At 36.3% G+C, this 115,343-nt stretch carries 102 protein-coding genes, 1 tRNA gene and 1 pseudogene (1 of these 104 running past the window's edge); 78 read left to right on the top strand and 26 right to left on the bottom strand.

The window, feature by feature from the left end:
- The 14 genes from U8521_RS05620 to rlmD (U8521_RS05555) all read left to right on the top strand — a co-directional run.
- Positions 1-196, top strand: partial view of a cold-shock protein gene (locus U8521_RS05620; RefSeq protein WP_057812991.1) — the 3' portion only. It extends 5 nt beyond the left edge of the window; only the last 196 of its 201 coding nucleotides appear in the window; the start codon falls outside the window, past its left edge; the stop codon is at positions 194-196.
- Positions 197-351: 155 nt separating this feature from the next.
- Positions 352-1,539 carry an MFS transporter gene (locus U8521_RS05615; protein ID WP_334352120.1) on the top strand — a complete coding sequence of 396 codons (1,188 nt, stop codon included), beginning with the start codon at positions 352-354 and terminating at the stop codon, positions 1,537-1,539.
- Positions 1,540-1,616: 77 nt separating this feature from the next.
- Positions 1,617-2,252, top strand: a complete 636-nt coding sequence (locus tag U8521_RS05610) for a glycoside hydrolase family 73 protein (protein WP_334332184.1) — start codon at positions 1,617-1,619, stop codon at positions 2,250-2,252.
- Between the two features lie 52 nt (positions 2,253-2,304).
- Positions 2,305-2,886, top strand: coding sequence for a xanthine phosphoribosyltransferase (locus tag U8521_RS05605; protein ID WP_135371458.1), 582 nt, complete (start codon positions 2,305-2,307; stop codon positions 2,884-2,886).
- 19 nt (positions 2,887-2,905) lie between these two features.
- Positions 2,906-4,036 (top strand): ATP-grasp domain-containing protein, encoded by a 1,131-nt coding sequence (locus U8521_RS05600; RefSeq protein WP_334332185.1) that lies wholly within the window; start codon positions 2,906-2,908, stop codon positions 4,034-4,036.
- A gap of 3 nt (positions 4,037-4,039) precedes the next feature.
- On the top strand, positions 4,040-5,335 hold the full coding sequence (gene purB / locus U8521_RS05595; protein WP_334332186.1) for an adenylosuccinate lyase: 1,296 nt from the start codon (positions 4,040-4,042) through the stop codon (positions 5,333-5,335).
- A gap of 411 nt (positions 5,336-5,746) precedes the next feature.
- Entirely contained in the window at positions 5,747-7,981 is a 2,235-nt protein-coding gene (pcrA, locus tag U8521_RS05590) for a DNA helicase PcrA (RefSeq protein WP_442886127.1), read from the top strand.
- 15 nt (positions 7,982-7,996) lie between these two features.
- The gene (gene ligA / locus U8521_RS05585; RefSeq protein ID WP_334352118.1) at positions 7,997-10,012 is read left to right on the top strand and encodes an NAD-dependent DNA ligase LigA; all 2,016 of its coding nucleotides are present in this window, start codon (positions 7,997-7,999) and stop codon (positions 10,010-10,012) included.
- A gap of 10 nt (positions 10,013-10,022) precedes the next feature.
- The gene (locus U8521_RS05580) at positions 10,023-11,156 is read left to right on the top strand and encodes a CamS family sex pheromone protein (RefSeq protein WP_334332189.1); all 1,134 of its coding nucleotides are present in this window, start codon (positions 10,023-10,025) and stop codon (positions 11,154-11,156) included.
- Between the two features lie 14 nt (positions 11,157-11,170).
- A complete protein-coding gene (gene gatC, locus U8521_RS05575; protein WP_334332190.1) occupies positions 11,171-11,470 on the top strand; it encodes an Asp-tRNA(Asn)/Glu-tRNA(Gln) amidotransferase subunit GatC in 300 nt (99 codons plus the stop codon).
- Complete coding sequence (gatA, locus tag U8521_RS05570; RefSeq protein WP_334352117.1) at positions 11,470-12,927, top strand: Asp-tRNA(Asn)/Glu-tRNA(Gln) amidotransferase subunit GatA; 1,458 nt, start codon at positions 11,470-11,472, stop codon at positions 12,925-12,927. The genes gatC and gatA overlap by 1 nt, the downstream gene beginning before the upstream one ends.
- Positions 12,927-14,357, top strand: coding sequence for an Asp-tRNA(Asn)/Glu-tRNA(Gln) amidotransferase subunit GatB (gene gatB / locus U8521_RS05565; protein ID WP_334332192.1), 1,431 nt, complete (start codon positions 12,927-12,929; stop codon positions 14,355-14,357). Before gatA ends, gatB begins: the two co-directional genes overlap by 1 nt.
- Positions 14,358-14,369: 12 nt before the next feature.
- Positions 14,370-15,377 carry a diacylglycerol kinase gene (locus U8521_RS05560; protein WP_334332193.1) on the top strand — a complete coding sequence of 336 codons (1,008 nt, stop codon included), beginning with the start codon at positions 14,370-14,372 and terminating at the stop codon, positions 15,375-15,377.
- 60 nt (positions 15,378-15,437) lie between these two features.
- On the top strand, positions 15,438-16,796 hold the full coding sequence (rlmD, locus tag U8521_RS05555) for a 23S rRNA (uracil(1939)-C(5))-methyltransferase RlmD (protein ID WP_334352116.1): 1,359 nt from the start codon (positions 15,438-15,440) through the stop codon (positions 16,794-16,796).
- A gap of 41 nt (positions 16,797-16,837) precedes the next feature.
- Here the strand turns inward: rlmD (U8521_RS05555) and U8521_RS05550 are convergent, their stop codons facing one another.
- The 3 genes from U8521_RS05550 to U8521_RS05540 form a co-directional block, all read right to left on the bottom strand.
- Positions 16,838-19,114, bottom strand: a complete 2,277-nt coding sequence (locus U8521_RS05550; RefSeq protein WP_334352115.1) for an alginate lyase family protein — start codon at positions 19,112-19,114, stop codon at positions 16,838-16,840.
- A gap of 110 nt (positions 19,115-19,224) precedes the next feature.
- Positions 19,225-20,439 carry a glycosyl hydrolase family 28 protein gene (locus U8521_RS05545; protein WP_334352114.1) on the bottom strand — a complete coding sequence of 405 codons (1,215 nt, stop codon included), beginning with the start codon at positions 20,437-20,439 and terminating at the stop codon, positions 19,225-19,227.
- A 66-nt stretch (positions 20,440-20,505) separates the two neighbouring features.
- Positions 20,506-21,501: an AraC family transcriptional regulator gene (locus U8521_RS05540; protein WP_334352113.1), complete on the bottom strand. Its 996-nt coding sequence runs from the start codon at positions 21,499-21,501 to the stop codon at positions 20,506-20,508.
- 270 nt (positions 21,502-21,771) lie between these two features.
- Here U8521_RS05540 and U8521_RS05535 point away from each other — a divergent pair, with 270 nt between their 5' ends.
- The 16 genes from U8521_RS05535 to U8521_RS05460 all read left to right on the top strand — a co-directional run bounded on the left by U8521_RS05535 (position 21,772) and on the right by U8521_RS05460 (position 36,552).
- Positions 21,772-22,263 carry a PTS sugar transporter subunit IIB gene (locus tag U8521_RS05535; protein ID WP_334332198.1) on the top strand — a complete coding sequence of 164 codons (492 nt, stop codon included), beginning with the start codon at positions 21,772-21,774 and terminating at the stop codon, positions 22,261-22,263.
- A gap of 12 nt (positions 22,264-22,275) precedes the next feature.
- A complete protein-coding gene (locus U8521_RS05530; protein ID WP_334332199.1) occupies positions 22,276-23,064 on the top strand; it encodes a PTS mannose/fructose/sorbose/N-acetylgalactosamine transporter subunit IIC in 789 nt (262 codons plus the stop codon).
- On the top strand, positions 23,057-23,914 hold the full coding sequence (locus U8521_RS05525; RefSeq protein WP_334332200.1) for a PTS system mannose/fructose/sorbose family transporter subunit IID: 858 nt from the start codon (positions 23,057-23,059) through the stop codon (positions 23,912-23,914). Before U8521_RS05530 ends, U8521_RS05525 begins: the two co-directional genes overlap by 8 nt.
- Positions 23,915-23,981: 67 nt before the next feature.
- The gene (locus U8521_RS05520; protein WP_334332201.1) at positions 23,982-24,722 is read left to right on the top strand and encodes an HAD family hydrolase; all 741 of its coding nucleotides are present in this window, start codon (positions 23,982-23,984) and stop codon (positions 24,720-24,722) included.
- A 12-nt stretch (positions 24,723-24,734) separates the two neighbouring features.
- Positions 24,735-25,529, top strand: coding sequence for a hypothetical protein (locus tag U8521_RS05515; RefSeq protein ID WP_334352112.1), 795 nt, complete (start codon positions 24,735-24,737; stop codon positions 25,527-25,529).
- The gene (locus tag U8521_RS05510; protein WP_334352111.1) at positions 25,526-27,598 is read left to right on the top strand and encodes a glycoside hydrolase family 36 protein; all 2,073 of its coding nucleotides are present in this window, start codon (positions 25,526-25,528) and stop codon (positions 27,596-27,598) included. The genes U8521_RS05515 and U8521_RS05510 overlap by 4 nt, the downstream gene beginning before the upstream one ends.
- Before the next feature lie 27 nt (positions 27,599-27,625).
- Complete coding sequence (locus U8521_RS05505) at positions 27,626-28,039, top strand: PTS sugar transporter subunit IIA (protein WP_334352110.1); 414 nt, start codon at positions 27,626-27,628, stop codon at positions 28,037-28,039.
- A gap of 14 nt (positions 28,040-28,053) precedes the next feature.
- The gene (locus U8521_RS05500) at positions 28,054-29,616 is read left to right on the top strand and encodes a glycoside hydrolase family 43 protein (RefSeq protein ID WP_334332205.1); all 1,563 of its coding nucleotides are present in this window, start codon (positions 28,054-28,056) and stop codon (positions 29,614-29,616) included.
- Entirely contained in the window at positions 29,594-30,715 is a 1,122-nt protein-coding gene (locus U8521_RS05495) for a D-glucuronyl C5-epimerase family protein (RefSeq protein ID WP_334332206.1), read from the top strand. Before U8521_RS05500 ends, U8521_RS05495 begins: the two co-directional genes overlap by 23 nt.
- A 5-nt stretch (positions 30,716-30,720) precedes the next feature.
- Positions 30,721-32,490 (top strand): DUF2264 domain-containing protein, encoded by a 1,770-nt coding sequence (locus U8521_RS05490; protein WP_334352109.1) that lies wholly within the window; start codon positions 30,721-30,723, stop codon positions 32,488-32,490.
- A 3-nt stretch (positions 32,491-32,493) separates the two neighbouring features.
- Positions 32,494-33,342, top strand: coding sequence for a nucleoside hydrolase (locus U8521_RS05485; RefSeq protein WP_334352108.1), 849 nt, complete (start codon positions 32,494-32,496; stop codon positions 33,340-33,342).
- Between the two features lie 33 nt (positions 33,343-33,375).
- Complete coding sequence (locus U8521_RS05480; RefSeq protein WP_334352107.1) at positions 33,376-34,131, top strand: IclR family transcriptional regulator; 756 nt, start codon at positions 33,376-33,378, stop codon at positions 34,129-34,131.
- 64 nt (positions 34,132-34,195) lie between these two features.
- The gene (gene kduI / locus U8521_RS05475) at positions 34,196-35,041 is read left to right on the top strand and encodes a 5-dehydro-4-deoxy-D-glucuronate isomerase (protein ID WP_334352106.1); all 846 of its coding nucleotides are present in this window, start codon (positions 34,196-34,198) and stop codon (positions 35,039-35,041) included.
- A gap of 24 nt (positions 35,042-35,065) precedes the next feature.
- On the top strand, positions 35,066-35,881 hold the full coding sequence (gene kduD, locus U8521_RS05470) for a 2-dehydro-3-deoxy-D-gluconate 5-dehydrogenase KduD (protein WP_334332211.1): 816 nt from the start codon (positions 35,066-35,068) through the stop codon (positions 35,879-35,881).
- 165 nt (positions 35,882-36,046) lie between these two features.
- Positions 36,047-36,232, top strand: a complete 186-nt coding sequence (locus tag U8521_RS05465) for a hypothetical protein (protein ID WP_334332212.1) — start codon at positions 36,047-36,049, stop codon at positions 36,230-36,232.
- A gap of 95 nt (positions 36,233-36,327) precedes the next feature.
- On the top strand, positions 36,328-36,552 hold the full coding sequence (locus U8521_RS05460; RefSeq protein ID WP_334332213.1) for a helix-turn-helix domain-containing protein: 225 nt from the start codon (positions 36,328-36,330) through the stop codon (positions 36,550-36,552).
- 87 nt (positions 36,553-36,639) lie between these two features.
- On the opposite strand, the gene U8521_RS05455 is transcribed toward U8521_RS05460, so the two are convergent.
- The 5 genes from U8521_RS05455 to U8521_RS05435 all read right to left on the bottom strand — a co-directional run bounded on the left by U8521_RS05455 (position 36,640) and on the right by U8521_RS05435 (position 42,403).
- Complete coding sequence (locus U8521_RS05455) at positions 36,640-37,386, bottom strand: response regulator transcription factor (protein ID WP_334352105.1); 747 nt, start codon at positions 37,384-37,386, stop codon at positions 36,640-36,642.
- A complete protein-coding gene (locus tag U8521_RS05450; protein ID WP_334352104.1) occupies positions 37,387-38,655 on the bottom strand; it encodes a sensor histidine kinase in 1,269 nt (422 codons plus the stop codon).
- Between the two features lie 134 nt (positions 38,656-38,789).
- On the bottom strand, positions 38,790-39,677 hold the full coding sequence (locus U8521_RS05445; protein WP_334332216.1) for an alpha/beta hydrolase: 888 nt from the start codon (positions 39,675-39,677) through the stop codon (positions 38,790-38,792).
- Positions 39,677-40,996: a PTS transporter subunit EIIC gene (locus U8521_RS05440; RefSeq protein WP_334352103.1), complete on the bottom strand. Its 1,320-nt coding sequence runs from the start codon at positions 40,994-40,996 to the stop codon at positions 39,677-39,679. The genes U8521_RS05445 and U8521_RS05440 overlap by 1 nt, the downstream gene beginning before the upstream one ends.
- Positions 40,997-41,062: 66 nt before the next feature.
- Entirely contained in the window at positions 41,063-42,403 is a 1,341-nt protein-coding gene (locus U8521_RS05435; protein ID WP_334352102.1) for an APC family permease, read from the bottom strand.
- Positions 42,404-43,133: 730 nt separating this feature from the next.
- Here U8521_RS05435 and U8521_RS05430 point away from each other — a divergent pair.
- The 6 genes from U8521_RS05430 (at position 43,134) to U8521_RS05405 (ending at position 48,584) form a co-directional block, all read left to right on the top strand.
- Complete coding sequence (locus U8521_RS05430) at positions 43,134-44,132, top strand: Gfo/Idh/MocA family protein (RefSeq protein ID WP_334352101.1); 999 nt, start codon at positions 43,134-43,136, stop codon at positions 44,130-44,132.
- A gap of 1 nt (position 44,133) precedes the next feature.
- Complete coding sequence (locus tag U8521_RS05425; RefSeq protein ID WP_334352100.1) at positions 44,134-45,336, top strand: DEAD/DEAH box helicase; 1,203 nt, start codon at positions 44,134-44,136, stop codon at positions 45,334-45,336.
- A 107-nt stretch (positions 45,337-45,443) separates the two neighbouring features.
- Positions 45,444-45,517: transfer RNA gene (locus tag U8521_RS05420), tRNA-Arg, on the top strand.
- A 70-nt stretch (positions 45,518-45,587) separates the two neighbouring features.
- Positions 45,588-46,091, top strand: a complete 504-nt coding sequence (locus tag U8521_RS05415) for an acyl-CoA thioesterase (protein ID WP_334352099.1) — start codon at positions 45,588-45,590, stop codon at positions 46,089-46,091.
- Between the two features lie 76 nt (positions 46,092-46,167).
- The gene (locus U8521_RS05410; RefSeq protein ID WP_334332222.1) at positions 46,168-47,445 is read left to right on the top strand and encodes a PTS sugar transporter subunit IIC; all 1,278 of its coding nucleotides are present in this window, start codon (positions 46,168-46,170) and stop codon (positions 47,443-47,445) included.
- Between the two features lie 356 nt (positions 47,446-47,801).
- Positions 47,802-48,584, top strand: coding sequence for a MurR/RpiR family transcriptional regulator (locus tag U8521_RS05405; protein WP_334332223.1), 783 nt, complete (start codon positions 47,802-47,804; stop codon positions 48,582-48,584).
- A 51-nt stretch (positions 48,585-48,635) separates the two neighbouring features.
- Here the strand turns inward: U8521_RS05405 and U8521_RS05400 are convergent, their stop codons facing one another.
- Positions 48,636-50,153: an SLAP domain-containing protein gene (locus tag U8521_RS05400; RefSeq protein WP_334352098.1), complete on the bottom strand. Its 1,518-nt coding sequence runs from the start codon at positions 50,151-50,153 to the stop codon at positions 48,636-48,638.
- Positions 50,154-50,236: 83 nt separating this feature from the next.
- Here U8521_RS05400 and U8521_RS05395 point away from each other — a divergent pair, with 83 nt between their 5' ends.
- Positions 50,237-50,455, top strand: a complete 219-nt coding sequence (locus U8521_RS05395; protein ID WP_334332225.1) for a hypothetical protein — start codon at positions 50,237-50,239, stop codon at positions 50,453-50,455.
- A gap of 103 nt (positions 50,456-50,558) precedes the next feature.
- Here U8521_RS05395 and U8521_RS05390 read toward each other — a convergent pair whose 3' ends face one another.
- The gene (locus U8521_RS05390) at positions 50,559-50,975 is read right to left on the bottom strand and encodes a hypothetical protein (protein WP_334352097.1); all 417 of its coding nucleotides are present in this window, start codon (positions 50,973-50,975) and stop codon (positions 50,559-50,561) included.
- 153 nt (positions 50,976-51,128) lie between these two features.
- Here U8521_RS05390 and U8521_RS05385 point away from each other — a divergent pair, with 153 nt between their 5' ends.
- From U8521_RS05385 to U8521_RS05365, 5 genes are all read left to right on the top strand, one after another.
- Positions 51,129-51,578 (top strand): DUF3290 domain-containing protein, encoded by a 450-nt coding sequence (locus U8521_RS05385; protein WP_334332227.1) that lies wholly within the window; start codon positions 51,129-51,131, stop codon positions 51,576-51,578.
- An 8-nt stretch (positions 51,579-51,586) separates the two neighbouring features.
- Positions 51,587-52,216: a DUF421 domain-containing protein gene (locus tag U8521_RS05380; RefSeq protein WP_334332228.1), complete on the top strand. Its 630-nt coding sequence runs from the start codon at positions 51,587-51,589 to the stop codon at positions 52,214-52,216.
- 124 nt (positions 52,217-52,340) lie between these two features.
- Positions 52,341-52,511: a hypothetical protein gene (locus tag U8521_RS05375; protein ID WP_334332229.1), complete on the top strand. Its 171-nt coding sequence runs from the start codon at positions 52,341-52,343 to the stop codon at positions 52,509-52,511.
- Between the two features lie 14 nt (positions 52,512-52,525).
- A complete protein-coding gene (locus tag U8521_RS05370; protein ID WP_334352096.1) occupies positions 52,526-53,986 on the top strand; it encodes a multicopper oxidase family protein in 1,461 nt (486 codons plus the stop codon).
- A 104-nt stretch (positions 53,987-54,090) separates the two neighbouring features.
- Positions 54,091-54,741, top strand: coding sequence for a DUF6198 family protein (locus U8521_RS05365; protein ID WP_334352095.1), 651 nt, complete (start codon positions 54,091-54,093; stop codon positions 54,739-54,741).
- A 208-nt stretch (positions 54,742-54,949) separates the two neighbouring features.
- On the opposite strand, the gene U8521_RS05360 is transcribed toward U8521_RS05365, so the two are convergent.
- Complete coding sequence (locus tag U8521_RS05360) at positions 54,950-56,149, bottom strand: GGDEF domain-containing protein (protein WP_334332232.1); 1,200 nt, start codon at positions 56,147-56,149, stop codon at positions 54,950-54,952.
- 442 nt (positions 56,150-56,591) lie between these two features.
- Between U8521_RS05360 and U8521_RS05355 the strand changes: the two are divergent.
- Positions 56,592-57,951, top strand: a pseudogene (locus U8521_RS05355) (FAD-dependent oxidoreductase).
- 132 nt (positions 57,952-58,083) lie between these two features.
- Here the strand turns inward: U8521_RS05355 and U8521_RS05350 are convergent.
- Complete coding sequence (locus tag U8521_RS05350) at positions 58,084-58,767, bottom strand: EAL domain-containing protein (protein WP_334332234.1); 684 nt, start codon at positions 58,765-58,767, stop codon at positions 58,084-58,086.
- A gap of 62 nt (positions 58,768-58,829) precedes the next feature.
- The gene (locus U8521_RS05345) at positions 58,830-59,264 is read right to left on the bottom strand and encodes a GNAT family N-acetyltransferase (RefSeq protein WP_334332235.1); all 435 of its coding nucleotides are present in this window, start codon (positions 59,262-59,264) and stop codon (positions 58,830-58,832) included.
- Positions 59,265-59,462: 198 nt separating this feature from the next.
- On the opposite strand from U8521_RS05345, the gene U8521_RS05340 reads away from it, so the two are divergent.
- Together U8521_RS05340 and U8521_RS05335 are read left to right on the top strand one after the other, a co-directional pair.
- Positions 59,463-60,809: an FAD-dependent oxidoreductase gene (locus U8521_RS05340; protein WP_334332236.1), complete on the top strand. Its 1,347-nt coding sequence runs from the start codon at positions 59,463-59,465 to the stop codon at positions 60,807-60,809.
- Positions 60,810-61,613: 804 nt separating this feature from the next.
- Entirely contained in the window at positions 61,614-62,717 is a 1,104-nt protein-coding gene (locus U8521_RS05335) for a GGDEF domain-containing protein (protein WP_334352094.1), read from the top strand.
- 549 nt (positions 62,718-63,266) lie between these two features.
- Here the strand turns inward: U8521_RS05335 and fba are convergent.
- Positions 63,267-64,139, bottom strand: a complete 873-nt coding sequence (fba, locus tag U8521_RS05330; protein WP_334332238.1) for a class II fructose-1,6-bisphosphate aldolase — start codon at positions 64,137-64,139, stop codon at positions 63,267-63,269.
- 403 nt (positions 64,140-64,542) lie between these two features.
- Between fba and wecB the strand changes: the two genes are divergently transcribed.
- From wecB to galU, 12 genes are all read left to right on the top strand, one after another.
- Positions 64,543-65,685 carry a non-hydrolyzing UDP-N-acetylglucosamine 2-epimerase gene (wecB, locus tag U8521_RS05325; protein ID WP_334352093.1) on the top strand — a complete coding sequence of 381 codons (1,143 nt, stop codon included), beginning with the start codon at positions 64,543-64,545 and terminating at the stop codon, positions 65,683-65,685.
- Positions 65,686-65,796: 111 nt separating this feature from the next.
- Positions 65,797-67,842 (top strand): beta-galactosidase, encoded by a 2,046-nt coding sequence (locus U8521_RS05320; RefSeq protein ID WP_334352092.1) that lies wholly within the window; start codon positions 65,797-65,799, stop codon positions 67,840-67,842.
- Between the two features lie 360 nt (positions 67,843-68,202).
- Positions 68,203-69,663: a Na+/H+ antiporter NhaC family protein gene (locus tag U8521_RS05315; RefSeq protein WP_334352165.1), complete on the top strand. Its 1,461-nt coding sequence runs from the start codon at positions 68,203-68,205 to the stop codon at positions 69,661-69,663.
- Positions 69,660-70,853 (top strand): NAD(P)/FAD-dependent oxidoreductase, encoded by a 1,194-nt coding sequence (locus U8521_RS05310; RefSeq protein ID WP_334352091.1) that lies wholly within the window; start codon positions 69,660-69,662, stop codon positions 70,851-70,853. The genes U8521_RS05315 and U8521_RS05310 overlap by 4 nt, the downstream gene beginning before the upstream one ends.
- 11 nt (positions 70,854-70,864) lie before the next feature.
- Positions 70,865-72,673, top strand: coding sequence for a DUF6568 family protein (locus U8521_RS05305; RefSeq protein WP_334332242.1), 1,809 nt, complete (start codon positions 70,865-70,867; stop codon positions 72,671-72,673).
- Between the two features lie 36 nt (positions 72,674-72,709).
- On the top strand, positions 72,710-73,363 hold the full coding sequence (locus U8521_RS05300; protein WP_334332243.1) for a Crp/Fnr family transcriptional regulator: 654 nt from the start codon (positions 72,710-72,712) through the stop codon (positions 73,361-73,363).
- Between the two features lie 586 nt (positions 73,364-73,949).
- Positions 73,950-74,111: a helix-turn-helix transcriptional regulator gene (locus U8521_RS05295; RefSeq protein ID WP_334332244.1), complete on the top strand. Its 162-nt coding sequence runs from the start codon at positions 73,950-73,952 to the stop codon at positions 74,109-74,111.
- 346 nt (positions 74,112-74,457) lie between these two features.
- Complete coding sequence (locus U8521_RS05290; protein ID WP_135371498.1) at positions 74,458-74,913, top strand: flavodoxin; 456 nt, start codon at positions 74,458-74,460, stop codon at positions 74,911-74,913.
- 2 nt (positions 74,914-74,915) lie between these two features.
- The gene (locus U8521_RS05285; RefSeq protein ID WP_334332245.1) at positions 74,916-75,377 is read left to right on the top strand and encodes a GtrA family protein; all 462 of its coding nucleotides are present in this window, start codon (positions 74,916-74,918) and stop codon (positions 75,375-75,377) included.
- 476 nt (positions 75,378-75,853) lie between these two features.
- A complete protein-coding gene (map, locus tag U8521_RS05280; protein ID WP_334332246.1) occupies positions 75,854-76,648 on the top strand; it encodes a type I methionyl aminopeptidase in 795 nt (264 codons plus the stop codon).
- 18 nt (positions 76,649-76,666) lie between these two features.
- Entirely contained in the window at positions 76,667-77,623 is a 957-nt protein-coding gene (locus U8521_RS05275; protein WP_334332247.1) for a YihY/virulence factor BrkB family protein, read from the top strand.
- Positions 77,624-77,626: 3 nt separating this feature from the next.
- Positions 77,627-78,538: a UTP--glucose-1-phosphate uridylyltransferase GalU gene (gene galU / locus U8521_RS05270; RefSeq protein ID WP_334332248.1), complete on the top strand. Its 912-nt coding sequence runs from the start codon at positions 77,627-77,629 to the stop codon at positions 78,536-78,538.
- Here galU and U8521_RS05265 read toward each other — a convergent pair whose 3' ends face one another.
- The gene (locus U8521_RS05265) at positions 78,539-78,823 is read right to left on the bottom strand and encodes a hypothetical protein (RefSeq protein WP_334332249.1); all 285 of its coding nucleotides are present in this window, start codon (positions 78,821-78,823) and stop codon (positions 78,539-78,541) included.
- A 91-nt stretch (positions 78,824-78,914) separates the two neighbouring features.
- Here U8521_RS05265 and U8521_RS05260 point away from each other — a divergent pair, with 91 nt between their 5' ends.
- The 3 genes from U8521_RS05260 to U8521_RS05250 are packed head-to-tail and all read left to right on the top strand — an operon-like array spanning position 78,915 to position 82,461.
- Positions 78,915-80,069, top strand: a complete 1,155-nt coding sequence (locus U8521_RS05260) for a thiolase family protein (protein ID WP_334352090.1) — start codon at positions 78,915-78,917, stop codon at positions 80,067-80,069.
- Complete coding sequence (locus U8521_RS05255) at positions 80,069-81,310, top strand: hydroxymethylglutaryl-CoA reductase, degradative (RefSeq protein WP_334352089.1); 1,242 nt, start codon at positions 80,069-80,071, stop codon at positions 81,308-81,310. The genes U8521_RS05260 and U8521_RS05255 overlap by 1 nt, the downstream gene beginning before the upstream one ends.
- A complete protein-coding gene (locus U8521_RS05250; protein ID WP_334332252.1) occupies positions 81,310-82,461 on the top strand; it encodes a hydroxymethylglutaryl-CoA synthase in 1,152 nt (383 codons plus the stop codon). The genes U8521_RS05255 and U8521_RS05250 overlap by 1 nt, the downstream gene beginning before the upstream one ends.
- Positions 82,462-84,372: 1,911 nt before the next feature.
- Here U8521_RS05250 and U8521_RS05245 read toward each other — a convergent pair.
- The 3 genes from U8521_RS05245 to U8521_RS05235 all read right to left on the bottom strand — a co-directional run bounded on the left by U8521_RS05245 (position 84,373) and on the right by U8521_RS05235 (position 87,512).
- Complete coding sequence (locus U8521_RS05245) at positions 84,373-85,170, bottom strand: hypothetical protein (protein WP_334332253.1); 798 nt, start codon at positions 85,168-85,170, stop codon at positions 84,373-84,375.
- 184 nt (positions 85,171-85,354) lie between these two features.
- Positions 85,355-85,828 carry a nucleoside 2-deoxyribosyltransferase gene (locus U8521_RS05240; RefSeq protein ID WP_334332254.1) on the bottom strand — a complete coding sequence of 158 codons (474 nt, stop codon included), beginning with the start codon at positions 85,826-85,828 and terminating at the stop codon, positions 85,355-85,357.
- Positions 85,829-86,480: 652 nt separating this feature from the next.
- Positions 86,481-87,512 (bottom strand): branched-chain amino acid aminotransferase, encoded by a 1,032-nt coding sequence (locus U8521_RS05235; RefSeq protein ID WP_334352088.1) that lies wholly within the window; start codon positions 87,510-87,512, stop codon positions 86,481-86,483.
- A 145-nt stretch (positions 87,513-87,657) separates the two neighbouring features.
- Between U8521_RS05235 and U8521_RS05230 the strand changes: the two genes are divergently transcribed.
- Positions 87,658-88,506, top strand: coding sequence for an alpha/beta hydrolase (locus tag U8521_RS05230; RefSeq protein WP_334332256.1), 849 nt, complete (start codon positions 87,658-87,660; stop codon positions 88,504-88,506).
- Positions 88,507-88,697: 191 nt separating this feature from the next.
- Here U8521_RS05230 and U8521_RS05225 read toward each other — a convergent pair whose 3' ends face one another.
- The 4 genes from U8521_RS05225 to U8521_RS05210 form a co-directional block, all read right to left on the bottom strand.
- Positions 88,698-88,925 (bottom strand): SHOCT domain-containing protein, encoded by a 228-nt coding sequence (locus U8521_RS05225; RefSeq protein ID WP_334352087.1) that lies wholly within the window; start codon positions 88,923-88,925, stop codon positions 88,698-88,700.
- A gap of 68 nt (positions 88,926-88,993) precedes the next feature.
- Positions 88,994-89,989, bottom strand: a complete 996-nt coding sequence (locus U8521_RS05220; protein WP_334352086.1) for a LacI family DNA-binding transcriptional regulator — start codon at positions 89,987-89,989, stop codon at positions 88,994-88,996.
- Positions 89,989-91,434: a UDP-glucose--hexose-1-phosphate uridylyltransferase gene (locus U8521_RS05215; RefSeq protein ID WP_334352085.1), complete on the bottom strand. Its 1,446-nt coding sequence runs from the start codon at positions 91,432-91,434 to the stop codon at positions 89,989-89,991. Before U8521_RS05215 ends, U8521_RS05220 begins: the two co-directional genes overlap by 1 nt.
- Positions 91,434-92,618, bottom strand: a complete 1,185-nt coding sequence (locus U8521_RS05210) for a galactokinase (protein ID WP_334352084.1) — start codon at positions 92,616-92,618, stop codon at positions 91,434-91,436. The genes U8521_RS05215 and U8521_RS05210 overlap by 1 nt, the downstream gene beginning before the upstream one ends.
- A gap of 144 nt (positions 92,619-92,762) precedes the next feature.
- Here U8521_RS05210 and U8521_RS05205 point away from each other — a divergent pair, with 144 nt between their 5' ends.
- Together U8521_RS05205 and U8521_RS05200 are read left to right on the top strand one after the other, a co-directional pair.
- Positions 92,763-93,629, top strand: coding sequence for a DegV family protein (locus U8521_RS05205; protein ID WP_334352083.1), 867 nt, complete (start codon positions 92,763-92,765; stop codon positions 93,627-93,629).
- A complete protein-coding gene (locus tag U8521_RS05200) occupies positions 93,619-93,969 on the top strand; it encodes a VOC family protein (protein WP_334332262.1) in 351 nt (116 codons plus the stop codon). Before U8521_RS05205 ends, U8521_RS05200 begins: the two co-directional genes overlap by 11 nt.
- 131 nt (positions 93,970-94,100) lie before the next feature.
- Here the strand turns inward: U8521_RS05200 and U8521_RS05195 are convergent, their stop codons facing one another.
- Entirely contained in the window at positions 94,101-96,248 is a 2,148-nt protein-coding gene (locus U8521_RS05195) for an alpha-galactosidase (protein WP_334352082.1), read from the bottom strand.
- Positions 96,249-96,262: 14 nt separating this feature from the next.
- Positions 96,263-98,224 carry a sucrose-specific PTS transporter subunit IIBC gene (locus U8521_RS05190; protein ID WP_334352081.1) on the bottom strand — a complete coding sequence of 654 codons (1,962 nt, stop codon included), beginning with the start codon at positions 98,222-98,224 and terminating at the stop codon, positions 96,263-96,265.
- Between the two features lie 222 nt (positions 98,225-98,446).
- Here U8521_RS05190 and U8521_RS05185 point away from each other — a divergent pair, with 222 nt between their 5' ends.
- From U8521_RS05185 to U8521_RS05175, 3 genes are all read left to right on the top strand, one after another.
- Positions 98,447-99,883 (top strand): sucrose-6-phosphate hydrolase, encoded by a 1,437-nt coding sequence (locus U8521_RS05185; protein WP_334352080.1) that lies wholly within the window; start codon positions 98,447-98,449, stop codon positions 99,881-99,883.
- 11 nt (positions 99,884-99,894) lie between these two features.
- A complete protein-coding gene (locus U8521_RS05180; RefSeq protein ID WP_334332266.1) occupies positions 99,895-100,875 on the top strand; it encodes a LacI family DNA-binding transcriptional regulator in 981 nt (326 codons plus the stop codon).
- A gap of 660 nt (positions 100,876-101,535) precedes the next feature.
- Complete coding sequence (locus U8521_RS05175) at positions 101,536-102,738, top strand: MFS transporter (RefSeq protein WP_334352079.1); 1,203 nt, start codon at positions 101,536-101,538, stop codon at positions 102,736-102,738.
- On the opposite strand, the gene U8521_RS05170 is transcribed toward U8521_RS05175, so the two are convergent.
- Together U8521_RS05170 and rlmD (U8521_RS05165) are read right to left on the bottom strand one after the other, a co-directional pair.
- Positions 102,735-103,469, bottom strand: a complete 735-nt coding sequence (locus U8521_RS05170) for a class I SAM-dependent methyltransferase (RefSeq protein WP_334352078.1) — start codon at positions 103,467-103,469, stop codon at positions 102,735-102,737. The two genes, U8521_RS05175 and U8521_RS05170, sit on opposite strands and share 4 nt — an antisense overlap.
- A gap of 449 nt (positions 103,470-103,918) precedes the next feature.
- Entirely contained in the window at positions 103,919-105,298 is a 1,380-nt protein-coding gene (gene rlmD / locus U8521_RS05165; protein WP_334332269.1) for a 23S rRNA (uracil(1939)-C(5))-methyltransferase RlmD, read from the bottom strand.
- Positions 105,299-105,364: 66 nt separating this feature from the next.
- On the opposite strand from rlmD (U8521_RS05165), the gene recX reads away from it, so the two are divergent.
- The 12 genes from recX (at position 105,365) to U8521_RS05105 (ending at position 114,893) form a co-directional block, all read left to right on the top strand.
- Positions 105,365-106,135, top strand: a complete 771-nt coding sequence (gene recX / locus U8521_RS05160; protein WP_334332270.1) for a recombination regulator RecX — start codon at positions 105,365-105,367, stop codon at positions 106,133-106,135.
- Between the two features lie 79 nt (positions 106,136-106,214).
- Positions 106,215-106,748, top strand: a complete 534-nt coding sequence (ntdP, locus tag U8521_RS05155) for a nucleoside tri-diphosphate phosphatase (RefSeq protein ID WP_135371189.1) — start codon at positions 106,215-106,217, stop codon at positions 106,746-106,748.
- Positions 106,749-106,806: 58 nt separating this feature from the next.
- On the top strand, positions 106,807-107,694 hold the full coding sequence (locus U8521_RS05150; RefSeq protein ID WP_334352077.1) for a LysR family transcriptional regulator: 888 nt from the start codon (positions 106,807-106,809) through the stop codon (positions 107,692-107,694).
- An 83-nt stretch (positions 107,695-107,777) separates the two neighbouring features.
- On the top strand, positions 107,778-108,137 hold the full coding sequence (locus U8521_RS05145; RefSeq protein WP_334332272.1) for a MerR family transcriptional regulator: 360 nt from the start codon (positions 107,778-107,780) through the stop codon (positions 108,135-108,137).
- Positions 108,130-109,086 (top strand): aldo/keto reductase, encoded by a 957-nt coding sequence (locus U8521_RS05140; RefSeq protein ID WP_334352076.1) that lies wholly within the window; start codon positions 108,130-108,132, stop codon positions 109,084-109,086. The genes U8521_RS05145 and U8521_RS05140 overlap by 8 nt, the downstream gene beginning before the upstream one ends.
- 16 nt (positions 109,087-109,102) lie before the next feature.
- Positions 109,103-110,113, top strand: a complete 1,011-nt coding sequence (locus tag U8521_RS05135; RefSeq protein WP_334332274.1) for an aldo/keto reductase — start codon at positions 109,103-109,105, stop codon at positions 110,111-110,113.
- Between the two features lie 10 nt (positions 110,114-110,123).
- Positions 110,124-110,765, top strand: coding sequence for an SDR family oxidoreductase (locus U8521_RS05130; RefSeq protein WP_334332275.1), 642 nt, complete (start codon positions 110,124-110,126; stop codon positions 110,763-110,765).
- The gene (locus tag U8521_RS05125; protein WP_334352075.1) at positions 110,756-111,679 is read left to right on the top strand and encodes an amidohydrolase family protein; all 924 of its coding nucleotides are present in this window, start codon (positions 110,756-110,758) and stop codon (positions 111,677-111,679) included. The genes U8521_RS05130 and U8521_RS05125 overlap by 10 nt, the downstream gene beginning before the upstream one ends.
- On the top strand, positions 111,680-112,258 hold the full coding sequence (locus U8521_RS05120) for a histidine phosphatase family protein (protein ID WP_334352074.1): 579 nt from the start codon (positions 111,680-111,682) through the stop codon (positions 112,256-112,258).
- A complete protein-coding gene (locus tag U8521_RS05115) occupies positions 112,251-112,835 on the top strand; it encodes a histidine phosphatase family protein (protein WP_334332278.1) in 585 nt (194 codons plus the stop codon). The genes U8521_RS05120 and U8521_RS05115 overlap by 8 nt, the downstream gene beginning before the upstream one ends.
- Before the next feature lie 226 nt (positions 112,836-113,061).
- Positions 113,062-114,231, top strand: coding sequence for an RNA-guided endonuclease TnpB family protein (locus tag U8521_RS05110; protein WP_334352073.1), 1,170 nt, complete (start codon positions 113,062-113,064; stop codon positions 114,229-114,231).
- 104 nt (positions 114,232-114,335) lie between these two features.
- Positions 114,336-114,893, top strand: a complete 558-nt coding sequence (locus U8521_RS05105; protein WP_334332395.1) for a histidine phosphatase family protein — start codon at positions 114,336-114,338, stop codon at positions 114,891-114,893.
- Positions 114,894-115,343: the final 450 nt, after the last annotated feature.

The following is a 115,343-nucleotide window of genomic DNA, read 5'->3' as shown; positions in this document are numbered from 1 at the left end:
ACACGGAACAGTTAAATGGTTTAACGCAGAAAAAGGCTATGGTTTTATTACACGCGAAGATGGTAGTGACGTATTTGTTCACTTCTCAGCAATCCAAGGTGACGGTTACAAGACACTTGAAGAAGGTCAATCTGTAACATTCGATATCGAAGATAGCGATCGCGGACCACAAGCTTCAAACGTTGTTAAGGACTAATTATAAACTTTAATAAACTTTGAATTTTAAGCCAATCCAACGGATTGGCTTTTTTGGTGTCTTCAAAAAGGTTCTCTGAAATCTTTACAGAAAATTTACATTAACTAAACATTAGTGTTTTATGATTAAAACCTGATGTGTAGAGGGTGGTGAATATGGAAGACACATGGAGAAAGAATTTTAAAGTTCTTTGGTTCGGCAGCTTTATTACCGATATGGGAAATGCGATGACGTTACCATTTATTGTCTTGTTCATCGACACCTTAGGTAATTTTTCGAGTACCCAATTAAATTTTTTAGGGGCAGCAGCTTTTTCTTTGACTTATCTAATGAAGGCTCTTGTCTCCCCACTTTGGGGAAGGCTAGCTGATTTAAAAGGTCGAAAGTTGATGTGTTTACGAGCTTCCGGAGTGATGACCATAACTATCTTGATGGTTGGATTGTCACCTAATGTTTGGTGGCTACTATTTTTTCGAGCTTTACAAGGAGCCTTTTCTGGCTACATCAATAATGCCAATGCTCTGATGTCTGTCTCAGTACCTAAAGGTATTCAGGGTAAAGTTTTGAGTAAATTAGTCACTGGAAGTATCACTGGAACTTTAATTGGACCGTTGTTAGGAGGTTTTTTGGCAACTTGGTTAGGATATCGAGGAGCTTTTTTCCTAACGAGTTTTTTAATGGGGATGGTTTTTCTTTTAACCTTATTATTTGTTAAGGAAACTTTTACATTGATCAAAAAGCAGAATCTACAGCCGGTTTTACCAATAATGAGAAAGATCGGTGGCAGTTTCTTTTTAGCACTATTTGGCTCCCTCTTAGCTATTCAAGCGACGACCAATGCAATTACACCAATGATCAGTTTATTCGTCAAAGAGCTCAATTCTAATAGCAATAACTTAGTTATAGTGACTGGAATCGTTTCTTCTGCTCCAGGATTGGCAACAATTTTGACGGCAGGGTTGATTGGCGGTTTTATTGATCGAATCGGTGCAATTAGAAGTCTGATAATTTTTTTAAGTTTAGCCATCGTCAGTTTAGTGTTGACTAGTTGCGTGACAGGCGTTTGGCAGTTAACAGTTTTAAGATTTGTTCTCGGGGTATCTGATGCGGCTTTGATTCCTTCGATTCAAATTTTAACTGTACGAAATGTACCGTCGACTATTTTTGGTCGGATTTTTAGTTATAATCAATCAGCGCAGGCATTTGGAAATGTTTTGGGTCCGATGTTTGCGGCAGTGATTGCGACTGGATTTGGGTACAAGAGTATCTTCTTATTCTCCGCTATTTTAGAAGTTTTAGCTTTGTCTTTTTGGGTGAATTATTTAAAGCAGAAACATTATTAAAATTCTGTTTCAAATCACAAATTTTTCAAAGTTATCGGCTATAATTAGAATTAATAAACTTAAAAGGGATAGATCAATTGCCACAAAAGAGAAGATATACAAAAAGGCGGCACAAAAGTCGGAAATACAATAATACAACTGTAATTTTATTAGCAATCGTGGCTGTATTTGTTATCAGCTTCTTTGGTTACAGGAGATATGTCCAGCATCAAAACGAGACGCAAGTTGAAACGGTTCAACAAAAGCACGCCGCTTTTATTAAAAAAGTTTCACCATACGCTGTGGAATTAGGGCAAACTTATGGTGTGTTACCAAGTATCACGATTGCTCAAGCTATTTTGGAGAGTGACTGGGGAACTAGTACTTTAGCTAGCCAGTACAATAATTACTTTGGTATCAAGGGGTCGGACCCCAATAATACGAAAGTTTTGCAGACGAAGGAATATACTGACGGTCAGTGGGTAACAATCAACGGGCGTTTTCGGGTTTATTCGGATTTTCGTGAGTCGATGAAGGATCATACACAATTGTTAGTCAATGGTACAACGTGGAATTCGCAGCAATACAAGCAAGTTCTGCAATCGAAGGATTATATTGATGCCGCAGTCGCATTGCAAACTGATGGATATGCGACCGATCCAGGCTATACAAGTAAAATTATTCGGATTATACAAAAATATAATCTTAAAAAGTATGATGAAGGTATCAAGTGAAAAACATGTATGATAGACTCTAATTATTCTATTAAATAGGGGAGAACTTGTAATGAAGGAACTAGAAGAAAGAATCAAAAAGGATGGTCGCGTTTTAGGTAAAGACGTATTAAAGGTTGATAGTTTTTTAAACCATCAAATTGACCCAATGTTAATGGAAAAAATGGGCGAAGAATTTTACGAACATTTTAAAAATGAAGGAATCAACAAAATCTTAACGGTTGAATCTTCCGGAATCGCCCCAGCAGTGATGACTGGCTTGAAATTCCAAGTACCAGTTGTTTTTGCTAGAAAACACAAATCCGTAACATTGAGTGATGATCTTTATTCATCAGAAGTTTATTCATTCACTAAGAAAACTTCTAATCACATCAGTATCGCTAAAAAGTATCTTTCAAGTAGTGATAAAGTGTTGATCATTGATGATTTCTTGGCTAATGGTCAAGCAGTTAATGGCTTGAATACGATTATTGATGCTGCTGGAGCCCAACTGGCTGGTATCGGGATCGTGATCGAAAAGTCATTCCAAAAGGGAAGACAAATGATCGACAAATCAGGTATTCCAATCTATTCACTAGCTAGAATTACAGCTTTTGAGAACGGACAAGTTGTCTTTGGAAAAGAAGACGAGTAGTAATTAAGAAGGTGGAGTTATGACTTTTATTGCGCCCGGTAAAACTTTAGGCATAATTGGTGGCGGCAGTGAAACTTATATTTTTGAATTAGAAGCTAAGAGAATGGGTTTTCGGACGATGCTCTTAACAGATGAAGAGAATGATATTGCGATTCAAGCTGCTGACAGTTATTTAGTCGGTACCTTAGAGGAAATAAAGAATCTAAGCGAATTGGGCCATAGAAGTGATCTTCTCTTGTATATGGATGAAAATTTCGACAGTGCTTTGTTAAAAGAGTTGTCGAAAACCTTTAACGTTGCTCAAGGGGCTGATCTCTTGGCAATTGTTCAAGATCGATACATCGAAAGAACCTTCTTAAACGACTTGAAATTAAATGTTCCACCATTTTTTTCTATTGTGACTGTTGATGATATTAAAAAAGCTATTGATGAAATTGGATTCCCTTGTATCTTGAAACCAATCACGCGAAATCAAAAAGTTTTAAAACGTCATATCCTTTACAACGAAGAAGATGTGGAACACGTTTATCAATTACTAAAAGATGGAACATACATTTTGGAAGCTTGGATCGAAACCAAGTCGGAATATTCTATCATGGTAAGTAAAAGTAAAGATGGGAAGATTCATACATTTCCAATGATCCAGGAGATTTATGATGGCGAACATTTGATGAGTTCTTTTATTTATAAAAAGAATGATCCAGATGTTGAAGCTGAAATGCAGCGAGTTGCTTTGTTGGTAGCTGAAAATGTTAATTACGTAGGAATCTTTGGCATTGGATTTATTTTGTCAGAGTCGGGTGTCTTGTACGTTAAGGGAATTTTTCCTGGAACTAATTATTCAGCTAATGTTTACCAAGAAGCAACTGGAGTTTCACAATTTGAATTACATATCAGAGCGATTTGTGATTGGCCAATTCCTGAAATTTTCCCAAGAACTAATGCCGCTACTTTAAAAATTATCGAAGGTAATTTGGCACAGAGTTTGGATCTACTTCAGGAAAAAGCTCAATGGAAATTTAACTATTACACAGGTTTTAAGGCTAAGAATCAAGCCGACAGGGATGTCGGATATATCTCGATTTTTTCAGATGATTTAGAAGAATTAAAGAATGATATCTTAACAACTAATATTTGGAGAGTAGAATAATTCATGATTGATAGATATGTAACTGAACAGATGAAACCAATTTGGACTGACCAAAATAGATTTCAAGCTTGGTTAGAAGTAGAAATTGCGGCCGTTGAAGGTTGGAGCAAACTAGGTGAAATTCCGGCTGAAGATGCTAAATTGATTGCTCAAAATGCCAAATTTAACGTCGCTGAAATTGCGGAAATCGAAAAACAAACTAAACATGATGTCGTAGCTTTTACAAGAGACGTTTCACGTTATTTAGGACCAGAAAGAAAGTGGGTTCACTTCGGACTTACATCAACTGACGTAGTTGATACAGCTTATGGTTACTTGATGAAGCAAGCTAATGACATTATTCGTGAAGATCTCAATGAATTTCTCGAAGTAGTTAAAGAAAAAGCTTTGAAGTACAAAGATACACCAATGATCGGTAGAACCCATGGAGTGCACGCTGAACCAACTACTTTTGGTTTAGTTTTGGCCAACTGGTATTCTGAAATTAAACGTGATATCGAACGTTTCGACCACGCTGCTAAAGGTGTCGAAGCCGGTAAGATCAGCGGTGCCGTTGGTAGTTATGCTAATGTCCCAACTAGTGTTGAAAAATTTGTTTGTGATAAATTAGGAATTCGTGCTCAAGAGATCTCAACACAAGTTCTCCCAAGAGACCTCCATGCTGAATACATTCAAACGATGGCTTTGATTGCCACATCGATCGAACGATTTGCTCTAGAAGTTCGTCACTTACAAAGAACTGAAGTTAGAGAAGCTGAAGAGTTCTTTGCCGCTGGACAAAAAGGATCAAGTGCCATGCCGCACAAGCGTAACCCAATCGGTTCAGAGAACGTAACAGGTTTAGCACGTGTTATTCGTGGACATGCTTTTACAGCCTTAGAAGATGTGCCATTGTGGCATGAACGTGATATTTCACATTCTTCAGCTGAACGTGTCATTATTCCAGATACAACAGAACTATTAGATTACATTTTGAGAAGATTTACTAAGATCACCAAAGATCTAACAGTCTTCCCAGATAAGATGTTAGAAGATATGAATATCACGCATGGTTTGATCTATTCACAACGTGTCTTGTTGAAATTAGTTGAAGCAGGCTACTCACGTGAACAAGCTTATGATATTGTTCAACCGATGACAGCTAAAGCTTGGGATGAGAAGAAAGACTTCCGAACAATGCTCGAAAATGATAACCGAGTAACAGACAAGCTATCAGATGCTGACCTCGATGATGCCTTTGATTATCACTGGCATTTAAGAAATGTCGATGAAATTTTCAAACGAGTAGGTTTGGAATAGAATAGATTCTTTTGGAGCGGGGGTGTAGTATGCCGTCCTCCGCAACAAACTGAATTCCTGTTCTAAATTGAGTAAAATAACGTAAATAATAAAAAAGGGTATTACTAGATGCAGCAATTTACTGTGATCTAAGTAGTATCCTTTTATTTTGGAATAATTTTAGAAAAGCAACTCCGTATCTAAGTTATAAAGTAGTTCAGCATAAAATTTGAATAGAAATTATATCCAGAAAATAGCACCGGCAGCGTTCCAGTACATCACGGGGATTGTGCGGAAGACGGCATATTACACTAACTAAATATAATAGAAACGCAACCATAGTTTTTCGCTCTTAACATAAAAATTTGCTACAATATAAACAGCTATTTTAAGAGCAACTAATTTTTTTACACAAAGATTTGAGGGAGTAGAATTTTGGATAATACATTATTAAAAGGTCTTAATCCAGAGCAACAAGATGCCGTTAAAGCAACACAGGGACCATTGTTGATCATGGCTGGTGCCGGTTCTGGTAAGACACGAGTTTTGACACATCGTGTGGCTTATTTGATTGAAGAAGAAAATGTTATGCCGTGGCATGTTCTAGCAATTACTTTTACAAATAAGGCCGCAAAAGAAATGAAAGAAAGAATCGGCAAATTGTTAGATGAATCAGCTAGCGACGTTTGGGTTTCAACTTTCCACTCTCTTTGTGTAAGAATTTTAAGAAGAGACATCGACAAGATGGGAAAGCCTAAGACGTTTACGATTGCTGATCCTAGTGAACAAAGAACTTTAATGAAACAAATTTTGACGAAGATGAACTTAGATCCGAAGCGTTATGATCCTCGGGCTTTGTTAGGTACGATCAGCAATGCTAAAAATGAATTGCTGACACCAGAACGTTATGCACAAGTAGCTGCCAGCCCTTACGAACAAACGGTAGCCAGTGTTTATGACGCTTATGCTAAAGAAATGGATCGCAACAACTCGCTTGATTTTGATGATTTGATCATGACTACTAGTCAATTATTCGATGAAAATCCCGATGTTTTGGAAAAGTATCAAGAAAAATTCCAATACATTCACGTTGACGAATACCAGGATACTAATGAAGCTCAATATAAATTAGTTAAACAACTTGGTGGTAAGTATCGTAATGTCTGTGTCGTTGGGGATGCTGATCAAAGTATTTACGGGTGGCGTGGCGCTAATATTCAAAATATTATGAACTTTGAAAAGGATTATCCAGAAGCTACGACAATTAAGCTGGAACAAAATTATCGTTCAACTAAGACAATTTTGAAAGCAGCTAATGAAGTTATCAATCACAATTCCAATCGCAAACCTAAAGAGTTATGGACTGATAATGCTGATGGAGAGAAGATCAAATTCTATCGTGGGCAAAATGAATCTGATGAAGCTTTGTTCGTCGTCGACCAAATTAAGAATTTACTTCTACAAGGCTTTAACTATGGAGATTTTGCAGTTCTTTATCGGACAAATGCACAATCACGTACTTTTGAAGAGAAACTTATGCAAGCTAATATGCCATACAAAATTATTGGTGGGCATAAGTTCTATGATCGAAAGGAAATTAAGGATGTTTTGGGTTACTTGCGTTTGATTGCTAATCATGACGATTCAATGAGTTTTCAACGGGTCATCAACAGTCCTAAACGTGGTATTGGACCTGGTACGATTGAAAAACTGCAAAGTTATGCTGACGAACACGGTTGGTCACTATTGGAAGCAGCGGAAAATATTGAATTATCACCCTTGGCAGCAAAACCTAGAAAAACTATTGGCCATTTTGCTAAGGTGATTGATGATTTAACTAAATTGGCAGAAACTGAATCAATGACTGTTTTGATGAATCACTTATTGGAAGATTCGGGTTATGTTGAAGATTTGAAGCAACAGAATAATTTGGAATCTCAAGCTAGAATTGAAAATATTGAAGAACTTTTGACTGTTACGACGCAATTTGACCAAGCTTATGAACCAGATCCGGAAGTTGATGAAACTCGTTTGACGACTTTCTTGACTGAATTATCATTGGTCAGTGATCAAGACGATATTGAAGAAGAACAAACTGAAGTTACCTTGATGACGTTACATGCTGCCAAGGGACTAGAATTTCCAGTTGTCTTTTTAGTAGGTATGGAAGAAGGTATTTTCCCATTAGGTCGTTCACTTCTAAAAGAAGACGATCTAGAAGAGGAACGTCGTCTAGCATATGTTGGTATCACTCGTGCCGAAAAGAGGTTATACTTAACCAATGCCTTCAGTCGTACGCTTTATGGTCGTACGCAAAATAATCCTACTTCTCGTTTTGTTGAAGAAATCAATGATGATGCTCTAGAACCAGTTAATACGAATGCTGGCAATCTTGGTGGTCGCAACGAATCATTCAAGCAACGTCGCCGTCGTGCTGCAACTAGTGCCACCTTTACTTCACCAACTTTGAAAGCCAAGGGTGCCCAAGGCGCTGAAAAACTTCATTGGAACGTTGGCGATAAAGTTGATCACAAGAAGTGGGGTCGTGGAACAGTTGTTAAAGTCAATGGTGATGGTAAGAATGCCGAGTTGGACATTGCCTTTGATAGCCAAGGAATCAAGCGACTATTAGCAGAATATGCACCAATTAAAAAAGTAACTGATTAATTTAGAGGTGAGAGCATGGCTGAAATAACTAAAGCACAAGCTAGTCAAGAACTAGATAAAATTCGTCCCCAATTAAATAGTTGGCGTGAAGCTTATTACACAAAAGATGCTCCCTTAGTTGAAGATAATGTTTATGACCAACTTTACAACCGACTTTTAGATTTGGAAAAAATGTATCCTGAATTAGTTACGCCAGATTCACCATCACAGGAAGTTGGGGATGTGACTTTACCTGATTTTAATAAGGTAACTCATGATATTCCGATGCTTTCGATGGGAGATGTTTTTTCTGAGGCGGAATTAGCTGAATTTAATGATCGAATTGAAAAAAATGTTGGACATAAAGTTGATTATAATGTTGAATTAAAAATTGACGGGTTATCACTTTCATTAATTTATGAAAATGGTATCTTAGTACAAGGTTCAACTCGTGGTAACGGAACAATTGGTGAAAATGTTACTGAAAATGTAAAAACTATCCAAGATATTCCACAAAAATTGAGTCGACCACTGACGTTTGAAGTCCGTGGCGAATGTTTTATGTCAAAAAAGGAATTCTTACGTTTGAATCAAGAACGCGAGAGTCAAGGACAACAAGTCTTTGCTAATCCTAGAAATGCGGCTGCCGGAAGTTTACGACAATTAGATCCTAAAATCACCGCTTCAAGAAAACTCGACACGTTCATGTACACGATCGTCACTTTTGATGACTTAAATGTGACCACGCAACATGAGGCACTTGAGACGCTTAAAGAATTAGGTTTCAATGTTAATCCAACTGCACAAGTTACAACTGGACTTGACGGTGTGAAAGATTTTATTGAGCATTACGGTGAAGTTCGGGATGATCTTGATTATGGAATCGATGGAGTCGTTTTAAAGGTCAACGATTTAGCTACACAACAAAGTTTAGGTAATACAGTCAAAGTGCCACGTTGGGAAATTGCTTATAAGTTTCCACCTGAACAAGCCGAATCAGTTGTTCATGATATCAGTTGGACGATTGGTCGGACTGGCGTTCTAACACCAACAGCGGTAATGGATCCGGTCAGTTTAGCAGGAACGACGGTTTCCAGAGCTACTTTGCATAATGTCGATATGATCAAACAAAAGGACATCCGAATCGGCGACACGGTTTTATTACATAAAGCGGGAGATATTATTCCGGAAGTATCGCAAGTGGTTTTGAGTAAACGTCCTAAGGATTCACAGCCAGCTGAGATTCCAACTCACTGTCCATATTGTGATTCAGAATTGATTCACTTGGAAGATGAAGTAGCGCTACGTTGTATCAACCCCAAGTGTCCTGCTCAAGTTAAAGAGCAATTGACACATTTTGCTTCTAGAAATGCGATGAACATTGATGGATTAGGACCTAAAATTGTTGAACAGCTTTACAGTAAAGAATTGATTCAAGATGTAGCGGATCTCTATAAGTTAACTGCAGACGATTTAGCTACTTTGGACGGATTCAAGGAAAAATCTATCAACAATTTATTAACAGCGATTGATAACTCGAAGAGTAATTCAGTGGAACGATTGTTGTTTGGTTTAGGGATTCGTCACGTCGGTGCAAAAGCTGCGAGAATCTTAGCTGAGCATTTTGGTGATTTAGATAGTATAATGAATGCTTCGGCTGATGAAATCCTTGCAGTTAATACAATGGGTGAAATCATTGCTGACAGTATTGCTACATATTTTGCAAATAGTGATGTTAAAAAGTTAATAAATGAATTAAAATCAGTTAATGTCAATATGAATTTTTTGGGTAGTTCTAATTCTAATGAAACAAATGACCATTTTACTGATAAAATAATTGTTATAACCGGAACACTAAAAAGTTATAAACGTTCTCAATTGACTGAATTACTGGAAAATCTTGGTGCAAAAGTAACTAGTTCGGTTACTAAGAAGACTGATATTTTGATTGCTGGTGAAAAGGCCGGAAGCAAATTAACGAAGGCTCAGCAATTGGGAACTCAGATTATTGATGAAGCAACATTGTCGGATTATTTGGACAATGAAGAGTAGGAGATCAGTTTTGAAAAAATTCTTAAAAACTACATCGTTATTACTAATGTGTTCGTTGTTGTTAACTGCCTGTGGAAACTTGCAAAACTCTAGTTTGTCATCAGGTGGTGGCGATACGAACAAAACAAATGTCCAAACGACTAGTTCGTCGGATTCAAGTAGTTATGATGTTTTATTAAGTGGCGGTAAGTACAAAACGAGTCCAATTTCTGGAATCACGGCTGCTGACAATACCAATCAATTCAATAGTAGAAGTTTTGAAAGTGGTTTAATGAGTTTGTCGAAGAAACAATTTTCAACGAACAATTATGTTTTCCAAGAAGGACAAGTTTTAACTGCAAGTAAGGTGTCAAATTGGCTAGGTAGAAAATCTAAATCCAATCCAACCGGTTTAAATCCTAAGGACAATGGTTCTAAGGCTGAAGATAAGCGTGCACCGATGTATTTCCAACAAATGCTAGAAGAGGATTACTTGACTAAGCAAGATGGAAAATACAAGTTGGCGGGGATGTCGATCGGTATTGCGATGAATAAAATCGACTACTACCAAAAGAAGCAGTATGGTGCTACTTATAAGACCTCTATCAGTACTGAACAACAAAAAGAACAAGGTGAAAGAATTGCTAAAGAAGTAGTTAAAAGACTTCGGGCAGATAAAGAAGTTGGTGATATTCCAATTGTCGTCGCCTTGTATTCAGTTGCTCCACAAGATACTTTAGTTGGTGGAACTTATTTCCAATATTCCATCAGCAAGAGTGGTAGCCTAGGTAGCTGGAAAGATTTGGACTACAAGAATCAAATGTTACCAACTGTTAATGGTGAAAATGCAATTAACAGTAGTGATGCTGATGCCTTTTCTAACTTCAAAGACCACATCCAAGATTACTTCCCTAATTTATCTGGGGTAACGGCTCAAGCTAAGTACGATGGTGATACTTTGAAGTCATTGGATATTACGATCAATACGCAATTCGATGGTTTGGCACAGATTACTAGTTTTACGCAATTCGTACAACAAAGTGCCTCGAAGTACTTGCCTTCAGGGGCAGATTTGGATATCAGTATTCAAACTGTTGATGAGCAACAGTCATTTGTGACACGTACGAATGGTAAATTCACTTCACACGTTTATGATGCAGATTAAAAAGGAGAAACTAAATGATTTCAAAAGATGAAATTTTACACGTTGCTAAATTAGCTAACTTAAAACTTCAAGATGATGAAGTAGACGATTTTGTCAGTCAATTAGGTAAAATCGTTAACATGGAAGATAATTTAGCAAGTGTTGACACAACAGGCGTAGAGCCAACTTACAACATGGGTGACACTAACACTGTCTTTCGTGAAGATAAGGGAATTCATACTCAAACTAGAGAACAAATGTTAGAGAATGTTCCTGAAACTGACAACAATCTTATTAAGGTACCAACAATTGTTGACAAGGAGGACGATGAATAGTGGATTACATGAAGGAAACAATCGATTCATTGCATAAGAAATTATCCGACAAAGAATTGACTGCAGAAGAATTAACTAAGCAAACTTTGACTGAGATCAATGCCAAAGAAGACAAACTTAATACTTTTATCACTGTTAACGACAAGGCTGTTGATGATGCTAAAAAGATTGACGCCGATGGTATTAAAGGCTTATTGTCTGGTATTCCAATCGCTATCAAAGATAATATCGTGACAAATGGTATCAAGACTACTGCTGCAAGTAAGATCTTGTACAATTTCATGCCTGTATACAACGCTACAGTTATGGATAAATTGGATAAAGCCGGTGCAATCGATATCGGTAAAACAAACCTTGATGAATTTGCTATGGGTTCATCCACTGAAACTTCTCACTTTGGAACATCTGTTAATCCTTGGGACTTCAGTCGTGTTCCTGGTGGCTCATCTGGTGGTTCTGCTGCTGCTGTTGCCAGTGGTCAAGTAGTTGCTGCTCTAGGTACTGATACTGGTGGTTCAATCAGACAACCAGCTGCTTTTAATGGTATTTTTGGAATCAAGCCAACTTACGGTCGTGTTTCTCGTTGGGGCGTTATTGCCTTTGCTTCAAGTCTTGATCAAGTTGGAGTTATGACAAAACGTGTTGAAGACTCAGCTTCTGTTTTATCAGTTATCGCTGGTCATGATGATCATGATGCAACTAGTTCAGAAAAAGAAGTTCCTGATTATCGTGCCAATTTGAACAAGGATATGACCGGAGTAAAGATTGCCGTTCCTAAGGAATTCTGGCAAGAAGGTACTCATCAAGATGTCTTAGACAATATCAATAAGGCACTAGATTCATATAAGAAGATGGGCGCAACTGTTGAAGAAGTTAGTCTACCAACTTTGAAACATGCGGTTGAAGTTTACTATGTCTTGGCATCTAGTGAAGCTTCATCTAACTTGCAAAGATACGATGGTGTTCGTTATGGATACCGTGCTAAGGACGTTAAGAACATTAACGATTTGTTTGTTAACTCACGTTCAGAAGGTTTTGGTCCAGAAGTAAAGCGTCGTATCATGTTAGGTACTTTTGCTTTGTCTGCTGGTGCTTACGATGCTTACTTCAAGAAAGCTGCCGAAGTTAGAACTATCTTTATTAATGAAATGACTAATGTTTTAAAAGACTATGATTTGATTATGGGACCATCAACGACAACACCTGCTTTCAAGATTGGTGAAAAAGTTGACGATCCATTGGCAATGTACATGAACGATATTTTGACAATTCCTGCTAACTTAGCTGGTCTTCCAGCTGCATCAGTTCCTGCTGGACTTGCTGAGGGCTTGCCAGTTGGATTACAAATTATCGGTAAACCATTTGCTGAACAAGAGGTCTTGAATGCGGCCTTTGCCTTACAAGAAGAAAATAAATTTTATGAACAAATACCAACTGCACTAAAGGGGGAAGACTAATGAATTTTGAAACAACTATCGGACTGGAAGTCCACGTTGAATTAAAGACTAATTCAAAGATGTATAGTCCATCACCCGTTGCTTATGGTGCTGAATCTAATATCAATACCAACGTAATTGATTTTGGTTTTCCAGGAACATTACCAACTGTTAACAAAAATGCTTATCGTTTAGGTATCATGGTTGGTTTGGCCTTGAATGCTAATATTGAAAATCACACTCACTTTGATCGTAAGAACTACTTCTATCCAGATAATCCTAAGGCTTACCAAATTACTCAACAAGATAAGCCATTGGGTCATGATGGTTTTATTGAAATTGAAGTTGATGGTAAAAAGAAGAAGATCGGTATCGAAGAACTTCACGTTGAAGAAGATGCTGGTAAGAATACTCACGGTAATAATGGCTATTCATACGTCGATTTGAACCGTCAGGGTACACCTTTGATTGAAATTGTTTCAAAGCCTGACATGCACTCACCAGAAGAGGCTTATCAATATCTTGAAAATCTTCGTAAGATTATTCAGTTTACTGGTGCTTCTGATGTTAAGATGGAAGAAGGATCAATGCGTGTCGATACTAATATTTCAATTCGTCCCGTTGGTTCAGATACTTATGGTACAAAAGTTGAGTTAAAGAACTTGAACTCTTTCAACCACGTTAGATTAGGTCTTGCTTATGAGGAACAAAGACAAGCTGCTATCTTAAAGAGTGGTGGCACGATTGGTCAAGAAACAAGACGTTTTGATGAAAAGACTGGTGAAACATTCTTAATGCGTGTTAAGTCCGGTGCCGATGATTATCGTTACTTCCCAGAACCAGACCTACCAGATTATGATATTACTCCAGAATGGATTGAAGAAATCAAAGCTAGTTTGCCTGAATCAGCTGCTAAAAGACGTGATCACTACATCAATGAATTGGGGATTCCTGAATATGATGCTGGTGTCTTGACTGATACTAAGGAAATGTCGGACTTCTTTGATGAAGCTGTCTCCTATAAAGCTAATCCAAAACTAGTTTCTAACTGGTTGATGGGTGAAGTTAACGGATACTTGAATGAAAAGAAGATTGGTCTATTAGATACTAAGTTGACACCAGAGCACTTGGCTAAAATGATCAATTTGATTTCTAACGGAACAATTTCTTCAAAGATTGCTAAGAAAGTCTTTAAAGAAACAATCACCAATGGTACTGAACCAGAAAAATGGGTCAAGGATAAAGGACTTGTGCAAGAATCTGATCCAGCAGTATTGAAACCAATGATTTTAGAAATTCTCGATAATAATCAACAATCAATTGATGACTTCAAGAATGGTAAAGACCGTGCGGTTGGTTTCTTGGTTGGACAAATCATGAAACAAACACACGGACAAGCTAATCCAAAGGTTGTTAATAAGATTTTGATGGAAGAGTTAAAGAGTCGTTAGTGAGGGAAAGATATGCGTGCTAGACTTATTTATAATCCAACTTCAGGTCACGAGACCATGAACAGTAATGTTGGAGACATTTTGAATATTATTGAAAAAGCTGGTTATGAGGCTAGTGCTTACCGAACTACACCGAAAAAGAACTCAGCCAAAAATGAAGCCAGACGAGTAGCTAAAGAGGGCTTTGATTTAATCGTTGCTGCTGGTGGGGATGGTACGATCAATGAGGTCGTCAATGGTATTGCTGACCTTGAGAATCGACCAGAGATGGCAATTATTCCTGCTGGTACGACTAATGATTACGCTCGTGCTTTGAAAATTCCACGAGATGACGTTGTCGAAGCAGCTAAAGTTATTTTAAAAGGCCAAAAATTGCCAGTCGATATTGGACAAGCCGGTTCCAAATACTTTATTAATATCGCTGGTGGTGGATCAATGACTGAATTGACCTATGAAGTTCCTTCAGCTTATAAATCAATTTTGGGATATTTAGCTTACCTTGTTAAAGGTGCCGAAATGTTGCCTCGAGTTAGTCCGATCGATATGCACATTGAGTATGACGATGGCGTTTTTGATGGCAAAGCTACGATGTTTTTAATTGGTTTAACAAATTCAATTGGCGGAATGGAACAAATTGCTCCTGATTCTGTTATCGGTGATGGAACATTTTCATTGATTATCGTTAAAGAGACAAACTTAAGAGATCTCGTTCATTTGATTGCCTTAGTTTTAAATGGTGGACGCCATGTCAATAATCCAAAAGTTATTTACACGAAAACTAAGAGAATATCCGTTCACGCTAACGATGAGAACCGTTTGATGGTTAATCTCGATGGTGAATACGGTGGGGATGCTCCAATGGAATTTATCAATTTGCATAAACATTTGAATATCTATGCAAACGTTGATTCAATTCCGCTCAAAGCTATCAGTAGTTCAACTCTCAGCGAAAAAGATGCTGGAGAAAAAATTATCGAAGAAGAACGCAATCTAGATAATAAGAATAAAGATAAGAAATAAAAAAAGAAATTGGAAGTGGATCAGTTTTGGACACTTCTTTTTTCTGTGTAAAGAGGAAAAATGCAAAAACCTAATTTAAAGAAGAACCAAAAAATTGAACTGACAATCGAAGATTTGTCTTATGAAGGTAAGGGTGTCGCTAAAGTTGATGACTTTACTTTGTTTGTCGATAACGCTTTGCCTGGTGAAGTAGTTAATGCGGTTATTACTCGTATCAACAAAGACTTTGGCTTTGCTAGAACTTTAGACGTTATTAAAGAATCTCCTGACCGTGTTCATGATATCGATGCCATCTATGCTCAAACCGGCATTGCACCTTTGAGTCACTTGAAATATGACAAGCAACTTGAATTTAAACGTAATCAAGTAAAAGTTGATTTTGATAAGATTGGCCTAAAAGATGTAGTTGTTAACAAGACTCTAGGGATGGAATCACCATTCAATTACCGTAACAAAGCTCAAGTTCCAGTTAGACAAATTAATGGCAAGTTAACTACAGGCTTTTATCGTCGCCGTTCACATGACCTTGTACCGATGGAGAATTTCTTGATCCAAGATCCTAAGATTGATGAAGAAATCATCAAAGTTCGTGATATCTTGAGAAAATACAAAGTTCGTGGTTTTGACGAAGAGAATCAAAAAGGTCAAATTAGAACGATTATGGTTCGTCGTGCCTACTTTACTGGCGAGATGATGGTTGTCTTAGTTTCCAGAACGCGTGATATTTCTCACTACAAAGATATCACTAATGAAATCATGGACAATTCTGAAGTGAAATCACTTTATTTGAACGTTAACTCCAAGAATACTAACGTGATTTTTGGACAAGAAATGACTTTATTGGCCGGTAAGAAATATATTGATGATAAGATCTTGGGACATACTTATCGAATTTCTCCAAGATCTTTCTATCAAGTTAACCCAGTTCAAACTCAAAACTTGTACAAGATGGCCATTGATAAAGCTGAATTGACGGGTAAGGAAGAAGTAGTTGATGCTTATTCTGGTATCGGTACGATCGGTTTGTCACTAGCTGATAAAGCTAAACACGTTACTGGTATTGAAGTTATCGAAGATGCCGTTAAAGATGCTGACCAAAATGCCAAACTGAATGGTATTGAAAATGCTGACTTTGTTGTAGGAAAGACAGAAGATGTTCTAGATGAATGGGCTAAGAACAATATGTCGGTTGACGTCTTGATGGTCGATCCTCCACGTAAAGGCTTGGCTAATTCATTGATTGATTCACTAAAGAATATCCAACCAAAGAAAATTGTCTACATCAGTTGTAACCCAGCAACCTTGGCACGTGATTTGTCACTGTTAAGTGATACATACGAAATTGGTGATGTAACACCAGTTGATATGTTCCCGATGACTAACCATATTGAAAGTGTTGTTGCTTTAACATTGAAATAAAATAAAAAAACTCTGAAATCTATTCAAGATTTCAGAGCTTTTTATTTTATTTCCACTTTTGTAGCACTTACAAATTCGTTAGTTCCAACACGATAATAATCTTGGTTATTGATCTTGATTATTTTATCGGATTTCCAATTTGAATTTGCAGAAAGAGCACGGTTTTGAATTGTACGCCCATGTTCGTCAACAACGCGAATATATTTGTGGCCATTTTTCAATTTTAAAATTTTTGAAATGTTTTGATACGAATATACATCACTAGCTTGAATCCACTTATTAGAGGCAACGCGATAAAGAACTTTGCCTTGTGGGTTAGTTTTTACAGCATCACTGATCCAGTTGGAATTGGCCGGTAATGTTGAACCATCAATTTTATTGCCGTTATTGTCAAATAATTGGGCGTAATTGATATTTGAATAAACCGTGATATTTTGTTTAAATGATTTTTGATCATTATTAGAATTATCGGCTGTCGAAAGTAAAGCAGCATCAATCCAACCGTTAGATTGACCACTTTCATTAGTTGAAGTTTCTGCTCTCGACAGGGTTTGAGCAGCCTGTTTTATGTTTGAAACAGAATTAGGATTACCATTAGTTTGATTTAAGTAATGATTCATCAGTATTTCAAAAGCAGGTGTTCCATCATTAGCTTTACCACGTGACTTGTCTGAAACAAAAGTTTCAGATTTAACTGATTGACCAAGATTATATCTAGCAACATAATCGACGCCTTTTAATAGACGATTGTTATAAGCTGAAAACAAATCTAAACCTTGATTCCAAGATATTTGGGCTTGAAGTGCTAGACCATTGATACCTAGTTGTACGTGGGCTTGGTCACGGGAGGTTTCTTGACTTTCGCCAGTAGGATAAATGTAATTAGGAAGAGCTCCCATAGATAATTGATCAGTTGCAGCATTGCCGATGTAAAAATTCTTTAAGGCAGCATTATAAAGGTCAACGTCATTTAAGTAAATTGCTGCTGTCATATTGAAGGCACCAGTTAAGGCGTCCCAATTTCCATTTGCTTGTGGATAAAAATCAGTCGTCGTGGAATAAGTTCCACCTCTGGCAATCATCATACTTCGAATGAATTTATCGAAGTTGTTGATATCTTTTTGTTGCCACTTATCTGATGCTTTAATATTGGGCTGTTTGTTGTAAACATTTTTCAAAATTTCAGCAGTGTTAATCATTTCAGGAAAATTTAGTGAAAATCTTAATTTAGCATCAGTTGCATGTCCTACTGTCTTTAAAGTGCTAGTCCAGTCATTCAAAATTTGAATGGCTTTTTTTGCATGCGCTTGATCACCGTCAAAGTACCACATAAAAATATTAGAACTAGCCGCAAAACTATCTTTAGTTAAGTGGTTTCCACCAATATTAGGATTATTGTAAGGTCCAATATCAGTTATTGCCTGAGCATCATCTTGATAGTTGGCACTAGCCAAATCCGAGTTCTTTAATTGTTGATAAGCTTTTCCATCGATTGTATCTAAGTTATTCTTATTCTCTTTGATACGGTCTAAGTTCTTATAAGTATAAAGAATTCCGTCATGCTTGAATTTAAAATTAGTTGGTAAATAAGGAATTTCACTTTCGTTGACATAATCATTAGTTATATCAGTTACGTCAATGTAATCTAAGTTTGGACCATCATAAACTGCTTGCCCTGGAGGAGCTTGAATAGTCAAAGTTAAGGTGTTTTCACCTTTATTCAAATGAACATTCATGTAGTTATTATTCCATTTTGTATTACCTTTGATAGCTGAGTAATCATTGTTGGCCTGGGTGACATTTTGATTATCGCCATTATTATAACCAGAAATGTTAAAGACCATCCATCCGGCCCAACCTTTGTCACTCAACGGATCAGCTGAATTATTGATTGAAATGCGAAAATTTCTTTCATCACGGACGTTACGGTGACCATTTGTTTCTGTACCCGGATTGTTGTAAACGAAGTGCAATTCATAAAACCCATCTTTAGGAACATTTATCTTCCAAGTAGCTGAATCTTTGCCCTCGGGAATAGTATTTTTATATGTACTGATATCAGAAACGGGGTCGCTGAAATCAACAAACTTTGAACCGGAAGCATTGTTTAGCTGGATACTCTCGTTTGGATTAGATGTTGGTATTGAATCACCGTTGTTTCTAACATAAACACTACCATTTTTGTTGGTATAATCCTCAGCCTCAATTTTTTCATTGAAGGAAGCTGATACAGAATTTGTCGGCACTAGTAAAAATGTTAAAGCACTTAAACCAATTGGTAATCCTACCTTCAGAAAAGAAAGTGGTCGATACTTCATATTGGAACCCCCTATATTGAAAAATGAAATATATTTCTAGTTTCGTTATAGGAAATTATGTTTCTTGCCAAGACAAATGATATAGTAAGCGTTTACAAAAATCAAGTCACTTATTTATTTTCTTGAAAGATTTGACGGTGCCAATTGGTCAGTCCAATGAATGAAAAACGTTGTCCTTGAGTCGTTTGAATGACTGTTTCTTGAGCAAAAAATGTATTAAAAATATTTATTTCAACTTGATCATCAATTAACAATAGTGGTTGTGTTTTTGAGTTTTCAAAATGACAATTATTGAGATTTAAAATAGTTTTATGATTATTTCCAAAACAAGTTGAAGTTTTTTGAAGGTTTTTAAAATTTATGTTCTCAAAACTTATTTCTTTAAGCGGAGTTCCATCTTGAAGTAGCTCCAAATTGTTATTTTGGTAGACAATGAAGCGGTCTGAATTTGAAACTAGGAGATTGCTGAACTTTAAGTCTGACTCGGGATGAAAGTTGTTATCAATTTTTAAAGAATAGTATTTCAAAAGTGAATGCGTGTAATTGGTATCAGTAGATAGATGTGGAAAATTACCTGGGCCAATTAATGTACAGTCTTTGATTAGAATATTTTTACCGCTCAAGCGGGTGGCATTGCAGGCGGTATTGAAATGACAATTCTCGACTAAAAGATTATTTATGTCGTATCCTGCCAAACAGTCGTCTCCAGTTTCAAAATGACAATTCTTAATTTTAATATCGGTCGAATGATGAAGATTAAAGCCATCATGTCCACCAAGAATAGTAATATCAGACAAATAAACGTTCTGACAATTGATGATAGCGTGTGACCAATTAGCACTGTTGATAAAATTGTACCCGGATAGGGTTAGATTTTTGACGTTGGCAAAAACGATTCCCATTGGTCCACGGAATCCTTCCTCACCATTTGGATCAGTCAAGTTTTGACCATTTAGTACTGCTCCTGGTTCAGCCTTGATAGTAATATTTTGACAATCATAAGCTGAGATCAAAGCGTGAAAATAGTATTTGGGTAAATTCCACAAAGAGGCGAAGTACTCATTCTTCAAGAATTTTACAGGAATATCTTTCTTGTAATCAATGTAATCAGCTAGATTTGTACTAGCTTTAATTACCGCACCACTTTGAAAATTTAAAGTTAGATTATCACAGAGAAGGATACTTCCAATTTGATATGTACCTTGTGGGATGATGATAGTTCCACCATTTTGTTTTTGGCAATCGTTAATAGCTTGTTGAAATTGTTGAGTTTGTTTCTGTACAGGATCGTTTTGATTCAAGTAATCTAGAAGATTGATTTTCATTTTATTACCTCACTTAAATTTTTGGATGAGTTCATAAATAGTAATTTAAGCTTTTGTAAATAAAAATCAAGATTTACTATGATTGTTTTGTGCGTTTATGATGTCAACAATCATGGCATGAAGTGCCTTGGTACCATACTGAGTTGGGAGTTTTGGTTTAGGATCAACCACATCACTATTTAAGTAAGTATTTGAGATATTTTTTCTAAACTTACTAGGTGTTGTACCAGTTTTCTTTTTAAAAGTATGGAGAAATTGCTTGTCATCTGAAAAGTAGGATTTTTCTGCTATTTCTGATATCTGAAGAGATGTTGAAACTAATAAATATTTGGCAAATTCAATTTTCATATTTATGATGTATGACTTTATGGAAGTTCCAGTTTCTCTTTTAAATAATCGGCTTAGGTAGCTGGGATTTAGTTCAAACGTATCGGCGACTTGTTGGACTGTTAAGTTATTAGAAATATTGATGCGGATCCATTCAGCAACTTTGGTTGAAGTCAAAGGATTTTTTGAATATTTCAAAGATAATGTTTTTAGATAGTCGGTACTGATTTTACATAATAAAAAAGAAGTGAAGAAATCATTTTGTCGTTGAGAACTAGGAGATTCATTGATTGACTGCAATAATTGATTAAAAAGAGTAAACAATTCATCAGGATTATGCATTTTATATATTTGGGGAATTAGTGCGTAATTATTTAGTTTTGGTATTTCATTTTTGTTTCGTTGTTGAACGATTGCGTCGTGAATTAACCGATCGTTATCATTTATTTTTTGTGAATCGACTAAAAAATGGACCCAGTACGATGATATTTCTCCCGTTGTTGCAGAAATCCCCTTGATTTCTGCATGTTGTGGAGCATACAAAATATCTCCAGCGTGTAATTCTACTTTTTCACCATTTATTTCTAGATGCATGATTCCTTTTTCTAACATCATGATTTGTGAATCGGCATCGTGATGAGTTTTTCTTCGTGTCCAGGGAGCATTATCGTTTTTTAAAAAATGGCCTGCCCATAGGAAAATGATAGGTTTATTAAGAGAAATTAAATAATTCATATGTCAAAAATCTCCTTAATATTGTTGATTTTTTTAAATGTCTATAGTCAAATTTTAACACTTTTTATATATTTAAAACGGTTTCATTATCCATCACTATGAGATATTCTACTTGTAGATGCTAATTAATAAACGTTTTTAGCTAAATAATAATTATTTATATTTCTAGTCGGGTGTTTAAATTAACCGGGTTTTCTTGCCATTTTTTCATTATTTGGTAAGCGTATTAATTAGTTATTTATTAAATTTAGAGAGATAGGTGAGTACAAGATGATTAAAATGCTAAGAATTGACGATCGTCTAATTCATGGACAAGTTGCAGTTGTCTGGTCAAAGAATTTAGGGATTTCTCGAATTGTCGTTGTCAGTGATTCAATCAGCAAAAATGAGATTCAAAAAGCTGCTTTAAAGATGGCAGCTCCAGATAATATTAAAGCTTTTATTTTACCAGTTGATGAAGCATTGAAGCTTTTGAATGATCCACGTGCCGCAAAGTTATCAATTATGGTCGTTATGAATAATCCGGTCGAGGTCAAAGAAGTTCTTGAAGGACTCAAACCTGAAGCTAAGCCAGAAAATATGGATTTAGCAAATTATGGACGTATCGTTGGCGACATTGAAAATAAGAATAAGATTTCGGATACGGTTTACTTAACTGATGATGAAAAGAATATTTTCAAAGATTTGAGCAAAGAAAACTTTAAGTTTATTCATCAACCATTACCAAGCGATTCAGTTAAGCAACTAGATGATTTGTTATAGGGGGAAATAATAATGCTAGTAAATGCGTTAATGGTAGGTATCGCTCTGACCATTCAAAAATGGGGAGATTGGTACGGAAGTCTTGGATTTAATCGTCCAATGATTGCCTGTACTGTAACAGGAATCCTTCTGGGTCATATGAAAGAAGGTATCATGATTGGTGCCGCTCTTGAATTGGTTTACTTAGGAAGTATTTCTTTAGGTGGTGTTATGCCACAAGATTTCGGACTAGGTTCAGTTTTCGGTGCTGCCTTTGGTATCTTACTTTCATCAAAGACATCAGTTGCCGTCGCACTTTCTTTACCAATTAGTATGTTAGGTACTTTGGTTTATCAATTGTTTAAGATTTGGGCAACAGCTTTGGTTCCAAGATTTGAAAAGCATTTGAGGGATAAAAATATTAATGCTTTCAATAGATTATGGCAAGTACAACGTGGTGTTTATCTTCTAATGTGGTTTGCTTTAGGTTTCATCGGTATCGCAGCCGGTACAGATGCTATTAAAGCTTTAGTTAATGCTATTCCTGATCAAATCATGAATGGTTTAACAGTTGCTGCTGGTATGCTTCCTGCAGTTGGTATTGCTTTATTGATGATCACTTTGTGGGATAAGACATTGGCACCTTGGTTCTTCCTTGGATTCGGTGTTGTTTCATTCTTTAAAGGAACAATGATTGAAGTTGCTTTTATCGGAATTTGTATTGCTGTTCTTGTAGCTGTTAGCGATTTGAAGAAGAATCGTGAAGCCAAAGTTCAGACAACTAACAAAGAAAATGTTGAGGAGGATTTCTTCAATGACTAATGAAGTAAGTACAACAGATAGTTTTTTGACAGATAAAAAAACTGAAAAGAAATTTTATAGAAAATTATTTTGGCGTCAAAATTGGTTAATGTTTTGTACATCTTATACGAAACAACAGGCCGTAACTTATTCTTGGGTCCTTGAACCATTCTTAGCCAAAATTTATGGAAAAGATACACCAGAGTTTTATAGCGCAATGTTGCGTCATCAAACATTCTTCAATACAACACCTATGATGGCTCCGTTCGTTATGAGTTTGAACTTATCAATGGAACGTGAAAATCACGACAGTAAAGGTAAGTTCGATAGTAGTTCAATCACAGCTATCAAATCAGCTTTAATGGGACCATTTGCTGGTTTAGGTGATTCTGTTCAACAAGGTGCTTTGAGAATTATCGCCACTGGTGTGGCAATTGGATTGTGTAAGAAAGGTATGTGGCTTGGACCTTTACTATTCTTGCTTATCTATAACATTCCTAATATGTTGATCCGTTGGTATGGAGCAAAATTAGGTTATCGTTTAGGACAAGATTTTGTTACAAAGGCGATGGAAAACGGAATTTTCAAGATTATCACAAAAGCCGTTTCTGTTCTTGGTTTAATGATGATCGGTGCCATGAGTGCTCAGTATGTTTCATTCACAACAACCTTCCAAACCAAGGCTGCCGGACAAGTCTTCAAGCTACAATCAGTGCTTGATCAAATTTTACCTGGCTTATTGCCACTAGCACTTGTCCTTTGCTGTTTCTGGTACTTACGTAAAAAGAATCGTCCAGCTCGTTTATTAGTTGTTATTGTTGTTCTTGCATTAGTTCTTACATTCCTTGGAATTACTGGTGGTGCAGCTTAATAAGAAAAGCGTGTTGATGAAAAATTCAATACGTTTTTTTATCAGAAAGATTTAGGAGTAGTTATTAATGAAGAAAAGGATTAAAGTCATCTGTTCTGATCTTGACGGGACACTGTTAAATTCCAAAAAAATGGTTTCTAAAAATAATTTGGAAGCAATAAAAAAATGGCAAAGAAAAGGTAATTTATTTGGAATCACAACTGGTCGCTCAGAACCTGGAGTCGATATGGTAGTAGATGAAGAAATGCAGCCGGATTTTGTGATTTGCGTCAATGGTGCACGAGTTCATCAATTATCTGGTATGACAAAAATCCATACATTGAGTAACGAAAGCGTGAATACTATTTTGAAAGTTATGGATCAATTTTCTCAAAATGAGTATTCACTAACTATTGCTGGTAAAAGTATTTGGCAAAAAGAAACTCCTTTTATTAATTCCAAAAAGAATGAATTAGTTGAAAAAGTGTCCGCTAAGGTGGCACAGGCTGATAATTTAAAAAAAATATTAGCTGATTTGAAGTTGTTACCTTTTAACACTACTTGGTCAGATTCGGATTATGTTGAAGTTGTAGCTAATGGGGTGTCGAAATTCTCCGGTTTGAATGAAGCGCTGGAAGAAAAAGTTTCAATCGACGAAGTGGCAGCAATTGGAGACTACGAAAATGATTTGGAGATAATAAAAAATGTAGGTTTAGGTGTAGCTGTGGGGAATGCGATACCTAAATTAAAAGAACAGGCGGACCTGGTAGTAGCAGATCATGATAAAGATGCTATTGCTGATTTAATAGATAAATTAATAAATGACTAGGAGAGAACAGAAATGAAATTGCAGTTACTCAACCAAGACAAGGTGTTGGATGAAGAGGAAGATGATGGGTTTGTCAGTTTATCGTACACTTCACAATATGCCCAAGGAAATTACTATCGTTTGACCCTAGATCATTATCCAGCATTTGTGTGGATTCAATTGGAAGCATGCATTGCTCCTTCATTAATATATATTACGAAGAAAAATTGGGATTATACAATTCCGTTTAATTTGCAACGTGAATGGCCTTATCCAGATGGAGCATTTTTAGGGAAAAATCATTATAGCTGGGCAAGATTAGCAACAGCTGAAGAATTGAAAAATCGTGTTAACTTAGCAATCAATACTTATGACCAACATGATGAGAATGGAGCCTTTCCACACGCTTCGGCCAATGCGGAGACTAGAAATGAGACGGTTTTCTTCGCTAAAAATGCAATTGACGGTATTTGTGCAAATAAGAAGCATGGTAGTTATCCATTCCAATCATGGGGAGTTGATCGTAGGGAAGATGCAGAATTCACTTTAGACTTTGGTCGATTAGTTGAGATTGATCAAATCAATTTCGTATTACGGGCGGATTACCCACATGATGTGAATTGGTCAAGCATAGAGGTGCGTTTTTCTGACGGTAGTAGTGAACGGTTGGCATTAATTAGAACTAGAAAGTGCCAAGAATTTCCAATTGCTAAAAGACAAGTTAAATGGTTGAAATTAACTAAGCTGAAAAGAATCGATAATACTGATGCTTTTCCAGCTTTGAGCCAATTAGAAGTTTATGGAAGAAATGTTGATAAAAAATTATGAGTAAATTTAAAACTTTAAATAAGTTTATTTTAGGGGACATAGTTGCACATTATTTCATAGACGAAAACAAGCAAATAGAATGGACGATTTATCCTAAGAGTAAAATTGAGAAGTTTTGTTTTCCTAATTATCAACGTACGACGGTGAGTCTCGTTCAAGCAAAAATTTTTCAAGATTCATATGATAAAAATTTCGGTAATGGGATGACAATGCTAAATAGTCAAACTTCGCGTAGCATGACTTTTGTTGATCAAAAATGTATCAAGCTTAGTCAAAAAATTCAAATTCAGACAATCTTAAAAGATGAACATGGGAATATTTATCATCATTATGTGAATTACGATCGAGATTCTCAAAGGATCAAAGTTTGGTCCAGCATGACTAATATGACTTCTGAAACAGAAAAATTGGAATTTCTTTCTTCCTTTGTTCTTAACAGTCTTAGTCCCTTTCATCCGAAACAACTTGCAGGTAATCTTGATTTGATTCGATTACGGTCTAAATGGTCAATGGAAGGTCGAATTGAACAATTACCAGTTGAAAAGTATGATCTGGAAAAAAGTTGGAAAGCATCTGGAATAGCTTTAGAAAGATTTAGTCAATATGGAACTATGCCAGTCAGAAGATTCTTTCCGTTTCTGGGATTGAAAGATCATCGAGAAAATGTCACTTGGTTAGCAGAATTCGATGCTTTAGCTTCATGGCAAATGAATGCAGCTCGTGTTGATGATCGGTTGATTTTCTTTGGCGGGTTACCTGATGCTGACAATGGTAATTGGTATAAGTTGATACAACCCAATGAAAGTTATCAAACGCCAAAGACTACTTTGACTGTTGGTCAAGGAAAACTATTGCAAGTTTCACGGCGACTACAAGTAAGAAATAGTCAACCAATGTCAATTATTTATAACGAATGGGGAACTAGTTGGGGACATCCTAATGAAAAATTAGTGGAAGAATCAGTTGATCTGTTAAAACAACACCAAGTTGATTATTACGTAATTGACGCTGGTTGGTATCGTAGTAAAACTGAAGATTTCAATGATAGTATCGGTGATTGGAATGTCGATCAAAATGAATTTCCTCAAGGGTTGGCAAAGGTTGTGAATCAAATACATAGTCAAGGTATGAAGGCTGGGATTTGGTTCGAATTTGAAGGCTTAGGTAAGGATAGTCAAAAATATCAAGATACTGATTCTCAAGTCAAAAGAGATAATTGGCCGGTTACTACTTTAAAGCGAAGATTTTTGAATATGACTTTGCCAGAAGTTCAAAATTACTTGAAAGAAAAAGTAATTACTTTACTGAAGACAGCCAATTTTGATTATTTAAAAATTGATTATAACGATAGTGTTGGAATTGGTGCTGACGGTGCAGATTCATTAGCAGAAGGTTTGCAGCAGCAAATTCAATCGACTTTGCAGATGATAAGTGAAATCTATCAAGCAATTCCTAATATTAAGATTGAAAATTGCTCTTCTGGTGGACATCGTCTGACGCTGCCTTTTATTGAGAATACTGACTTGTCATCATTCTCTGATGCACATGAAACTGATAGTATTCCTTTAATAGCATGTAATGAATTAAATATTATACCTGCTTCAAAAAATTTGATTTGGTGCACGATACATCCAGATGATTCAATTAGATATTTGCAATATCATTTGATAGCAACCTTTTTAGGAAGGATTTGTATGTCAGGCGATATTCGCAAAATGTCGAACGAACAGTGGAATGTGATTGATAAAGCATTTTCATTTTACAAACAAAATTCTCAATTGATATCACAAGGAATTCCGTTTAGAAAAGGGCCTGAGGTATTGAGTTATCAAAATCCTAACGGGTATCTAATTTCTGGTTTTATAAATGATTCGAATAATGAAATTTTGTTATTAGTTTATCAATTTAGAGATGTTGAAGAAAAAAGTATTAAATTATCACTTGATGAAGACTGGCAAGTGGTCGATCAATTTGGTGATGAAAAGATTCAATTGAATTGTGGTAAAGAATGTAAGGTTAAGTTCTCTAGTGAAGCGTTTAGTGCGCATGCCTTTGTATTAAAAAGATAATTAAGAAACAGTAATGGAGTGTTATATATGTCAGATAAGTATCAAGTAATTTTAATTTCACATAATAAGTTGGCTGAAGGAATTTTGAGTGCCGCTAAAATGATTGCTGGAGATCAGATTGAGGCTAAAGCATACGGATTAATGCCTGGGGAGAATCCACAAGATAAGGTTAAGCAAATTGAAAAGGAACTTGACCCTGAAGCACATACATTGATTTTGGCTGATTTATTTGGAGGAAGCATGGCTAATGCCGCAATTCCGTTGTCAGTGAAGGACAATGTTCGTTTGATTACCGGTTTGAATTTAGCTTTGGCGTTACAAGTTATTTTGGAGCATCCTTGGAGTGATGCCGAGATTGAAAAGACTATCGGTCGCGCCCAAGAGAATATCCAAGAAGTTAAAGTCGATATTAAAGCCGATGAAGATGAGAGTTTCTTTTAAAGGAGGATTTGTTAATGGTAGTTAATCCAATACTTAGAGGGATGAATCCTGATCCAAGTATTTGTACGGATGGTAAAAAGTATTACATTGCAACTTCGACCTTTGAGTGGTTTCCCGGTTTAAAAATTTATGAATCGGAAGATTTAGCCAACTGGTCAATAGTTGCTCGCCCTTTGAAAAAACAAATTAATCTTCTGGGAGTTCCCGATAGTGCAGGTGTTTGGGCACCAGGATTAAATTATTTCAATCATAAATTTTGGTTAACATATTCTGTCATGCATCAAATTGATGGTAATTATAAGGATTTACGAAATTATCTAGTTTCAGCTGATGAAGTATCGGGGGAATGGTCAAAGCCAATTTATATTGGTTCCCAAGGTTTTGATCCATCGATTTTTCAAGATGATGATGGCAAAACCTACATTTTGTCACAAAATTGGGATTATCGAAGGACCTATACCCATCAAGCTTTCAATGGAATTATAATTCAAGAATTTGACATTAAAACGCAAACTATAAAAGGTTTCACTAGACAAATCTTTAAAGGCAGTGCTCAAGGCGGAAGCGAAGGTCCTACATTGTATAAGAGAAATGGCTATTATTACTTGTTAATGGCTGAAGGTGGTTCGGGTAGACATCATTCAATTACAGTTGCTCGATCAAAATCCTTAAACGATGAATTTGAGCTTTCTCCAGAGGTAACTTTAATTACAGCTTACAATGCAGAGAATCAGCCGTTACAAAAAGCTGGTCATGGAAATTTAGTTGAAACATCTGATGGGAAGACTTACTTGGTTCACTTGGTCAGTCGTTATTTACCAGGAACGCAAAAAAGTGTTCTAGGAAGAGAGACCGCAATTGAACCAATAATTTGGAAAGATGATTGGCCGATGATTAAAAATGGCAATCACCCATCTGAAAATATTGAGCAATTGCCTAAAAACCAGTCGTCAATCGCTTATCGGACTAATTTTGAAAATGGCTTAGATTTGAACTGGAGTACCTTACGTCACCAAGTTGATTTTGAATTCAATAAAGGAATCGTTATACCCGGGGATGAATCTTTATCTTCAACTTTCCAACAATCATTGGTTGCTCGAAGTTGGCCAGATTTTTCCTTTAATGTGAGAACTAAGTTACAGTTCAACCCAAGAAGTTTTCGTAATCAAGCTGGTGTGACACTTTATTACAATACCCACAATTGGATTTTCTTATACGAAAGTTTTGATGAAATGTCACAAAGAAGAATTCTAAATTTACAAATGTCAAAGGCAGGTAAGGTCAGCGAACCAGCTAATGGTTTGTATATTTATTTGCCGGATGGTGATGTGGAATTAGGATTTGACATCGAAGCAGCACAGGTTAAGGCGCTTTATAAGAATGAAGTTGGTGTCTGGCAAGAATATGGTCGGACGATTGATGCTAGTTTCATGTCGGATGAAGGTGTCGATGGCTGGGGATTTACAGGTTCCACAGTTGGATTAACGTGTATCGATACAGATCTGAAAAATACTAAAGCAACCTTTTCGTATTTTTCAATAGGAGGAAATGAGAATGGATCAGAAAAAATGGGCTAATGATTCCCTCGAAAAAATTTATCAAAAAACACTCAATTCACTTAAAAAACATGGGACAGAAATGATTCCTTACCAAGCTGTTAACGGAAACTACGAAGATGATATGGCAACTAAAGATATCGTCTGGTGGACGAATGGATTCTGGGGTGGCTGGAATTGGCAGTTGAACAATTTCCATAAAGATTCACTGTTAGTTCAAGCCGCTGAGAAAAATGAAGTTGAACTCGATCAAGCATTTCTCAAGTATCAAGGTTTGCATCACGATGTCGGTTTCATGTGGTTACCTACGGCTGTGACTCATTTTCAAATTGATAAAGATCACGATGCTTATTGGCGCGCTCGTCATGCGGCTGACTTATTAGCTGGTCGTTATAATCCAGTCGGTAAATACCTTCGTTCTTGGAATAAAGACCGAGCTGGTTGGGTAATCATCGATTCGATGTTAAATATTCAATTGCTCTATTGGGCAAGTAAGGATACCAACGATCCTAGGTTTAAGATGATGGCTGATAATCATGCTCATACGGTGATGAACAACCACGTTCGTCCAGATGGCAGTGTTTCTCACATTGTTGTCTTTGATCCAAACACTGGCGAAAAAGTTAGAACGGATACTGGTCAAGGTTATGATGAAAACAGTAGTTGGAGTCGTGGTCAAGCTTGGGCCATATACGGATTTGCGGCCGCATATCAAAATACTAATAATGAAGAATATTTGAATACGGCTAAAAAAGTTGCTAATTACTTTTTAGCAAATGTTTCACAAACAGATTTTATTCCGGCAATTGATTTCCGTGGACCAATCGATAAATTAGGTTATGATAGTTCAGCTGCCAGTACTGCTGCCAGTGGAATGTTGACGATTGCCAAGTATTGTTCGAATGAAGAAAAAGCCATTTATTACAATGGTGCATTAAAGATTTTGCATGCGATCGAAGATAAATTTGCCGATTATGATGTTGAAAAAGATGGAATCTTAATGGGTGCGACGACAGCTTATCATGATGATAAGGGTTGGAATGTCAATCTAAATTATGGCGATTATTTCTTTATCGAAGCGTTATTGAAGATTATCAATAAGAATTTGGAGATTTTTTAAAAAGAATGATAGGAAAAAATGAATTAAGAAATTGGATGTATTCAATGATACCGATCGACGATTCGTTTTTGTCACAAAGCAGTGCAGCTTATTTGCCTGATATTCAAAATTTAGAAGCCACTTTACGACCGCTTTGGGGCATCTTTCCTGATTTCATTACGAATAGTGATTCTGATGAGGTAGCTAGAAGATATGTTAGACAGTTAAAACAAATTGTTGATAATGATCAATTACCAAAAATCACTACTAAGAATCGTCAAATTGCGGTTGAACTCGGTGTGGTTGCTTACATGTTAGGTAACTTTCAAAATAAGTTTTTGACACTATTTTCAAAGAATAGTCAAAAAAGATTAGTTGATTGGCTAAATGAAATTAATACAATTGATTTTCCCGAAGGTAATTGGTATTTCTTCTTGATTCTAGTTAACTCAGCTTTGAAGAGAAATCATTTAGATTATTCACAGGAAAAATTGAAGCTTGGTTTAGCAAAAATTAATTCCTATTATATTGGAAATGGTTGGTATACCGACGGTCCTGGTAAACAAATGGATTATTATGTAGCATTTGCCTTTCATTTCTATGGAATCATGTATTCGCGTTGGTTTGATGATAGAGATGCACAAGAGTTTCAACGTCGAGCAGTAGTTTTTGCAGATCAATTTCAGTATTGGTTTGATGAAAGCAGTCGTTCATTACCATTTGGTCGAAGTTTAACGTATCGTTTTGCTCATGTAAGTTTTTGGAGTGCGTTGGTTGTTTCAGGATTGTATAAGCGAACTTCTCTGTCATTGGGACAAATTAAGGGAATCATTGAACGTAATTTTAAGTTTTGGCAAAAACAAGCAATCACTTTGCCACATGAAAATAATTTATCGATTGGTTATGGATATGGACAACAGTTGATGTCGGAAGACTATAATGCTCCGGGATCGCCAATGTGGGCCTTTAAAAGTTTTATTTTATTCGAATTACCAGTTGATGATGAATTTTGGAAAATTGAAATTGAGCCATTAAATAAGCAACGACAGGTCGTTCAAAAAGAAGCAGGCTTTTTAATTAATTCTTCGAATGAACAAACGACGGCTTTGTCAGTCAGTCAATTTCCCAAGAATCCTAATTTATATTGTGGTTCTGAGAAATATTGTAAATTTGCTTATTCAACGGCATTTGGATTTAACGTTTCACGGCAACAGAGTGGTTTAAATAATTTAGCTTTGGATTCAACGTTAATGTTTTCAGTTCCTGGGCATGAACAATTCGTGCCACGTAAAAAAATTGATGAATCGTTTGTCAATGGAACTTATGGTATCAGCGTTTGGCATCTATGGGACGACGTGTTTGTTAGGACATATTTAATTCCAATTGATGCTCAAAGCCATATTAGAATTCATGAAATTAAGAACAATCTTCCATTAGATGTGGTGGAAGGAAGTTTTCCGTTGGCTGATTGGAACCATAAGTACAACCTTTCGGAGATCAAAGATAATTCAGTTGAAGTATTTAGTCTTCGGGGGATGTCAGGAATTCAAGATTTAACGGGTGATCGAGATGGCGTGATTTCTCAACAAGGTCCTAACACCAATATTTATTCACCAAATCCAAATGCAATTCCAATTTTAAGAACTACTTTAGATTCTGGAGAGCATGTTTTGGCAACGTTGGCGTATGGCTTTACAAATTCTGATGAGCAGAGTCCACATGTTAAATTTGATTTTGATGATGAAAATTTCAAATTAAAAATAGAAGGAAAAAATCTTCAAATTCCAAGGATGTAGCAGATGCCAAATCAAAAAGTAAGGGTAATTATTTGTAGTGATGTTGGAAATGAAGCGGATGATCAATTTGCCATTGTTCAAGCGCTATTAACGAAAAGGATCGTCGTGAAAGGAATGGTAGCGGGATTCTTTAATGAAGCAAATAGCGTTGAAAAAGCTTTTAAAAAGATGGTTGCGATTTCTAAACTTACTAATATGGATTTTCCAATAAAAAAGGGTGCTTCAAGTCCCGGGTGGAAATTAACCAAAGGAGCTCAGCTGCTGATTGAAGAATCTTTGAAAAGAAGCACATTTCCTTTATATATCGTGTGTTTAGGTGGATTGACAGATTTAGCTACCGCAATTGCTGAAAATCCTAAAATTGTTCAAATGATTCATGTCATTTGGGTTGGCGGCGGTCGTTATCCAAGTGGCAGCCATGAAGCAAATGTTGCAAGAGACATTGAAGCCGCAAACTTTGTCATGAAAAGTGGCTGTGATATCTGGCAGATTCCCAGTAATGCATATAAAGAAATGAGAGTCAGTACTTCCTTTTTAAAACTTGAATTGAGTAACAGTGGAGAGGTTAGTAAATTTCTTTACAATGAGATTTTGGAATTTGAAAAAAATCATTATCAAGACAAACCTTGGATAAATGACGAGAGCTGGGTTCTAGGAGATTCGGCAGCGATTGGAGTACTTTTGGATGAGCAAAAAGGTAATTATTCAATGGTTGATACACCGTTTTTTGGAGATGATTTTAAATATAGATTTGAAAAAGGGTCAAAAAAAATTAGAGTGTATCACCACATTGATCGAGATTTGATTCTAATGGATTTAATTTCTAAATTGAAATTATTCGAACATCGTTGAAAAAATTAAATAAAAGCGAAAGGGTACATGATTATGGTCGAGAAGAAAGCTTATGGCACCGTGTTAATTAAAGCAAAATATATTTTGGATTATATGATGGATTCAAATGCTGGTATGTCGTTAAAAGATATCAGTAACGGAATCAATGTATCTAAGCCAACGGTTTTAAAGATTTTGGAGACAATGTGCAATCAAAATTTGATTCGTAAGGATGTTTACGATAAAAAATATTATTTTGGTTCGGATTTAATTGGATATGGTCAACGTGCGATGAATGATTTTGATATTAGTCGCCAAGTTTTACCGTTTCTTTCAAAATTGCGGGATGAAACTAGAGAAACGGTTCATTTAGGAATTGAACAAGATGATAAGGTGGTCTTTTTACAAAAATTAGAAAGTCCGCAAAGTGTTAATTTGAAATCAAAAATTGGTGGAAAATTGAATCTCTATTGTTCTGCGATGGGAAAAGCTCTTTTGGCTACTAAAACTGACGATGAACTGGATCAGTATTTTTCTCAAGTTACTTTAAAACAAATTACACCTTACACTGTTACGAGTATTGCAGAATTGGAAAAGCAAATCAGTTTGACCAAGATGCGTGGTTACTCGCTAGATGATAAAGAGAATCAAGATGAGGTCGTCTGTGTTGGCGCCTCGATTAAAAAGAGAAACAAAGTATACGGTGCTTTTAGTGTAAGCACCCCAGAGTATCGAATTAATGATCAAAAAATAACCGAAATTATTACGGCTGTTATTAATACTAAAGAACTAATTGAAGAAACGTTATAAAATTTTTTACTTAAAAATAAAAGAAACTTAGTTCCTAAAAAAGAAACTAAGTATGGAGGAAATTATGTCACTATCAATGAATATTAATTATGCACACAGTCCTGAGGATATTAAACACTATTCTACAGATAAATTAAGAGAACAATTTTTAGTTGAAGACTTATTTTCAGCTGGTAACATTTCACTAACTTATACCTACAATGACAGAATGATTCTTGGTGGCGTGACACCAACTGACAAGCCATTGGAAATCGTTTTGGACAAAGACTTAGGGGTTGACTTCTTCTTACAACGTCGTGAATTAGGAATGATCAATATCGGTGGATCCGGTTCTATTACTATCGATGGTAAGAAAGAAACAATGGTTCAACATGATGGATATTATGTTGGTATGGGCACAAAACATGTTGTCTTTGAATCTGATGATTCTAAGAATCCTGCTAAATTCTACGTTGTTTCAACTCCTGCTCACAAGACTTATCCAAATAAGAAATTGCCATTTGCTAATGCATTAGCTAAGCCACTTGGTGATCAAGAGCATATGAATAAGAGAACTATTTACAAGTATATTGATGCTTCACAAATGGATACTTGCCAACTTCAAATGGGTTATACAGTTCTTGAAAAGGGTTCTTCATGGAATACTATGCCAGCACATACTCATGCAAGACGTATGGAAGCATACATGTACTTTGAATTTGGTTCTCCTGACACAAAGGTATTCCACTTCTTAGGTAAACCTGATGAAACAAAGCATATCGTTATGTCACCTGAACAAGCCGTTATTAACCCAAGTTGGTCACTTCACTGTGGTGTCGGAACTACTAACTACTCATTTATTTGGGCTATGTGTGGTGAGAACCAAACTTATGATGATATGGATCAAGTAAAGATGGAAGACTTGAAGTAAAAAATTAAGGAATGGTGAAAAATAATGGAACAATCTCCTGAAGAAATTAAACAAAACGAAGCAGCTTTAGATAAATTTAAAATGAAGTTCTTTGATTTAACTGGCAAAGTTGCTGTTATTACTGGTGGAAACACTGGTTTAGGACAAGGTTATGCGGTAGCTTTGGCTGAAGCTGGTGCTGACATCTTTATTCCAACATTTGGTAAAGCAGAGTGGGATGAAACTCGTGCCATGATTGAAAAACGTGGCCGCAAAGTTGAATTTATGGACTGTGATTTAACTAAAAAAGGTGTGCCAGCGGAAGTTGTTCAAAAAGCTCTAGATACTTTTGGTCATATTGATATTTTGATCAACAATGCTGGGATGATTCGTCGTAATCCACTTCTTGAATCAAAGGATGAAGATTGGGACAAAGTTATCAACATTAATTTGAATGCTGTTTATCATATGTCAATTGAAACAGCTAAAGTTATGGCTAAGCAAAAATCTGGTAAGATCATCAATATCGGATCAATGCTTTCATTCCAAGGTGGTAAATTTATTCCATCTTACACAGCTTCAAAGCACGGTGTTGCCGGTTTAACAAAGTCATTTGCTAGTGAATTAGGTGCTTACAATATACAAGTTAATGCGATTGCACCAGGTTACATTAAGACTGCTAATACAGCTCCAATCAGAGCTCAAAAGGATCGTAATAAAGAAATTCTTGATCGTATTCCTGCTGGACATTGGGCAGAACCATCAGAATTGATGGGTGTTGCTGTCTTCTTAGCTAGTCAAGCTTCTGATTATGTTAATGGACATATCTTAGCTGTCGATGGTGGTTATCTAGTTCGTTAAAATGTGTCAAATACCCTACAGAAAATTGTTTGTTGGTGAACATTTTCTACCTCTAAAATTATTTAAACTAAAATAAAGCCAAAAAAGCCCTCTAAGTTGCGGAAAAAACTTGGAAGGCTTTTTGTATGCTAAAATAGTGGAAAATACGTAATTAAGGTGAATCAAATGAATCTAATCATGGGTTTGGGTGCTTTAGCTTTAGGAATTTGGCAAGTATTTGTTTCGAAGCAATACTTTGATAACATGCGTCACCAGTCAGCTCCAATGGTTTTTTCAATTATTGCGGTTGTTTTTAGTATGCTTTTTGCTGCCTTTTTAATAGTCTTTGGTTTCCTAAAAATTTTTGGTTAACGTTAATCGGTAAATTTGTTACGTTCATAGAAGTTTATGTTTCGTTTAATAATTCTGAAATATAATGTTTCCATAACTAGGAATTGAGGGATCTTATGAGAGAAACATTGAATCGTGAGAAGACTATTTTAGGTAATAATTTACGTGAATGCCGCAAACAATGTAAGTTGTCAGAACGTGAAGTTTCGAAGATGCTCCACGTTGATATTACAACGATATCTAAATATGAGCACAGTACTCGTACTCCCGATATTTATACAATTATTCGTTTTGCCGATGTTTATGGAGTAAGTTTAGATGCACTTGTGGGTCGTGGCTAAACAAAAAGTGGAACAAGAGTGTTCAGTTTTCGAGCATTAAAACAAATAGCACCGGGTAATCAAAGAACCAAGAACGATTACCCGGTGCTATTTGTTTTTACGATTGAATTTTTTGATCAATTCTTTGTTCTTTCTAAAAGAAACTTCACAATTTGAACCATCAACAAATGTTAATTGCCTCGTCTTACTGTCGAAACTAGTTGCGTTATCAAGATTGACGAGGAAACTACGATTGCAACGAAATAGATTAGGATAGTCTTGATCAAAGGTATTGAGGGAACCGTTGAATTCCGCCAGTTGATTTTTAGTGATAATAAAAATCCTGCCGGGGATTTCTTTTTTAGTATAGAGCATGATTAAATCATCCATTAAAACAGAAAAGTAACGACTACCAATTTTATAATCAAGCAAATTTTTAGAACAATGGGTATAAGAGAGCAGTTTTTCTTGGACGTTTTCGATATCGTCAGTGATACGTTGTTTGATGCTTTCCAAACCTTTGTCTTTTAGAATATAATCTGCCGGAGCAATTTTTCTCTCTAGAGTTGTGAGTGATAACTCATCATGAGTGGTGATAAAAATGATTTGAGCTAGAGGCACATCTTGACGAATTTTTTCAGCTAGATTCAAGCCTGCTAACTTGTCCTCTTTTATTTCCATATCCAAAAAATATAAGCCTAATTTGGCCTGATAATGTTGTAAAAATTCTTCAGTGTCGGCTGCAGCACAAGTCAATGTCATATTAGCGTCATTGATAACGATGCCGTTTTGGATGTATTTTATGAATTTTTGGCGTTGTATTGGATTGTCTTCTAACAAGTAGACTGGATACATTTATTCACCTCCAACGATAATTAGAGTCATCATCAGATGTCCCTTGACTATTTTGCTGTCTAAAAAGAGATTGTCAGTTTGGCTGATCAATTTGCGAACGTTGCTGAGGCCAAAGCCAGTGTGATCCTTTTTAGTTGTGTAACCACTTTGAAAAATCTTATTGAGATTCAGTTTTTTTGCCAATGGATTGTCAATCGTGATTTCGGTTGTTTGAGCAGTTTGGTTGATAGCACAAGTGACGGTACAATTTTTAGTGACGTGTTCTAGGGCGTTGTCGATTAGGATTCCTAAAATTCTCACTACCACGATGTCGACATTGAAATGCAGATGGGGTTGAGTTAGTTCCAAATGAAAGTCGATTTGTTTACTTTTAGCAATGAAAAATTTTTGAATGAGCAAACCCCGAATTAAATCATCATCGATGGCGCTGACTTGGGCAATATTGCCGTTGTTAATGAAAGACATTTCATCTTCTGGAACGATGTCCTTATAATAATCTTTCAATTCTTGCGAATCACTTTGGTCAACCAATGGTTTGATAGCAAGCATAATATTTTGAAAATCATGCTTGAATTTACGTAGTTCAGTGTATTGTTGCTGCACACTAGTCAAATATTCGTTTAATTGCTTGTTATAAGCTAGTTTTTCTTGAGCCTCATTTTGAATGGCAATCGTGTGGACAAAGAAAATCAATTGATAGTAAGCCACAATCAAGAGTATTGAGAAAATCAGAATAATGCTGGCTTGAATAGTAGCTGTCACGGCTTGGAGATCACTGATCATCAAAATAACCAAAAATGACACTAAAACACTGAGGGTTAAAGCAAGCACTCGTTTGCCTAAATGATATTTTTCGATTTGCAGCCAAAGTTCAACTGTCGACTGACGAAAATGATGCATGACCAAAATAAGTATAGCTAGATAGAGTAAATTGATTACTAGCGAAGTCGTGATGAAATATTCTTGATAAATTTCTAATAGCCGCAATTGCCAACGATTATTTACAATAAAGAAAATGATCCTAGCAGTGTATGTGGCTAAACAAAAGAGAACTAATTCAATATTAGAGGCCATTATCAAAGCAATGGATTTTTGCATATCTTTACGATAGATCAAAAGAATCAAACCGATGAAAAAGAGAATGAAAATATCGTCCAAAAATAAACCGATATAACCGAAGACTAAAGCTAGGGCTATACCGATTAATGTTTTTAAAAGATTGAATTCTTTAATGAAATAATTTTTTAGTTGTAAAATTGCGAACAGCAAGCAAAAATTTGCAATTAAGTTTAGATGCCAGTCTATATATACCATAAGCCAATTGTATTTAAATTTTTGCTCTAATACAAGGTGTTTTTGCTTTATGTTTATTTTGATATATACAATAAGGAAGACGTCAGCAATCAGTTATTTGCTATCGCACTCTGTTTGCTGTCTGGAGAATCTGGATTAGTTACGCCGTTACCAATGATGTATTGGTGAAAAATGTTGATGAATTGGTTGCTAGCAATCATATCGGAGTGTTGAGCTTTGCTACCAGTTAAGGTAATTAAGGTATAGTGCTTAATGTGACCTTCATAAATATACTTACCAGCATCAACGCTGCCTAAAGGAACGATTCCATCATCGGTATAAAGTTTTGTTCCGGCGATGGAATAATAAGTTAGATTGCTAGGAATTTTGTCTTTATCTTTAATTAAATCATTGAGCATTTGAGTACGGTTAGAACTATTCTTTTCTTCAAAATTATATGGTGTACCGACGGTCAACATTTGATTGAGCGTCATCGTTGAATCATCAAAATACTTTTCTAAGAAAATGGTCCAGATCAAGCCACCATTTGAATGTCCAAAGGCATTAAAGGTATTGAAGCGGTATCGTTTTTTAATTGCGTTAAAGGCGATATTGAACCATTGAACTTGTTTTTGAATATTGGAATAACCGTCTTTATTGTTGTCAAAACCAACGACGATAAACGGTTGCGTGTCGTTAGCCCGAATCTTACCGGTATACGAAATAGAGTCGTCTAAGTGTACGGTCATTTTAAGTAAGCTGTGGTGTTCGCCATATTTACTATTGATAGTTTTAACTAGATCATCGAATCTATTAGCTGAGGCACTTGAACCGGGAATCATGATGATTGGTGACATTGGCGAATTATATCTTCCTGCTAAAGTAGTGACATTTTTCTTAGTCCAAATGTAAGAAGGGATACCAAGCAGGATGAAAAATAAAGCAATCGCTACTAAATATTTAAAATTTTTATTTTTTCTTAGCGTTCTGAAATGCATTAATGTTCACCTTCTTCAGAGGTTAAGTTGTCTAATTCTTTAACTTTGATAGCCATCTTCACAAAAGGAATGTAAATCAGAGTTGAAATGACGATAGCCAAAATAGAGAAGCCTAACGCTTGCCAGCTGCCGTTTGTACCGATGAATGCAGTTAATGGTCCAGGCGTTCCGACGGGCACAGGATAGACGCTAGGTGGCATTAAATGGAATTGAATCGCTAGAGCCGCCATTAACATATTAGCTAGTGGTGCCAAGATGAATGGAATAAGAAAAATTACGTTAAATAAAATTGGGATTCCGGTCATCAGACCGCTACTAATATTAAAAAGACTAGGAATGATCGACCAGCGAGCAACGGTTTGGTAGTCTTTATCTTGTGAAATGATCAAAATAGCGATTATCAAACCCAAGACAGCTCCAGTTCCACCAAACGTGGCAAAAGCGTGGTACAAAGACGAACTAGTGAAAGGATTGGGAGCATTCCAAGCGGTGTGATGATCCAAAGCGTAATTGAGATTGATAGTTGACAGTTTATCCATTTTTTCCACACCGAGGGATGAATAAGTACCTGACCATCCAAAAAACGACATTACCAACGTGTAGACGGAGAAAATCAAAGTTTTAATGATTTGACCGAAATTACTCTTGGATGAATATTCTGAGGCGACGGCATTGATGAAATTACCAGGGGCTTCAGCGTAGTAAGTGATATTGATCAAGGTACTCAAAACGATTGCTACAAGCAGCGAAATGATGATGGGACGAACAGAGATGAAAGAACGCTCCCAAATATTTTGCTCGATGTCACTAGTTGGAATAGGACGACTTGCTTTTTTGAAGATCCAGCCGATGAGAATACCCGATATCATCGCAAATAGAAGTCCACGTAAGCCTAGAATTTGGGGATGGAAGGAAAATGGCTGTAATTTGGAATAACTGTAATTAACTATTAGGTAAAAACTGATACCGGTGATACCTGCTAATTGGTCATCACGCTTGAAATATTTGGCAGTATATTTAGCAGCTCCAAAAATCGCTACAACCGAAATGAATCCGAGTGACAAATTGTAAAGACCCGCACAAATATTTTCAATTTGCCGATTTAAAAAGTCGTTATTGATTGTTGGGAAAACATCAGTTAAGAATCCCTCTTTACCAATGACGACTGTCTGAATTATGCGAATGAAACTGCCGAAGAGTGCGAACGGAAAAACCAAAAGTAAGGTCTTTTGAATGATACGATAAATCAAATGTTTTTGAATTTTCAGTGTTAAATGAATTAAATTTTTTTCAAATTTATTTTGAAAATCAACTTTCATAAAAATTCACCTTTTTAGTTAATTGGACTCTACCAAAAGTATAACCTCAAATAAAAAAAGCCGCCATTATAGCGACTTCTTTTTGTGTAAATAATGAATATAGTAGACAGGTAAACCAAGTAACGTAATTCCAATCCCCATGAAAGCTAATCCTGGTTGACGGAAAATTGTGGAAATGATGATATAAGCACCACCAGCTAGAGCAATGATTGGTGGAATTGGATAGAAATTGATCTTGTAAGGACGAGTCAGTTCGGGTTCTTTCTTTCGTAAAATGAAAACCCCAACGAACATCATCATCGAGAAAATCCACATGACGAAAACTAACATATCAGTCAAGTAATCAAAACTACCCATGAAAATCATGACGATAGCAATGACAGTTTGTACTAGACCAGCATTTGCAGGAACACGAGTGTTTTTCGTTAATTTAGAGAAGAATTTAGAAAAGACAATATCATCGTCAGATCCTAAAACGTAAGTGACACGAGCACCAGTCATCGTATAACCGTTGACGGAACCGAAAACGGAAATAAGAATACCAATTGTCACAATTTTTCCACCGATCTCGCCAAAAATCCTGATGGCAGATTCGGAGGCGGCATTTTGATTTCCAGGAATCAAGTGAAATGGTAATTCTTTGATGAAGACAAAGCTGATCAAGACATAAATCAAAGTGATAGCGAATAGTCCGATAATGATTGATTTTGACAAGTCTTTCTCGGGACGCTTCATTTCACCAGCTAAACTACCAACATTCATCCAACCATCAAAGGCAAACATCGTTGCTAATAGACCGCCACCAAGTGATGACCAAAAACTGGCATGATTTCCAGCAGTAACAGGGAAAAGTGATACAGGATTACTAGATTTAGTAAAAAGTCCTACGATAATAATCAAAGCAATAGGAATTAACTTGGCAATCAACGAAATATTTTGAATGCCGCCACCAACCTTGGCTCCGAGCAGATTTACTAAGTATAGAAAAACCGCTAAAGAGATTGCAATTGGAATTTGCCAAACTTTATCGATATTACAAAGGTTCATTACTTGTGTAGCAAAAATGATTGATAATGCTGAGATTCCTGCTGGGTAGTAAATAACCGATTGTGCCCAAGCAAGAAGAAAAGCAGGTATTTTACCGTAGATATATTCAATATATTTATAAATACCACCGGCCACTGGAATTGCTGAAGCAAGTTCTGCAATTGTCAGACCGGCATTGATCGTAATAAAACCAGCTAATAGCCAGACTAAAATAGTTAAACTGGCACTACCAGTTGCGGCAGTAACACTGGAAATCTTGAAGAAGACTCCGCCACCAATAACTAGTCCCATCACGGTCGATAGAGCTGAAAAGAACCCAAGGTCTCGTTTCAGACTAAATTTTTCTGTTTCTGAATCCATAAGGCAAAATTACCCCTCTCAAAAAGGTTCTTTCTTTTGCTTTTTGGGTGTAATATGCCGTCCTCCATAGCAAAGCCGATTTTGGCTGGAACGATGTGGGCACGACTTGAAGCCTTTTTCAAAACCGGAAAAAGTCTCCAAGCTCGGCCTTATTCTAAGCAATAAATTGCTAAGAATAATTTCACATCTGAGCCAAATCGGCTTTGCTATTCCGGATTAGATAACGTTTCTATGTATTATTTGTCTTCTATTCAAGTAGAAATTTGTGCTCTATTTTGAAATAGAATTTAGTAGTTTTATTATTTAAAATTAAATTATCTTATTCCATCCTCTAAAATACTAAATGTATTCAGAATAGTAAGATACTATCTAATTTCGAATTAATTTGGATAAACAATAAAAGACGTTATCTAGTCGGGAGTGACAGCTTTGTGGATGCTCAGCCGTGAAATTCTTGTTAGTGCTTTAGCACTTACAAGAAGGCCAAGCTTGGAGACAATTCCCGCTTTTGGAATCGGCTTCAAGTTGTGCCCACAGCGTTCCAGCGTCCACAAAGCCGAACGGACGACGGAAATTTACCACTAACTAAGCTAAGAAATAAACAATTCCATTAAAAGAAAGACCTTTAAAATAGCCTAAGTTTCGATTATATAACATATTGATAGATTCTTGGGAGTTTTTTTGTAGTAATTACGCTTACATAAAAGTAAAATTAAAGTGAGGTGATTTTATGATTAGATTAGGAATAATTGGAACGAATTGGATCACAGAACAGTTTGTCAATGCTTGCGACATTACAAAATCTTTTGAATTGACGCATGTTTACTCAAGAACGACACAAAAAGCTCAACAATTTATTGATGATTTAAAGAAAACTGAAATTAGAGTTAGTACTGATTTGAACGAATTCTTCAAGAGTGACGACTTTGATACGGTTTATATTGCTTCTCCAAATGGTCTGCACTTTGGTCAAGCTGAATTGGCTTTGGAAAATGGTAAGAATGTTATTGTTGAAAAGCCTAGTACATCAACGGTCAGAGAATTTACAATTTTGGATGACTTAGCACATGAGAAAAATCTTTTCTTATTCGAAGCTGCTAGACACATTCACGAACCTATTTTTAAGAAGATTCAAGAATATGTTGACGACAATCGCTCGGAGTTGAGTGGAGCTACTATTTCTTATATGAAGTACTCCAGTCGCTATGATGCTTTTAAGGCAGGGAAGTTGCCAAATATCTTCAATCCGAAGTTTTCTGGTGGGGCCTTGTACGATTTGGGGGTCTATACGATTTATGATGCGGTTGTTTTGTTTGGACAACCTGATAAGGTCGATTATTCTCCTGAAATATTGTCTTCTGGTATCGATGGTTCAGGTAGTTTGACTTTGAAGTATCCTGACTTCGACGTCAATATGTTGATCGGTAAGACGAAGAATTCGTATCTCCAGTCAGAAATTTACTTTAATAAGAAAACTTTATTGATGGATAGCGGCGGTGATATCACGCACATTAAGTTGGCGGATGAAAATAAGAATATCACTACGATCCCAACCCAAAAGGCTGATAATCCGATGGACTCTGAAGCTAGTGAATTTGCCAGAATAATTAATGAAAATGATCAAGAAACTTATGAAAAACTCTTGAAGTACGCTAGAATTGTAAATAGAATTCTAGAACAGGCCAGAACGAGTGCAGGACTTGTTTTTGGCGCAGATGAGGAAAAATAAAGTGGAAATACCAAAATTATATCAAGCTTACTTTAAGCAAAATCAATTTACAGCTCTAACAAAGATTCAAGAGGCTGTTTACTTACCATTTAAAGAGGGACGTGACTTTGTCGCCATGGCCCCAACTGGCTCAGGTAAGACACTCGGCTTTGTTATGCCAATGTTAGAAACTTTAGTTCCTAATGATGGACTTCAAGTTTTGATCTTAGAACCTTCACAGGAGTTAGCAATGCAAGTCCGTGATGTGATTCAGCCACTGGCTAAATTAGTTGACTGTAAAGTTCAAGCTATCACTGGTGGAGCTAATCCCCAACGGCAATTAAAGAAGCTAAAGGAAAAGCCAGAGATTATTGTGGCAACTTTAGGCCGTTTGAATGAATTGACTCAATCACGCAAGATCAAACTTGGCAATCTCAATTCAGTAATTGTTGATGAAGCAGATGAAATGTTGAATGAGACTAAACTTGAACCGGTTCGTCAAACGATTGCTCAAATGCCGGCTGATGTTCAAATGACATTCTTCTCAGCTACAGGTGTTGAAACATTTAAGGATATGCACAAGTGGTTCGGCCAAGACTTTGAAATCATTGACCAGAGAAATGATACGACTTACACAGCTGGAATTAAGCACTATTTTATTGACGCCAATAGTGATTTCGTTAAAAACGCTTTAGTGCGTGAGTTGGCACATAATAAGAAGTTTCTGGGAATCGTCTTTTTCAATAATTCAAGATCACTGCATAAGACTATCAGTGACTTGAATCACGATAAGACTAATTTTACGGCTTTGGATAGTAAGATGTCTTCACAACAACGTAAGAATGCCATCAGTTTGTTTGCCAGTAAAAAAGTTAATTTGTTATTGACGACTGATGTGGCTGCGCGTGGAATGGACATCAATAATATTACGACTATTGTTAACTACATGATTCCTCGTGATGACAGTGAATACGTTCATCGTGCTGGTCGGACTGGCAGAATGGGTAAGAGCGGCAAGGTGATTACTTTCGGTAACGGCCATGATTTGAAGAATTTACGTGAATTCACTGGGATAGAAATTAATAAGGTTTACTTGAAGACTGATGGAACTCTTTCGAAGAAACCAGTTAAAAAAATCGTTCCAGCTGCTAAAAAGGATAAACCTAAAGCCAAGAAACGTTTGCGTGACCAGAAGAATAAGGGTAAACACGTTAAGAAAAATTAATAGTTCGAATTAAAAAATCTCTATAAAATTAGACTAAGTCTGATTTATAGGGATTTTTTGTCTTTTCAGTTAATAAGTTAATGTTATAATTCTTATATAGTGTTTTTGGTCCCTTGGCCCAGTTGGATAGAGCAACTGCCTCCTAAGCAGTAGGTCCCCGGTTCGATCCCGGGAGGGATCAGTTGAATAATTATTAAAGTCATTAATGCCTATGCATTGTGGCTTATTTTTTTACATACGAGGTAAAAATTATGACAACTGTAAAATGTAGTTCCACTTTATCGATTAGTAACCATCGAGTTTTCTCTTCTGACTTGAATGAACATGAGACGGTTTTTGGTGGCAAAACTTTGATGACGATCGATGATAATTCTTCGATTGCGGCAGCTCGAATTGCTCGAAATCAGACAGTGACTGCTTCCGTGGATCAAGTTAACTTTATTTTGCCATTTACATTGCAAGATTCGATGTGCACGGAGTCTTATGTCTCGGGTGTCGGAAAGCGTTCGATCGAAGTTTTTACGAAAATTATTGGTGAGCATTTGAAGACGGGTGAGAGATTTTTGGGTTTGACATGTTTTTCAACTTTTGTGGTGACTGACAAGAGTATTGTTTTGCCAAAAATTGAACCGGATTCAGAAGAGGCTCAGTTTGTCTGCAATGGGTACGAATCTCGTCAGCGTGAACGTTTGCAAAAATTATTAGCCCAAGAAAAATTTAACCGGAATATTAATTTAGAATTTCCCTGGCAATAAAGTGTCACAGGTATCATTGATAGCCCTTACATAAACATGATATAAATTATGTATACCAAAAAGAGGGGGTTAAGAGATGAAAAGTTTTATTGCTTTTATGGAGAAACACTTTTTACCAGTTGCTTCAAAGATTGGTAATCAACGTCATTTAATTGCAATTCGTGATGCTTTCGCTTACACAATGCCATTAATGATTGTTGGTGCCTTCGCCGTATTGATCAACAATCTACCTATTCCTGGGTTCATAGACTTTATGAATGGGGTCTTCAGTCAAAAGATGGGGGATTCATATGTTTGGACTCTATTAGGTGGAAATATCTGGAATGGATCATTTGCCATTCTATCTATCTTTATTTCTTTCCTAGTTGCTCACAACTTGGCTAAGTCTTATGGTGTTGACGGAATTTCTGCCGGTATCGTATCATTAGGTTCTTTCTTCGCCGTTGGTGGTGCACAAGGAATGGATTCAGCTGGATTGTTCGTGGCCTTGTTAGTCGGTTTACTTTCTACTGAACTATTTAGACGTTTATCTGATGTAGATAAATTTACTATCAAAATGCCTGACGGGGTTCCACCAGCAGTTGCTAAGTCATTTGCTGCCTTACTTCCAGCCATTATCACAGTTACGGTATTTGGTTTCATTACGATGCTTCTAAATGCAATGGGTATCGAAAATGTTGTTACAGCTTTCTACAAGGCTGTTCAAGAGCCATTCATGGGTATGGCCAACTCATATCCAACTGCACTATTGATTGCCTTTATCACACCATTCTTATGGTTCTTTGGTCTTCATGGTGCCAACATGATCGAACCATTTATGCAAACTATCAATGCTCCAGCTATTCAAGCTAATGCCGCAGCATTGAAAGCCGGTAAGGAAATTCCTTACATCGTTAACAAACCATTTATGGATTCATTCGTTAACATCGGTGGTACTGGTGTAACAATTGGATTGATCATCGCTATCTTTATCGTTGGTCGAAAGAATAAACCTTATATGTCAGTTGCATCCCTAGCAACAGCTCCAGGTTTATTCAACATCAATGAACCATTGGCATTCGGACTTCCATTAGTCTTGAATCCAATCTTATTCGTACCATATATTTTAGCTCCAATGGTCTGTGTAAGTATTGCTTACTTCGCTACAGCTAGTGGTTTCATGCCGGCAGCAACAAGTATGCCGCCTTGGGTAACACCACCAATTATCGGTGGAATTATCGCCACTGCTAGTTGGCAAGGAGGAGTTATTGCCGCAATCAATATCGCAGTAGCCGCCTTGATTTATGCACCATTTGTTTATATGAGTACTGCTATTGAAATGAATAAAGCTAATAAAGCACTTGACGCAGCATAGAGCAGAGCGTGAAGCAGGCCTGCGTAACGCGTTTTAGCTATATTGCCAAGCACTTTCCAAAGAGAACCAAATCTATAAACAAAAAGAAACTACAGAAGAAATCAAAAAAACAAACAATCAAGAGTTAAATGGTCGACAAAAGTGTCGACCCCATAACTCTCCCTAAGTCATAAAAACCATGACAAAGGGAAAGTAAGAAGGATGACCCCCGATCATCCTTTTTTCTTTCTCTAAAAATGATACAACTAGTGACAAAAATGTCATATTTATCACAAATGCACTGAAATGCTCTTGCTAAGGCAATTCCAAGTAATGTAAGATTGAGTTAATAAATCGTTTACAAAGTAGGTAATGGAATGCTCTTTCTAGATCATACGCCAGAGTTGACGGAAACAGATATGATAATTTACCGTGTGATAGTCAAGAATATGAATACGGTCGTATACATGCGAATCCGTGATTTGGCAAAAATTACATATTGTAGCACAGCCAGCATTCAACGCTTTTGTCAAAAATTTGATTGTGCCGGTTGGTCAGAATTCAAAACACGCTTGAAATTATATGTTGCTAACAAACATTTGAATCAGGAATATCCAACTGATTTGGATAGTGGGGAAATCGTTCGTTCAATCATGGAGACTGATACAGCAGATGGACGCAAAAAAATAGATGAGGTCGCCAAAATGCTTTTGACCCGCAAACAAGTACTGTGGATAGGTGAGGGAACTTCCAAAATACTAGCTGAATTTGGTGCAGTCAACTATTCGAGCTTTGTCAATTTGTCACTACTAATTCAAAATCCCATCGATAATCCAATTGTGGATTTTGATGATAATGTAGGCGATGAATTATGTTTAGTCGTCTGTTCAGTATCGGGTGAAAACCACATCATCATCAAATACATTGATAATTTTATTAAACATAAAATACCAGTCGTGGCTATCACCAATAATGTTACGTCGACAATTGCAAAAATGAGTCAATACACGCTGACTTATTTTGCCACGCAACAGATGATTGAGAGTGATAATGTGACGACGCAAACACCAGCAATGTTCTTGATTGAGAAATTAATTCGTCGAGTATCATCGCTGAAACAAGCTAAAAAAATTGAAGAAACAAAAAAGAAGCCGTACTAATGAAAATGAAATTCATTAATACAGCTTCTTTTTAATAAAATAGTTTTTTGGTTACTTAATGTCAGATGCTTTAACCCATTCGTTAGTAGCAACACGATACATTGTTTGACCGTTGATTGAGGCAGTTTTATCACTTCTCCAAGCAGTGTTCTTAGCTAATCCACGATTAGTGATCAAATCACCTTTAGCATTGTAAAGATGAGCATCATTTAGGGTGTTAACAACGGTATTATTTAAGTTAACTTCTAGTCCGTCAGTTAACTTAACCCATTCGTTTGTTGCGACACGTAGATAAACTTCGTTATTAAGTGTCATCTTTTTGTCGGCTTTCCAATCAGTGTTACCACTAAGTCCACGATTAGTGATTAGTTCGCCGTTTTCATTGTAAAGATGAACATTCTTGTTAGGAAGGGCATAGAAGACAGATGAGTAATTTGAAATAGCTTTCTTATTTGTGTCTGTTGTTGTGTTTGATGATGAATTGTTGTCATCAGTTGATGGAGTAACGATTGGTGTTTCAGGTTCGTTTGTGCCGATTTCGTTGTCGGTTGTTACTTTTTGATCGGATAGGTCAGTCGTAATATTAACGTTTTCGGAAACTTTAATGGGATTGCCATCTTTGTCAGTAAATTCAGCACTAGTTAGATTTGAGCCATCTTTATCGAATGCTAATTTGAGGTAATTCCCACCAGGTTCAGTTTGGAAGGAAACAGAAGCACCTTTAACAACGGGAACACCTGCCATTCCGCGATTACCATATTGAACGAAAGTGGAGTATTTAGAGATGGTGTTCTGAATCTCTTCTTTGACTTTACTTAAATCGGTGTAGCTAGCTTCAGCGGGAATTTCAATAGTGTTTAAGTCCTTAGACATCTCAGCAATAACTGATTTTAAAGCTTCAGGATCAGAAGATGTAAAGTGAGTTGACATTGTGTCTTCTGCTTGTTTAATTTCTTCAGTCAATGAATCTTTTGATAAATTAGACTTCAATAAAATATTGCCGTCTTTGTCTAGATAATTTGGATCGATTGTAAATTTGCCATCTTTATCTAGTGTTAGGTTGATTGATCTTGCGGTTTTATCATCAGTATTGTTAGCAAATTCTACATCATTATTTCCAATGTAAAGTGGGTAAGTTCCTGGTTTTGTAAATTGTTTTTGAATGTTTGGTAGTGCCACTTTTTCATCAGTTCCTTTGATAATTCCACTTGGAACATCAAAGGTATAGTTGATAGTTGATTTTGAATCTAAGTAATAAGCAATAAAAGAAATAATTTCGTTACGTTCAGCGTCAGTTGTAGCTTTTTGCGCTTCATTAGAGTATTTAGTATAGGCGTTTTCTAATGTTTTGATTTGAGTGTCAGCTAAATCGTTTACGGAAATTTTAGCTTTAAGTTGTGCTAGTGAAGTCTCTAGGTCTGTTTGAGCTTTGCTTTTATCTGCTTGTTCCCCACTAGGCGTTGCAACATCCCCATTTTCGTCTGCCAAAACAGTTGTTGCGTTTACTGCAGGAGCAGTTAAAGTCATGGCAATAATCCCTAAAACAATTGGTCCAAAATGTTTTTTCATTTTAAATATCCCCTTTGATCGTTTACTTACAATTCAAATTCTAGCAAAGAGGGGCGACAATATTTGTCGTTTTAGGTGACACCATGAAGAAAGTTTATAAATTTATATATAATTATTTTTTAGCTTCTGTTGTAATAATGTTATTTAATTTTAGATTTATTAATAAAGCTCCTAATGTAAAAATTGCCCCACCAAAACCAACAAAATTGAGTCCGAAGTTACCAACGATCATTGAACCGGCTGCTGAACTTAAAGAAATTCCCAAGCTTGAAGCAATGGGATTGAACGATGAAGCCAGATAATTGGTTGCTGGCTAAGGAAGCTAAACCAAAAACTACCAAGAATAAACTTAAACTGCCACTGGAGAAAGTCATGGACAAAGAAAAAGAACCCCATGACGGGATTCTAATTAATAGAATTTATAATATCACGTAAATTTTTGAAATCTAGACTGGAAAATAATTCATTTAGTGACCCATCGACAACTTTGGCAGCTTCCTTGAAGTGTGCGATACCTGAGGTCGTAATTTGCAGACAGATTTCTTTTTGATTTTCGTCGCTATGATAACGTATCAAAGGTTTGCAGTCCTTTTCTTCCAGACGGACAGCCATTCGTGAAACAGCTGCGGAACTGAGTTTGAGGGAATCTTTGATTTCAAGCAAACTAGCTTTGGAATCGTACTGATCATACAAGTAATGTAAGAAACTGAATTCGACTGGTGAAAGGTCAAATTTATTGAGAACTTTTTCCAATCGTGTTTGAATGTCGTTTTCAAAGTGCTTCATTTCCAACCACGTACATAGATTTGAAGGTTGACTCATTTTTATTCACCACCTAATGCCATTAACTTCTAAGTATTATGCAGCAGTTTGAATACTTGCGCAAGCAAATTAAATTGGAGGCGCTTTAAACAGGGTAAAACATGATTTTTTGCTATACTAATCGTAAATAAAAAAATAGTTGAGGGGATATAAATGAGTTTTTATTCGTATGATTACTTAATTGCCCACAATAATGAGCCTAATTTCTTATTCATCATTGGAATTTTAGTCTTAGCGGTGGCCATTTTTGTTACTAGCTATTTGTATTTTAAAAATCGCTCTGACAACAAATATCGTGATTTGTTGATAATTTTTGGATTGGGTATCTTCCTATTTATAGGGATTAATTACAATAATTATGAACAAAAATTGGATATTAATAATAAAACTAGCCAAACGTTGGAATTAATGAAGTCAGTGGCTAAAGAGAAGAAAGTTTCTACTAAAAAATTATATTCGAATAGTTCTAGTTTGACTGAAGGGATGTTGATCAAAGCTGGCGATAACATTTATCGAGTCAGTTTTGATAGTAACCAATCCAGTTACACGTTGACGAAAGCTAGCATTATTAGCTCACAAAAAATTCAATTGATTAAAAAATAGGTGGAGATATGGTTTTGTTATATGGAGATTTAACTTTAAAATTTATCATCGGTTTCTTATTCATGGTTTTGCAAATCAATCTATTCGGTCGTGGTAACATTGCCCCAACTAGTGCGATCGATCAACTACAAAACTATGTACTTGGTGGAATTGTAGGTGGGATGATCTATAATTCCAGCATCACGATTTTACAATTTACTTTGGTCTTGTTGATTTGGACCTTGGTGGTTTTTGTAGCTAAGTTTTTGACAAATCACAATAATTTCTTCAAGAAAATAATTGAAGGTACACCACAAGTGATCGTTAGAAATGGCAAAATTGATGTCGATTTAGCTTTGCGTAATGGCTTGTCCGCTAATGACTTGTCATTCAAATTACGCCAAGCAGGAGTTCTAGATGTAAGAAAAGTCAGCCGGGCGGTTTTTGAACGTAACGGTCAACTCACGATTTTGCTGAAAAATGAAGATAGCTACAAGTATCCGATTATTTTGGATGGCAAAATCGATATGGAAGAGCTGTCAACTTCTGGTCACGACGAAGAATGGATCAACGAACAATTGGAAAAGCGGCATATCGACGTGTCAGAAGTCTACATGGCTAATTTTATCAACGGAGAGTTAGTAGTTTACAAATACTAAAATCTTTATGCCATCATCCAACAAAAAAGAATAACCTCTAAATTTCTTAGGATAGCCAAAAATTATTTTTATTTACGTATAACTGTATTAAAATAGAAATGTAATAAATTTTGGTGGTGATAATATGGCAGGTGGTTCTAAGGCTTTCTCATTATTCATGCTAATTTTTTATGCAATTTTATTGTATTTCGTGTTTGCTAATAAGAACATGATTGCGATGTATATGATGGGTATCGGTATGTTTATCGAAGCTTTAGTAAATTGCGTATGTACGTTTCGATCAAAAACTAAATAGGGTGGCGATTATAAATGGCAGAAACAAAAGTTTACAATGATTATTTCTTTGATGAACCAGTATTTGATTTACATGACGGTGGATATATTCCACTAGAAAAAGTTGATATTCCAGATCAACCATTGAATATCCCTACTGCTTTAAAACCAGATAAAGTAGACGGTAACGATGTTTATTACACAATTACAGCCCAAGCTGGTGAAACACAAATTTTACCAGGTAAAAAGACTAAGACTTGGGGCTACAATGCTTTTTTGTTGGGACAAACAATTGTCTTGAAACAAGGAGTACATTATCATGTTCACCTAGTTAACGAACTACCAGAAGTTACTACATTCCATTGGCATGGTTTAAATGTCACTGGACCAATCGTCGATGGTGGTCCACATGCTCCAGTTTATCCTGGTGGCAGTCGTGACATTGATTTCACTTTGGATCAACCAGCACAAACAGATTGGCTTCATCCACATCCATGTCCAAATACAGCTCGTCAAGTCTGGAATGGCTTAGCAGCTGCGGTCGTCGTTACAGATGCTGAAGAAGCAAAACTTCCATTCCCAAGAAATTATGGAGTCGATGATATTCCTGTAATTTTACAAGATAGAAGTTATCACGACAATCAGCTCGACTATAAGAAAGATTATGATGTTGATGGTACCCTTGGAAAGTATGCGCTGGTCAACGGTACGATCAATGGTGTTTTCGACGTAACGACTCAACGAGTTCGTTTAAGAATCTTGAATGGATCAGATCGTCGTGAATGGCGTTTGCACTTTGATGATGAGCATGAATTTACTCAAATTGCTTCTGATGGTGGGACTTTGCCTGAACCAGTCAGATTTACTAAATTGATGTTAACTTGTGCCGAAAGAGCTGAAGTTATCGTTGACTTTGGTGACAAGAAACCAGGAGATGTCGTAACTTTGATGAGTGATAATACACCTATCATGAAGTTCAAGATTGGTAATTACACTCGTGAAGATGTAAAACTTCCTGAACATCTCACAACGATCGACGCACCAAAAGTAACACCAGGTCTTCCTGTAACCAAGACTGTTATGTCAGGAATGGATGATCAAGTTCGACTCGATGGCAAACTCTTTGATATGCAAAGAATCGACCGTCGTCAAAAAATTGGAGACACTGTGCTTTGGGATGTTGTCAATACCAACGATATGGATGGCGGTATGATTCATCCGTTCCACATGCATGGCTGCCAATTCTTAGTAATCAGCCGTAATGGCAAAGATGTTTATCCAAATGAACATGGTTGGAAAGACACCGTAGGAGTTAACGCTGGTGAAACCGTTAGAATCGCAGTTCAATTTACTAAATTTGGTGTTTACATGTATCACTGTCATATCCTTGAACACGAAGATACAGGTATGATGGCTCAAATTGAAGCTTATGATCCAAATCATGAACATAAGTATCATTTATTGAGTATGGACGAAATGAATCATCCTAAAAAATAAATTGAATTGACATCGTTTTCAAGCTAATCTAAACTTAAATCTAGTAGTTAGGCAATACCAATTACGTTTGGTATTGTCTTTTTTTATTAGGGGGAAGGTTTGTAATGGATAGTAAATTTAAAAAGCGCTTGGGTTATTTAATTTTTGCTATTATTTTGGACGCATTTGCTAATGCATTAATGATCGACAGTAATATGGGTAGTGCTGTTTGGACGGCTTCGGCAGTTAATATTTCAACTTTACTGCACGCTAGTTACGGTACGACTTTGTTCGTGTATGCAGTGATCGTGACGATTGTTAATCAATTGTTGTTAGGAAAATTTGATATGCATATCTTTATTTCTAACTTATTATTCTCACTACCATTCAGTTATTTAGTAGGATTTTTCAGTGATTTGTTAAATCCGTTTCATTTTCCTGATTTACCGATTTATTTAAGAATCATCATTGATATCTTAGGCTTGATCCTAATTTCAGTCGGAACTTCGATTTATCAACGGTGTAACTTGATTCAACATCCTAATGATGAAATGGCATATTTGTTGAGATTTAAGTATTTACATGGTTCGGCTGGCTGGGGACAGTTAGTTAGCTACACACCACCAATAATCATTATGATCACTTGTTTTGCTTTGACCGATCGAATTATTTCGGTCGGAATTGGGACAGTTTTGGCGATGTTTTGTCAAGGAATAATCATTGGGATGGCTGACAAAATTGTTGTACCATCATTGAAACACCACTATTCTTTTTAAAATAAAAAAAAGAGTAAAATTATTAGTTTATTCTATTGCCCTCAAGCGTGACATGGTTTACTATGACATATAGGGACTACCAGATTTAAAAACAACTGATTCCTTCCCGACGGTGAGATTAATTTCTCACTATTTTTTTGTTCTCAGAAGGAATATCAAAATAAAAAACTCTACTAACTGATTTAATTTTTCAGCTAGTAGAGTTTTTTTATTTTGGATCATCGAATTTAGTTGTTTTACCTTCTATTGTCATACTGTTGCGACCGGAATTCTTTGATTGATATAAGTAACTGTCAACTCGCTCGAAAAGGTCTTTGAAACTCTTATCGGTGTCTCTTAGTTGCGCAACGCCGAAGGAAATATTGACGTTAAGTTGATTACCATTTAAAAATAATGGTGAATTTAATAAGGCGTTTCTTAGATCAACAATGATTGGAGAACATTCTTGGGCAGTTTTGCCTCGAAAAATGATGATGAATTCTTCACCACCAAAGCGAAAAATCTGACCTTGAGTCTTTCTCAAAAATAGTTCGCGTTCTAGCGTATTAGCAACGTGTCTTAAAACACTGTCACCTGTTGAATGTCCGAAAGTATCATTAAATTTTTTAAAGCGATCGATATCAAACATTGCAATGGTGAGTGGAACACTGGAATTTTCAGTATATTTTTGGTAAATAGCCTTGGTACTTTTATCGAAGCTGGCACGATTTCTGATTCCAGTCAATTCATCATAGTTAATAGCGACTTTTAAGTGGTCGTAGCCATTGAGGGTTTCCTGCATTTTTCGTTCGCAGTAACGAATAATAGCCATGTAAATCAAGAAGACTAAGACCATATTGAGAATACGATAAAATTGGAAACTGTGGTCGACCCAAAGCATTAACCACCAGGAAACACCGTAAATGGTTTGGCAGATTATAAATTGGCGGGCGTTATTTAATAATTTATCTTGATTTAAGTAAATATAAATTGTGATAGCCATCAAACAAAGGTAAGCAATCACAAAGTATGGGAACTTGTAACTGTCTAAACGCTGAAAATTTGAGGCTTCATGGTAGACAAATGGCATGACTATATTGATCATCAAAATGATACGGTTTCGCATCAAATATAGTGCATAGAGCATGATTGTCATCTGAGCATTGGCGTAGAGCCAACCATTGTTGATTGAACCGTTATTGATAATATGGAAAGTCTTTTGCAAGATTGTCATAGCCAAAGCTAGTCCAGAGCCTTCGAGTAAGTGAAAGAAGACTTTGAGATAAGTGGACGGATGACTGCTAACCAAATAACGTTCTAAGCTGTAAGCCAAAATTGTGATCAAGGTGATTAAGCCTATTGTGACTAGGGTGATGATCGTAGAATCAATTTTCAGGTAATCATCGATGGTATTTTGTATGAAATTCAAGTTTGCTTCCTTAATTTTTATTTAAATATCAAATTTAAAGATACCATTTTTGAGAATTATTAGAAAGTAGGGTTAGGAGATCGAGTTAAGGCAAAATTGAAGCTAAATTAGAATAATTATAGCTTTGCAATATAAAAGATGTTACTGTGGTGTCGAAAAATCCTAGTTATTAAGCAAAAGAAATGAAAGATTCAAAAATGTATAATTTTTTTCTTTTAATTAGTGTCCATTTCAACTAAATAATTTTATAGACTATTTTTTGGTAAAGTTCTATGGATGGGAATAGGTCTTGGTGATTTTTGGTAAATTTTGAATTTTTTCGTATTATTTATCAGAAATGAGTTTATAATAAATTTATTATAAAGGAAATTATCAAAAATATATTCTATTTATCGGAATTTAGTATAAAATATTTATGATATTTGAGAGGGGAAAATAAAGGATGAAAGTAGTAGTAGTAGGCTGTACGCATGCGGGAACAGCTGCAGTAGAGCAAATTCTTCAGGAACACCCAGATACTGAAATAACAGTATACGAGCGTGATGATAATATTTCGTTCTTATCTTGTGGAATCGCTCTATATTTGGGCGGTAAAGTGAAACATTTGGAAGATATGTTTTATGCAAGCCCTAAAGATTTACAAAAACTAGGTGCCAATATCAAAATGAAACATGATGTTTTGAAAATTGATGCTAAAAATAAAACACTCATGTGTGAAAATATGAAAACGCATGAGATTATCAATGACACTTACGACAAATTGATCATGACAACTGGCTCAACAGTTGTTGTACCACCGATTATGGGGATTTCCGATTCCAGAATCTTGATGTGTAAAAACTACGCTCAAGCTCAGGCAATTTATGAAACAGCTAAAAATCATAAAAAGATTACGATTGTTGGTGGTGGATATATTAGTGTTGAACTGGCAGAAAGTTATGCTAATACAGATCACGAAGTAACTTTGATTCAATCACATGACCAAATTCTTAACCATTATATTGATAAAGATATGTCGGATAAGGTGGTCGATCTTCTTCACAAGCATGGCGTGACAGTTTATTTGAATCAAAGAGTAACTGGTTTTGACCGTGATGATAAGAAAGACAAAGTTTTGATTGAAACTAACAAAGAGGACCACGAGGCAGATCTTGTGATCGTCTGCACGGGATTTGTTGCTAATACTGATCTTTTGCGTGGTCAAGTTAAGATGGATAAGCACGGTGCCATTATTATTAATGAGTATACCCAAACTTCTAATCCTGATATTTATGCAGCTGGGGATGCTTGTACCGTTTACTTTAATCCTTCTCACGAACACGCTTATATGCCATTGGCTACTAATGCCATCAGACAAGGTGCCTTGGCCGGAAAAAAACGTTTTTGGTAATATTCAAAAATACATGGGTACTCAGGCTACATCGGCGATGGAATTGTTTGGTTACACGGTTGCTTCGACTGGTTTGACTTTACAGCATGCTTTGGAACACGGTATGAATGCAGACGTGGTTGAATTCCATGACAATTATCGTCCAGCTTACATGCCTACGACTGCTATGTTGACGATTCGTCTAGTTTACGATAAAGACAGTCGTTTGATTCTTGGTGGTCAATTGTTTAGCAAGCATGAAGTAGCTCAATCTGCTAATACTTTGTCAGTATGTATTCAAAATAAGAATACGATTGATGAATTGGCTTTTATGGATATGTTGTTCCAACCAAATTATGATAATCCGTTTAATTATTTGAACTTGGTTGCACAAATGGCCGTAGCTAAGGAACGTAAAGAAGCTAATAAATAAAAATTTTAAATAGAAAAACACCCTATTTGGATTCTTAGAACAATCTGAATAGGGTGTTTTTGTGTCATTAATATCTTTTTTGAATAACCATGGTTCTATGCAGTATAGCTAAAACCCGTTGCCTTCCACGCTCTAAAATTCGTCGTCATCAGCTTTCAACTTTAACAGTCTCGGTTTGCCGTAATAATAGCCTTGTCTTAGATTTATTCCTAATTTATTGGCTAATTGATCGTCTTTTTCATCTTCAATTCCTTCTAGAATGAAGCGTATATTTTCTTTTTCACAGATGTCTCTCCAGAAAATTACTTTACTTTCGATATCTGGGTCGCGTAATTTCTCGCCAAAGTTTTGAATCGCAAATTTTATTTCTGAGGCTAGGGGAATCATGTCTTTGATTTGATCTAGTTGATTGACGCCGGTTCCGCAGTCGTCGAGGCTGAAGTCCATACCATAATCAATAAATTCCTTTATTAAGGAAATATATTCTTCATTAGACCAATTTTGCATGGGTTTATCTTCAGTCAATTCAACAACTAATCTTAATGGACGAAGAATCTTTTGTGCTTCCAAAATGGCAGCACGTACTTCTTTGTCCATCAACTGATTGCGGTTGATATTAACGGAAACAGAACCAATTTTTAAGGATAAGATTTTGGTTGTGGCAATTAAAACTTTTGCCATAGTGTGAGAAGGAACTTCTGAGAAGTTTAGCGGAGGACGCCAGCCCTCTGGTTTCTTTTCTTTCATCAACAGCTCGTAACCAATTAATGAATTATTTACTGTGTCAAGCTGCGGTTGAATAAAATATCTGTACATATTTTGCTCCTTTGTAAAATCCAATAATCCCTCAATTGAAAATACAATCCATTTAAATAGTACTACAAGCTCAGCCTCATGTCATGATGGAGTATTCCAGCTTCACGATATTGGTCACCGACTACTTTAAAGCCTAATTGTTGGTAAAACTTTTGAGCGTGATCTTGTGCACCCAAAATGACGTAATCGAAATGTCTATTTTTTGCAAATTTAAAAATAAAGTCTAAGAGCTCTGATCCAAGGCGTTGGTGGCGAAACTCTTTTAAAACTGCGACACGTTGTATGTGAATACCATTGTCGTCAGTTACTTGAAAACGTGCAGTTGCGGCAGGTTTATCGTTTGAATATAGTGTGAAATAGGTACATTTAGCTTCATCATCATCGATTTCAATATTTTTATCGACATGTTGTTCATTGACAAAGACAGTTTCACGAATGTTTAAACTATCTTTATAAATGTCAGAATTTATATCATCAGAATATTTTATTTTGTTCATAAATTTTTCACCAAATTAAAAAAGTCAATACACTTATTATTATATTACAAATTGCGCTTACATTACGTTCGATAATTGAAATTTAAAAATTCCATTTATAGGATATTATAAAATAAATTCATTGATATAATATAACTAAGTGTTTTTTTAAGCATAATACCAAAATATTTTACTGGGTACTGTAGAGGAGGAACCGACTTGAAAGTTATAGTTGTCGGATGTACACACGCTGGAACAGCTGCGGTGGAACAAATATTAAAAAAGCATCCAGATACAGAAGTTACTGTATATGAACGTGATGATAATATTGCTTTTCTATCTTGTGGGATTGCACTTTATCTAGGGAGAATTGTAAATCGACTTGAGGATATGTTCTACGCTGATCCAACCACGCTAGAAGGATATGGAGCAAAGGTTTTCATGAAGCACAATGTTATGAAAATCGACTCTAAAAATAAAAAAATTCGAGTTCAAGATTTAACTACACAAGAAATTTTTGAGGATAGTTACGATAAGCTCATTATGACGACTGGTTCGGAAGTTGGGGTTCCACCAATCGGCGGTATGGACAATCCAAGAGTTTTATTGTGTAAAAGTTACGCACAAGCCAAAAAAATCTATGAATCTGCACTTGATTATCCAAGTATTGCTATCGTTGGTGCTGGCTATGTCGGGGTGGAATTAGCAGAAAGTTATGCTAATACGGTTCATGAAGTAACTTTAATTCAATCACGAGACACGATTTTGAATAATTATGTCGACGCACCGTTATCAGAGACAATCATTCAAAAATTAAAAGAACATGATGTCAAAGTTCAATTAGGTGAACGAGTTTCTGAAATCGATGATGGCGAACAGTTAACAATTAAGACTAAAGCTGGTCATGAGTTCAAGGCTGACTTAGTTATCGTCTGCACAGGATTCTTTGCCAATACTGATTTGCTCAGAGGACAGGTTCAAATGGATGGTTACGGAGCAATTTTGGTCAATGACTATATGCAAACGTCTGATCCTGATATTTATGCTGCTGGAGATTCTACTGCTGTTAAATTTAATCCAACCGGCGAAATGAAGTATATTCCTTTAGCCTCAAGTGCAGTTCGTCAAGGTACTCTGGCCGGAATGAATGTCTTTGGCAAAGTTCGTAAGTATATGGGTACACAGGCTACTACAGCAATGGGTATCTTTGGTTATACTTTAGCCGAAACGGGCTTGACTTTGAAAAAAGCTTTGGCCAATGGTTTAAATGCCGATTGTGTCACATACCACGATTACTATCGCCCAGAGTATATGCCAACGACTGATATGTTGACGATTTATTTGATATACGATAAGGATACAAGAAAAGTTTTAGGGGCTCAGCTCTTCAGTAAACATGAAGTAGCCCAATCAGCCAATGCCATTTCAATCTGTATTCAAAATGAGAATACGATTGACGATTTGGCATATGTTGATATGTTGTTCCAACCAAATTATGATAATCCATTTAATTATTTGAATTTGGTTGCTCAGATGGCAATTGATAAAGAAGATAATGAGAAATAAAATATAGAATTTGTTCTATTGGGTGGATGGTAAAGTATGCCGTCCTCCACAAAAAACTCGATTTTGGGCTGGAACGTGGTGGGCCGACTTGGAGCCAATTTCAAAAATCGGAAATTGTCTTCAAGCTCGACCTTATTCTAAGCAATAAATTGCTAAGAATAATTTCACCACTGAGCCCAAATCGAGTTTTTTGTTCCGGACTAAATTGTGGTTCTATGAGTTATTTTCTTCTAATGCTACGGAAATAATTGTCACGCATTTTGATTTTCGTATGATAATTTAAAGAATAAAATAGTAATGAAATTAAAAAAAATGTGCTAATAGAAATTCTACCAGTACAACTTTTTTGACCTGAAATAAGGAATAAAACTTCATTATTTATCTTCTATAGAGTTAACTAAGTAAGAAAAGAATCTATCCAGACCATAAAGAAATTACGCACAAACTTAAAATAGAAGGGGCACCCACCTTAGAATTCACAGGAAAAACTGCAAAAATGTGAAATTTAGTCTGGAGCAACAGCGTTTTCCAGAGCTTTTGCGGAAGACGGCATCTTAATCCCCCCGAAAACTAAAGAAAAACAACTATCAAAAATAACTCCTATTCAAAACAATTATATTTACTAAACGAATATTTAATAGTACTTCTAACAATGCTAAACTAAACTTAGGAATTTAATAAGTAAGTGGAGATGGATTCTTGGGTAATTTAGCAGAAATAATCCGAATTTGCTTCAGCACAAATGCGCTTATGACAGGTTTTGTTACGATAGGTTTAATTACAATCATAACTTATATAGCGTTTATGTTAGAACGAAAAATCAGTGAATCATCACCATTTTGGCAGAAAGTTTCAATTAACATTGCTGAAATAATGTTACTATTGATAGCTGTTTTAATCATCAACCTAGTTTTCCGAAGTCTAAGTAATGGAACGACAGTAGAATTAGGTGGATTATTAGCGAATGCTGAATTGACGATTCTTTTTTATGGTTTGTTTATTTTTAACAATCGTTTAATTGTTTTAATAAATATCTTGTTGCCATTTATTTATCATCCGTCGTTTGATATTGCCCGAATGATGGGGCCGAATTGGTGGTTGTTCATCATTGCTTATTTGGCCTTAGTGATCGTAATTGATTATCTGTATGGTCATAAAGATGAGCTGATCGTTTACAATTATCGGTATTTATCCTCTCAACTATTGTTTGGAATTTGCTGGTGGACGATTCTGTGGATTGATTATCGTTTTCCAGTTGCTGATATTATTGGAATGTTGATTTTATTTGAAATTTATATGTTGGTCGTACGAATTATTGAACAAAAAATGAGCCAGTATATGCATGCTTATACTGATTTAGAAGTCAAAGTTAACTATGATGCTTTGACCGGAGTTAGGAATCGCGCCAATTTCAATAAAATGTCTAAAGATGAGTTTGAAAAATTTGTTGATAATCCTAAACCAATGTCGATTTTGATGTTTGATATTGATCACTTCAAGGAATTCAATGACCATTACGGCCATGAGATCGGTGATGAAGTTTTGCGTCACGTTTCCCATATTGTTGAACGTGAATTACACGTTGGTAAGACTAACGGTTTACTTTTCCGGTACGGTGGGGAAGAGTTCATAATTTTATTGCCAAATAAGGATGTTGACCAAGCGAGTCAGATAATTAATCGAATCGACCGAACGTTGAAAGATATGCCACTCTTTATTCAAGGAAATCGACTAGATGTCACACTTTGTTTTGGTGTCACGCAACAGAAAAAAGATGATCATTCGTTTGATGATATTTTTAAACGAGTTGACGAATATTTGTATGAATCAAAAAGAAATGGTAGAAATAAAATGACTATCGAAGGTGAGACCTTGAATTATGGTCAAGTCATCAAAAAAAGCAGTTAGGCGGGGAACCTAACTGCTTTTTTTATGTACAGTTGATTGTCGATAGGAGTTGAAATTAATAAGAGTCATCGGATGATGGGTATCTGACAACTGGGGAGATCAATTTGGTCTGGGAGTTAAATTCTTGGGCAAATTTAAGAAATGAGTGCTCCTATCTAGTAATTGGGAGTTACAACAATCAACTAAGTATCTAGAATAAGCATCTAGTCATAGATTGGTATATTTGTTTTTTCTATACGGGAGGCGATCGGTAGACTTAAAACCTATTCCAGATTTTAAAGTTACTATATCAAAGCCCCTCCTTTCTATGTTAGCGCTTTCTTTATTTGGTACAAACACAGTGTAGCAGAAACTTGTGAATACTACAATATATAAGTCTGTCTATATTCATTTGGAATACGGTTGAGTGATTGGTAGACAAGGAGTATAGCACTATTTTATTTTTAAATTTGTCATTTATTATTAAAATATAAATTTCACAAGTGAAAAAGAGCACAAAAAAAACGGGGACTATTGTCCTCGTTTTTTGAATTTAATTTTTCAATTAAATTAAGCGTTGATTGATGGAGTACCAAACCACTTGATACGTTCGATTGTTGTATCAGTGATAGCCTTTGCACCAGGTGCAAGCAATTTACGTGGGTCATAACCCTTTTCATCAACATCCAAGTCTTTCTTAGCTTCGATGTATTCACGTGTTGCTTTAGCGAATGCAAGTTGTAATTCAGTATTAACGTTAACCTTTGAGATACCCATTGAAACAGCCTTGATGATTTGTTCCTTAGGAATACCTGAACCACCATGCAATACAAGTGGTGTGTCGATAACATCAGCTAATTCCTTAAGACGGTCAAAGCTTAGACCCTTCCAGTTTGATGGGTAAACACCATGAATGTTACCAATACCAACAGCTAGGTAGTCAACACCAGTAGCAGCAAGTGTCTTAGCTTCTTCAACATCAGCAAGTTCACCTAAACCAACGATACCATCTTCAGTACCACCGATTGAACCAACTTCAGCTTCAACAGACATGTTCTTAGCATGAGCTAACTTAACGATTTCCTTTGTCTTTTCAAGGTTTTCTTCGAAAGGTAGATCATGTCCATCGAACATAACTGAGTTATATCCAACTTCGATACATTCCTTAGCAGCTTCATAGTTACCATGATCCAAGTGCATAACAACTGGAACTGTGATACCCATGTTCTTGATTGTGTCTTGTACTAGGTGTAGACATAGTTCGTATCCACCCATGTACTTAGCAGCACCCATTGATGTTTGAACCAAGATAGGTGTTTGTGTTTCTTGGGCAGCAGCTAAAATTGAGCGTGTCCATTCCAAGTCGTTGATGTTGAATGCACCAACAGCATACTTGCCTTTACGGGCGTTATTGAAAATTTCGTTACCGTTTGTTAAAACCATCGATAAACCTCCATAAAAATTCATTTTCGAATACATTGATAATTCTAACTCAAAACGAGAAAAATTAATACTTTTTTTAACAAACTATTTCTGTAAACCGCCTATCTGAGATGAAAATAGATGTAAAACGCTATCATATAAAGGATTATCAAGCAGAATAAAATAAGCCACCAATATTTTTTACTGCTGGATTTGATAAAAGTATTATAAATTGCAATTACTAGAAAAAAGGCAATCAAAGTTGTTAGAATACTTAAAATTATTAAAATTGGAAAGTTAATCATCATAGTTATATTATACGCAAAAGCTTTCAGAAAATAACGTCTAATTAAGCATTTGCGGCTGCCTATATTAATAAAGGCATTTTTGGTATACTATAGGTAATTTTATTGAGGTGATAATTTTGGACAAAATTAAAGTTATGACAGTATTTGGTACTAGACCAGAAGCTATTAAGATGGCACCTTTAGTACTCAAATTAAAGCAAAATAGTGACCGTTTTGAAACTGTAACTGTAGTTACAGCACAACATCGGGAAATGCTCGATTCAGTTTTGGAAATCTTCAAGATCAAACCAGACTATGATTTAAATATCATGAAAGAACGCCAAACTTTAAGTGGTATCACTGGTTTAGTACTCAAAGAATTGGACAGCATCATTGAAAAAGAAAAACCTGATATCGTACTAGTTCATGGAGATACCACAACAACCTTCAGTGCTGCATTGTCGGCCTTTTACCATCAAACACGTATTGGTCACGTTGAAGCTGGCCTCAGAACATGGAACAAGTATTCACCATGGCCTGAAGAGATGAATCGTCAAATGACCGATGATTTAACAGATCTTTACTTTGCTCCAACCGATGAAAGTAAAGCTAATTTGTTAAAGGAAAATCATCATAGTGAAAATATTTATGTAACAGGTAACACAGCTATTGATGCTTTGAGAAGTACAGTCCATCAAGATTATCATCACGATATTTTAGATGTGATCGACCCAGATAAAAAGATGATTTTGATTACAATGCATCGTCGTGAAAACCAAGGTGAACCGATGAAACAAGTTTTCCATGCGATGAGAAAAGTTGTTGCTAAACACGATGATATTGAACTAGTTTATCCAGTTCATTTGAATCCAGTTGTTCAAGAAACAGCTAAAGAAATTTTAGGTGGAGTTGATCGTATTCACTTGATCGAACCGCTAGACGTAGTTGATTTCCACAACTTAGCTTCTAGAAGTTACTTCATCATGACCGATTCCGGTGGTGTTCAAGAAGAAGCTCCATCATTAGGAAAACCAGTTTTAGTTTTACGTGATACAACTGAACGTCCTGAAGGTGTAGAAGCTGGAACTTTGAAGTTGGTCGGAACAGATGCCGAAGTAGTCGAAAAAGAAATGACACGTTTAATTACAGACAAGGCTGAATACGATCGGATGGCAAATGCTAAGAATCCATACGGTGACGGAAAAGCTTCCGAAAGAATTCTCGATGCAATGAGTTATTATTTCAAACAAACAGACAAGAAACCTGACGAATTCAAATAAAAAATAGATAAATGAAAAATCTTCTCAATTCCAGTGGAATTGGGAAGATTTTTTTGTCCGTTACACTTTATAATGAATCTATAAGCAAAAAGCGCTTTCAAGGGGGAGAATATGGAAAAAGAATTAAACGTTAATGAATTTTTGTATGGCGGAGATTACAGTCCAGAGCAATGGTTGAATGAGCCGGGAATTATCGATAAAGATTTTGCAATTTTTAAGGATGCTGCTATCAATACAGTTACAGTCGGAATTTTTTCATGGGCAAAACTAGAACCAAGTGAAGGACATTTTGATTTTTCATGGTTAGATGATATTTTTGATCGTGTTGAAAAAATGAATGGTCACATTATTTTGGCAACTCCTAGTGGAGCACGTCCAGCCTGGCTTTCTCAGAAATATCCTGAAGTTATTAGAACTGATTCAAATGGAGTTAGAGGTCAATTTGGTGGTCGTCACAATCATTGTTACACTTCACCAATTTATCGACAAAAAGTTCAAGAAATCAATCAAAAATTAGCGGAACATTTTGGAAAAAGAAGCAGTCTAGTTATGTGGCACATTTCCAATGAATACTCAGGAGCTTGCTATTGCAACCTTTGCCAACAAGCCTTTCGTGACTGGTTAAAAGCTAAATATCAGACACTAGACAATTTGAATCACGCCTGGTGGAACACTTTTTGGAGTCACAACTATAGCGACTGGTCTCAAATAGTTGCACCAGGCCCCCACAGTGAGGAAGGCAATAAAGGATTGAATTTAGATTGGAAACGCTTTGAAACTGCCCAAACAATCTCCTTTATCGAAAACGAAATAGCGCCGCTCAGAGAAATCACGCCACAAATTCCAGTTACGACTAATTTGATGTCAGGTAACCCGAAAATGGACGTGTTCAGCGATTTAAACTATCAAGAAATTGCTAAGCATTTGGATTTAGTATCGTGGGATTCATATCCAGCTTGGGGCAATGATACACAGTCGACCCAAAATTTAGGGATGAAAGTCGGCTTTTTGCATGATTTCTTCCGCAGTTTAAAGCACCAAAACTTTTTGATTATGGAGAATACACCTTCACGAGTAAATTGGCATAACGTCAACCGAGCCAAGCGACTGGGTCAAAACGAACTATCCAGTCTACAAGATCTTGCCCACGGAGCTGATTCAGTTTTGTATTTCCAAATGCGAGCTTCAAGAGGGAACTCAGAGATGTTTCACGGAGCAGTGATTGAACATCGTCATCCGACCGAAAATCGAACTTATCAAGAAGTTAAAAAAGTTGGGCAAGATTTAATAACCCTGAAATCACTATTCCCATCACGCTATCAACAAGCCAAAGTAGCTTTTGTTTTTAGTTACGATAACTATTGGGCTTTAAATGATGCCGAAAGTTATGCAAAAGATAAGAAAATTTGGCAAGAATATCAAAAACATTATCAATTCTTCTATGAACGAGATATCCCCGTCGACTTTGTGTCACCAACTGATGATTTTTCACAATATCAATTGTTGATCGACCCGATGCATTTCATGATGAGCCAAAAGTATATGCTGAAATTACGTGATTTCGTCAAAAATGGCGGTCAAGTTGTAGGAACATTCATTAGCGGTGTGGTAGATGAGAATGGACTAGCGTACATGGATGAATGGCCAAAACCATTACAGGAAATCTATGGTATTGATCCACTAGAAACTGACGTTTTGTATCCTACACAAAATTATGAGATTGATTACGACGGTAATAATTATCAAGTGAAGGACTATTGTGAACATCTCAAGTTAGTAGGCGCCAAAGGTGTAGCCGAATATCAAAGTGATATCTTTAAAGAAACTCCAGTAATTACTAGTCACCAACTAGATAAAGGAGTTGGCTATTATTTAGGAGCCCGTGGGAATAAAGAATTGTTAACAGCTTTTTATGAAAAAATTATCAAAAGATTAGGATTAAAACCGATTTTACCAATTGAGAAATTATCAACCAAAATCTCGATACAAGAAAGAGATGACAAGCACAATCGATATCTCTTTGTTCAAAACTTTAGTGGCAAAACGGATCAAATTGTTCTAAAGGAGAAACTATTTGAGTTATTAAGTCAAAAAGAAGAACAAAATTTAATTAATATTTCAGCGTATGGTAGCAAAGTTTATCAGATAGAAAAATAAAATTCAGGGGGAGTGAAGTTTGTTGACCCGAGCTGAATTATGGACCGATGGGTAATTTTAGGATTAACAACTTAAGGTCTTTCTTGGTACTTTAAATTAAAAAAATAGCATCTATTTTTCAGAGTGAAGTAAGTTTCGCAGACTGGAGAATGGGTGTTTTTTTTGTTCTCAATTAGGATGAATGTTCAATTTGAAATTGAAATGGAAGTAGTTACCAAAAAGGTAAATTTTGAACTTTTTTTGCAAAGTGTTAGAAAGATAACATTCTTTTTAGTTAAAAGCTGGTAGATTAAATTGTGAAGAAGATAACAATAATCAAAGATTTATTTCTGAATGAAAAGAGGGAACGGATCAGTGAAAATGACAGAGGATGGTGAAAAGAAATACGAACTAGAATTTTACGGTGGTAGAAAAATGGGCATGATTCCTATCATTGTCTACATTATTATCAGTGCCGGATTAGCAATCTTCTTTCAGGTCTATTCAATGAAAGGCTTAGTTTTCGCTTCATTAATAGGATTATTCTTAGCATTTTTCTTTGTGAAAAAGAAGTCAAAATACTGGAAAACTATTATTGGTGGGTTAGCACAATTTGGTAATTCTAAGTTGATATTTACTTTTATTTTAATTGGAATTTTTACCAAATTACTGACAGTCGGCAATATCGGTAGTGGTTTCGTTTGGCTGAGTACTAAATTAAGTATTACCGGTGGTGCTTTCGTTGTCTTTACCTTTATCGCTTCAACGATTATCTCAATGGGTACTGGAGCTCCAATTGCGGCAGTTTTTGCGGTTGTACCAATTTTTTACCCACCAGGGATCATGTTAGGAGCAAAAGCGTCAGTCTTAGTTGGGGCAATTTTAAGTGGAGTCTTCTTTGGAGATGCAATGTCGCCAAGTTCTCAAGTTATCAACACGACAATTGATACTCAACATGATGCGAAAACTCATCAACCAGCAGTGCTGCGAGAAGTCATGAAAGAAAGAAGTCCATATTTAATTGCAATTGCTTTAGTAAGTGCAGTGATGTTTTACATGTTTGGAGCTAATGGAACTGAAGTTAGTGAGCAACAATTATTGCAAGTTGCACAAAGTTCTGATGGTAAAGGACTGATCATGTTAGTTCCAGTCGCAATTTTACTGATTATCAGTTTTATTAAACAGGATTTATTTTTAGGGTTATCTTTTGCAACCGTGATTGGATTGATCATGGGAGTTGTTTTTGGAAACTTTCAAGCCAGTGATATTTTTATGATTGGCAAAAATCAAGAATTAACTGGAATTTTAATGGATGGAACTTACAGTATGACCGATATTATTATTTCTTCCATTCTGTTATTTGGAATGATTGCCGTGGCAGTCGATTCTGGTTGTTTAGATTTATTATGTGATTGGATTTTGAGTAAGAAGGCTATTCAGACTAAAGTCGGTGCGGAATTGGTTTTAGTTTTGAGTATCGCCGTGATCAATATTCTCTTATCCGGCTGTGTATTACCAGCGATTCTTTTGTTTGGAGGAGTAGCCGATAAGATTGGTCAAAGTGTTGATATTTCAGCTAATAAACGTTCCTATTTATTAACTGGAATGGCGACAACCTTTACAGCGATTGTTCCAATCAATAGTGCTTTCGTTATGGGTTCGATGACCTTAATTAGTCAGATGAACGTAAGCGGTGCCACAAATATATCGATAAATCCATTTGAAATCTTTGCATCAAGTTACTATTGTCTGTTATTAACGGTTGTTTGTTTCTTCTGGGTTTTCAAACACAACCAAGAGAGTAGTACGAAGAAAGTTAATTTTGAGGAGGTGAGCGCATGACCGAAGAATTATTAGATACCATCATTGTTGGTGGAGGCCCTGGCGGGTTAACAGCAGCAATCTACGCCGGTCGCGCGGAATTGAAAACTTTATTGATTGAAAAAGGTGGTTACGGGGGACGAATTACCGAAACTGCTGAGGTGAAAAATTATCCAGGAGTTAAATTGGATTCCGGACAGCATCTGATGCAAGAATTCAAAGAACACGCTCAGAGTAATGATTCAGTTTCATTGAAGCGGACCACTGTTACTGGCATTAAGCAAGTTGATGATGGTTTTATCGTTTCAACCAAGCGGAGGGGGGATTTTCACAGTAAAACAGTAATTTTAGATTTAGGAACCGTGCCAAGAGAATTGAATATTCCTGGTGAAAAAGAATTTGCTGGTCAAGGAGTTTCTTATTGTGCAACTTGCGATGCCGAATTTTTCAAAAATCAAGAAATTTTCGTTGTTGGTGCAGGTGACCAAGCGATTGAAGAATCGGAATACTTAGCTAAATTTGCTAAGAAAGTCAATATCGTCGTGCTCCACGATCCAGGGGTCCTTGACTGTAATGAAGTTGCCGCCAGAAATATCAAGCGTAATCCCAAGGTCAACTTCATCTGGGATTCAACTTTGAACGCAATTGAGGGTAGTGACAAAGTTGAGAAAGTTCAGGTTAAGAACGTCAATACCGGTGAAATTACTGAGCATCAAACTAGCGGAGTCTTCTTCTTTATCGGCATGTCGCCACAGACGGATATGGTAGCTGATTTGGCTAAACGAGATTCGCGTGGATACATTTGTGTCAATAACAAACAAGAGACTAGTGTTCCTGGACTATATGCCATTGGCGATTGCACTGACAACTTCTTGAAACAAGTTATCACAGCTTGCGGCGATGGAGCTCGAGCCTTAGTGGCAGCACAACGTTTTATTTCTGAGGAAACGCAATTACACAATATTTTGGATGAGCCAGATACTAAAGTGGCATTTGTTTTCTATGATCCATATCAAGATGGTGATATCGATTTAGCCAGTGAATTTGAAAAAGAATTGCCAGACTATAAAGTTTACAAACAAGATATTTCCAGACAATCATTACTCTTTAAGAAAATGGGCTTAAAGAAGACGGTTTGTGCAGCTTTATTTGAAAATGGTTCATCAAAAGTTATCGAAGATATTTCAAAATTAAAATTAGTTAAAAATTAGGAGTGATTATAATGGGTCAACCAACAGTATTTCCACATGGAACAACAATTTATAAACCAGATAAATGTTTTAACGGATATACGATCGTTCCGTTAATTAATGATGGTATTTTACTTTTTGATATGAACGGTAATGAAGTTAGACGCTGGAAGATGCAAGGAATGCCACCAAAACTCTTAAAAGGCGGCTATGTCATGGGTAGTTCTGGTTTCAGACACCCTGACTATGGTATGCAAGATGGTGTTAACTTAACTGAAATTGACTATGACGGTAATATCGTTTGGCAGTTCGATAAATTCGAAAAGATCGACGATCCAGGACGTGACCATCGTTGGATGTCTAGAAGTCACCACGATTTCCAAAGAGAAGGTAATCCAGTAGGTTACTATGTTCCCGGACAAGAAGCAAAACCTCTTGAAGGTAACACCTTGATTTTGGCTCACCAGACGATTCATAATCCAGAAATTTCTGACAAGAAACTTTTGGATGATGTGATGTATGAAGTTGACTGGGAAGGTAATATTGTTTGGAAATGGTCACTAAGTGAACACTTCGACGAATTAGGCTTTGACGAAGCTGCTAAGAATGTTTTGTTTAGAGATCCTAATATGCGTTCGTCTGACGGTGGTGTCGGTGACTACATGCATGTCAATTGCATGAGCTATCTTGGACCTAATAAGTGGTACGATGCTGGGGATGAGAGATTCAAACCAACTAATATTATTTTTGACAGTCGTGAAGCTAATATCTTAGCTATCCTCGATAAGGATACTGGTCATCTAGTTTGGAAGATCGGACCTGACTTTAACGCTACACCAGAACTTAGAAAACTCGGTTGGATCGTTGGTCAACACCACTTCCACATGATTCCAAAAGGCTTACCTGGTGAAGGTAACTTGATGGTCTTTGATAATGGTGGCTGGGCCGGATATGGTACTCCAAATCCATCTTCAAAGATTGGTAGCAAGAATGCAACTCGTGATTACAGTCGTGTTATCGAATTTGATCCAACAACTCTAAAAGTTGTTTGGGAAGTAACACCAAAAGACTTTGGCAATGCTATTCCAGTCGATGCAAGTAAGTTCTACAGTCCATACGTTTCATCGGCTCAACGTTTGCCAAATGGTAATACTTTGATCGATGAAGGTTCCGACGGTCGTTTGATTGAAATCACTAAGGAAAAGGAAATCGTTTGGGAGTGGATTTCACCATACTATACACATTCTGACCCAGGACAACCTAAGAACAACATGATTTATCGTGCCTATCGTTATCCATATGACTATGTTCCACAAGAACCAACACCTAAAGAAGTCGCTATTGAACCAATCGACAATACAACTTATCGTGTTCCTGGCGCTGGTAAATTTGGTGCTAAGAAAGTCATTGATGTTGAAGGTACATTGCCATATTACAAAGATGTTGCTTTGTGTGTTGCTACTGATGATGAAGAAGATGTTGTTAACAAAGAAAAAGTCTTTGATGTTGATAAGGACTTCTTCAAACCTTTGACAATCGATACGTTTGATTCAGCAGTTGAAAAGAGTGACAAACCAAATCTAGTCTTGTTTGGAGCTGAGAGATGCGTTCACTGCAAAGCTTTGCATCCAGTACTAGAAGAAGCTTTGAAGGAAGACTTCAAGGATAAATTCAATATTTATTACGTTGACGTTGATGCCAATACGAAACTAGCTGAAAGAAACAAAATTGCCGGAATTCCAGTAGTTGTCATCTTCGATAAAGGTGAGGAATTACAAAGATTCCATGGTGAAAGAGATTACGATGATGTTTGTGATTTCTTGGACGATGCTTTAAAGTAAAGTTAATTAAGATTGCGTGATGGGAGGAAAAAAGTTTTGGAAAAATCGGATTTTATCAACGGAATTTTGCACCATCCTTTGGTTGAAAACAATTATCGTATTGAAAGTTACAAGAGAAATACGATCATCCGCACACCTGGAACTCTGATCACGCATGTCGGCATCGTTATGGATGGCTATCTGAAGGCTATCAGCTATTCGAAATATGGCAAAGAAATGTGCGGTTCAATCTTTGGTCCCAACAGCATCATCTTGGAATATCTCTATTTATCGGGTGATATGTATTACACGTACAATCTAGCCTCAATCAACAACTGCAAAATTTGCTGGCTGCCAATTGAAACTTTCTCAAAAATTGTTCTCGACGACAAGAAATTCTCCAAAATTTATATTCAACAATTAGCGCAACGAGGTCTGGAAAATCAACGTTTGATTGCTTGTTTAGGTTATAAGACGGTTCGAGAAAGAATTGCCTACTGGATTTTAAGCGACGGTGTCTTATCAACTGAAGAAGGGCCTAATTTAAAAGTTGAATTTCCGGTTTCTCAAGAAGCATTCTCAGAAATTTTGCATGTCACTCGATCCTCCTTGAATCAAGAGTTACACAAGATGAGTAGTGAAGGGTTCTTCCAAATAAGCCGCAATGTTTTGACGCATATTGATAAAGAGAAGTTGGTTTCAGAAATATAAAGAGTGATGGTCTGTGAAGTATGCCGCTCTTCGCAACAAACTCGATTTTGGGCTGGAACGTGGTGGGCCGACTTGGAGCCAATTTCAAAAACCGAAAATTGTCTTCAAACTCGACCTTATTCTAAACAATAAATTGCTAAGAATAATTTCACCACTGAGCCCAAATCGAGTTTGTTGCTCCGGGCTGAATAGTGAATCTATGATTTAATGGATTTCTAATGTTTTAGTAATAACTGTTCTGTTTGTAGTGTTCCTGTAACCATTTGTAGTGTTCCTGTAACCATTTGTAGTGTTCCTGTAACCATTTAATATAAAAAATACAGTATCTATTTTTATGGTGAACGAAGTAAATTTCGTCGACTGGAAATAGATACTGTTTTTTGTTTGTAGGAAATTAAAGAAACTGAATTCACTTGGATATGCAACCAGGGAAATCTTGATGGATAAGGATTTCTTTTAAAATTTGTTAAGTGGTATTGCGCAAATTGTAATTACATTTTGACTTTTGAATTCGAGATTTTGCTTGTATATAACGGCGTTATATAAGAGTCTAAGAGTAGATAACAAATACAAGGGGAAAGACAAGATGAGTGAACTAGCAACGAACTTAAAAAAGTATCGAACAGAAATGAATCTTACTCAAGATGATTTGGCAAAGGAATTGTTCATAACACGTCAATCGGTATCTAAGTATTGGTTGTCAATTGCCATTGTTATAGTTGTTGTGTCAATGTTTTTAGGACAATAAGATTGAATTTGACCAACCTTTTCTATAGAATTTTTTAAGCAAGAAATCCTTACTAGCAATATTTTTCTTAATATCGCAATATAACCTCATTATCTTTGAATTAGAGAACTAAAGAAAATAAAAAATAGAACTAGAATCTATTCTGGAGTACAAGTCCTGTGATGGCTCAGCGTCGGCCGGGTTCCAGTCCATCACGGGACTTGTGCGGAAGACGACATCTAACCACCACCCAAACTACAATGCCAACTCCAACTCTTTTTCCAAAATTAGAACTTTCTTTAATAAGTTGGTTGGGAATATTAATTTTTGCTATAATACTTAAAGATTAAATAATGAGGCGACAATTATGACAAAAGTAAAAATTGTCTATGCCAGTATTACTGGTAATGACGAAGATATCGCTTACGTTTTGACCGAGAAATTTGAGGATTTAGGTTGCGACGTTGATATGAGTGAAGTTTCTCAAACTGATGCATCTGATTTTGAAGATAGTGATATTTGTATCGTTGCAAGTTATACCTATGATGAAGGCGTGGTTCCAGATGAAGCCTTGGACTTTTACGACGATATGCAAGACCTTGATTTAAGCGGCAAGGTGTATGGCGTGTGTGGATCAGGCGATACTTTCTATGAAGATTTCTGTCGAGCAGTTGAAGAATTTGGTAAAGTTTTTGAACAAGTCGATGCTACTCGTGGTGCAGAACCAGTCAAAATCGAACTCGACCCTGATCAAGAAGATATCGACAATCTCGATGAATTCGCTGACCAAATTTACAAAAAGGCACAAGAAATGGATCTATAAAAATGAACTTCTTAAAAAAATATCGTAATTTTGGAGTTTATTGCCTTTTCGGATTCCTAGCATCGCTTTTGAACATCGGAATCTTTGATTTAGCACACAACGATTTCCACATCCCCTTGTGGATTGCCAACACAATTGCTTGGTTCATCTCGAATTTCTTTTCATTTTTCGTAACCAAGTTGTATGTTTTTAAATCAGCAATGGAAAACTTCAAGAAAATGTTGAAAGAGGGAGTATTTTTCCTAGTGTCACGCATATTTTCATTGGTCTTTGATGACATCTTCATGATCGTGGCAGTTTTCATCTTTCCATGGAACAACCTAATCATCAAGGCCATCGACCAATTGATCGTGGGACTGTTTAATTACTTCTCATCCAAATTAATTTTCAATTACCAAAACCGTCATTTAATTGAGCGGTTAAAAAATCTAAAAGCAAAAAGAAAAAGCCGGAATGAAATCTAATTCGTTCTGGCTTTTTGTGTGGTAGGATACCATGTTCTATTTAGAATTCGGTTCCAAATTTGGCTTAGCTTTTTTCCCTTCATAATTTAATTGTAAAGAATAGAAATTTTATTCCAAATCTCCAAGACTGTTTTCTAACATAGTGTGACACCAATTAAAAATCCATTCCTATAAAAATAAGAACATAGGTTAATCACAATAGAACAACTATATCTAAAAGAATGGAAATCAAATAACCCATAGATCCGATATTCAGCACCGGAGCAACAAAGCTGATGGGCTCAGATGTGAAATTATTCTTAGCAATTTATTGCTTAGAATAAGGTCGAGCTTTGAGATTTTTCCGGGCTTGAAAAAGCTCAAAGTCGGCCCACATCGCTCCAGCCCAATCAGCTTTGTTGCGGAGGGCGGCATACTACACCCCCAACAATGTTATAATAAAAATAACTTTATTTTTTGAAGGGACATGTTAAATAGTGATCACATTAAAATCTGCAAGAGAAATCGAAGGAATGCGTAAGTCTGGAGAATTGCTTGCAAATACTCATATTGGTTTGCGAGACATTATCAAACCAGGAATTTCTTCAATGGAAATCGAAAATTTTGCTAACGACTATATCGTATCTCACGGTGGCCGTCCATCAGAAAAAGGCTTTGAAGGCTATAAATACGCAACTTGTGTCTGCGTTAACGATGAAGTTGCTCATGGAATTCCCCGTAAGAACCTAATTTTAAAGAGCGGCGACGTTTTGAAAGTCGATATGACAGTTAATCTCAATGGTTATGAAAGTGATTCTTGCTGGACTTATGCAGTCGGAGATCTTTCAGCCGAGGATAAAAAGTTGATGGAAGTAACTCACAAAGCACTTTATTTAGGTATCGATCAAGCAGTTGTCGGCAATCGCCTTGGTGATATCGGTTATGCCATTCAACATTACGTCGAAGACGAGAATCATATGGGTGACGTTCGTGATTTGATTGGACACGGAATCCAACCAAGTATGCATGAAGCTCCAAACGTACCACATTACGGTGAACCAGGCCAAGGCTTGCGTTTGCGTGAAGGTATGACGATCACAATTGAACCAATGGTCAATTTAGGAACTTGGGAAATCAAAGATAAGTTTGTGAAAGCTGACGGCTGGGAATACTTTGTCTCTGCCGACGGAACTGATTCAGCGCAATATGAACATACCATTGCCATTACCAAAGATGGTCCTAAGATTTTGACTTCACAAGATCCTGAATATGACGCAAAATACTTACTATAAAAAATGGTGTAGAGAATAATGGAAGAAAAACCGCAGGTGCCTTTATTTCGGCAATCAATAACTAATAAACAAAAGTTCGTTGGTTTTGTTAAATATGTCACTCAAGCTATGACTGACTCCAATGTCCCTATGGCTTCTAAGGCAATCACATATTATATTCTGTTGTCGTTATTTCCAGCAGTTATCGTTGTGGGGAATTTAATTCCGTTATTGCATTTGGATAAGCCAACTGTAATTAGCTACATCGAATTTATTTTGCCAGACGATCTTCATCATTACTTTTTACCGACGATAACCAAAGTTTTGTCTAATTCTAACAAAGGTGTCTTGTCAGTTGGTATTGTCGTTGCCTTATGGGCGATTTCGCGTGGATTGAATATTGTTCAGATGACGATGAATGAAGCTTATGGATTAGATGTTAACAACTTATTCGTTAGTCAAACTTTTGTAAACTACATTATTCGTCGAGCCTTTGCCTTCTTAATGACCTTGATGTTATTAGTGATTGGCGTGGCGGCAATCGTAACGTTTACATTTGGACAAATCTTTTTAAATTGGTTAATACCTTTGTTACACATACGTCCAACACTTTTAGATGTCTTCGTGCGTTGGAAATGGCCATTCGCTATTGGTATAATGTTGATGATCGTTTTTGCTTTGTTTTATTTTTTACCCAATATTCATCTAAAAGTTAAATACATAGTTACTGGTTCAATTATCACTAGCATTGGTTTGTTAGGATTATCGCAGTTGTTCTCGTATTATTTGAAATATTTTGGTTCAGCTTGGGACAATTACGGTACGATTGGTGCCATTATAGTATTCTTGTTGTGGGTGAATATGTCAGTGACAATCTTTTTATTTGGGAATGCCGTTAACGTCGGGTTTGCTCAAGCTTATGGCGGTCCATTTTTAAGGAAAAGTACTGGTAAGTTAACTAGTTATCTGAAATCGCACGAAAAGGAGAGTAATTGATTAATGAAAGTAAGAAAAGCAATTATACCAGCAGCAGGTTTAGGAACAAGATTTTTACCAGCAACAAAGGCTTTGGCTAAGGAAATGTTACCAATCGTTGATAAACCAACGATTCAATTCATTGTTGAGGAAGCTAAGGCTTCAGGAATTGAGGATATTCTTATTATTACTGGTAAGAATAAGCGTTCAATTGAAGATCATTTTGATTCTGTTCCTGAATTGGAACAAAATCTTGAAGCCAAGAACAAGACAGCACTTTTAAAGGTTGTTCAAGAAACAACTAACTTGGGTGTTAACTTGTATTACAGTCGTCAAGCTCATCCAAATGGGTTAGGTGACGCTGTAGCTCAAGCACGTTCATTCGTTGGAGAAGAACCTTTCGTCGTAATGTTAGGTGATGATTTGATGAAGGATAAAGTTCCTTTGACAAAACAATTGATCAACGACTACGAAAAAACCCACGCTTCAACACTTGCCGTTATGAAGGTTCCTGAAAAGGATGTTTCAAAATACGGTGTGATCGATCCAGAAGGCGAAAGTGAACCCGGATTGTACAACGTTAAGAAATTCGTTGAAAAGCCTAAGATTGAAGATGCTCCAAGTAATTTGGCAATCATTGGACGTTACTTGTTGACACCAGAAATTTTTGATTTGTTAGCAACTCAAAAACCTGGTGCTGGTAACGAAATCCAATTGACAGATGCCATTGACCGTATGAATAAGACCCAACGTGTCTTCGCTCATGAATTCAAGGGTGAAAGATTCGATGTTGGTAATAAATTTGGTTATGTAAAGACAAATATTGAATATGGACTAACTCACCCCGAAGTTAAGGATGAATTGAAGCCATACATTCTTGAACTTGCTAAAGAACTTGAAGCAAAAGACAAGGCTAGCAAGAAAGCAAATAAATAATTAACCTAATAATAAACAGTCATTAGCAACTCGAAAACCGAATAGTTGCTTCTGGCTGTTTTTGCTTTGGTAAAAAATTGGTAATTCGTAATTTTCCTTTTTATTGAGCAAAACGAGAAATTCCCAATTTTTTAAACCATGCAAATTTGAGGAAGTTTTTAAAAAGATGCCGTCGAGTGTTTTCTCAATGTCAACGACCGGAATCTTTTGATCCCCATCCTCGATAAAAATACGATTATTTTTTTTAAAATCGTTTAACAATAAGATTAAATCAATAGTACGCATAAGAAATCTCCACTAAATAATTGTTTTTAGAGCTTAATTAAATTATTATGAAAGCTTAAAGATATTTTACCAAGTTTGAAGGGAAAAAATTATGGATCCAATTGTAATTATAGACGCGAAAAGAACTGCGATTGGCAAGTTTCGCGGTCAGTACGCAAAACTTAGCGCGGTTGAACTAGGTGTTCAACTAGTCAAAAAGCTTTTAGATATGAACAAGGTTGATCCTAAAAAAGTGGACCAATTTATTTTTGGAAATGTTTACCAAGCTGGACTGGGGCAAAATACAGCTCGCCAAATTGGTTTGAAGTCAGGTGGTCGAATCGATTCAACTGCCATGACAATCAATCAAGTTTGCGGTTCAGGAATGAAGGCTGTTTATGAAGGTTATTCAGCAATTGCCATGGGAAATGCTGAAATTGTCGTGGCTGGAGGTGTAGAAAGCATGTCCAACGCACCATTTTTTGCTAGACGAACAGGTAAGATGGCAGTCAGTCCTAAACTATCCGATACACTGTTTAATGATGGTTTGAATGATGCTTTCAGTAACTTACCAATGGGTATTACCGCTGAAAATGTTGCTAATAAGTATCATGTGACTCGTCAACAGCAGGATGAATTTGCCTACAATTCACATCAAAAAGCCGCTCAAGCTCAGGATAAACTAGCTAAAGAAATTATTCCAATTGAAGTCGATGGACAAAATATCACGACCGATCAATCAATTCGTCCAAGTACGACCCTAGAACAAATGGGCAAACTGCGAACAGTATTTGATAAAAAAGGAACTGTCACGGCTGGAAATTCCTCACCGATCAATGATGGCGCAAGTGCCGTTATTATGATGAAGGAATCGCGGGCTAAAGAACTGGGCTTAAAATATGTCGCTAAAATCACTGGTTATACGGAAGTTGGTATTGACCCTGATTATATGGGTTATGCCCCATATTACGCAGTTAAAAAGTATTTTGACAAGTATCAAGCTGGTTTAAATGATTTTGATTTGTTTGAAGTCAATGAAGCTTTTGCATCTCAAGCAGTCGCCGTTAGTCGTGATTTAGCTTTGCCAGCAGATAAGTTGAACATTTATGGTGGGGCAATTGCTCTAGGACATCCATTAGGGGCTACAGGAGCTCGAATGATTGCTACTTTGATTAATTCCTTACAACAAGAGAAAAAACACACAGGCCTTGCTTCATTGTGTATTGGCGGTGGCATGGGCATGGCTATGGGAATCGAGTTAATTTGATGAAAATTTATCAGATGACTAATGAACAGCGAATCGACTACTTATTAAAAAATGGGATTATCGACTCGCAACAAGCACAAATCTTGAAGGATCGACAACCAATTGGAGTCGACCTGGCAAATAGCTTGAGTGAAAACCAAATTGGGGTCTTTAGTCTGCCATATGGCTTTGCCACAGATTTTTTAATTGATGGCAAGGATTATATTGTACCTATGGCAATTGAAGAGCCTTCTGTAATTGCGGCGGCTTCCAATGCAGCTAAGCGAATCAAGAATAGTGGTGGATTCAAGACTGTTCCTAGTTCGAGAATTGTTTTTGGTCAAATTGTTTTAGAGAATTTTTCAGATGAAGATGTTGAAAAATTAGTAGCAAAGCAATCGGAAATTTTTGAATTTGCCCAAAATGCCCATCCTAGTTTGCTCAAGCGTGGTGGTGGTGTGACTTCTGTGAAATTTAATCACTATGATGCCTTTTTTGAGATTGAACTGGGAATTGATACAGTCGATGCGATGGGGGCCAATATGGTCAACTCGATTTTGGAAAAGACTGCTCAGAAAATTTCGACTTTGATCTCAGGGGATGTCCTCTGCAGTATTTTGTCCAACAGCGGTATTAATCAAGTAATCACTGCCCAAGTCAAAGTTGATTTCGAACAGGTCGCAACTAAGAATATGCCTGGAAATGAAGTCGCCAAAAGGATCGTTAAGTTGTCAAATTTTGCTCAACAATCAACCAAGCGAGCCATCACGCACAACAAAGGTATCATGAATGGAATTGATGCGGTTTACTTGGCTACTGGAAACGATTTTCGAGCTGAAGAAGCAGCTGCTCACAGTTTTGCCATTAAAGCTGGCAAATACCAACCATTTAGCGAGTGGAAAATCAGTCACGATAAGTTAGTTGGAACTTTGAAGATGCCAATCGAATTGGGTAGCGTTGGTGGAGCTATCAGTGCAATGCCAATGGCACAATTAAGTTTGGCAATGATGAAAATTGAAAATAGTAAACAACTGCAGTCAGTCGTTGCAAGTGTTGGATTAGCCAATAACTTATCAGCTATCAGAGCACTTGTGACCACCGGAATTCAAGCTGGACACATGGGATTACAAAGTAAATCACTAGCCGTTTCAGCTGGAGCAGTGGGTCCAGAAATTGAACAAGTTTCTCAAGCTTTGAACCAAACAAAGAATTATACTATCGCAAATGCAAAAGATATTTTAACTAAGTTAAGAGGTAAATAATGGATATAGGTATTGATAAAATAGGATTCTACGTTCCGAAAGATTACATTGATATAGTTGAATTAGCTAAAGCTAGGGATGTTGATCCTAATAAATTTACAATTGGTATTGGTCAAGACAAGCAGGCCGTTCCTAAGCCTTATCAAGACGCTGTAACACTTGCAGCAAGTAGTGCAGACAGTATTTTAAGTGCTGAAGATAAAAAAGACTTAGGCTTATTGATCGTGGGGACTGAAAGCAGTGTCGACGAATCAAAGTCAACTGCTGCTTTTTTGATGGATTTGTTAGATCTTCCCGAAGACATTCGTGCCTTTGAAATCAAGCAAGCATGCTTTGGAGCAACTGCCGGTTTGATGACAGCCTTTGATTACATCAGTCAAAATCCTGATAAGAAAGCTTTAGTAATTGCCACTGACATTGCTCGTTATGGTATTAAGACACCTGGTGAAGTTACTCAAGGTGCGGGCTCAGTAGCGATGATCATCAGCCAAAATCCACGCGTGTTGAAATTAGACCACAAGTCAGTTTCCATGACAAAAAATGTGGGTGATTTCTGGCGTCCTACTTTCTCCAAGACTGCTTTTGCCCGTGGCAAGTACTCTAATGAAATCTACGTCGACTTCTTCCAAACTCTCTGGAACAAGTACCAGGCCAAGTACGACGAAACAATCGACGACTTTGACACATTATTGTTCCACATTCCCTACACGAAGATGGGTACTAAAGCCTTGAGAACTCTCGATGGAAAAATCGCTGCCGATAAGTATGCTGAATTGACATCACGCTATCAAGCAAGCATTCGCTTCAGCAGAGAAGTTGGTAACCTCTATACTGGTTCACTTTACCTAGGCCTATTGTCATATTTGATCAACGGTGCCAAAGCCAATGAGAACTTGTTAATGTTCAGTTATGGTTCTGGTGCTGTCGGTGAGTTGTACAGTGCAAAAATTCAACCAACTTTTGCACAAGGATTTGACCAAGCTGGTATTTTGAAGATGTTAGATGATCGCCAAAAGATGAGTATCGCTGATTACGAAAAGATGTATCAAGTAGAGTACGAAAACGGCACGATCGTAGACCCAGCAACAGTTAGCGAGAAATTCTATTTGAGTGAAATCAAAGACAATGAACGACTTTATCAAAGGAGATAGTTATTTATTGCAAACGCTTACAAGAGATGGTATATTATAGACGTGGTAAAGATGAAATGCTTAGGAACTGTAGCCCTAAAAGATTTTGATTAAGAAAGTTTTATCGTTTCCAGGAGATGGTAGGATTAGTAAAAAACAAAAGAAAATTAGAGTAGTACAGCTCAACAGCATTCTTGGAACTAGCAACAAAATTTAACAAAAGATCGACCTTTTTAAGTAGTCGCGCAAGCTCAAGACATGATTTGCTAGGATCCAAAGTTGAACAAATTAGAAATTTAGTATAGTAAGATATGTACCAAGTAGTAAGATTCATTTATAAGAAAGATTCAGTTAAAAGTTGATGAAACTGCAGTAAATTTCATCTTACCACTTATATCTAACTAGAGGGCCTTCCGTAGTGCGAGGGTCCTTTTTTTGTTGTAGAAATTGGAAAATGGAGTAGTTCTGTTTGGAGGGGGGATTAAGATGCCGTCTTCCGCAAAAACTCTGGGAAATGCTGGAACGCTCTGGGCACAACTTGGAGCTTACGCAAAGTGCGCGCAATCTCCAAGCTTGGCCTTCTTGTAAATGCTAAAGCATTAACAAGAATTTCAGGGCTGAGCATTTCCCAGAGTTTTTGCTCCAGACTGGAAATCGAATCTATGCAGCATTTGGGTGAATTCTGAAGGAAATATTATATCTATTTGGATTGTGTGCTGGACTTATTTATGGTCTGGATACGTTATAGCGTTTAATATTTTTATTGATTTAGTTTTATGTAAAAAGATATAAAAAATAGAAGGTTCTACTAGAGTCGCAGTAAATCGCTGTAGTCTAGTAGGATTTTAAAAAAAAGGAAACTCAATAACCTGTCAAAATATCAAATTCTAAATAAGAATAGAAGTAGTATTCTTAAATGAATGGAAAGCAAATAAAAATTAGAATCGTTATTCAGTCTGGAGCACAAAACCTGTGATGGCTCAGCCGTGAAATTCCACTTAGCGCTTTAGCGCTTACGTGGAAGGCCAATCTTGGAGATTGCGCGTACTTTGCGTAAGCTTCAAGTTGTGCCCACAGCGTTCCAGTCCATCACAGGTTTTGTGCGGAAGACGGCCTACTTCTCAAAAAAAATTTGGATATTGTTTGTAACCGGTTGCGAAATGATTTATATTATAGGTGTGGTACAGATGAAGTGTCAGGAACCGCAACTCGGTAATTTCGAATTATTTGAGTCGTGTGGTTTAACGACATTTTTGGAACTAGTCACAAGAGTATACATAAAATCGACCTAATTAGTTAGTCGCACAACTATTACGTGTGTTGATTAGGATCCATTAGTTGAAATTAATTTAAATATTAAGTAGTAAGATTCAATTTTATTGATGAAACTGCAGTAGATTTCATCTTACCACTTAGATGGGAGTCCTCTGTGTGAGGGCTCTTTTTTTGTGTACGGAAAGTCAAATAACGGCAACGTTTTGACTACGTAAGGCTAGAGATTTTGTCATAAACAAATTATTTGTTTAATAATTTAACGATAATAAAATGGTCGTAAATACAAGAGACAAGGCGAGTTTTATGAGAAGAATTGTTTACGATCTGATATTTATGATCTTTTTGGCAATCGATTTGTACGTCATGGTCACATCCCCGTTGATAATTGCGATTATTGCATTCGTGATAGGGATTACTTTCTTTACACATAAAATTTTTAATTTTGAAGAACACTTGCGTCATAAAAGGGTATAAAAAGAGTTTGGGACATAACTATTTTTTACTACTAAACTTGCAGCATAAACGTGGAACATAACATAGCAATTTCTTCTTAAAACAAATAGTACCGGGTAATCAAAGAACAATTACCCGGTACTATTTGCCTTAATGCTCGAAAGCTGACCATGTTATGTCTCGCTCTCTTTAAATTTGTTTTAATTAACCGATAACTTGAACAGTTACACTTTGACGTCCGAAGCTCAAAGCTTGTGAGTTTGGCATCGCAATGTCTAATTGGTTAGGGTTGTTGTAAGCGAACAAACCAGTATCGTTGACGATACGATCATAAGTTTGACCGTTACTTGCTGTGATTCTCAAATGTGTACCCTTAGGGAATTTTGAAAGGTTAGCGGCAACACCACTGTAACCCATACTTGAACCAAGAACAGCAGGATCATAAGCTGTAGCTGACATTGTTAGAGTTTGCTTAACGTTGTCTTCTGACATGTACTTACCATTGATCCATTGGTTTCTACCAACATCGTACCAAGTAGAACCGTTAGCGACCTTGCTTGCGTAAACGTGAACCATTGTGTGACCAGTAGCAACATTGCCTGTGAAGTTGCCGTTAGGGCCATCATAAAGGTTTACACCACCAGCAACGTTAATGTACATATCTTTGTCCAATGAGATAGCAGGTGCTTCAAATGAAGTGTCACTCAAGGCAATCCATGCGTTAGTACCAACTTCTAGATAAGTTGTTCCATTGATATTGGCTGATTTAATGTACTTCCAACCAGTCTTATTAGCAAGTTTGGCTCCAGTGTTACCAATTCTACCTTGGCTATCTGGTTGACCATAAACAGTAGCACCATTTGCATTAGTTACGTAAACAACTCCTGAATTGTTTACATAACTAACAGTAGCAGCATTAGCTGTTGTAGTAGGAACGTTAACCCCGATTAATGCAAGTGTTGTGACAGTGAATAGTGAAGCCATAAGATGTTTAATTTTCATTATAAATATTTCCCCCGAGTATAACTTGGTTATTTATTAATTAGTATTTTCTCAACGGAAATAATCATATAACGTCTAGACCACGATTTGTTGAATATAACCCAACTGTAAATTAGTTATAACTTAACTGTAAAAGCAATGTAATTGAATTGAAATAATATTTTGTCAAAATATTAAAAATAAATTATAGATATTTTTTAATTTCCTCTAGCATGCTGTCAATATTGTTGACGACGATACCATTCATTTTGATCAATCCGATAGTATAATTATTAATATAAGCAAAAGGATTTTCACCGATTGTTCCTACAGCCTTAAGTTTTTCAGGATTCTCTACACCATGTTGACGAAGGTCAGTATAGACTCCGACGATAGGGATTTCCTTTCCAAAAGCCAAACCAATTTCTGAGGCTACTCCGTCGTCCATTGTGTCACCATCAAGGATTGCGACTACTAAATCGGAAGAGAGTAATTCTTTGTTATCTTCTTGGGCGATTTTGATTGAGTCAGCGTAATTCATTTTGTCATTAATGTCACCATTTTCTTGTGGCAAGTAGACTTCAATTGTGTCGTCCATTTTTCTGATTTTATCGACGACATATTCGTTAAACATCCGATCAGCTAGTGCGAATAAACCATTGGCAAAATAAATTTTCATTAAAAAATCCCTCTTTCTTTATTTGTACAATAATATCCTATCATGCAACTAAAGAGAAAAGGGAATTAATTTTCTTATATTAAATAAGCACTATATCATGCTTCAGTGAACATTTGTAGTCAATAATAGAAAGATGAATTTACAAAATTGTGAATCTGATGAAAACGGATTAGCTGTAAAATATAGTTACATGCTAAGGACGAGGTAATCGTCCTAGTTCTGATTAGTTTGTCACCCTCGGATGAACTAATTGGAGACATGTGTATCATCAAACACTGTTTTCTCGTTATTTTCCAGTAGTGCCAACGAGTGATGAAGAGTCACTCAATTAAGCTGTTAAAGCAGCTACATATAGCAGAGAAAATCATTTCTCTAGCCTCACTCAACAAAAAAGCCACGATCTTTATTGATTGTGGCTTTTTAAATTGAGGTGGTGGTTTAGTATTCCGGACTGAATTTTAGTTTTATGACTATTTGTTTTTAAAATAGTGACAATAGCTCAAAAAGAAAGAGAATCTTACTAGACTGCAGTAATTGCGGTTTTAATAAGATTCTCTATTTTTATATCAGTTTAAATTAGTTAAAAGCTGAAAAAACATAACGTATCCAAACTATAAAGCGTTTCCCAGAGCTGTTGCGGAAGATGGTAAGGCTATTCAACTACTTGAATCCAGCCTTCTGGGGCTTCGACTGTTCCGAATTGAATTCCTGTTAAGGTGTCATATAATTTCTTAGTAATTGGTCCGACTTCGGTTTCACTGTAGAAGACGTGAAGTTTGCCGTTGTGCTCTAAACCTCCGATTGGTGAAATTACAGCAGCTGTTCCACAGGCTCCAGCTTCTTTAAACTTGTCTAATTGATCAACGTAAACATCGCCTTCTTCAGCACCTAATCCAAGACGATTCTTAGCTAACCATAAAAGTGAATACTTAGTGATGCTTGGTAGGATCGATGGTGATTTCGGTGTTAAGAAGACATTATCTTTAGTGATTCCAAAGAAGTTTGCTGATCCAACTTCTTCAATCTTTTTGTGTTCGATTGGATCTAAGTAGACGCAGTCAGCGAAGCCGTGTTTGTGTGCTTCATCACCAGGGTAAAGGCTGGCAGCATAATTTCCACCGACTTTACTTTGGCCAGTTCCTTTGTGGGCGGCACGGTCATATTTAGAAGTTGTGAAATTAACTGGGGTTAATCCACCTTTGAAGTAATTACCAACTGGCATAGCGAAGATAGTAAAAATGTATTCGGGGGCTGCGTGAACACCAATCTGTTCGCCGGCGCCAAACATCAAGGGACGTAGATAAAGTGTGGCACCAGTTCCATAAGGTGGAACAAAGTCGGCATTGGCTTTGACTACTTCTTTGACGGCTTTGACAAATTCATCTTCAGGAAAAACGGGCATCAAGAGGCGCTCACAAGAATTTCTTAAACGTTTAGCGTTTTGATCAGGTCTGAATAATTGAATTTTGTTATCAGGAGTTCGATAGGCTTTCATTCCTTCAAAAGCAGCCTGACCGTAATGGAGGACAGTGGAGGCTTCAGAAATGTGTAAGGTACTGTCGGTCTTCAAACCAACGTCTTGCCATTTACCGTCTTTATAGTGGGCAAAGAAACGATAAGGCAAGTCCATATAGTTGAAACCAAGATTTTTCCAATCAATTTGCGTTGCATCAGCTTTGGTCATAGTGAAATCTCCTTTTATTAAAAAAATATTTGAATAATTAAATTCATCATAATTAAACTTTAGGAAAGTGTCAATTTTGTCGAGGCTTTTGATTAGGTAGACATCACTGAACCGATTACAATTAGGCTGTAGTCTGGAGGAAAACATGAAATCAAAGAAAATTTTATTTCCAATTACAATAGTAATTTTACTGATGACGTTGGGCTTTTTCACCCAAAGTTGCCAAGCTAAAACAATTTCAAAAAAATATGTTCAAGAATCAATTCCAACAATATTTTTCCATGGTTATGGCAGTAGTTATAGGGCAGAGACTCAGATGACAGGAGCTGCTAAAGAAGCTGGAGTGACAAATAAAATTATTCGTGTCAATGTCAGTCCTAATGGCTATGTTAAAGTTATTGGTGCTATCCCTAAAAAAACTAAAAATCCGATTATTGAAGTTAATTACGATAATAATAAAATGACAAATTATCATACCGCTGGTTTGTGGGCCAAAAACGTCATAACCACCCTGCAAAAAGATTATAAATTTAAGAAAGTCAATTTAGTTGGTCACTCAATGGGGAACATGGCAATTAATTACTATATTTTGGACAATTATCCGAATAAGAACTTGCCTAAGATCAACAAAGTAGTTGATATCGCTGGACACTTTAACGGAATCATTGGAGAAGATGACGAACCAAATCAAGTTAAGCTGAACAAAGCTGGTAAGCCGGACAAAATGGATCAGTATTATCAAGAATTATTGAAATTACGCAAGATTTATCCAACTAATACGAAAGTTTTGAACATCTATGGCGACCTTAATGATGGAACTCATTCAGACGGTGCAGTAACAAATTCATCATCTAAATCGTTGAAATACCTAGTTTCAAAGCGGGCTAAGTCGTATACCGAAAAGAAGATTGTCGGTAAAATGGCCCAACACAGCAAGTTACATGAAAATAAACAAGTTGACAGGTTATTAATTGATTTTCTCTGGGGAAAGTAAGACTTAGCGTAATTTGATGAAAAGCAAAAAAGATATCACTAGAACTGTACTGATTGCAGTAAGTTAGTGATATCTTCTTTTTTTGTCCATATGTCTATTTTTAAAGAAACAGAAAGCAAATATACCATAAATGTGAAATTCAATCGGTTTTACTATGGAGGATGGCATACTTCATCCCCCCCTAAATCAATCTAGCTAAGTAAATTTTCTTTTCGTTTCTTATAATCTTCATCGGAAATATTGCCTTTAGCATATTCTGAATCAAGAATTTTTAATGCTTCAGGTTGATTTGTTTGATTCTTGTGACTGATTAAATAAAGTATCACAGCAATTATTAGTAAGAAGATGAATCCATAGAAAAACATTCCTCCGCCCATCATACCGCCAAAAATACCGTGACAACCAGCAAAATTCATCATAATTAGGACTCCCGTCAATGTTTAAGTTAATTATAGAATAGGAAATTGACTACAAGCAATCAAAGAGCTTATTCAAAATACGAAGTTGATTGTCTAAAGATCAATTTAGTTGAGAGTTCTAATCTTTTAGCAACGTGTTGCTTACTTGTTAATAAATTGTGCATTAAATCAACAGCAGAAATTCCCATCTGAGTCGTCGCTACATCAACTGAACTTAATTCAGGATTGACATAACGTGATAGGGCAGTGTTGTCGAAACTAAAAATTTGGACACGTTTTGGAACCTCAACAGCATTTTCCTGAAGTGCCTTTAGAGCTCCAGCAGCCATCAAGTCGTTGGTGATAAAGAAAGCGTGAGGAAAATCTTCCTCGTTTAATGCGTTCATCATTTGGACGTAACCAGAATCTTTCGTGAAATCACCTTTGAAACAATTACTACTTTTGAAAATCTTGTGCTTTTCCATAGCAAACTTGAAGTAATCAAAACGTTGATCGGAGATGGTTCGTAATTTATCAGTCGAAGTTTCTTCACCGTAAATTAAGCCAATATCTTCAATCTCGTGGTCTACGAAGTAATCGACGACTTTTTGAATGCCATATTTAAAGTCGGTTAAAATAGTGTCGAAACCTTGACCAAATTGGTCATCATCAATGAAGACAATATTTGGACAGATCAATTTCATAGTTTTGACTTGTTCATCACTGAATTTACCAACAGCAATGATTCCGTCGGTGTCATTGGGAATTTCTGTCAAATTGTTGTGGAAAATTCTCGTTATTTGAAAACCATATTTAGGAGCTTGTTGTTCAATGCCTTCACGAACAGTCATGTAGTAGAGATCATCTTGCTCTTTGGATTCCGAATACCACTGTACTAAGGCAATGTGTTTTTGATAGCGGCTGTTGGGATGGTTGGCTTTTTTATAATTCAGGTCAGTCGCGATTTTTAGAATGTTACTTCGAGTTTCATCGGCGACTGATAAAGTTAAATCATTGTTGAGAACTCGAGAAACTGTCGCTGGTGAGACGTTAGCAAGTTTAGCAATGTCGCGTAAAGTGGCCATTAATGAATACTCTCAATGAATTTGTCGAAGGCATGTTGTCCAGTAGTGTTCCATTTGAAGACACCAGCATCTTCAAGAACTCTGGCAAAGACTAATCCGGTTTCTTTTTCGACGATTTCGGAGACATTGTCAGAAGTGAAGTCATATTTTTGCTTTAATTGGTCAGCCCAAGTTTTGTGATATTCAGCCATTTGATTAGGCAATCCAAGAACGTAACGTTCAACTTCTTTTAATTCATCTTTCAGACGAGCTGGTAGAATTGCTCGACCCATAACTTCAATCAGACCGATGTTTTCCTTCTTGATATGTTGAACATCTTGGTGGGGATGGAAAATTCCATCAGGGTACTTAGCTGAAGTTTGGTTATCACGCAAGACGATATCCATAACGTACTTGTCGTGTGAGCGGTAAGCGATTGGAGTTACTGTATGATGACGAATTTCTCCGGTACGAGCGATTACATTAACTGACTCGTCAGAATAGTTCATCCAATATTCGTGGATCAGATTGGCAGCTTTGACTAGTTCGTCAGGATATTTGCTAGTTAAACGAATAGTTGACATTGGCCACTTAACGATTCCTGCCTCAACTCCATCGACATCAATTTCAATTGGACGATCGATTGGAGCTTTCATCATTGGAAATACATGCCGGCCACCTTGATAGTGGTCGTGACTGAGCATGGAACCACCAACAATAGGAAGATCAGCATTACTGCCAACGAAATATTGCGGAAAAATTTGCGTGATTTCTATTAAGTTGTTAAAGGTATGCTGATTGATAACCATAGGGACGTGCTTAGTATTTAGAAAGATTGCGTGTTCATTGAAGTAAGCGTATGGAGAATATTGGAAGCCCCAGGTTTGACCGCCTAGTGTAAAGCGGATGACACGGTGATTACTTCTAGCTGGATAGCCGAGACGGCCTAAATAGCCTTCGTTTTCAAGACACAATTGGCATTTAGGATAGCCAGTTTGTTTATTTTTACCCGCAGCGGCAATGGCTTTAGGGTCCTTTTCAGGTTTGGATAAGTTGATAGTGATTTCCAAATCACCATAGTCAGTTTTGGTTTGATAAGAAATATTTTGTGCGATGGCTTTGACTTTGATGTAGTCGTTGTCTTGGCTCATTTGATAGAAGTAATTCGTAGCACTTTCAGGGCTCTTTTGATAAAGATTCCAGAATTTTTGATTAACCCGTGAAGGTAATGGTGTTAAAAAGCTCATCAATTGATCGTTTAAAATTTCTTTAGCAGTTTGACTATCTTCAATTTTTTCGTTTTTAATAGCAGTTTGAATCAAACTTTCTTTTAAGTCAGATCCATTTTGGTGATTGTCGTCACCGACTAAAGCGCAGATTTGATTGTACAAGAAGACACGATCGAGTTCTTGATAGTCGTTATCAGCACTGATGATTTTATCGACAAATTTATCGACACAAGACATTATTTTTCCACCTCATTTAAAGCAATTTCTTTTGGTCCGTCAGCGATTTCTGCAATATAAAAGTCGGCTGCGTAACCAATTTCATTTAAGTAAGTCTTACCAACATTTTCCTTAAAGGAGTCGACTTTATCCTTATTAACGATGGCAATAGCACAGCCACCGAAACCGGCACCAGTCATTCTAGCACCAAGAACACCGTCTTGAGCCCAAGCAGCTTTAACTAAAGTATCGAGCTCTTTACCAGTAACTTCATAATCATAATGTAGTGAAACGTGTGAAGCATTGATTAATTTACCAAACTCAACTAGGTTATTTTCTTTTAAATAGTTGATAGCTTTGAGAGTTCTTTGATTTTCAAAGACTGCATGACGGGCACGACGAATCAAAGTGTCATCATCGATCAAATAAGCGTTACGGTCGAATTCATCGATTGACAATTCGCCAAGTGAATTGATGTCAAGTTTACTTTGGAGCAACTTCAGAGCACTTTCACATTGTGAGCGACGTTCGTTGTATTTAGAATCAGCCAAAGTCCGGTGCTTGTTGGTGTTCATAATGACGATGACGTTGTTACCTAAGGCAACAGGAGCGTAGTGGTATTCCATGGAATTAGTGTCAAGCAAGATAGCTTGATCCTTTTTGCCCATGCCGACAGCAAATTGATCCATGATACCGGAGTTAACACCGATGAAGTCATTTTCATCTTTTTGCCCCATTTTAACGAGGTCAACTTGGTCGATCTTCAAATCGAAGACGTCATTTAAAATCGTTCCCATTAATAATTCGATTGAAGCGGATGAAGAAAGTCCAGCTCCATCAGGTAGATTTCCTTGAATGTAGAGGTTGAATCCATGGTCTAATTTATAGCCAGCTTCTTTAACGAAGTGAATCATCCCTTTAGGGTAGTTGGCCCAGTCGTCAGCCTTATCAAATTTTAAATCATCAAGAGAAAATGAAATGATACCTTTGTCGGGCAAATTTTTTGAGAACATCGCTACGATTTTGTCATCACGCTTGCCGTAAGCGGCGTATGTTCCAAGACTGATTGCACAAGGAAAGACGTTACCACCATTGTAGTCGGTGTGTTCACCAATCAAGTTGATACGACCAGGTGAGAAGAAGAGCTTCTCTGCAGATGCATCAAAAGTTTCTTTATAACCATCTAAAATTTGTTTTTTATCCATGCTTACGCTCCTATTTACTAAATATTTACTTAACAAAATGATAGCGCTTTCTGACAATTAATACAAGCCTGTTGATTTAAAAAATATAATAAAATGTTATTATTATATGCATGGAAACAAAGTAACGGGAAAAAGAGGAAGACTATGAAAACGGCAGTTGTAACAGATACAGCATCTTACTTAACACCGGAACAAATTGAGCAATACAACATTACCGTCTTACCAATTACAGTCATTTTGGGAGATAAGCAATATAAGGAAACAGAGGAGTTAACTGATAAGGAATTTTACGATTATTTGCGTAATGAACCTGAATTACCAACGACTTCACAAGTTTCAATGTTTCAAATTCAAGAAGCTTATGATCGACTAGTTGCTGAAGGATATGACAATATTATCTCGATTCATTTATCATTAGGAATCACTTCATTCATGGATAATTTACGGATGTTTGTCAAAACTTATGACAAAGCAAATATTTATCCATTCGACTCAATGGCTGCTAGTGCCGCCGAAGCCGATCTCTGTATGTTGGCTGGCTCACTGGCTCAAAAACAGGTTGCCCCAGAAGAGATCGTTAAGCGCTTAGAACAATTACGTGACTCAACTGATATTTTATTTGCGGTTAATGATTTAAAACACCTCAGCCGCACAGGGCGCTTGAGCAACCATTCAGCAATTATCGGGAGTCTATTAGACGTGAAACCTCTTTTGACTTTTAAGGATGGTAAAATTTTTGCCATAGCTAAAGAGCGGACTATGCATCGGGCCTTTAAAGCTATTTCAACAAAAATTAAAGCTTACATAGCTGAGCATCCTGATTGGTCAGTTCACATTACGGTCGTTGACTCCAACAATCGTGAATTGCTAGAAAAATGGGCCCAAGACTTTCAAACGGAATTTCCCAACGCCAGAGTATCAACTAGTCACCTAGGCCCAGCTATTAGTGTTCATACGGGTGAAAAGACGATGGGAGTCGTTTGGGATAAGGATTTTGAGAATGAAAACTAGAATTATGTTATACGTCGACTCAGTCGATATGAGTGTCGAGTTTTGGACTGAAGAATTTGGCGGCCAAGTGGTTGCTAGACAAACTTTGAACGGTGGTTATCAAAATGTTATCGTTTCAGTTTCAAAGGAAGTTGAATTATCGATTTTTCCAAGAGATTACATCAGAATTTATTCACCAGAAGTAGATGAGACAGTACCTTCATTGATGTTCTTCTCAGACAATTTTGACCGATTGCATGACGATATTTTAAGCGCTGGTGAGATTAGTGAAGTTAATGGTGTGTTAACCTTTAATTTTATGGATCCAGAAGGCAATTATTTTGTTGTGGCTAAGGCTTGATTAGTGTAGTTTGGATACATTATGGGCTTTATTTCTTTAATAAACTTACAAGTAAAAAATTACTGGAATTAAATTAAAAAGAAGTCGACTAATGTTTGTCATTAGTACGGCTTCTTTTTTATGATTGTATTTTATTCAATTATTTTTAAGAATGTTTCAAAATCTTTTTTTGCTGGTTCAATCGGTAGTCCAATCGTATTTAATTCAAAGCCTGAATATTTTTGATTGTCGATTATATAATCACGATTGTCGTCGAGATAATGTAAGGGTAAATTTCTTGGTGTTTTAACTGCTGAATTCAGACCGTATGAATAAAAAATTAATGCTTTTGTTTGATCTTGATTGACTAATAACCATGAGATAGTCTGGTTTGTAGACTTCAGACGATAGAAATTAGCGTTTTGAAATTGACGATATTTTTCTTTATAGGTCTTAATTTTTTTAATAATTTTTAGTTTATCTTCGTCATTTAAATCACTCAGGGCTAATTCAAAACCCAATTGGCCAATAGAAGCCAACTGCAGGCGTGAATTCAATGGCGTAATCCGGCCGTTTTGCCCATTTGGTACAGCTGAAACATGGTTGCTAAATATATTTTGTGGGAACAAATAACTAAAGCCATCTTCAATCTTTGTACGGTCGAAAGAATCGGTTAAATCACTCATCCAAGTTAGATTGGTATATGACAATATGCCTAAATCGATACGACCGCCACCGGCTGAACAATTTTCAATAATCAAATTAGGAAAGTCTTTTCGCAAATTATTCAATAAATCATATAAACCTAGTACATAACGATAATACAATTCACCTTGTTGAGATGCGGGTAGCCAATTATTGCCAACCTGAGTTAAATGTCGATTCATATCCCATTTAATATAATCTAAATTATTATCTTTGATCAGTTTAGTTAAAACTTTTAGTAAATGTTCACGAACGACCCTTTGACTCAAATCGAGTACTAATTGATGTCTTGCTGTAACAGGAATGCGTCCGTTATAGTTAAGAATCCAATCGGGATGGTTTTGATAGAGTCGACTATTGGTAGTGACCATTTCTGGTTCGATCCACAAGCCAAATTTCATATTAAGTTGGTGAGCTTCATCGGAAAGAATTTTTAGACCGTGGGGAAATTTTGTTTGATCGACATTCCAATCACCCAATTGACCATCCTCTCCGTGTCGATTGATAAACCATCCATCATCAACGACAATCATTTCAATTCCCAATTTGTGTGCTTGATGTATAAGACCTCTAACTTTTTCTTCTGAAATATCGAAGAACATGTTTTCCCAAGTGTTAATTGCAATAGGAATTTTTTGTTGAGGTTGTAATTGTCTAGCAAAATTATGGAAATTTTGTGATAAGCCATTGTAACCATTGTTACTCCAAGTCAAAGCAGCTTCGGGGGATTGAAGGCTTTGACCAGGAGTCAACTTCCAAGAGAAAGTAGTGGGTTCTAAACCAATTTTGAGCCTTGTTTGTTGATATTGATCAACTTCGATACTATCTTCAAAATTGCCACTCCAAATTAAACTAGTACCAATGGCAGTTCCTTGAAACTGATTGGTTTCTGGTCGAATCAGTGCAACAAAAGGTTGGTGCTGGGGTCCGCTGGTACCGCGAAAAGTGTGTTGTATTTGAATACCGGATTCAATTTTTTGAAGGTTTTTATTTGCTTCATGAGCATGAGTGCCATTTAAGGTTAAACGGTAATAATTGTTATCTGGTAGATTCAATTGCAAACTGTCTAGAGATTCTACATTTAAAACTGAATTCCCCAAATTATATAGGGTAGTGCTACGAAGGATAATGTTTAAATTTTCAAAAATTGTGTAATTCAAATCCATTTTTAGTTTAGTTACGGAATCTGATAAATGAAGGGTGAGAGTCGTAACTTTACTGTGGGATGAAACACTGGTTGGAAAATTTGAGGGATTTATTGGCTTATTAGAAATTGAATAACTCTCAAATTGTAAAGTAGGTAATAGTTGATTATTTTCATTCTTAATTAAGTAGGCTGGTTGATGATAGTCACCATCACTGATTGTTGAAAATTCTAATGGTAAAGAAGTGATAGAGAAAGGAAAATCCTTTGTCGTGTCAACGGCAAAGGCATGGTTTCCTTGTGATAATGAGTTTAACTGATAAAAATGAGGTAGAAAACGGCCAAAGTAGCGGTGTACTGGATACCGATTTTTAAGGATTTGAACAATGTAACTGATTCTGTGATTATGGATGTGAAAAATACCGTTTTTTTGGTCGTATTCAATAGGCAAAGTAAAATCCTCCTTTAAACAGTTGCGGCAACTATTCCTTTAGCAGGTTGATCGAGGGCAACGATTTTATCGCCTGCTTTGACGTTTGTCACATTTAAACGTTCTACTTTATCGTAATCATTAGTATTAGTAATTACGAGCATAACTGTTGGGTCATAATTATTTTCTTTTAAGGCATTAATATCAAAGGTACCTAAAGCATCACCTTGATGGACTTTATCACCTTTTTGAACATTAGAAGTAAAGTATTTACCGTTTAAGTTAACAGTATCTAATCCAAGATGAATTAGAATTTCGGCACCAGAATCTGTCTTGATACCATAGGCATGTTTACTATCATAAGTAACTGTCACAACACCATTTGCGGGGGCAACCACTTGGTTATCATTTGGTTTGATAGCAACACCTTTACCCATGATTTCAGCAGAAAACACTTTATCATTTACATCACGTAAGCTTTCACTTACACCACTAACAGGTGCAACAATAACTTCATCATTAACATTTGCGGCGGGTATTTCGTTTGATTCTGAATCAGGTTCTTCAACAGGATCAGTATTGTTGCCAAGCACTTTCTTTGCGTAAACAAAAGTTGGAATGAAAGCGACAACGAAAGAAATTAATCCACTTAACATAAATGCTGGAATAGATTTAGAAGCAATCGAGATAAAACCAATAACTGAAGCTGGTCCCATAGCAACAGCAAGAACGTGGAAAATACCTAAGAAGACACAAGCGATTCCTGAAGCAATTGCGGCAAAAATGAATGGAAATTTCATCTTCAAATTAACACCGAAAATTGCTGGTTCAGTGATTCCTAGTAAAGCAGAAATACCAGCAGATGATGTTAAAGCTTTTTGTTTTTGACTCTTAGTAGCAAAGAAAATAGCTAAAGTAGCGGCACCTTGTCCAATGTTGGCCATTGAAGCAACTGGAAAGATGAATGAGCCACCAGTTTTTGCAATATTAGCTAATAGTTGTGTTTCAATAGCAGGGAATGTTTGGTGTAATCCTGTAATAACGATAGCTGAGTAAAACAGACCAAAGATACCCATACCAATAGCACCAGTAGTATTGTATAAACCAACTAAGCCATTTGTTAGAGCATCACTGACAGTTCTTAAAACTGGCCCAACAATTGTGAAAGTTAGAAATCCAGTAATGATAATTGAAAGCATTGGTGTGAATGTAAAATCAAAAGCACTCTTAATGTGTTTGTGGAAAAATTTCTCTAAAGTAGCTAAGATAAAGGCCACGGCTAGAACAGGAAGAACTTGTCCTTGGTAACCAGCTTGAGCAACTTGAAATCCAAAGATATTCCAATAAGTCATTTTGCCAGCGGCAACGGTTGCGGCAACATTATTACCATTAACTAGTGATGGTAAGACCATGATCATACCCATGGCAGCACCTAAATAAGGATTTCCACCAAATCTCTTTGTGGCTGAAAAGCCAAGGAGAATAGGTAAGAAGGTAAATGGCGCACCTGCCATGGCATTAATCATTTCAGCAATACCTTTAATGCCTGGATAAACTTCAACGACTGATTTAGTCATGAAAAGATTTTCAGCTGTTAAAACGTTGTTTAAGGCCATTAATAAACCACCAGCAACTAGAGCAGGGATAATTGGAATAAAAATATCAGAAAGAACTTTTAGAAAATCCATTAAAGGATTCTTTTTTTTGCCTGCTTGAGCCACGGCCTTGATGTCATCTGGTGTAGCTTCTTTTAAGCCAGTTTTAGCGATTAAAGCGTCGTAAACTTTATCGACGTCACCAGGTCCAATAATAATTTGATATTGACCATTAGTTTCAAAAGTTCCTTTAACATCAGGATCATTATCCAAACCTTTTTGGTCAATTTTAGATTCATCTTTAATCACTAATCTTAATCTTGTTGCACAATGTGCTGCGGCTTGGAAGTTATCTTTACCAACATATTTAATAACACGTTCAGCAACTTCAGCATGTTTCATAAGTATTTCCCTCCTAAAACTTAAATTAAATGTAAGCGCTTTGACACTTTCTATAATACATGCGTTTTTTAAAATGTCAAACGTTTGACAATAGAAAAATATCTTAAATTCTAAAATATGTTAAAGTGCTAATATTATGATGTTTACTTTAATGTTAAACGATTGACATTTAATGGTAACAGCGCTTACAATTGAAGCATTAAAGAAAGTATGAGCTAGATTATGATTAATGAATGGACAACTAAATTAAGATATAAGCCATATCAAGAATGGCCTAATAATCAAATAAAAGATATTCAAAAAAACATAAAAAATTCCCACTGGCGGTTAGGCTATCACATTCAACCAAAAACGGGATTGCTGAACGATCCCAATGGTTTCTCATATTTTAACCACGAATGGCACCTGTTCTACCAATCATATCCATATGGAGCGGTCCATGGTCTAAAGAGTTGGGATCATTTAACTTCAGAGGATTTAGTGCATTGGCAAGATCACGGTCCGACACTTTTGCCAGGGGATAAACAAGACAGCCACGGGGCCTATTCGGGTTCTGCAATGCCTGTCGATGATAAACTCTTTATTATGTACACCGGCAATGTTCGCGATGAAAACTGGGTTCGTCATCCTAAACAAAATGGAGCTTGGATGGATAAAACAGGTCGGATTCAAAAAATCGCTACACCCTTAATTTCTGAACCAAGAGCTGGATTTACTGACCATTTCCGCGATCCACAAATTATTGAACACGACGGAATGTTTTACAGTTTAATCGGGGCCCGGAGAAAAGATGATATAGGTCACATTTTAGTTTACCAATCACCCAACGTGACTGGACCTTGGACTTATAAGACAGAATTACACTTTACCGACCAAGATTGTGGTTACATGATCGAGTGCCCGAACCTATTATTTGTTGATAATCGACCAGTTCTAATCTTTTGTCCACAAGGAATCGACACAGATGTGTTACAATACTCAAATGTCTTTCCAAATGCCTATGTCATTGGGGATGCCTTTGACTGGGAGACATTTAGTTTCATCAATCCTAGTGTAATCAAAAACTTAGATGAGGGTTTTGATGTTTATGCAACACACGGATTCAATGCACCAGACGGTCGAGCACTGATAGTTAGCTGGATAGGTCTACCAGATACCACTTACCCAAGTGATGTCGAAGGTTGGGCTAATTGTTTCAGTTTGATCAAAGAATTAAAAATTGAGGATAATCAGTTATACCAAATACCAGTAGTCGAGAATAATCAATTAGTTAAGGAAGAACTTAACTCAAAAGAAATTTCACCACAAACAAAAATTGCGTCAACAGTTGCTAAGAATACAACTGGATCAATTTTGCTCAAAACAGAACTTGGTGAAGAATTACAAATCATTGTAGATGCAACTAATGGTAAAATATTAGTTGATCGATCGAAGATGGGTGAGGCGTTTGCGACTGATTTTGGGACTGTACGGAGTGCTCAAGTCGAGAAAAATCGCAACATTACCCTTGATTTGTACTTAGATAATACCGTTTTTGAACTATACATCAATGGGGGACGAAAAGTTATCACCGGTCGAATCTTTCCACATGGGACAAGCTTTTTTGTGGAAGCAAACAATATGGCCATCACGCAACATCGAATGGATAAGATTTTTTAATGAGGTAAAATATGGCAACTTTAGATGATATTGCAAAACTAGCAGGGGTTTCACCAACAACAGTTTCAAGGGTGATCAATAATTACGGTTCATTGTCAGAAAAGACTAAAACAAAAGTTTTTTCCGCAATGAAGGAATTAAATTATCAACCCAATAGTTTGGCACGCTCTCTAAAGGGGAAGAAAACGCACTTGATCGGTGTAATCTTGCCAGGCGTCAGCAATCCATTCTTTGGTCAAATGGTTCAAGAAATTGAAGACCAATTGTTTAAAAAAGGTTTCCGGATGATACTCTGCAATGCCGGTAGTGATTCAGAAAAAGAACGTGATTATTTACGAATGTTGATGGCAAATCGTGTTGATGGAATAATTGCTGGTTCGCACAATTTGGGAATTGAGGAATACCAAAAGGTCGGCTTACCAATTATTTCCTTTGACCGTTACTTGTCAGACAATATTCCAATCGTCAGTTCTGATAATTATCATGGTGGTCAATTAGCCGCTCAATCATTGTTATTTTCAGGTAGTAAAAAGCTCGAGATCATTACAGGTGCTAATCGGCCTAACAGCCCAACAAGCGAACGTTTGACTGGCTTTAAAGATACTTTGAAGAAACAAAATTTAGATTTTGATTTAATGGAAATTAGCTTTTCTTCAACACCGAATATCAAAGGTTTGAAGATCAAAGAATTATTGTCGAAAAAAGCAGTTGATGGTATTTTTTGTACTGATGATTTAACGGCACTGTTAGTAATTCAACAGGCTAAAGCTTTAGGCATGAGGATTCCTGAAGATGTTAAATTAGTTGGTTATGATGGAACCCAATTCATCCAAAATTATCATCCAGAATTGACGACAATCATGCAGCCAATTTCTGATATCGTCACGATGATGATTGATTTGTTGTTAAAACGAATCGATGATCACGATTGCGAGTTAGAGAACAATTATGTTTTACCGGTTAAGTTGATAACAGGCTCAACCACTATTTGATTTTGAGGTTGGGGTGGTGGTGTAGTATGCCGCCCTCCACAAAAAACTCAATTGGGACTGGAACGCTCTGGGCACAACTTGAAGCTTTTTTCAAAACCTGAAAAAATCTTCAAGCTTGGCCTTATAGTAAGCGCTGAAGCGCTAACTATAATTTCAGAGCTGAGCCCAATTGAGTTTTTTGTTTCGGGCTGAATTTCACTTTTATGATTAATTTGCTTTCCATTTGATTAGGAATAGTTGTTCTATTTTGAATAGATATGGGTATGTTTATTAGTTTTGTGCTTTTCTATTCAAGATAGATGTAATAACTAAAAAAGAGGATCTTATTAAAACTGCAATTACTGCGGTCTAATAAGATCCTCTTTTTTAGCAAATTAATTTATCATCTAAAGTAATAAAATCTAATTTTAATTATAAGTTAGTTTAGTCGTTTTATGAATAAAATTAGTATCCATTTCATAGTTTACGGAAATAACAGCAAATAATCGGATTTAGTCTGGAGCTGTTGCGGAAGGCGGCATTTAACCACCACCCTCAAAAAAGAACAATTGTTATTTTTAACCAGTTAAACAAAAGAAACGACCGCTTAGAATTTTAACGAATTTTACGATTCCATACGTGCTATAACATAGCCAATCAAGTTAGTTAGGGATGACTTTTATGGAACGAGATAACTTACAATTGATTAAAGCTGGTAGTACTTCGGTCATCAATGCTTTAGGGGAAACAATTTTTTCTTTCTCCTTGTCATTGAAATTATTGAAAGTAACTGGTTCAGCTTTGGGTTATGGGACTAGTTTATTTATCGGTCCAATCGTTGGCTTAGCACTGGCACCAATTTTGGGTAAGGTGATCGATAAATATTCACATAAGAAATTGGCTTTGTTGGCAGAGTCGCTTTTGATTGCTTCGTTATTACTTTATTTAGTAGCTTATTCATTGGGAACCAACATTTTGTATACCGCAATCGTCTTGGTTTGCGCGATGAATATTTTTGGTCGGTTGTTTTCAATCACCTACTTATCTTCAACACCACAGATTGTTGGAAAAAAATCGATTCAGCGGCTTAATTCGATTCAGACGACCGGCGTATCGATGGCTAGCATCGTGGCAGCACCTTTGGCAGGATTTTTATTTGGCATCGTGCCATTTGCTTGGATAATTTTAGTCGAAATTGCGGCTGAGAGTTTTACGTTGTTGATTACTTGGTTGACTCATTTTGATTCGGTGACTCCTAAAAAGGTGGTTGTCAAAAATACTGAAAAAATAAATTTAATTGAAGTATTAAAAAAGCAACCCCAGTTAGTCGTTTTAACAGTGATTGCGATGGTATTGAATTTAGCTGACATTTCGCTCCAAATTGGAATTCCATTTGTTTTGATTCACACCCTCAAATATTCAGCGGCGGTGAGTGGCAATGTTCAAGGAGTTTTGTCGTTTGGTGTTTTCGTTGGCGGGATTATTATTACGATCGTCCAGATCAAAGATGTTTTCAAATTTGAAAAGGTCACTTATTGGCTTTCAGTAGTAAATTTGCTTGCTTTAGGTTTTTCGATTAAAGCGTTTCCGCAAGCTACTTTGGTAATTTTTGTAGTTATCGAATTTATTTCTGGATTTGTGGGAGCAATTTCAGATCCACCAGTTTTCACGTATGTCCAAGAAGTTATCCCGGCAAAAGCTCTAGGGCGGGTCAACACTTTGATGTACACAATGGTACAAATTTTGAATCCTATCGGCGTGTTGATTTACAGTTCAGCCTTTGCGATAGTTGATTATCAGATACTTTACTTGGTCAATGGCTTGATTACGGCTGTTTTGGTGGCGTTGCTGTTCACACAATTCAAACGTGCATCTAAAAATTAGTCGGTTAGTTTAGCAGATATTAATAACATCATTGGTCTTCTGAATTCATCTTTCATACCTGGGACATCCATTAAATGTGCCGGTGGAGTAGGCTCCTGCAATTCAGTGATCGTAAAACCGTTTTGAATCAAGGTGTTGACGTAAGTAGTCAAGGTTTTATGATATTTGACAACTTTGTGATCGAGAAAATTGGCAATCCGTTCACCCTCTGCAAAATAGTGGTCAACTGGCCAACAAGTGATTTTTCCATTCTCGTCATAAAACCAGTCCTGATTGCCAAAAGCAGTAAAAATGGGATGTTCAACCGAGAAAACAAAATCGCCATCAGGCATTAAGCATTTTTTGAGACGCTGACAAATATCGTTAAAGTCGGGAGTGTAGTGCAAAGCTAGAGAACTGATGACAATGTCAAAACTATTTTGAGGAAAATCAATCTCTTCCATTGCCATTTTTTGATAGTGGACATTGTCATAGTGATTCTTTTCTTGAGCCACTTGTAGCATGTTTTCGGAAATATCGATTCCTAAAACTGATTTGGCTTGATGTTGAGCTGCATAAAGATCGTGCCAACCAAAACCACAACCCACATCAAGAACGCGTTTGTTTGTGAAATCGGGCAACATTTTTTGAAAAGTTGGCCATTCGCCAGCCGCCTTTAAGCCTTCGACTGAACGTGGAAATTTACTGTAGGCTTTGAAAAAATCGCTATTGTCGTATTCGTTTTCTTCCATGATGAATCCCTCCGCTTAAATGTTTACCTAAATATTGACACAGAATTAATTAAATTCAAACACAAAAAGAGCATCTCCAATGTTAGGAGGTGCTCTTTTGCTAAACAGTATTCTAAATTAACGTCCCGCTGTTTTCGGAGACAACCATACTAATGAATAATATTCTAAATTAATGTCCCGTTATTCTCGAAGACTAAAAGCAATGTCTAGCTAGACTATAAATGAAAATCCCATTTTCTTCAATCAATATTGTTTAATTTTTATAAAAAAAGTGAGAACTATTTTTCGTAATTTTAATATAAGTGACGCTTAAATTACATTTAAATTGGTGGAAAATAGTTATGAAAAAAGTTCGTATCAAGCTAATTGTTTTGTTAAAAAAATACGTTAATCGAGATTTTATTTATCCAATTAGCGTATTGTGATTTTAAGATGATTTCAAGACTAAATTATCTCTTAATCAACTTAACAATTGTTTCAACATGTGGTGTTTGTGGGAACATGTCGACTGGTTGTAAATAGATCACACGATATCTATCGGTCAATCTAACTAGATCTTTAGCGAGTGTTGAAGGATTACATGAAACGTAAACTAATTTTTCCACTGGGTTACGCACCAAAGTTGTAATCAAACTATTTTCCAAACCTGTTCTTGGTGGATCAACGACGATTGAATTGACGTTGATACCATCTTTCAACAATTGTGGATAAATTTTATCTACTGAACCGACATAATAATCGGCGTTGTCAATTTCATTTAGTTTGGCATTTTGCTTGGCGTCTTCGATTGCTTCGGGAATGATTTCAATTCCGTAAACGTGTTTGACAGTGTTAGCCATCGTAATACCGATTGTTCCAACACCGCAGTAAGCATCCAGTAAAATATCTCGTTGATTAGGTTCTAAAGCTTGGTTTACTAAGTCATACAGCTTATCCGTCTGGAGTGAATTCAATTGGAGAAAGGCCCGTGGAGATAAGTTGAACAAGTAGCCGTTGATGTCTTCTTGTAAGTATTTGTCACCCCAGAGTAATTTTGTTTCATCTCCCCAAACAGCGCCTTGGTCTGCTTTATTGATGTTTTGTGAGATTGAGCTGACTTCGGGAATTTCTTTTTGAATTCGTTCAATCAATTGATGCTCTTTGATAAATTTTGGTGAACGGGTGATGAAAGTTACCTGTAGTTGATTGAATTCGACTGATTCACGAATGACGATCATGCTGAGGATTCCTGATTTTTCTTTAGGATTGAAAACAGGAATTTCTAAGTCTTTGACCATTTGAACGATTTTTCTGATGGCTGACATAGTTAAATCCATTTGCGTTGGCATTTCTGGCAAATCGACTAACTCTTGAGTACCGGTTTTGTACAAGCCACAACGGATTTCACCGTCAATTTCTTGAATTGGAAATTGAGCTTTGTTACGATATTTTTCTTGTTGAACGGAAGCGACAGTCGGTCTGATCATGTATTTGTCATAAGCAAATGGCTTATATTTTTCAAGGGATTCACGGAGAATGTCTGCCTTGAATTTCAATTGATCTGCATACTTAATGTGAGCAAAATCTAAACCGCCAACTTCTTTAGCTAAAGCAGGAACGTCAGGGTTTCTGAAGCGACTAGCTTGTCTGATTTTGTGAATGCGACCATTTAAAAAGCGGGGATGTACCTCAGTGACTTCACAAACGATGACATCTTCAGGAACAGCTTTAGGAACAAAAACGATGACATGCTTGAAAAAACCAATACCTTCACCGTTGATTCCAATGCGTTTGATAGTCAGCGGAAACTTGTCGCCAACTTTTAATTCTTGAGTTATATTTGTATCCATAATTTTTCCTTTGATTGTTTTTGCGATAAACTTACACTTGAGTATAACATGTGAGGTAATAATATTTTGTCAAAAATTACGAAAATCCAAGCCCAAAAACGTAAGGGACGCTACAATGTTTATCTTGACGGTAAATATGCTTTCCCAGTAGCGGAAACAACTTTAATTGAATTTCGCTTGATGAAAGATGTTGAATTGACTGATCAACAAGTCAAAGAAATTCAAGATCGAGAGAATGTTAACAAAGCTTATGGTGATGCGGTTAATTTTCTGAGTTATCAATTGCGGACTGAAAAAGAAATTAAAGATTATTTATATAAGAAGGAGTATCACAAAGATGCCGTCGAAACGACACTGCAACGTTTACGAGAATTGCACTATTTAGACGACGACAACTATGCCAAAAGTTTTATCAACACCCAATTGCGGACCACTGCTAATGGTCCCAAAATCATTCAACAAAAATTAGTAAAAAAAGGCGTTCCTAACGATATTATTCAGAATAAAATCAGTGAGATCGACCAAGATATTTTGTTGGAGAATGCCGTTGAATTTGCCAAAAAACAAGTTCGTAAACAAAAACGGGCTTCGTTTCAACAAATGTTGACCAAAGTTAAGCAAAGTCTTTATCAAAAAGGATTTGATGGGGAAATCACTAACCAAGCCATCAAAGACTTGCACTTAGAGGTGGACGAAGATGAAGAATTGATCAAATTACAAAAAATGATCGTCAAAGTTAAACATCGTTATGATACCCCTGCCAAATTAATAAATTATTTAATGACCAAAGGTTATCATTACGACGAGATCAAGCGAGTTCTCGACGCCAATCTGTGATTGTTTATCTTTTAATCGTTTCACAGCTCTGTTATACTTTTTTTGGATGAATTTTTAAGTTCAGAAAGCTGGGTAAGTTATGCAGATTCCTAGAGAAGGGGATTACGTAGCAATCCAGAGTTATAAGCATGATGGTCACCTACATCGTACTTGGCGTGAAACAATGGTGTTAAAGACAAGTGAAAATGAGATTATCGGTTGTAATGAGAATACTCTTGTCACAGAAGCAGATGGACGTCGTTGGGTAACTAGAGAACCCGCCTTAGTCTATTTTCATAAAAAGTATTGGTTTAATATCGTTACTATGATTAGAAATAGTGGAGTGTCTTATTACTGCAATTTGGCCACACCGTTTGCTTTAGATAAAGAAGCCATCAAATATATTGATTATGATTTAGATGTTAAAGTTTTTCCAGATGGTGAAAAACGCTTGCTCGATGTTGATGAATATGCGGCACATAGCAAGATGTGGAATTATCCACCTGAAATAGATACGATTTTACATGATAATGTCGACGTTTTAATTGATTGGATCGATAAAGGAAAAGGTCCGTTTTCACAGGCCTACGTTGATCTTTGGATGCAAAGATATGAGGAACTGTCACACCATTAGGGTTGCTATATCCTAATTAGACTGCCAGATGGTAGTCTTTTTTTGTAGGGAGGAAATTATGGAACTACGTGTTTTAAACTATTTTTTGATGATTGCTCGGGAAGAAAATATCACGCGTGCCGCCAACATCTTGCACATTAGTCAGCCAACACTTTCCCGACAAATTGCGGCTTTAGAGGAAGAATTAGGCACGAAACTGTTTATTCGTCAAAGTCATAAAATTACTTTAACCGAAGATGGAATGTTGTTGCGTCGTCGAGCTGAAGAGATGCGTCAACTTAGTGAAAAGATCTTCGATGAAATGTCGTCTGATAAGACTGAATTAACTGGTGAGATCTCAATTGGAACTGGTGAGTTACGCGGAATGAATGAATTGGGTGATTTGATTGTCGCCTTTCATCACAAATATCCCTTGGTCACCTTTAATATTCAAAGTGGCAATGCACGCGATACTTTGTTTGGGATGGGACAAGGTTTGCTTGATATGGGTATTTTTATTGAGCCGGTCGATACGAGTAAATTTGATTTTGTACGGCTGCATCAAAGTGAAAACTGGGGTGCATTGATTCCAAATGAACTGGAATTAGCCAAAAAAGATTTTATTACTCCAAAGGATTTGAAAGGATTAGACCTGATTATGTCTCGAAGTCAATCGATGCAAAACGAAATTGATCATTGGTTAGGTCGTTATGCTAAATCAGTTAAATTTGTTTCAACTTATAATTTACTTTATAATTCCGCAATTTTAGTCAAACGTGGTCTTGGCATTGCCTTAGGTTTAAACTTGGAGGCTAAATACGATGGTTTGACCTTTGTACCATTGAAACCAACTTTAGAGTACAGCTCAGTTCTGGCTTGGAAAGCTGATGTGGCTTCTTCAAAAGCAATCACCACCTTTATTGAATTTGCTAAGAAATACCTTGAAGGTATTTCAGATAATCAATAATAAGCATTATACATTTCTTAAAAAGCGCGTAATAATATGGGTGTTCCGTAAAGGAGCAGCCATATTTTTTTGAGGAATCAATTATGAATAAAAGAGAAGTCAGTAAAAAGTATAATATACCGATTCGAATTTTAAATGAATATGAATCTTGGGGCTTATGCAATGTCGTCAAAATCGTCATGGGTGAATGGCAATATGATGAGCAAGATATTGAACGCCTCAGCACGATTATGGCTTTACACGATATTGGTTTTAAAAATAAGGAAATCGAGAAATACATGCGTTTGCTATTAGAAGTTCCTAATTCTAAAGCACAACGGGTAGAATTTTTAAACCAAAAACGTAAATCAAAGCTAGATGAGATTCACTTTCAGGAGAAACAGTTAGAAAGAATCGACTACTTAAGACATGAATTAAAAACAGGAGATAGTAAAAATGAATGAAATGCAAAAGAATTTAAATTTACCAAAAATCGCACTAGGAACTTGGGCTTGGGGTGGAGATACGACTTCCAACAAAGTTTTTGGTAACAGTTTGACTGCTAAAGATTTAAAACCAATTTTTGATAAAGGAATGGAATTAGGTTTGAATCTTTGGGATACAGCCGCTGTCTACAATAACGGAGCTTCCGAACAAGTTTTAGGTGAGTTTGTTAAAGATATTGGTCGTGAAAAGGTGATTTTATCAACTAAATTTACACCACAAATCGCTGATGGAACTGATAAAGCAGTTGAAAATATGTTTGAAGGTAGCATTAAGAGATTAAATAGTGCAGATATTGATATTTATTGGATTCATAACAATGCCGATGTTGAAAAGTGGACGAAAGCAATCATTCCTTTGGCAAAGAGTGGCAAGATCAAATACATTGGTGTTTCAAACCACAATTTAGCTGAAATTAAACAAGCTAATGAAATTTTGAAAGCTGAGGGCTTGAAGATCTCCGCTGTGCAAAATCATTACAGTCTGTTAGATAGAACTTCAGAAACAGCAGGAATCATTGATTATTGTAATGAGAATGGAATTACTTTCTTCTCCTATATGGTGTTGGAACAAGGAGCTTTATCTGGAAAATATGACACGCAACATCCTTTCCCAGAAAACAGTGAACGAGCTAGTGTTTATAATCATAAATTAGATAAGTTAGAAAACTTGATCAATGGGATGCACGAAGTTGCTCAAAAACATGATTTAGATGTTGCTCAAGTTGCTAGTGCCTGGGCTATTGCTAAAGGAACCGTTCCAATTATTGGTGCTACTAAAGTTAAGCATATTGAAGATGCTAAAAAGGCTTCAACGGTCACTTTGAGCGATGAAGAAGTAGCTTATTTAGATTTATTAGGCGATAAAACTGAAGTCAACACAACTAGAGAATGGGAACAAAATATGTAGTAAAGGAGTAATTATTTTGGAGTATTCAAAATTAGGTAAAACAGGTCTAGATGTATCGAGAATTTGTTTAGGAACAATGGGTTTTGGAGATCCAACAAGTGGAAATTTCCCTTGGGCAATCGACTTTGATAAGAGTGAAAAAGTTGTCCAAAAAGCTCTTGATCTAGGAATCAATTTCTTTGATACAGCAAATATTTATTCTTACGGTGACAGTGAGAAGTATCTTGGTCAGGCTTTGAAAAATAATGCCAATCGGGATGAAGTAGTGGTAGCGACAAAAGTATTTTTTACAAAATCAAATCAACCAAATCAACATGGACTGTCACGCAAGGCAATTTTGACGCAGATTGATAAGAGCTTAAAAAGGCTTGATATGGATTATGTCGACTTGTACATTATTCACCGCTGGGATTACAACACACCCATCGAAGAGACAATGGAAGCTTTGCATGATGTTGTTAAATCCGGTAAAGCAAGATACATTGGAGCATCAGCAATGTATTCTTGGCAGTTTGAAAAGGCCCAAGCAGTGGCTCGAGCTCACAATTGGACCGAATTTGTTTCCATGCAAGACCATTTAAATTTATTGTATCGTGAAGAAGAGCGAGAAATGTTGCCACTTTGTGAAGATGAAAATATTGCTGTGACACCGTACAGTCCTTTAGCATCAGGTCACTTGACCCGTCCAACTTGGACAGGCAAAACCAAACGTGCTCAAACTGACAAAGTAGCGGAAAGTAAATACGATCACGCTGAAGAAAATGACATGGAGATTGTTAAACGTGTTAATGAAGTAGCACAAAAACATCATATTACGATGGCACAAGTGGCAATCGCTTGGCTATTACAAAAGAAATCAGTCGTAGCTCCAATCATCGGTGCTACCAATCCAGATCATTTGGCAAGTTCAGTTGATGCGATAAACGTTAAATTGTCACCAGAAGATGTTCAATATTTGGAAGCACCTTATTTACCACATAAATTGGTTGGTGCCTTTACGAAACAAGAAAACGATTTTACACGTTAGGAGAAAATTAATGAAAAAAATTTTAATCGTCGGCGCATATGGTCAAACCGCCCAAATCGTAACCAAAAAATTATTAGAAAATTCAAAAATTCAACTTAAATTATTTTTGCGTAACAGTAGTCGATTAAACAAGTATCAAGATAATTCTCAAGTAGAATTAGTTGAAGGAGATACTTTGGATACTGATAAGTTAGCAGCAATAATGTCTGATGTGGATTTAGTTTATTCAAATGTTGGTGGAATAGACCTAGCCAATATGACAGACAGTATTATTAAAGCTATGGATAAAGCCAATAAGAAAAGATTAATATTTATTAGTTCTTTAGGAGCTTATCATGAAGTTCCTGGTAAATTTGGTGACTGGAATGAAAAAGCCATTGCAGATTATTTACCTGGTTTTCGTAAGTCAGCACAATTAATTGAAAATTCCGATTTAGATTATACAATGATTCGTCCTGCTTGGATGTCGAATAAAAATGAAATTGATTATGAAACGACTCAAAAAGGAGAACCATTTAAAGGAACGGAAGTTTCTAGAAAAAGTATTGCTGATTTTGTAATAAAGTTGATCAACCAACCGGATACACATATAGGTGAAAGCGTTGGCTTAAATAAACCAAATACAGACGGAGATAAACCATCATGGATCTAAAATTAGATGTCTTTGCACATGTGTTACCAGCAAATTTGTTAAAGAAGATGAAGCAAGATTTTCCTGATATTATTCAGAAAAATCTTTTTTTGCAGATTCCTTCACTGACGGATTTAAAATTGCGTCATCAAAATTTTCCCAACGATGTTAAACAAATTATTTCAAACGTCAATCTCAATCCTGAAGATTACTATTCTGACACAAAACTTACAGCTCAATTGTGTAGTGATGCCAATGAAGAATTACTTAAAATAGTTCAAAAAAATGATGATATTTTTGAAGCCGCAGTGGGAATGTTACCGATGAACAATTTGCCTCAGGCAATGAAAATTATGGATAAAATTGCTCAAACAGATAAATTCGTTGGGGTTCAATTATTTACTCGAGCTTTGGACAAATCAATTGCTGATAAAGAATTTGAAAGCATTTTTGAAAAAGCAGCACAACTAAATTTGCCAATCTGGTTACATCCAGTCTTCGATTCCACCAAGCGTGACAACAATTTAACATTCAGCTGGGAATATGAGTTGACCCAAGCGATGTATCAAATTGTTAAGGCAAAATATTTTGAAAAGTATCCAAATTTAAAAATTATCGTGCATCATGCTGGAGCAATGGTTCCATTTTTTGCCGGCAGGATCAAACATACGATGACCCAACAAGAATATTTAGATTTTAAAAAATTTTACGTTGATACGGCTATTTTGGGTAATACTAAAGCTTTAGAGTTAGCTTTTGATTTCTTTGGTGAGAATCATATGTTGTTTGGAACAGATGCTCCGTTTGCCGTGATGCCAAATGGTGATACTTCAGAAATTGTTTCAGCGATTAATCAAATGGACATCTCTGATTTACAACGACAAAAAATTTATCGAGATAATTTTAATAATTTGTTAAAAGGAAGGGTAAATTAAATGGCTAAAACTTTGTATCTTATGCGTCATGGACAGACACAATTTAACAAGTTACAGAAGATTCAAGGGGCCTGCGATTCGCCATTAACTCAAAAAGGAATTGATGACGCTAAGAAAATGGGACAACTCTTAAAAAATAAAAAAATAGAATTTGATCACGCTTATTCATCAACTCAAGAGCGGGCCAGTGATACTTTGGAACTAGTAACTGATGTACCTTATAAACGTTTAAAAGGTCTCAAAGAATGGAACTTTGGTGTTTTTGAAGGTGAAAGTGAACGTTTGAATCCCAAGCCAGACGTTAAAGCAGGATCGTATGCTGATTTTTTTGTGCCTTATGGTGGCGAGGATGCAATTGATGTCCAAAAGCGGATGAATCAAACTTTAACTGAAATCATGGAACAACCTGAAAATAAAAATATCTTGGCAGTCAGTCACGGTGGAGCAATTCACATGTTTGTTTTGAAATGGGTAAAGCAAAAGCATTTGCATATTTCAAACTGTGCTGTTTTGAAATTTACCTATGATAAAGGTGTTTTTACTTATCAAAATACGATAGAGATGAATGAGAATGACTAAATACTTATATTTAATGCGCCATGGACAAACTCTTTTTAACAAGTTAGGAAAAATTCAAGGAGTTTGTGATTCGCCATTAACGGATAAAGGGATAGCTGATGCGAAAAAGGTGGGGCAATACTTTAAAGACAATAATCTTAAATTCGATCACGCCTACACATCGACGCAAGAACGTGCATCCGACACGATGGAACTAATTACAAATCAGTCTTATAAGCGTCTAAAAGGTTTAAAAGAATGGAATTTTGGCCTGTTTGAAGGTGAGGATCAGTACGTCAATCCTAAATACGATCCAAAAATTGGTTCGGTTGGTGATGCATTTGTTCCATATGGCGGTGATAGTGCTGATGCGGTGCAAGACAGAATGGTATCAGTTTTAACAAAAATCATGCAAAAAGAGGACCATCAACAAGTTTTGGTCGTAGGTCACGGCGCTTCGATTTATCTCTTCTTAAAGAATTGGATTCCACTATCAGAGATTGTAAATCATGTCGATTTAAAGAATTGTTCGATTTTAAAATTTTCTTTTAATGGTGAAAAATTTAAATATTTATCAACAATTAATGTTATTGAATAAATACGGGAAAATCGTTCTCTATTTGTGGTTTTCAAAATTAATTTCGCGTATGCTACAAAGTGTAAATTATTGAGGGAGAAATTTTTTATAAAAATCGCTAATTGAGAAAACATGGCAATTTATTGCCGTGATGAATCAATGATTTATGCAATTTTAAGTGTTTTTACAAACATATGTTCCCTTCGTGTGATATAATTACGATATCAAATCATGGGAGGGAGTTCATATGGTCTTAAAGGGTATCAAACTACGTATTTATCCAGATGGTTACCAAAAGGAACTGATTGAATACAACTTTGGTGCTAATCGTTTTGTTTGGAACAATATGTTAGACATGATGATCAAACGTCATGAAAATAATCCTGATTTGAAATCTTTGAAAGCATTTGAATTGAACTATATTTTAACAACTTTCAAAAAGGAACACACTTGGTTAAAGAAAGCCGAAAGCACTAGCTTACAAGTTTCTAACAAAAATTTGTTTGAAGCATATAAGGGATTCTTTAGTAAGAAGCGTAAATTCCCTCGTTTTAAAAGTAAGAAGTTCCCAAAACAAAGTTATCAATGTAAATTTGTTAATAACAATATTGAAATTATTGATGATTCTTACATTAAGCTACCTAAACTTGGAGTAATAAAATATAAGAACAAAAAAACTATCCCCAATATCATCAAGTACGTGACTATTCGTAAATCATCAACTAGTAAATATTACGCTATTTTGACAGTCGATGAAGATGTAATTCAATTGCCAAAAAACAATAACGTTGTTGGCCTTGATATGGGGGTCTCAGACTTAATTATCTGTTCAGATGGAGATAAGTATAAAACTATCCGCTTTGATAAGAAACTTGCCAAAAAGAAATATTACTGGGAGAAACGGTTAGCTAGAAGACGTACACTTGCTTTAAAAGACATCCAACAGAAGAAGAAATATGGTCTAGTAAACTCCAAACCATTGAATCAATACTCTAATTATCAAAAAGCCAAATTGATGGTCGCCAAGTACAGTGAGAAAGTGGCTAATCAAAGAAAAGACTATCTCCATAAGATTACTCGTGAATTAGTTGAAAATAATGATTTGATTGTTATTGAAGATTTGAAAACCAAAAATCTTCTTGGTAATCATAAACTATCACGTGCTATTGCTAATCAATCATGGAGAGCATTAAGACTAATGCTTGAATACAAATGCGAATGGTATGGAAAGAAACTTCTAATTGTTAATCCATTCAAAACTAGTCAAATCTGTTCAAATTGTGGTTACGATGATGGTAAACACAGTTTAGATATTAGAGAATGGGATTGCCTTAGTTGTGGTATTCATCATGATCGTGACATCAATGCAAGTAAAAATATATTAAATAATGGCTTGGAACAAGCCTTAGTAAAATAGTTCTAACCTCTATCAACTGGTTGAAATGCTAGTTGGCAAGTATGGAATGTTCCTAGAAGCTCGGTACTTTAGTGCCGACGTAGTTCACGAAAACTTTATACTTGATGCGCCATGGACAAACTTTGTTTAACAAACTAGGAAAGGTCCAAGGGGCATGTGATTCATCATTAACGGCTAAAGGGATTGCTGATGTCAAAGCAGCCGGTGAATTCTTACGTGAACACGACTACCACTTCGATCAATGTTTTTCATCGACCCAAGAACGTGCTAGCGACACCTTAGAATTAGTAACAGACCAACCATATCAACGTCTAAAAGGAATCAGGGAATGGGATTTTGGCGTATTTGAAGGTGAAAACGAAACGTTATTACCAAAGACTTATTACGCTGAAAAATCTTATTATGACTTTTTCGTTCAATTCGGTGGCGAATCTGCTACTGACTTTCAAAATCGAGTTGTCAAAGCTTTTACTGAAGTGATGACAGAAATTCCTGACGGTCAAAAGGTTTTGATGGTCAGCCACGGAGCAGTAATGTTCCGTTTCCTAAAAGCCTTAATTCCAATGGCAGAAATTATCGAAAATGTCAGCTTCCATAATTGTGCAATTTTGAAATTAACATTTGATGAAGATAAATTTACTTTTATTGAGCAAGTTAGATAAAAGTAGTTTTTGTTCTGTAGTTTGGGTGGTGGTTAGATACCGTCCTCCACAACAGCTCTGGGAAACGCAGAACGATGTGGACACAACTTGAAGCCAATTCCAGGCCCGGGAATTGGCTCCAAGATTGGCCTTCTTATAATCGATAAATCGCCAACAAGAATTTCACATCTGAGCATTTCCCAGAGCTGTTGCTCCAGACTAGAGGTCAGCTCTATGCAATATTTTGTTGAATTCAAAGTGGGATACTACATTTATTGGCGGTAAGTGTTGGACTGATTTATTGTCTGAATAAGTTACGATTCTTTGAATTTTAGTTAGTAAAATTTATAAAAAAGAGAAGACATTACTAGAAATGCGGTATGAAGTGCAACAGAAAAGTTAGACAAAATTATATTTTTTAAATTACTAAGGTATGTTCCCTGTATTCACGGGGGGACATACCTTTTGTTT

The sequence above is a fragment of the Companilactobacillus miaonis genome (assembly GCF_036913615.1).
In the GTDB taxonomy this organism is placed as follows: Bacteria; Bacillota; Bacilli; order Lactobacillales; family Lactobacillaceae; genus Companilactobacillus.
Note: the sequence above shows the minus strand (reverse complement) of the source record. Positions and strands in the feature narration are given on the sequence as shown.

Coding starts and splice junctions, on each gene's coding strand:
- U8521_RS05465 (WP_334332212.1), top strand. CDS start 36,047: ATGAATCTAATCATGGGTTTGGGTGCTTTAGCTTTAGGAATTTGGCAA.
- U8521_RS05520 (WP_334332201.1), top strand. CDS start 23,982: ATGAAGAAAAGGATTAAAGTCATCTGTTCTGATCTTGACGGGACACTG.
- U8521_RS05380 (WP_334332228.1), top strand. CDS start 51,587: ATGGTTTTGTTATATGGAGATTTAACTTTAAAATTTATCATCGGTTTC.
- U8521_RS05290 (WP_135371498.1), top strand. CDS start 74,458: ATGACAAAAGTAAAAATTGTCTATGCCAGTATTACTGGTAATGACGAA.
- rlmD (WP_334332269.1), bottom strand. CDS start 105,298: ATGGATACAAATATAACTCAAGAATTAAAAGTTGGCGACAAGTTTCCG.
- U8521_RS05460 (WP_334332213.1), top strand. CDS start 36,328: ATGAGAGAAACATTGAATCGTGAGAAGACTATTTTAGGTAATAATTTA.
- U8521_RS05210 (WP_334352084.1), bottom strand. CDS start 92,618: ATGGATAAAAAACAAATTTTAGATGGTTATAAAGAAACTTTTGATGCA.
- U8521_RS05275 (WP_334332247.1), top strand. CDS start 76,667: ATGGAAGAAAAACCGCAGGTGCCTTTATTTCGGCAATCAATAACTAAT.
- U8521_RS05250 (WP_334332252.1), top strand. CDS start 81,310: ATGGATATAGGTATTGATAAAATAGGATTCTACGTTCCGAAAGATTAC.
- U8521_RS05180 (WP_334332266.1), top strand. CDS start 99,895: ATGGCAACTTTAGATGATATTGCAAAACTAGCAGGGGTTTCACCAACA.
- U8521_RS05485 (WP_334352108.1), top strand. CDS start 32,494: ATGCCAAATCAAAAAGTAAGGGTAATTATTTGTAGTGATGTTGGAAAT.
- U8521_RS05385 (WP_334332227.1), top strand. CDS start 51,129: ATGAGTTTTTATTCGTATGATTACTTAATTGCCCACAATAATGAGCCT.
- U8521_RS05510 (WP_334352111.1), top strand. CDS start 25,526: ATGAGTAAATTTAAAACTTTAAATAAGTTTATTTTAGGGGACATAGTT.
- U8521_RS05365 (WP_334352095.1), top strand. CDS start 54,091: ATGGATAGTAAATTTAAAAAGCGCTTGGGTTATTTAATTTTTGCTATT.
- U8521_RS05285 (WP_334332245.1), top strand. CDS start 74,916: ATGAACTTCTTAAAAAAATATCGTAATTTTGGAGTTTATTGCCTTTTC.
- U8521_RS05140 (WP_334352076.1), top strand. CDS start 108,130: ATGAATGAAATGCAAAAGAATTTAAATTTACCAAAAATCGCACTAGGA.
- U8521_RS05600 (WP_334332185.1), top strand. CDS start 2,906: ATGACTTTTATTGCGCCCGGTAAAACTTTAGGCATAATTGGTGGCGGC.
- U8521_RS05615 (WP_334352120.1), top strand. CDS start 352: ATGGAAGACACATGGAGAAAGAATTTTAAAGTTCTTTGGTTCGGCAGC.
- U8521_RS05515 (WP_334352112.1), top strand. CDS start 24,735: ATGAAATTGCAGTTACTCAACCAAGACAAGGTGTTGGATGAAGAGGAA.
- U8521_RS05295 (WP_334332244.1), top strand. CDS start 73,950: ATGAGTGAACTAGCAACGAACTTAAAAAAGTATCGAACAGAAATGAAT.
- U8521_RS05145 (WP_334332272.1), top strand. CDS start 107,778: ATGAATAAAAGAGAAGTCAGTAAAAAGTATAATATACCGATTCGAATT.
- U8521_RS05200 (WP_334332262.1), top strand. CDS start 93,619: ATGAAAACTAGAATTATGTTATACGTCGACTCAGTCGATATGAGTGTC.
- U8521_RS05605 (WP_135371458.1), top strand. CDS start 2,305: ATGAAGGAACTAGAAGAAAGAATCAAAAAGGATGGTCGCGTTTTAGGT.
- rlmD (WP_334352116.1), top strand. CDS start 15,438: ATGCAAAAACCTAATTTAAAGAAGAACCAAAAAATTGAACTGACAATC.
- U8521_RS05245 (WP_334332253.1), bottom strand. CDS start 85,170: ATGAAAATTAAACATCTTATGGCTTCACTATTCACTGTCACAACACTT.
- U8521_RS05240 (WP_334332254.1), bottom strand. CDS start 85,828: ATGAAAATTTATTTTGCCAATGGTTTATTCGCACTAGCTGATCGGATG.
- U8521_RS05170 (WP_334352078.1), bottom strand. CDS start 103,469: ATGGAAGAAAACGAATACGACAATAGCGATTTTTTCAAAGCCTACAGT.
- U8521_RS05255 (WP_334352089.1), top strand. CDS start 80,069: ATGAAAATTTATCAGATGACTAATGAACAGCGAATCGACTACTTATTA.
- U8521_RS05350 (WP_334332234.1), bottom strand. CDS start 58,767: ATGTACAGATATTTTATTCAACCGCAGCTTGACACAGTAAATAATTCA.
- U8521_RS05480 (WP_334352107.1), top strand. CDS start 33,376: ATGGTCGAGAAGAAAGCTTATGGCACCGTGTTAATTAAAGCAAAATAT.
- U8521_RS05320 (WP_334352092.1), top strand. CDS start 65,797: ATGGAAAAAGAATTAAACGTTAATGAATTTTTGTATGGCGGAGATTAC.
- U8521_RS05550 (WP_334352115.1), bottom strand. CDS start 19,114: ATGAAGTATCGACCACTTTCTTTTCTGAAGGTAGGATTACCAATTGGT.
- U8521_RS05435 (WP_334352102.1), bottom strand. CDS start 42,403: ATGGATTCAGAAACAGAAAAATTTAGTCTGAAACGAGACCTTGGGTTC.
- U8521_RS05405 (WP_334332223.1), top strand. CDS start 47,802: ATGCTCTTTCTAGATCATACGCCAGAGTTGACGGAAACAGATATGATA.
- U8521_RS05545 (WP_334352114.1), bottom strand. CDS start 20,439: ATGAAAATCAATCTTCTAGATTACTTGAATCAAAACGATCCTGTACAG.
- U8521_RS05260 (WP_334352090.1), top strand. CDS start 78,915: ATGGATCCAATTGTAATTATAGACGCGAAAAGAACTGCGATTGGCAAG.
- U8521_RS05305 (WP_334332242.1), top strand. CDS start 70,865: ATGGGTCAACCAACAGTATTTCCACATGGAACAACAATTTATAAACCA.
- U8521_RS05535 (WP_334332198.1), top strand. CDS start 21,772: ATGATTAAAATGCTAAGAATTGACGATCGTCTAATTCATGGACAAGTT.
- U8521_RS05185 (WP_334352080.1), top strand. CDS start 98,447: ATGATTAATGAATGGACAACTAAATTAAGATATAAGCCATATCAAGAA.
- U8521_RS05230 (WP_334332256.1), top strand. CDS start 87,658: ATGAAATCAAAGAAAATTTTATTTCCAATTACAATAGTAATTTTACTG.
- U8521_RS05410 (WP_334332222.1), top strand. CDS start 46,168: ATGAAAAGTTTTATTGCTTTTATGGAGAAACACTTTTTACCAGTTGCT.
- U8521_RS05190 (WP_334352081.1), bottom strand. CDS start 98,224: ATGAAACATGCTGAAGTTGCTGAACGTGTTATTAAATATGTTGGTAAA.
- fba (WP_334332238.1), bottom strand. CDS start 64,139: ATGGTTTTAACAAACGGTAACGAAATTTTCAATAACGCCCGTAAAGGC.
- U8521_RS05310 (WP_334352091.1), top strand. CDS start 69,660: ATGACCGAAGAATTATTAGATACCATCATTGTTGGTGGAGGCCCTGGC.
- U8521_RS05415 (WP_334352099.1), top strand. CDS start 45,588: ATGACAACTGTAAAATGTAGTTCCACTTTATCGATTAGTAACCATCGA.
- U8521_RS05390 (WP_334352097.1), bottom strand. CDS start 50,975: ATGAGTCAACCTTCAAATCTATGTACGTGGTTGGAAATGAAGCACTTT.
- U8521_RS05265 (WP_334332249.1), bottom strand. CDS start 78,823: ATGCGTACTATTGATTTAATCTTATTGTTAAACGATTTTAAAAAAAAT.
- U8521_RS05335 (WP_334352094.1), top strand. CDS start 61,614: ATGTTAGAACGAAAAATCAGTGAATCATCACCATTTTGGCAGAAAGTT.
- U8521_RS05530 (WP_334332199.1), top strand. CDS start 22,276: ATGCTAGTAAATGCGTTAATGGTAGGTATCGCTCTGACCATTCAAAAA.
- galU (WP_334332248.1), top strand. CDS start 77,627: ATGAAAGTAAGAAAAGCAATTATACCAGCAGCAGGTTTAGGAACAAGA.
- U8521_RS05500 (WP_334332205.1), top strand. CDS start 28,054: ATGGTAGTTAATCCAATACTTAGAGGGATGAATCCTGATCCAAGTATT.
- U8521_RS05345 (WP_334332235.1), bottom strand. CDS start 59,264: ATGAACAAAATAAAATATTCTGATGATATAAATTCTGACATTTATAAA.
- U8521_RS05225 (WP_334352087.1), bottom strand. CDS start 88,925: ATGATGAATTTTGCTGGTTGTCACGGTATTTTTGGCGGTATGATGGGC.
- U8521_RS05315 (WP_334352165.1), top strand. CDS start 68,203: ATGACAGAGGATGGTGAAAAGAAATACGAACTAGAATTTTACGGTGGT.
- U8521_RS05430 (WP_334352101.1), top strand. CDS start 43,134: ATGATTAGATTAGGAATAATTGGAACGAATTGGATCACAGAACAGTTT.
- U8521_RS05125 (WP_334352075.1), top strand. CDS start 110,756: ATGGATCTAAAATTAGATGTCTTTGCACATGTGTTACCAGCAAATTTG.
- U8521_RS05505 (WP_334352110.1), top strand. CDS start 27,626: ATGTCAGATAAGTATCAAGTAATTTTAATTTCACATAATAAGTTGGCT.
- U8521_RS05445 (WP_334332216.1), bottom strand. CDS start 39,677: ATGCATTTCAGAACGCTAAGAAAAAATAAAAATTTTAAATATTTAGTA.
- U8521_RS05395 (WP_334332225.1), top strand. CDS start 50,237: ATGAAGAAAGTTTATAAATTTATATATAATTATTTTTTAGCTTCTGTT.
- U8521_RS05490 (WP_334352109.1), top strand. CDS start 30,721: ATGATAGGAAAAAATGAATTAAGAAATTGGATGTATTCAATGATACCG.
- U8521_RS05495 (WP_334332206.1), top strand. CDS start 29,594: ATGGATCAGAAAAAATGGGCTAATGATTCCCTCGAAAAAATTTATCAA.
- U8521_RS05235 (WP_334352088.1), bottom strand. CDS start 87,512: ATGACCAAAGCTGATGCAACGCAAATTGATTGGAAAAATCTTGGTTTC.
- U8521_RS05560 (WP_334332193.1), top strand. CDS start 14,370: ATGCGTGCTAGACTTATTTATAATCCAACTTCAGGTCACGAGACCATG.
- U8521_RS05175 (WP_334352079.1), top strand. CDS start 101,536: ATGGAACGAGATAACTTACAATTGATTAAAGCTGGTAGTACTTCGGTC.
- kduI (WP_334352106.1), top strand. CDS start 34,196: ATGTCACTATCAATGAATATTAATTATGCACACAGTCCTGAGGATATT.
- U8521_RS05130 (WP_334332275.1), top strand. CDS start 110,124: ATGAAAAAAATTTTAATCGTCGGCGCATATGGTCAAACCGCCCAAATC.
- gatC (WP_334332190.1), top strand. CDS start 11,171: ATGATTTCAAAAGATGAAATTTTACACGTTGCTAAATTAGCTAACTTA.
- purB (WP_334332186.1), top strand. CDS start 4,040: ATGATTGATAGATATGTAACTGAACAGATGAAACCAATTTGGACTGAC.
- U8521_RS05370 (WP_334352096.1), top strand. CDS start 52,526: ATGGCAGAAACAAAAGTTTACAATGATTATTTCTTTGATGAACCAGTA.
- U8521_RS05205 (WP_334352083.1), top strand. CDS start 92,763: ATGAAAACGGCAGTTGTAACAGATACAGCATCTTACTTAACACCGGAA.
- ligA (WP_334352118.1), top strand. CDS start 7,997: ATGGCTGAAATAACTAAAGCACAAGCTAGTCAAGAACTAGATAAAATT.
- U8521_RS05120 (WP_334352074.1), top strand. CDS start 111,680: ATGGCTAAAACTTTGTATCTTATGCGTCATGGACAGACACAATTTAAC.
- U8521_RS05455 (WP_334352105.1), bottom strand. CDS start 37,386: ATGTATCCAGTCTACTTGTTAGAAGACAATCCAATACAACGCCAAAAA.
- U8521_RS05440 (WP_334352103.1), bottom strand. CDS start 40,996: ATGAAAGTTGATTTTCAAAATAAATTTGAAAAAAATTTAATTCATTTA.
- kduD (WP_334332211.1), top strand. CDS start 35,066: ATGGAACAATCTCCTGAAGAAATTAAACAAAACGAAGCAGCTTTAGAT.
- U8521_RS05105 (WP_334332395.1), top strand. CDS start 114,336: ATGCGCCATGGACAAACTTTGTTTAACAAACTAGGAAAGGTCCAAGGG.
- U8521_RS05110 (WP_334352073.1), top strand. CDS start 113,062: ATGGTCTTAAAGGGTATCAAACTACGTATTTATCCAGATGGTTACCAA.
- ntdP (WP_135371189.1), top strand. CDS start 106,215: ATGCAGATTCCTAGAGAAGGGGATTACGTAGCAATCCAGAGTTATAAG.
- U8521_RS05400 (WP_334352098.1), bottom strand. CDS start 50,153: ATGAAAAAACATTTTGGACCAATTGTTTTAGGGATTATTGCCATGACT.
- gatB (WP_334332192.1), top strand. CDS start 12,927: ATGAATTTTGAAACAACTATCGGACTGGAAGTCCACGTTGAATTAAAG.
- U8521_RS05525 (WP_334332200.1), top strand. CDS start 23,057: ATGACTAATGAAGTAAGTACAACAGATAGTTTTTTGACAGATAAAAAA.
- U8521_RS05375 (WP_334332229.1), top strand. CDS start 52,341: ATGGCAGGTGGTTCTAAGGCTTTCTCATTATTCATGCTAATTTTTTAT.
- U8521_RS05150 (WP_334352077.1), top strand. CDS start 106,807: ATGGAACTACGTGTTTTAAACTATTTTTTGATGATTGCTCGGGAAGAA.
- U8521_RS05220 (WP_334352086.1), bottom strand. CDS start 89,989: ATGGCCACTTTACGCGACATTGCTAAACTTGCTAACGTCTCACCAGCG.
- U8521_RS05540 (WP_334352113.1), bottom strand. CDS start 21,501: ATGAATTATTTAATTTCTCTTAATAAACCTATCATTTTCCTATGGGCA.
- U8521_RS05115 (WP_334332278.1), top strand. CDS start 112,251: ATGACTAAATACTTATATTTAATGCGCCATGGACAAACTCTTTTTAAC.
- U8521_RS05215 (WP_334352085.1), bottom strand. CDS start 91,434: ATGTCTTGTGTCGATAAATTTGTCGATAAAATCATCAGTGCTGATAAC.